The sequence below is a fragment of the Aquimarina besae genome (assembly GCF_042434905.1).
Taxonomy (GTDB): domain Bacteria; phylum Bacteroidota; class Bacteroidia; order Flavobacteriales; family Flavobacteriaceae; genus Aquimarina.
The window spans coordinates 4,093,427-4,180,000 of sequence record NZ_CP170199.1 but is presented as its reverse complement, the minus strand read 5'-3'; the positions used below and the strand labels follow the sequence as shown (position 1 = coordinate 4,180,000).

At 33.8% G+C, this 86,574-nt stretch carries 75 protein-coding genes and 1 other RNA gene (1 of these 76 running past the window's edge); 27 read left to right on the top strand and 49 right to left on the bottom strand.

From position 1 onward, the window contains the following. On the bottom strand, positions 1-320 hold the 5' end (the start) of the coding sequence (locus ACE94K_RS18580; protein ID WP_378175900.1) for an ATP-binding protein. 1,894 nt of this gene lie to the left of the window's left edge; only the first 320 of its 2,214 coding nucleotides appear in the window; its start codon is at positions 318-320; the stop codon falls past the left edge of the window. Between the two features lie 195 nt (positions 321-515). On the opposite strand from ACE94K_RS18580, the gene ACE94K_RS18575 reads away from it, so the two are divergent. Beyond that, positions 516-1,142, top strand: a complete 627-nt coding sequence (locus tag ACE94K_RS18575) for a hemolysin III family protein (protein ID WP_378175898.1) — start codon at positions 516-518, stop codon at positions 1,140-1,142. A 16-nt stretch (positions 1,143-1,158) separates the two neighbouring features. On the opposite strand, the gene ACE94K_RS18570 is transcribed toward ACE94K_RS18575, so the two are convergent. From ACE94K_RS18570 to ACE94K_RS18560, 3 genes are read right to left on the bottom strand one after another with little or no spacing between them, the layout of a single operon-like run. Further along, positions 1,159-1,587, bottom strand: a complete 429-nt coding sequence (locus ACE94K_RS18570) for a DUF4268 domain-containing protein (protein WP_378175895.1) — start codon at positions 1,585-1,587, stop codon at positions 1,159-1,161. 1 nt (position 1,588) lies between these two features. Next, complete coding sequence (locus tag ACE94K_RS18565) at positions 1,589-2,266, bottom strand: ZIP family metal transporter (protein WP_378175892.1); 678 nt, start codon at positions 2,264-2,266, stop codon at positions 1,589-1,591. Further along, on the bottom strand, positions 2,266-2,997 hold the full coding sequence (locus ACE94K_RS18560) for an SAM-dependent methyltransferase (RefSeq protein ID WP_378175889.1): 732 nt from the start codon (positions 2,995-2,997) through the stop codon (positions 2,266-2,268). Before ACE94K_RS18560 ends, ACE94K_RS18565 begins: the two co-directional genes overlap by 1 nt. A 71-nt stretch (positions 2,998-3,068) precedes the next feature. Between ACE94K_RS18560 and ACE94K_RS18555 the strand changes: the two genes are divergently transcribed. Next, positions 3,069-4,217 (top strand): class I SAM-dependent RNA methyltransferase, encoded by a 1,149-nt coding sequence (locus ACE94K_RS18555; RefSeq protein WP_378184324.1) that lies wholly within the window; start codon positions 3,069-3,071, stop codon positions 4,215-4,217. Between the two features lie 24 nt (positions 4,218-4,241). Here the strand turns inward: ACE94K_RS18555 and ACE94K_RS18550 are convergent, their stop codons facing one another. Genes ACE94K_RS18550 through rlmD form a run of 3 tightly spaced genes read right to left on the bottom strand, consistent with a single transcriptional unit; the run spans position 4,242 to position 6,927 of the window. Next, entirely contained in the window at positions 4,242-5,030 is a 789-nt protein-coding gene (locus ACE94K_RS18550) for a DUF6048 family protein (RefSeq protein ID WP_378175886.1), read from the bottom strand. Beyond that, on the bottom strand, positions 4,996-5,514 hold the full coding sequence (locus ACE94K_RS18545; protein ID WP_378175883.1) for a DUF6452 family protein: 519 nt from the start codon (positions 5,512-5,514) through the stop codon (positions 4,996-4,998). The genes ACE94K_RS18550 and ACE94K_RS18545 overlap by 35 nt, the downstream gene beginning before the upstream one ends. A 3-nt stretch (positions 5,515-5,517) precedes the next feature. Next, complete coding sequence (gene rlmD / locus ACE94K_RS18540; protein ID WP_378175880.1) at positions 5,518-6,927, bottom strand: 23S rRNA (uracil(1939)-C(5))-methyltransferase RlmD; 1,410 nt, start codon at positions 6,925-6,927, stop codon at positions 5,518-5,520. A gap of 115 nt (positions 6,928-7,042) precedes the next feature. Between rlmD and ACE94K_RS18535 the strand changes: the two genes are divergently transcribed. From ACE94K_RS18535 to rocD, 3 genes are all read left to right on the top strand, one after another. After that, positions 7,043-7,600 carry an RNA polymerase sigma factor gene (locus ACE94K_RS18535; RefSeq protein WP_378175877.1) on the top strand — a complete coding sequence of 186 codons (558 nt, stop codon included), beginning with the start codon at positions 7,043-7,045 and terminating at the stop codon, positions 7,598-7,600. Beyond that, positions 7,590-7,973, top strand: coding sequence for a DUF6768 family protein (locus tag ACE94K_RS18530; protein ID WP_378175874.1), 384 nt, complete (start codon positions 7,590-7,592; stop codon positions 7,971-7,973). Before ACE94K_RS18535 ends, ACE94K_RS18530 begins: the two co-directional genes overlap by 11 nt. A gap of 222 nt (positions 7,974-8,195) precedes the next feature. After that, entirely contained in the window at positions 8,196-9,476 is a 1,281-nt protein-coding gene (rocD, locus tag ACE94K_RS18525; protein WP_378175871.1) for an ornithine--oxo-acid transaminase, read from the top strand. Positions 9,477-9,480: 4 nt separating this feature from the next. Here the strand turns inward: rocD and ACE94K_RS18520 are convergent, their stop codons facing one another. Further along, the gene (locus tag ACE94K_RS18520) at positions 9,481-10,377 is read right to left on the bottom strand and encodes a Brp/Blh family beta-carotene 15,15'-dioxygenase (RefSeq protein ID WP_378175868.1); all 897 of its coding nucleotides are present in this window, start codon (positions 10,375-10,377) and stop codon (positions 9,481-9,483) included. Between the two features lie 84 nt (positions 10,378-10,461). Here ACE94K_RS18520 and ACE94K_RS18515 point away from each other — a divergent pair, with 84 nt between their 5' ends. Continuing rightward, the gene (locus tag ACE94K_RS18515; protein ID WP_378175865.1) at positions 10,462-11,202 is read left to right on the top strand and encodes a bacteriorhodopsin-like; all 741 of its coding nucleotides are present in this window, start codon (positions 10,462-10,464) and stop codon (positions 11,200-11,202) included. A 209-nt stretch (positions 11,203-11,411) separates the two neighbouring features. Here the strand turns inward: ACE94K_RS18515 and ACE94K_RS18510 are convergent, their stop codons facing one another. The 7 genes from ACE94K_RS18510 to ACE94K_RS18480 form a co-directional block, all read right to left on the bottom strand. Then, on the bottom strand, positions 11,412-13,601 hold the full coding sequence (locus tag ACE94K_RS18510; protein WP_378175862.1) for a T9SS type A sorting domain-containing protein: 2,190 nt from the start codon (positions 13,599-13,601) through the stop codon (positions 11,412-11,414). Between the two features lie 76 nt (positions 13,602-13,677). Then, entirely contained in the window at positions 13,678-14,298 is a 621-nt protein-coding gene (locus ACE94K_RS18505; RefSeq protein ID WP_378175859.1) for a response regulator, read from the bottom strand. Positions 14,299-14,339: 41 nt separating this feature from the next. Continuing rightward, positions 14,340-17,159 (bottom strand): two-component regulator propeller domain-containing protein, encoded by a 2,820-nt coding sequence (locus ACE94K_RS18500; protein WP_378175856.1) that lies wholly within the window; start codon positions 17,157-17,159, stop codon positions 14,340-14,342. 147 nt (positions 17,160-17,306) lie between these two features. Continuing rightward, complete coding sequence (locus tag ACE94K_RS18495; protein WP_378175853.1) at positions 17,307-17,615, bottom strand: CCC motif membrane protein; 309 nt, start codon at positions 17,613-17,615, stop codon at positions 17,307-17,309. 6 nt (positions 17,616-17,621) lie between these two features. Continuing rightward, entirely contained in the window at positions 17,622-17,909 is a 288-nt protein-coding gene (locus tag ACE94K_RS18490; RefSeq protein ID WP_378184322.1) for a DUF2752 domain-containing protein, read from the bottom strand. A gap of 83 nt (positions 17,910-17,992) precedes the next feature. Then, positions 17,993-18,310: a CCC motif membrane protein gene (locus ACE94K_RS18485; RefSeq protein WP_378175850.1), complete on the bottom strand. Its 318-nt coding sequence runs from the start codon at positions 18,308-18,310 to the stop codon at positions 17,993-17,995. Between the two features lie 11 nt (positions 18,311-18,321). Then, positions 18,322-18,594, bottom strand: coding sequence for a DUF2752 domain-containing protein (locus ACE94K_RS18480; protein ID WP_378184320.1), 273 nt, complete (start codon positions 18,592-18,594; stop codon positions 18,322-18,324). A gap of 107 nt (positions 18,595-18,701) precedes the next feature. On the opposite strand from ACE94K_RS18480, the gene ACE94K_RS18475 reads away from it, so the two are divergent. After that, positions 18,702-18,920: a hypothetical protein gene (locus tag ACE94K_RS18475; protein WP_378175847.1), complete on the top strand. Its 219-nt coding sequence runs from the start codon at positions 18,702-18,704 to the stop codon at positions 18,918-18,920. After that, a complete protein-coding gene (locus tag ACE94K_RS18470; RefSeq protein WP_378175844.1) occupies positions 18,921-19,475 on the top strand; it encodes a DNA mismatch repair protein MutS in 555 nt (184 codons plus the stop codon). A 3-nt stretch (positions 19,476-19,478) separates the two neighbouring features. Here ACE94K_RS18470 and ACE94K_RS18465 read toward each other — a convergent pair whose 3' ends face one another. Beyond that, positions 19,479-20,492, bottom strand: a complete 1,014-nt coding sequence (locus tag ACE94K_RS18465) for a hypothetical protein (protein ID WP_378175841.1) — start codon at positions 20,490-20,492, stop codon at positions 19,479-19,481. A 1-nt stretch (position 20,493) separates the two neighbouring features. Next, entirely contained in the window at positions 20,494-21,612 is a 1,119-nt protein-coding gene (locus ACE94K_RS18460; RefSeq protein WP_378175838.1) for a hypothetical protein, read from the bottom strand. A 257-nt stretch (positions 21,613-21,869) separates the two neighbouring features. On the opposite strand from ACE94K_RS18460, the gene ACE94K_RS18455 reads away from it, so the two are divergent. Beyond that, positions 21,870-23,018, top strand: coding sequence for a cysteine desulfurase family protein (locus tag ACE94K_RS18455; protein WP_378175835.1), 1,149 nt, complete (start codon positions 21,870-21,872; stop codon positions 23,016-23,018). On the opposite strand, the gene ACE94K_RS18450 is transcribed toward ACE94K_RS18455, so the two are convergent. After that, entirely contained in the window at positions 23,015-25,477 is a 2,463-nt protein-coding gene (locus tag ACE94K_RS18450) for a carboxypeptidase-like regulatory domain-containing protein (protein ID WP_378175832.1), read from the bottom strand. The genes ACE94K_RS18455 and ACE94K_RS18450 overlap by 4 nt on opposite strands. A gap of 13 nt (positions 25,478-25,490) precedes the next feature. Further along, positions 25,491-27,179, bottom strand: coding sequence for a M23 family metallopeptidase (locus ACE94K_RS18445; RefSeq protein ID WP_378175829.1), 1,689 nt, complete (start codon positions 27,177-27,179; stop codon positions 25,491-25,493). A gap of 179 nt (positions 27,180-27,358) precedes the next feature. Between ACE94K_RS18445 and ACE94K_RS18440 the strand changes: the two genes are divergently transcribed. The 4 genes from ACE94K_RS18440 to rny all read left to right on the top strand — a co-directional run bounded on the left by ACE94K_RS18440 (position 27,359) and on the right by rny (position 29,742). Beyond that, positions 27,359-27,649, top strand: a complete 291-nt coding sequence (locus tag ACE94K_RS18440) for a hypothetical protein (protein WP_378175827.1) — start codon at positions 27,359-27,361, stop codon at positions 27,647-27,649. A gap of 7 nt (positions 27,650-27,656) precedes the next feature. Then, a complete protein-coding gene (locus ACE94K_RS18435; protein ID WP_378175824.1) occupies positions 27,657-27,947 on the top strand; it encodes a cell division protein ZapA in 291 nt (96 codons plus the stop codon). 55 nt (positions 27,948-28,002) lie between these two features. Then, a non-coding RNA gene (gene ssrS, locus ACE94K_RS18430) (6S RNA) lies at positions 28,003-28,121 on the top strand. A gap of 55 nt (positions 28,122-28,176) precedes the next feature. After that, the gene (rny, locus tag ACE94K_RS18425; protein WP_378175821.1) at positions 28,177-29,742 is read left to right on the top strand and encodes a ribonuclease Y; all 1,566 of its coding nucleotides are present in this window, start codon (positions 28,177-28,179) and stop codon (positions 29,740-29,742) included. Between the two features lie 33 nt (positions 29,743-29,775). Here rny and ACE94K_RS18420 read toward each other — a convergent pair whose 3' ends face one another. From ACE94K_RS18420 to ACE94K_RS18400, 5 genes are all read right to left on the bottom strand, one after another. Continuing rightward, entirely contained in the window at positions 29,776-30,195 is a 420-nt protein-coding gene (locus tag ACE94K_RS18420; protein ID WP_378175818.1) for a hypothetical protein, read from the bottom strand. 83 nt (positions 30,196-30,278) lie between these two features. After that, positions 30,279-30,650: an STAS/SEC14 domain-containing protein gene (locus ACE94K_RS18415; RefSeq protein ID WP_378175815.1), complete on the bottom strand. Its 372-nt coding sequence runs from the start codon at positions 30,648-30,650 to the stop codon at positions 30,279-30,281. Between the two features lie 114 nt (positions 30,651-30,764). Next, positions 30,765-31,145 carry a hypothetical protein gene (locus ACE94K_RS18410; protein ID WP_378175812.1) on the bottom strand — a complete coding sequence of 127 codons (381 nt, stop codon included), beginning with the start codon at positions 31,143-31,145 and terminating at the stop codon, positions 30,765-30,767. Between the two features lie 137 nt (positions 31,146-31,282). Next, positions 31,283-31,657 carry a hypothetical protein gene (locus ACE94K_RS18405; protein ID WP_378175809.1) on the bottom strand — a complete coding sequence of 125 codons (375 nt, stop codon included), beginning with the start codon at positions 31,655-31,657 and terminating at the stop codon, positions 31,283-31,285. A gap of 211 nt (positions 31,658-31,868) precedes the next feature. Next, positions 31,869-34,424, bottom strand: coding sequence for an ATP-dependent Clp protease ATP-binding subunit (locus tag ACE94K_RS18400; protein ID WP_378175806.1), 2,556 nt, complete (start codon positions 34,422-34,424; stop codon positions 31,869-31,871). A 382-nt stretch (positions 34,425-34,806) separates the two neighbouring features. Between ACE94K_RS18400 and gyrA the strand changes: the two genes are divergently transcribed. Both gyrA and ACE94K_RS18390 read left to right on the top strand, forming a co-directional pair. After that, complete coding sequence (gyrA, locus tag ACE94K_RS18395) at positions 34,807-37,353, top strand: DNA gyrase subunit A (protein WP_378175803.1); 2,547 nt, start codon at positions 34,807-34,809, stop codon at positions 37,351-37,353. 26 nt (positions 37,354-37,379) lie between these two features. Beyond that, entirely contained in the window at positions 37,380-38,654 is a 1,275-nt protein-coding gene (locus ACE94K_RS18390) for a tetratricopeptide repeat protein (protein WP_378175801.1), read from the top strand. 79 nt (positions 38,655-38,733) lie between these two features. Here ACE94K_RS18390 and ACE94K_RS18385 read toward each other — a convergent pair whose 3' ends face one another. The 3 genes from ACE94K_RS18385 to ACE94K_RS18375 form a co-directional block, all read right to left on the bottom strand. Next, positions 38,734-39,144 (bottom strand): glyoxalase, encoded by a 411-nt coding sequence (locus tag ACE94K_RS18385; RefSeq protein WP_378175798.1) that lies wholly within the window; start codon positions 39,142-39,144, stop codon positions 38,734-38,736. A 171-nt stretch (positions 39,145-39,315) separates the two neighbouring features. After that, on the bottom strand, positions 39,316-42,381 hold the full coding sequence (locus ACE94K_RS18380) for a WD40/YVTN/BNR-like repeat-containing protein (protein WP_378175796.1): 3,066 nt from the start codon (positions 42,379-42,381) through the stop codon (positions 39,316-39,318). A gap of 77 nt (positions 42,382-42,458) precedes the next feature. Beyond that, entirely contained in the window at positions 42,459-43,196 is a 738-nt protein-coding gene (locus ACE94K_RS18375) for an outer membrane lipoprotein-sorting protein (protein ID WP_378175793.1), read from the bottom strand. A 94-nt stretch (positions 43,197-43,290) separates the two neighbouring features. Between ACE94K_RS18375 and ACE94K_RS18370 the strand changes: the two genes are divergently transcribed. The 6 genes from ACE94K_RS18370 (at position 43,291) to ACE94K_RS18345 (ending at position 50,656) form a co-directional block, all read left to right on the top strand. After that, entirely contained in the window at positions 43,291-44,184 is an 894-nt protein-coding gene (locus ACE94K_RS18370) for a DUF72 domain-containing protein (protein ID WP_378175790.1), read from the top strand. Positions 44,185-44,385: 201 nt separating this feature from the next. Next, the gene (locus tag ACE94K_RS18365) at positions 44,386-44,784 is read left to right on the top strand and encodes a hypothetical protein (protein ID WP_378175787.1); all 399 of its coding nucleotides are present in this window, start codon (positions 44,386-44,388) and stop codon (positions 44,782-44,784) included. 86 nt (positions 44,785-44,870) lie between these two features. Next, on the top strand, positions 44,871-45,980 hold the full coding sequence (locus tag ACE94K_RS18360; RefSeq protein WP_378175784.1) for a DEAD/DEAH box helicase: 1,110 nt from the start codon (positions 44,871-44,873) through the stop codon (positions 45,978-45,980). Between the two features lie 311 nt (positions 45,981-46,291). Beyond that, a complete protein-coding gene (locus ACE94K_RS18355) occupies positions 46,292-48,772 on the top strand; it encodes an ATP-dependent Clp protease ATP-binding subunit (RefSeq protein WP_378175781.1) in 2,481 nt (826 codons plus the stop codon). Positions 48,773-48,833: 61 nt separating this feature from the next. Beyond that, positions 48,834-49,283, top strand: coding sequence for a hypothetical protein (locus ACE94K_RS18350; protein WP_378175778.1), 450 nt, complete (start codon positions 48,834-48,836; stop codon positions 49,281-49,283). A gap of 20 nt (positions 49,284-49,303) precedes the next feature. Then, entirely contained in the window at positions 49,304-50,656 is a 1,353-nt protein-coding gene (locus ACE94K_RS18345) for a DUF5458 family protein (RefSeq protein ID WP_378175775.1), read from the top strand. Positions 50,657-50,714: 58 nt separating this feature from the next. Here ACE94K_RS18345 and ACE94K_RS18340 read toward each other — a convergent pair whose 3' ends face one another. From ACE94K_RS18340 to ACE94K_RS18300, 9 genes are all read right to left on the bottom strand, one after another. Continuing rightward, the gene (locus tag ACE94K_RS18340) at positions 50,715-51,089 is read right to left on the bottom strand and encodes a response regulator (RefSeq protein ID WP_378175773.1); all 375 of its coding nucleotides are present in this window, start codon (positions 51,087-51,089) and stop codon (positions 50,715-50,717) included. Beyond that, entirely contained in the window at positions 51,086-53,290 is a 2,205-nt protein-coding gene (locus ACE94K_RS18335) for a PAS domain-containing protein (RefSeq protein ID WP_378175770.1), read from the bottom strand. Before ACE94K_RS18335 ends, ACE94K_RS18340 begins: the two co-directional genes overlap by 4 nt. Positions 53,291-53,420: 130 nt before the next feature. Beyond that, positions 53,421-53,819, bottom strand: coding sequence for a hypothetical protein (locus tag ACE94K_RS18330; protein ID WP_378175768.1), 399 nt, complete (start codon positions 53,817-53,819; stop codon positions 53,421-53,423). Positions 53,820-53,878: 59 nt separating this feature from the next. Beyond that, the gene (locus tag ACE94K_RS18325; protein WP_378175765.1) at positions 53,879-54,556 is read right to left on the bottom strand and encodes a hypothetical protein; all 678 of its coding nucleotides are present in this window, start codon (positions 54,554-54,556) and stop codon (positions 53,879-53,881) included. Positions 54,557-54,650: 94 nt separating this feature from the next. Beyond that, entirely contained in the window at positions 54,651-55,394 is a 744-nt protein-coding gene (locus tag ACE94K_RS18320; protein ID WP_378175762.1) for a hypothetical protein, read from the bottom strand. A gap of 202 nt (positions 55,395-55,596) precedes the next feature. Next, positions 55,597-56,481, bottom strand: coding sequence for a hypothetical protein (locus ACE94K_RS18315; protein ID WP_378175759.1), 885 nt, complete (start codon positions 56,479-56,481; stop codon positions 55,597-55,599). A 4-nt stretch (positions 56,482-56,485) separates the two neighbouring features. Then, positions 56,486-60,574 carry a DUF6531 domain-containing protein gene (locus tag ACE94K_RS18310; RefSeq protein ID WP_378175757.1) on the bottom strand — a complete coding sequence of 1,363 codons (4,089 nt, stop codon included), beginning with the start codon at positions 60,572-60,574 and terminating at the stop codon, positions 56,486-56,488. 2 nt (positions 60,575-60,576) lie between these two features. After that, positions 60,577-61,938, bottom strand: a complete 1,362-nt coding sequence (locus ACE94K_RS18305) for a hypothetical protein (protein WP_378175755.1) — start codon at positions 61,936-61,938, stop codon at positions 60,577-60,579. 6 nt (positions 61,939-61,944) lie between these two features. Continuing rightward, positions 61,945-63,732 carry a type VI secretion system Vgr family protein gene (locus ACE94K_RS18300; protein ID WP_378175752.1) on the bottom strand — a complete coding sequence of 596 codons (1,788 nt, stop codon included), beginning with the start codon at positions 63,730-63,732 and terminating at the stop codon, positions 61,945-61,947. Between the two features lie 521 nt (positions 63,733-64,253). Here ACE94K_RS18300 and ACE94K_RS18295 point away from each other — a divergent pair. Next, on the top strand, positions 64,254-65,126 hold the full coding sequence (locus tag ACE94K_RS18295) for a hypothetical protein (protein WP_378175750.1): 873 nt from the start codon (positions 64,254-64,256) through the stop codon (positions 65,124-65,126). A 50-nt stretch (positions 65,127-65,176) separates the two neighbouring features. On the opposite strand, the gene ACE94K_RS18290 is transcribed toward ACE94K_RS18295, so the two are convergent. The 12 genes from ACE94K_RS18290 to ACE94K_RS18235 form a co-directional block, all read right to left on the bottom strand. Further along, positions 65,177-65,965, bottom strand: a complete 789-nt coding sequence (locus ACE94K_RS18290; RefSeq protein WP_378175748.1) for a hypothetical protein — start codon at positions 65,963-65,965, stop codon at positions 65,177-65,179. Then, positions 65,959-69,180 (bottom strand): toxin VasX, encoded by a 3,222-nt coding sequence (locus ACE94K_RS18285; RefSeq protein ID WP_378175746.1) that lies wholly within the window; start codon positions 69,178-69,180, stop codon positions 65,959-65,961. Before ACE94K_RS18285 ends, ACE94K_RS18290 begins: the two co-directional genes overlap by 7 nt. Before the next feature lie 12 nt (positions 69,181-69,192). Then, positions 69,193-69,870: a DUF4280 domain-containing protein gene (locus tag ACE94K_RS18280; RefSeq protein ID WP_378175744.1), complete on the bottom strand. Its 678-nt coding sequence runs from the start codon at positions 69,868-69,870 to the stop codon at positions 69,193-69,195. Continuing rightward, positions 69,863-70,750 carry a hypothetical protein gene (locus tag ACE94K_RS18275; protein ID WP_378175741.1) on the bottom strand — a complete coding sequence of 296 codons (888 nt, stop codon included), beginning with the start codon at positions 70,748-70,750 and terminating at the stop codon, positions 69,863-69,865. The genes ACE94K_RS18280 and ACE94K_RS18275 overlap by 8 nt, the downstream gene beginning before the upstream one ends. Before the next feature lie 27 nt (positions 70,751-70,777). Beyond that, positions 70,778-72,217 (bottom strand): T6SS phospholipase effector Tle1-like catalytic domain-containing protein, encoded by a 1,440-nt coding sequence (locus ACE94K_RS18270; RefSeq protein ID WP_378175739.1) that lies wholly within the window; start codon positions 72,215-72,217, stop codon positions 70,778-70,780. A gap of 8 nt (positions 72,218-72,225) precedes the next feature. Then, the gene (locus tag ACE94K_RS18265) at positions 72,226-73,302 is read right to left on the bottom strand and encodes a DUF2931 family protein (protein ID WP_378175736.1); all 1,077 of its coding nucleotides are present in this window, start codon (positions 73,300-73,302) and stop codon (positions 72,226-72,228) included. Further along, positions 73,292-75,076: a type VI secretion system Vgr family protein gene (locus ACE94K_RS18260; RefSeq protein ID WP_378175733.1), complete on the bottom strand. Its 1,785-nt coding sequence runs from the start codon at positions 75,074-75,076 to the stop codon at positions 73,292-73,294. Before ACE94K_RS18260 ends, ACE94K_RS18265 begins: the two co-directional genes overlap by 11 nt. A 431-nt stretch (positions 75,077-75,507) precedes the next feature. Then, the gene (tssD, locus tag ACE94K_RS18255) at positions 75,508-75,903 is read right to left on the bottom strand and encodes a type VI secretion system tube protein TssD (RefSeq protein WP_378175730.1); all 396 of its coding nucleotides are present in this window, start codon (positions 75,901-75,903) and stop codon (positions 75,508-75,510) included. 146 nt (positions 75,904-76,049) lie between these two features. Further along, on the bottom strand, positions 76,050-76,436 hold the full coding sequence (gene tssD, locus ACE94K_RS18250) for a type VI secretion system tube protein TssD (RefSeq protein WP_378175727.1): 387 nt from the start codon (positions 76,434-76,436) through the stop codon (positions 76,050-76,052). 256 nt (positions 76,437-76,692) lie between these two features. Beyond that, a complete protein-coding gene (locus ACE94K_RS18245; RefSeq protein ID WP_378175724.1) occupies positions 76,693-77,568 on the bottom strand; it encodes a TssN family type VI secretion system protein in 876 nt (291 codons plus the stop codon). Next, entirely contained in the window at positions 77,565-78,488 is a 924-nt protein-coding gene (locus ACE94K_RS18240; protein ID WP_378175722.1) for a hypothetical protein, read from the bottom strand. Before ACE94K_RS18240 ends, ACE94K_RS18245 begins: the two co-directional genes overlap by 4 nt. Positions 78,489-78,520: 32 nt before the next feature. Continuing rightward, positions 78,521-79,144 (bottom strand): C40 family peptidase, encoded by a 624-nt coding sequence (locus ACE94K_RS18235; protein WP_378175719.1) that lies wholly within the window; start codon positions 79,142-79,144, stop codon positions 78,521-78,523. A 202-nt stretch (positions 79,145-79,346) separates the two neighbouring features. Here ACE94K_RS18235 and ACE94K_RS18230 point away from each other — a divergent pair, with 202 nt between their 5' ends. Genes ACE94K_RS18230 through tssO form a run of 5 tightly spaced genes read left to right on the top strand, consistent with a single transcriptional unit; the run spans position 79,347 to position 84,370 of the window. Then, the gene (locus ACE94K_RS18230) at positions 79,347-79,778 is read left to right on the top strand and encodes a GPW/gp25 family protein (RefSeq protein ID WP_378175716.1); all 432 of its coding nucleotides are present in this window, start codon (positions 79,347-79,349) and stop codon (positions 79,776-79,778) included. Between the two features lie 7 nt (positions 79,779-79,785). After that, a complete protein-coding gene (locus ACE94K_RS18225; RefSeq protein ID WP_378175713.1) occupies positions 79,786-81,618 on the top strand; it encodes a type VI secretion system baseplate subunit TssF in 1,833 nt (610 codons plus the stop codon). Positions 81,619-81,639: 21 nt separating this feature from the next. Next, the gene (locus ACE94K_RS18220; RefSeq protein WP_378175711.1) at positions 81,640-82,629 is read left to right on the top strand and encodes a PKD domain-containing protein; all 990 of its coding nucleotides are present in this window, start codon (positions 81,640-81,642) and stop codon (positions 82,627-82,629) included. Between the two features lie 33 nt (positions 82,630-82,662). Next, positions 82,663-83,820 carry a hypothetical protein gene (locus ACE94K_RS18215; protein ID WP_378175708.1) on the top strand — a complete coding sequence of 386 codons (1,158 nt, stop codon included), beginning with the start codon at positions 82,663-82,665 and terminating at the stop codon, positions 83,818-83,820. Between the two features lie 31 nt (positions 83,821-83,851). Beyond that, complete coding sequence (tssO, locus tag ACE94K_RS18210) at positions 83,852-84,370, top strand: type VI secretion system TssO (RefSeq protein WP_378175705.1); 519 nt, start codon at positions 83,852-83,854, stop codon at positions 84,368-84,370. Positions 84,371-84,465: 95 nt separating this feature from the next. On the opposite strand, the gene ACE94K_RS18205 is transcribed toward tssO, so the two are convergent. Further along, a complete protein-coding gene (locus tag ACE94K_RS18205; RefSeq protein ID WP_378175702.1) occupies positions 84,466-86,280 on the bottom strand; it encodes a M61 family metallopeptidase in 1,815 nt (604 codons plus the stop codon). Positions 86,281-86,574 lie beyond the last annotated feature (294 nt).

Genomic DNA, 86,574 nt, shown 5'->3' with positions numbered 1-86,574 from the left:
AGCTCAGCAATTTTGTAATCTTTTAGGGCTTCTTTGTAGTCTTTATTTAAAAAGTGGATTTTACCGAGAAGATTGTAAGCATATCCTTTGAGATAATATTTTTGTTGAGAATTAAATTTTTCTGAAACATCAATTATAGTTTCTATGATCATCCCACTATTGGCTCCTCCGATTGAATTAAGACGATTTTCTGTGTTGATTAAAGTTGTCTCTAATTCAGAAAATGACATTTCTTCATATTGATTGGCTTGGCAAAGTGTAATGAATAAATTAAAACATAAAAAACAAAGGAAGTTCTTTGAAAGTCTATTGTTGTTCATTGATTAAAATAAATTTTGGGGCGGTTAAATATAGTTAAAAAAAATATAATTACGGGGATAAAGTACTTTTAATACGTATTAAAAGCTATTTATTTGAGTTGTTTACTTGTTTAAGTAAGTTTATTCTTACTTTTTAATTTATTTTATAAAAGTATTTCTGTTTTAGGATAAATGGCTTTATTATTTTTGTACCCTATGAAAATACAAACGTCAATAGAAGAAAGATGGAATTGGTTAACTCATGGATTTGGTTTTATACTCTCTTTAATCGGTTTGTTTTGGCTATTATTCCATAATAATTACAAAACTTCTTTCAGTACTTTTGCTATAGTTCTTTATGCTGTTTCTTTACTAATATTATATTTTGCCTCTTCAGCCTATCATTATACAAATGACATCTTACTTAAAAAAAGATTTAGGGTGATGGATCATATTAGCATTTATTTGTTAATAGCAGGAACATATACACCCGTAACTCTCATCGGATTAATCGATAGCAAAGGATGGCTGCTTTTTATATTGGTTTGGTCCCTGGGTGTTTTCGGATCAATTCTGAAGATTTTTTTTACAGGAAGATTTGAAATTATATCGGTGATCTTATATCTTATTATGGGTTGGTTAATTGTATTGGATATTTCTGCCTTAACAGATGTCGTTGGTGAAAACGGAATTATATATTTAATGTTAGGAGGATTAGCCTATACCTTAGGGATAATATTCTATGCTTTCAATAAATTAAACTTTAATCATGTAATATGGCACTTGTTTGTGTTAGCAGGCAGTGTATTTCATTATATCTTTATACTAAAGTATATTATATAATACAATCTGTGCGATATCAGCTTTCGATAAAGTCTTTATACTCTAAAAAGAAACTTTCAAGTCTAAGCATCTTATCGTGTAAGAATTTCATTGCATCGCTCCAGGTGCTCTTATTATGAATACTTACATTTTCCAGTTCTACATAGATACGTGAAATGATCTTGCCATTTTCTAGCTCATAAAATTCATTAAAAATAATATCATCCAGATACTCTGAAATAATAATACTTTTTAAACTTAAAAATTTGTCATAATAATAGGCTCTGATGACTTCATCAGAAGGTTCTACATCAATAGAAACCTGAGCTAATTTGGTAGTTAATGTAAATTTAAGCGTTACGTCTTTGATTTTAGTATTATATAAAAGCCATTTTCTGGGGTAGTTTGTTCCAAAAGCTGTCCAGAATTCTTGTCTTATTTTTTTCGACTCTTCTTTGCTAAACATATTATATAAAATAGGCAGTAGCTGTTGCTGCTAGAATTACCATCAATTTGGTGATGTTAAACTTATGTCCTTCATTACTTTCAAATAAAATTGTGGTAGAAACGTGAAGAAAAATTCCAATAACTAAAGCTGTAATTTCCTTGTAATATTCTTGAACAGACTCAAAATGTTCTGAAATAAATGTACCCAACGGTGTCATTAAAGCAAAAAGGATAAGGAATAATAGGATAATTGGTTTCTTTATTTCGGTACGGAACAAAAAGGTGGTTAATATCATAGCCACAGGAATTTTATGTACAATAATTCCGAGAAGGATGCCTTCTGTATGATGAATAGGAAATCCTTCCAAAATTGCGTGTATTCCTAAACTAATAAAAAGAAGTTTTGGAATCTCTGTAGTTTCTTTATCAATATGAATGTGTCCGTGTTCAGCTCCTTTTGAAAAATACTCCAATACTTTTTGAAGCAGTATTCCTATCATAATCCAAACACCAGTCTTTTTAGCGTGTTGATGTTCTTCAAATACTTCGGGTAGCAAATTAAATATGGTGATCGCTAATAAAAAAGCTCCACTAAAAGCTAATAATAGCTTTAGGTTTTTTTGATTATTAGGTTTAAAAATATATACGATCAAAGAACCTATAAAAACTGCAGATATGGATAATATATAATTATACACTATTTAAAAATCAAAATAAGTCGCGGAGAATTATTCTTATGGAATTTTTTCAGTTGGTAGTCGCCAAATACGTCAAGTAAATTTACATTGGCTTCTTCAAAATAATTCTGAAAATCATTCAGAGTTAAGGCTTTTACCCTTTCTGTAAAGAAATAGTTTTCATTATCATGATTAAATTTTATTTCCTTATAGATATAACCTGCCTCCACATATCGTTTTATATGAAAAGTTATTCCGGAAACTTCTTTTACCTCTGTAGGTACTAAGTTCTCAATTATATAATCTACATTCATAAAATCGATAACACCTAATCCTTTTTCATTTAAATCAGATTTTATAGCCTTAATGGTATTTAAATTACATTCCTCTTTTTCGAAATAACCAAAACTTGTAAAGAGGTTGAAAACAGCAGAAAACTTTTCTTCATAAGGTTTAGACATATCGTGTACTCTAAACTTTAACGTTTGATTTTCAAATTGCGAAGCATATTCTATACTATTTTTAGAGAGATCAACCCCTGTAACATCGAAGCCTAATTCATTTAGATAAACACTATGTCTGCCTTTTCCACAGGCAAGATCTAATATTTTTTCATTAGGTTCCAGATTGAGATAATCTGTAAGATTATCCATAAACTCTTTTGCTTCCTTATGATCTCTATCTTTATATAAAATATGATAGTACGGTGTATCAAACCAAGAAGCATACCACATTGTAGAATCTTTTAGCATAGGGCGCAAAATTAATGTATTTTTGCGGTTTAATAATAGCGAATACGAAGATAGTGAGTAATTCATTTAAAATGGTAGCCAAAACCTTTTTTGGTTTTGAAGAGATATTAGCAAAAGAACTACAAAACTTAGGCGCACAAAAAGTCGAGATTGGCAATCGCATGGTTAGTTTTTATGGCGATACAGGTTTTATGTATAAGGCAAACCTTTGTTTAAGGACTGCTCTAAAAATATTAAAACCTCTTGCCGCTAAAAAAATTCGTAACGAAAAGGATTTATATAATTTAGTACAATCCATTCGTTGGGAGGAGTATCTAGATACTAATGACTCATTTGCCATTTACGCCACTGTGAATTCTACCATATTTCGACATTCGCAATTCGTTTCTTTAAAGTCAAAAGATGCCATTGTTGATAAATTTAGAAAAGAAACGGGACAGCGACCAAGTGTAGATACCGATCATCCTGATTTGACTATTAATATTCATATTCAGCAAGATTTATGTACAGTTTCTTTAGATAGTTCTGGAGGGTCTTTGCATCACAGAGGGTATCGTACAGCGACCAATATAGCTCCTATAAACGAAGTGTTAGCTGCGGGTTTGTTACTCCTTTCGGGATGGGATGGACAATGTGATTTTTTAGATCCCATGTGTGGTAGTGGAACATTGGCTATAGAAGCAGCCATGATAGCTTGTAATATTCCGGCTAATCTCAACAGAAAAGAATTTGCTTTCGAGAAGTGGTTGGATTGGGATATGGATTTGTTTGAAAAAATAGAAGAAGCTTGCCTTAATAAAACAAGAGATTTTCATCATAGGATTATTGGATTTGATAAAGCTCCTTCCGCCGTAAGAAAGGCAAAAAAGAATGTTGAAAATGCAAATCTTACTGATTTTGTTACCATAAACGAGGATAACTTTTTTGAAAGCATAAAAGAAGGTGATCAAAAACTCCATATGGTTTTTAATCCTCCTTACGGAGAGCGTTTAGAGCTGGACGAAGAAAAGTTTTATGCACAAATTGGAGATACTCTTAAGAAAAGTTACCCTGATACAAATGCCTGGTTTATTACATCTAATATGGAAGCGCTTAAATTTGTGGGTCTACGACCTTCGAGAAAAATAAAAGTATTTAACGGTAAATTAGAATCTCGTTTGGTGAAATACGAAATGTATGCTGGTAGTAAAAAAGCAAAGTTTCAGAATAAATCTGAGTAGTTGTACCAATAAAGTAAATGAATGCTATCGTTTTTTCTTAGTAAACGGAATCAAATAGCTGATGGTGTAATTATAACCTACTCCAAATTGGCTAAAATCATTGGTCCTACCATATCCCGGTATAAATAAGTTTTCAAATTGTATGGATCTTTTGTCACCGTCTATAGTTACAACACCAACAGGATCTTTTTCACTAACCAAACCTCTGAGAGAGACACTGGCTCCCAGATAAAGGTTATTAAGCACTTCTACCTTCAATCCCAGCACTAATTCTACCCATCCGGCTGTTAAATCTTTAACTTCAACTGGATTGCTCCTTAAATTTGGATCCATGCTTAAATCAGGTTCTCCTGTTTCAGGATTGATTGGGATGTAATAATCGGTTCCTGTAAAAATACTATAACTATTAAGTGTTTGATTAAATGCAGAAAATCCGTATCGCAGTCCGGCATAAATATTATTTTGCATGCCATACCAATTTTTATAGGTATTGTAGTCCAAACCAAATCTGATGTAGCTACCGGATCCTTCTACATTGATATTAGCTTCGTTTCTTTCTAAAGATTCGTTTCCAATTTCTGCAGCTACATAATAATTTCGATATACCCTATAATCCGCATTAATTTCAAATCCTGAATAGTCATCATTAACTGCTGATCGTACGAATCTTGCAAGGTCAACACCTACTCTTAGTCCGTATTTTTCTGCAGGAGGTAAGGTATCTCTTGCAGAAATGTTGGTTTCTTCTTGGCTCAATATCGTTCCTGAAACGAGCAGGCTAATGAAAAATAAGTACGTGTGCAGCTGTTTCATCGGTTACGTTATCTTCTTCTATCCTTATTCTTTTAATCCAGTTTCCATTATTCTCTTCTTGGGTAAGAGTTTGTGTTAGTCCACTATAGGTAACTCTAAAGCCACAAGCACTACTTACATATTCTTCTACCGGAGTATATTGAAAACTCACAATATCGCTATTCACAAGTTCTGTATTTTGGCTAGAGGAATTAATGATAAATTCAAATTCTGTCAGTTGAGCACCTGTTCTTAAAGGAATCAGGATGGAATCTCTTGAAGAAACATCGGGGACTGATCTGGTAATTTCCGGATCTGTGGTTTTTACTTCAAGATCAACTGGCCGTTTGATATCAGAAACCGTTTCATCATCAATGAATTTTATAATCAAAAATGGCGTTGTGGGTGTGTCTTCTGCACAGAGATCATCTCGTTGGCAACTAGCGCAGAGATAAATCACAGTAAAACTACAGATAAGTATAGCTAATGTTTTGTATAATTTCATCAATTATCTTTTTTCTAATAAAACCACATTTTCTACGTGGTGTGTTTGCGGAAACATATCCACGGGTTGTACTTTGGTCACCTTATACATACTATCTAATAACGATAAATCTCTTGCTTGTGTTGCACTGTTACAACTTACGTATACAATCTTATTTGGTCCAATGTTCAATAATTGACCTACAACATCCTTATGCATTCCATCTCTTGGTGGGTCCGTAATGACTACTTCGGGTTGTCCGTGAGTTGCAATAAATTTAGAGGTAAATACTTTTTTCATGTCTCCAACATAAAATGCTACATTGTCTATATGATTTCGTTTAGCATTTTCTTTGGCGTCTTCTATAGCTTCAGGAACGGCTTCTACACCGATTACCTTTTTCGCTTTTTTTGCTACAAATTGAGCAATAGTTCCAGTACCGGTATACAAATCATATACTAACTCATTTCCGGTAAGACCTGCAAAATCTCTTGTTATCTTATAAAGTTCGTACGCTTGTTTTGAGTTGGTTTGGTAAAAGGATTTAGCATTGATTTTAAAGCGTAAGCCCTCCATTTCCTCTTCAATATAATCTTTTCCGTGATAACAGATTACTTCCTGATCATAGATGGTATCATTCCCTTTCGTATTTACCACATATTGTAAAGAGGTAATTTCAGGAAATTCAGAAACTATATAATCCAGTAGTAATTCTCTTTTCCCTTTATCTTCATAAAAAAACTGAATAAGCACCATTATCTCACCGGTAGATACGATTCTGATCATCATTGTGCGTAGAAAGCCACTTTGATTTCGTGCATTATAAAACGATAGATCATGTTTTGTAGCAAATTCTTTTACCTTATTCCTTATGGCATTACTAGGATCTTCTTGCAAATGACACTTATCAATGTCTAATATTTTGTCCCACATTCCTGGAATATGAAATCCTAAGGCATTACGATTTCCTATTTCGGCATTACTTTTTATCTCTTCTAAGGTCAGCCATCTGCTATCGCTGAAGGAAAACTCCATTTTATTTCTGTAAAAAAATTGATCTTCTGATCCAAGAATAGGAGAAACAGATGGTAATTCAATTTTACCCAAACGAGCTAAGTTATTCACTACCTCCTGTTCTTTATACGCCAGTTGATGTTCATACCCCATAAATTGCCATTTACATCCACCGCAGGTACCAAAATGTTTACAAGCAGGTGCTACCCGTTTATCAGACATCTTATGAAAAAAAGTGGCAGAGCCCTCATAATATGCTTTACGTTTTTTTGTGGTCTGTATATCAACAATATCACCAGGTAGTGCATTGTTAAGAAATATGATTTTTCCATCAGGAGCCTTGGCAATGCTTTTTCCTTTTGCACCAGCATCAATTACCTCAATATTTTCAAAAACCTGTTTTTTGTTTTTTCTCGCCATAGCGCAAAAATAAGAATAGAAACTATATACTTATGAAATAATCAATATATCTTATAAAAAGATACAGAAAAAATGAACCTAATTTGAATTTCTACGTCTATAGTATAAAGAGCAAATGATCAACACCAATAAAACCTTTGATTCTTTGTTGGTATTACAATACCAATCCGGAAACAAGAAAGCTGCAGCAATTCTTGTAAAACGATGGCATGCTAAATTATGCAAACACGCGTATTGGTACACTGCAGATGTAGAAATTTCTAAGGATATAGTGCAGGACAGCTGGAATACTATATTTAAAAAAATGGTAGATCTAAAAGACACCTATAGTTTTGGGAGTTGGGCATTAACCATTGTAACAAGAAATGCAATCAATTATTTAAGAAAAAAGAAAAAAGAACGGGAGCATTTATCAGATTATCTTTTAAACAATACAAATGTTGATGATGAAAATAATTATGAAAATCAAGATGCCATAGCATCTTTAAGAATAGCAATAAAAAAACTTCCGTACAATCACCAAGTAGTGCTCCATCTTTTTTATTTAGAAGAATATAACGTTAGAGAAATAGGTGAAATCTTGCAAGTTTCTGAGGGGACCGTTAAATCCAGAATGTTTAACGCACGAGAAAAATTGAAATTAATTTTTAAAAATAATAATCATGAAAAATAATATGAACGAAATCGATAAATTAATTAAAGAAACATTAACTAAGGAAGAAGCAAAGTTCTACGACGAATTGGATGAGCAAAGTGTTTTTGAAATGATAGGAGGACTATATCAAACAAAAAATAGATGGATCATCATTATTATGAATATTGTCAATGTGATAGCTTTGGTACTTTTGGTTTACTGTATAGTACAATTTCTAAATACTGATCACACCAATGAATTGATCAAATGGAGTGGTGGTGGTTTTATATGCATTATGATTACATCTATGCTCAAGGTCTACAGTTGGTTACAGATTGATAAAAATGCATTATTAAGAGAAATGAAAAGACTAGAACTTCAGATTTCTTCGTTAGCCGGAAAAAAAGGATAACTAAAAATGAATACCTACTAAATTTCTTAATACTTAGGTCTAATTATTTTGAATAATTCAAAATAGAATCTAATCTGTTAGCTAAAATTAGATAATCGATAAAGATTTAGTAATTTGCAACTCTCTTAGGGATGATTTCTCTCCCACGCTGAATTTTCGAGTCTTTTCGAAAGGATAAAGGTACAGAAGGAATGGTTATTTTATCAATTTAAATTATTAAAAATGGCTGTTTTAGAAAAATTAACTTCTCAACAAGCAATCGATTTAGAAAACAAGTATGGAGCTCATAACTATCACCCTTTGCCAGTAGTTTTAAGCAAAGGAGAAGGCGTATATGTATGGGATGTAGAAGGAAAAAAATACTATGATTTTTTGAGTGCATATTCTGCAGTCAATCAAGGACATTGTCATCCTAAAATTGTAGGTGCGATGATGGAACAAGCACAGACACTTACACTTACCTCACGTGCTTTTTATAATGATCAATTAGGAGTTTATGAAAAATTTGCATCAGAGTTTTTTGGTTTTGATAAGTTGTTACCAATGAACACAGGAGCCGAGGCTGTAGAAACAGCTTTAAAAATATGCAGAAAATGGGCGTATGAGAAGAAAGGTATTTCAGAAAATGAAGCGCAAATTATAGTTTGTGAAAATAATTTTCACGGAAGAACTACTACGATCATTTCTTTTTCTAATGATCCTGTAGCTCGTAAGAATTTTGGACCGTATACTGCGGGGTTTATTAAAATAGAGTATGATAATCTAAAAGCTCTGGAAGAAGCATTAGAAAATAACAAAGACGTTGCAGGATTTTTAGTAGAACCGATACAAGGAGAAGCAGGAGTGTATGTCCCATCTGAAGATTATTTATCTAAGGCAAAAGCATTATGCGAAAAGTATAACGTGTTATTTATTGCGGACGAAGTACAAACAGGAATTGCAAGAACAGGAAGATTATTAGCTACTTGTGGAAATTGCTCCTGTAGTGATAAGAATTGTTCTGGTACACCAGATGTAAAACCAGATGTATTAATTCTAGGTAAAGCCTTGAGTGGTGGAGCATATCCGGTTTCTGGAGTTTTGGCAGATGATCACATTATGGAAGTAATCAGACCAGGTAACCACGGTAGCACTTTTGGAGGGAATCCCGTCGCAGCGGCAGTTGCGGTTGCAGCATTAGAAGTTGTTAGAGATGAAAAATTAGCAGAAAATGCTTATAAGTTAGGAGAGTTATTCAGATCTGAATTGAATAAATACATCAAAACATCAAATATCGTAAGCCTTGTTCGTGGTAAAGGATTATTGAACGCAATTGTGATCAATGATGATGAAGAAAGTGATACCGCATGGAATATTTGTGTGGCGTTAAAAGAAAACGGATTATTAGCAAAACCTACTCATGGTAATATTATCCGTTTTGCACCACCATTGGTAATGACAAAAGAGCAGTTGTTAGCATGTGTTTCAATTATAACTAAAACGCTTCAAGAGTTTGAGCGATAGATTTTTATTTGTTTAGCTTGGCCATAATCCATACGTGGGGGAATGTTATAGCAGCAATTGAGGTGAAAAAAATCGATAGTAAAAGTCGATCTTGATTTCGAAATATAACAAAAAGTATTGCCAGGCCTACAATAGAGATAATCCAATAAAGAAAGGAGGATTTTAAGTACTTAATAAAATTCTCCTTTTTATAATTTCCGTATAAAAAATATACTTGATCGACCAATGAAGGTATACTATGCCAAAAAATAAAATAAATGGCAAATGCCCATAATAAGGATGCGGTATGAAAAATAGTATAAAACAATATGAGATAGAATAACTCTTCCCAAATGTTAGCTTGGAGTATGCTGTTGGTCATAAGTTTTATAGAGATTATCGTAAAGATTAATAGAGAAACTATAGTCGTATATAAATAAGCATCTCTAGAAAGATACACACCAGTAATATTTTCAATTACTTCAGATACTTCTAAATGATTATTTAGAAATAAAATACCTAGAATCGTCATTCCATAAGCAACATAAATTAACTTTATAGGAATAGATTTTTTGGTAAGTCTTGAAATCCAATGCTGTTCTCCGAAATGATAGGCGCTAAAAAGGATAAAAACTAGAAGAGCAACTGAAGGAATAAAATAGAAAAATAACACTCCAGTCAAGAGAAATAAAAGATACAGACATAATATTTTTATACTCTTGGACTTTTTTTTGTAGTTAGACCCTTTCTCAATTAATTTTATATCATTTGTTCCGTGTAAAATTCCTAAAGATAGTATTAAAATGAATGCTAAAAGATTTTCGGTTTCTTCTTGAAAGTATGTTGAAATCCAAAGAGAAAGAAAAGTGAATATTAACATGTAATTTCTGAGATCCTTAAAAAAATGACTTTTATTTTTCATTATGTTTAATAAAGTTATCATAAAGTTAAACATTTTTTGTTTAATCTTTTTTAAATTTACATAAACAAAATAAATATTAACGCTATGAAAAATTTTTTAACATTTTTTTTCCTGTCCCCAGAAATTGCAACCGATGATTATGTAGGTTTTACATTCTTCGTAGGGTGCATGGCTATGATGGCTGCTTCTGCATTTTTCTTCTTTTCTATGAATAGTTTTGATAAGAAGTGGAGAACATCCATTCTTGTTTCCGGACTCATTACCTTTATTGCAGCTGTACATTATTGGTATATGAGAGATTATTGGTACGGTTATGGAAATTCGCCAACATTTTTTCGTTATGTAGATTGGATTCTAACAGTTCCATTAATGTGTGTTGAGTTTTATTTGATCCTTAAGGTCGCCGGAGCCAAAAAATCTTTAATGTGGCGACTAATTTTATTATCTGTCATTATGTTGGTAACAGGTTATTTTGGAGAAGCGGTATATAGAGATCAGGCTTGGTTATGGGGGCTTATATCCGGTATTGCATATTTTGTAATTGTATATGATATCTGGTTAGGTAAAGCAAAAAAGCTTGCCCAGGAGGCTGGAGGAGCTGTATTAAGTGCACATAAAACGCTGTGTTGGTTTGTGCTAGTTGGATGGGCGATTTACCCAATAGGGTATATGGCCGGAACACCTGGTTGGTATGAAGGTGTTTTTGGAGGTCTAGCCATGGATGTAGTATATAATATAGGAGATGCTATAAATAAAATAGGGTTTGGATTAGTTGTATATAATCTTGCTGTGACTGCATCTTCTAAAGACAGTTCTATAGCGTAATTGGTTTCAGACGAAGAGATAATGAAGAATTGTATTTATTTCTAATGGTTACCAACATAGATATATAAATTTAAAAGCACCCAATAAAGGGTGCTTTTTTAGTTGCCTACCAACTTTAAAATAAATACCAGACAAAAACAAACAATGTAGTATATAAGATCAACAAAGTCGCAGTTAGTCGATATTTTTCCAGAATATTTTCCATAGCATTATAATTTTACAATTCTCTTAATAGAGGTCCTTTTCTCAGACACTATATGTGCGAAGTATATACCGGCGGTCAGATCTTCTATGTTATATGATGGGATTTGCTCAGTGAAAGATTTGACCATTTTTCCGTGTATATCATATAACTTGATGTTATCAGATTTTCCTGATGTTATGATAAATGACTCCTTGATCGGATTAGGAAATAGCACTATTTCATTGGATTCAAAAACTTCAACACTTAGGGTAGCACAGTTTTCAGAATAAACCGTTGATGCATCCTTTTGCCAAAAAAAGTAAGGAGGAGCCCCTGCATTAGCAGTATTGGCATCATCTACTTCTATACAGCTTAGAGAATTATTTCTTGCATCCATAGTCATTATATTCATATTATTTCCATTCTTAAGATTTAAGGTGGTTAGATTGTTATCATTGCATATAACACTACTCAAATTACCTTTAGAAGAAAGATCTAAATCTGTAACACTGTTTTGTGAAATGTTTAAAATGCGTACAGGATTCATAGATAAATCTAGCGTACTTAAGTTGTTGTTAGATAAATCAATTTCCTCAAGAATCATATTACTTGTTAGATCTATTGAACTTAGATTGTTATTATTTGCCAATAGTAATACAAGATTGGTTAATGTATTAAAGCTCTGAGAACTGATGTTACAATTATTTGCGCGTAAGAAAAATAAATTAGTATTATTTCCAAAAGTGAAACCGGTAAACGTGCTATTATTACTAACATCTATGTTTTGAATATTTAGATTAGCGGTAACATTCAAAGAAGACAATATGTTGTCTGACAACAATAGAGTTCTTAAAACTGGATTAGCAGCAACATCTATGGTTGAAAGGCTGTTGTTACTCATATTAAGTGTTTGCAAAGATGGGCAACCACTAACATTGATGGAGCTAATATCATTAAAGTTTGCGTCAAAAATAGTTAGATCATTATGGGTACCTAAAGTAACTCCGGGACCACTCAACAAATTATTAAAGAAATAAAGTTCGGTAGCCGCAGTAAGAGCAGTGAGATTGACGGTGGAAAGCTGATTATCATTCGCCCTCACCGTTAGTAAATTAGGCAATGAAGTTCCAAAATTTATAGAACCGATTCTATTATTCGTACACTCTACACTCCTAAGAGCAGTATTCGTAGAAAGGTCTAAGCTCGTCAAATCAGAATCATTAGCTAACAAAGATCGTAGCGCAGTGCAATTGGTTACATTGACACTAGAAAGATTCGCCAGATTGCTAACATCCAATGATGTCAGAGAAGTGCAATTAGAAACGTTGACGGTCCCCAGTGAGGTAAGTCCTGATGCATTAAGAGATGGTAAAGAAGTACAATTAGATAGATTTATGGTGGCCAGAGAATTACATCCGGATATATTAAGCGACGTTAGCAGAGGACTATTAGAAAGGTCTAATCCGGTTAACGAAGAGTTAGAAACATCAACAAGATTTAGATTGCTATTTGAAGGAAAATTAATACTGGTCAAACTGCTAGGGTCTCTGGAAAATACTCTTTCTAAGCTCGGATAAGCAGACAAGTCAATAGAAGAAATATTACTAAAACCACCCATGATAATTGTAGTCAGATTGTTGGCAGAAGAGGGTAGGGTAATAGAGTTCAAACCTGAGCTTCCAAATGATAAAGATTCTAACTGTGTGTTACCGGATAAATCGATAGATGTAAGTCCGGGAGAAGCACCAATGTTAAGTAGTTTTAGATTATTATTATAAACCAATGATGTAAACTGAGAACCGTTTTGTTCTACGGCCAAGCTGTCTAGACTTGTGTTAGCGTTCACATTTATTCCTGTGATGGCATTATTTCTGCGATATTGTAAATATCTTAACTTAAGATTTTGGCTTACGTCTATAGACGTTGCTGTAGCTTGGTTTGCCGATGGTGGGGCGAACAGGGATGTGACTAATAGCCTTTCGAGATCTACAAAGGCTTCAATTCCTGCCCAATTAGAAACCGGAATATCTAATAAAATTAATTCCTTAACTCCGGCGGCATCGCTATTAAGGATATTTCCATTTGCTCCATTGGTGTCAATTCCTTCTGATATCAACCAGTTTTCGAAAGTTGCATCAGGAATTGGGGTTGTTTGACTGATTGCGGATCCAATAGCCACAAAAAATATGGCAAAGTAGAAGTAGATTTTTCTCATAACTATAATAATTTGTTTATGAATCAAAACTACTTCACTAATGTAGTAAGTTGGACTACATAAAGTATGTAGATTTTTATATCAAGCGGTCTTTATTTGCTTTTTGAATAGCTTCTTCTTTGGTGCAAACCTGTAGTTTTTCATAAATATTCTTTACGTGAAACCTAATGGTATTTACACTTATAAATAGTGCTTTGGCCACACTATTATAACTTTTACCTGAAGCAAGTAAAGTAAGTACTTCGGTTTCGCGTTCTGAAAGAATAGTGTTGGGCGACTTCCTAAAGGACTGTACAACCATTTTTGCAATATGAATGCTCATAGGCGCACCTCCTTTTAATACTTCATCAAGAGCAGAAACCAGCTGAAGTTTTGAAGCGTTTTTAGTTAGATACCCAGAAGCTCCAGCACATAAAGCATCAAAAACAGTTTCTGAATTTTCATATACTGTCACTATTAAAATATCGATTTCGGGATTTAAGGATTTTATTTTTTTGGTGCCCAGAACTCCATTCATCTTTGGTAGTTCAATGTCCATTAGGATAATTCGTGGTTTATCAATTTTCAGATTGTCTATTGCTTCTTCACAGGTATCGTATATGGCCACAACTTTGTAAGAAGATGTTTTATCTATTAAGGTTTTAAATCCCTTACTCAAAGGAACATTATCTTCAATAATAACAATATTATGACTCATAGTTTTATAAACAAAAATAACACAGATTTTATTGAAATACACTACACGTTTTGTGTGGTTTTTCCTGAAAAATAAACTTCTGTGCCTTTGGAGATTTCTGAATTTATAAAGAGCTTTCCATTTATTTTAGCCGCTCTTCTTTTTATATTTTCCAGACCATTAACCCTTTTTTGCCCTTCTGTTTCAAAACCTATTCCGTCATCTCTACAAATAATAGTCAAGATATCCTCTTCATAATTAAAATGAAGGCATATTTTTCTACACCTAGAGTGCTTTACGGCATTAGTGATAGCTTCTTTAAAAATAAAAATGAGTTGTTTACTCCAATAATAAGGTAGTTTTACATTATGTGAGATTGATTTTTCAACTTCAAAAATGATATCAAACTGATGTAAATACTCTTCTCCAAAATCGGATAAGTAAGTAACCACTTCTTCCAGATAATCACTCTGAGATTGGAGTGAGAAAATAAAATCTTTTGTGCCTTTAAATAGATAATTAGAATCAGAAATTATTTGCTGTAATAGTTCTTTGTCCTCTTTTTTAATTGAAGTTTTATCTTCATTTAGAAGATTCGAAAAGATGGATATTCTTGCTAATTTATTACCCAGATCATCGTGAAAATCTTGCGCAATATTATTTCTTACAGAAACAAGCTCGTTTTCTAATTGATTCCTTCTTTCGATAACCCGTTGAAGCATTATGTTTTTTTGCCTGGTTTTTTTTAATCTGTATAAAATAAATATTATTATGATCAAACAAGATAAAAGACTTATCAGCGAAATAATCCACCAGGTCTTGTACCAAGGCAATTTAATTTCAAAATTATAAACGTTAGTTTCCTTCCAGATACTGTCGAGGTTTTTTGATCTAATTTTTAGTGAATAAACTCCTGACTTATAATCATCAAAGTTTAATACGCCTTCACTTTTATCGAGTTGTATCCAATCTGAGTTGTTTATTTGATATTGAACCAAAGGAGCATTTGTATTAAAAGTGATAGCATTATAGTAGAATGATAATCCCGATCTGAAAACCTCTATTTCGGGTGGTTTCGATTTTACTAAACTCTTTTTGTTATCAAGGATTGAAACGCCTTTATTACCTGTTGCCCAAATATAATAGTTATCGTCTTCGACGACTTTTCTGATATAAGTAGAACCGAGACCATTTTTTTGATTGAAATTAATGAAGTTTCCTTTTTCAAGTACAGAAAGTCCTTTTTGAGTTCCGATCCAAATCTTTCCTTTATGATCCGCGGTTATGCAATTTATTCTGTTGTTTAATAAACCGTTTTTCTCAGTTAATTGAATAACATGATCATTGTACACTTTTATTAATCCTTCATTAGTACCCAAAAATAATGTATCCGAGATAACGATTCCGCTGTTAATAACCTGTTTGCCAACTATAGAGTTTATTAGAGAATCTTCTTCAACTATATTGCCAATTGGGTTATACCAGTACATCCCTTTATTAGTCCCAAAAAGTAAACGCTTTTTGTACTCAAAAGCGTCAAAAATATTGTAATCTAACCGTGGATAATAATAAGACTTCTGTTTATCTAGTAGTCTTATGCTATCATTTAGTAGGATCATACCAAAAGTTGGTGTTTTATAAAAGCCACGAGCATAGGTTTCTTTCACTTTATCCGTGTCAATACTATTTTTAAACTCTAGCGAACCTACAAGAATGGTATCATTTGAGACAAAAAGGTCTTTTACAAAACCATTTAATTTAATTTCTTTTTCAAGTTGTTTTAAAGAATCAAGAATTAGTAATTTATAATTGGAGGTTAAATATGTCTTATTTTTCAAAAAAGCAATATCAATAATATTAGTATCAGTTTGAAAAACGTTAAATTGATTTTTATTAGAAGAGATATAGTAGATACCTTCACCATAAGTAGACATCCATAAATTATTTTCTCTATCTATAAGAATGTCTGAAATCGTAGATTTAATGTTATATAAGTCGCGTAAATCCGTTGTAATTTTATTTTCTAAATTATAATAAAACGGATATTTAAAACCGTTATGGTCTACTGCCAAAACAATTAATTCGGTTTTACTTCTTTGAAGAATTTTGATAATAGACAAGCCATCAACTTTGATGTTATGCTGTTGTAAAATTTCATTATTATTAAAAAAAAGTAGATTTTCGTTGTTTGCAGCTATGTATATAGAATCAGTTTTTGTGAAAGCTGTTATTACTTTGGTATTTAAAAAACTAAACTTGTTATGAAACTTGTTTTTTGTTCTCGTAAAGATCCCCTTGACCGGAAAGGTTAAATTACACGCTGAAAAAGCATACAATGTATCGTCAACAACATTGTATTGTACGGCGGTAGATCTTTTATCAATTCTAGTGGTGATATTTAATTCTGTGGATTTTTCCTTTTGTTTTACAGCTTCAGTTTTAAACTTAATTTCTTTATCGAATAGCCAATAGATATTATTGTGTTTATTATGAATATTATATATCGTATCATTTAATATCCGAAGATTTCCTATTTTATGAGGGCTATTAGAATTGCTAAGAACTTTTCCTGTTTTTGGATTTAGGATATTAATACCGCCTCTCCAGGTTGCTAATACAAGCTTGGAATCTGATAGTTCATTAATATCGATGATGTAATTTGATGTTAAACCGTCATTGGTAGTATAGTTTTTAAACTCTTTCCCATCAAATTTTGATAGACCATCATCCGTACCTATCCAAACATATCCTTTAGTATCCTGAAAGATTCCATAGGTGACATCGTGTGGTAATCCATCTGCAGTAGAATAATGAATAACATTTTGCTGTGATAACGCAAAAAAGTGGGCGAAAATCAGTAATGGTAAGACGTTTTTTTCCACAGGACTACCAAAATACAAAAAGAAGCCGAGTTTTACACCTACACAATATATGTAGTATTATAATGCACTTTTGTTTAAACAGTTAAATACCATTCTTCAACAAGATGATTTCAACAATCGAATACAAAAACGGAGCTTAAACGTGAATTATTGATTCAAAATCTCAGTCCATGGAATCATAGCTCCAACAAAAACAAGATATGCTACAATAAATAATACGTATAAAGCACTAAGCGATATACCTACAATTGCACAGATACGTCCTGCTTTGAGATTTTCGTATCCATAATATAGCTCAGGATTCTCATTATAAAGCTTCATTGATTGTTTAGAAATTACTAAGGCAACTATACCAAATATTAATCCCAGGATTCCGTAACAAAAGCAGGTTACTATCGAAATGATACCAAAAACCAAAACAAGTGTGGCATTAGGTAGTTGTTGTTTGTTTTCCATAAAATTTTATAAAAATTGTTTGATAATATAGTTGGCAACAATAAGAATTATATTTAAGAAATAAAAGTATTTGAGGATAGTCGCACCATTTTTAAATTTAAAAAAGATATGACTGATCAAATATCCGAACATGACAAGCATTGGAATCAGAGCGGGATACATTTTAATAGCATCAATAACATTTCCTTTCATTAAAAGAATAAAACTTCGCTGAAGCCCGCAACCTAGACAATCGATTCCTATTAAGTTTTTGGTAGGGCAAAATAGAAGGTTATTTTCTAAGAAGGTGACCATTTTATTCATAGACCTTATTGCTTGAAAATAAAAACTGCCCGATTTATATCAGGCAGCGTTATAATGAATTTGGAAACTGAACGTTATTGGTATTGCTCCATTATTCCTTGTAATTCTTGTGGGTCTAAAGTACCAAAAACAATAAAAGATATTATCGTACTGATTATAGAAATTCCACTTAGAATTAATCCGATTATAGCTAAGATTTTACCAGTTTTTACGTTGTTGTATCCTTCATAGAGTTCCGGATTTTCTGTATATAATTCAGTAGCTTTTTTTGCAAGTACAAGGGCTACAATTCCGAAAACAATTCCGAAAATTCCATAACAACAACACCCTAAAATTGAAAGAATACCGAAAACTAATATTAGAGTTGAGTTGGGTAACGTTTGTTTTTCCATAAAATAGTTGATTAGTTAAAAATGAATTTCATTTTGATTAGATAGCTTACAACCATTGTAAGCACTGTTATGATGATTAAGCTCACTTTAATTAGTGAATCATATTTAAATTTAATAAAAAAATTAAAGCCCAAGAAAAAAAGAAGCGTTAGTAAGGGATAAATTGCCGGATACATTTGAAAAGCAGCAACAAAATCTCCTTTTAACAAAAGGACTAACGATCGTTGTAATCCACATCCTAAACAATCAACACCAAAAAGCTTTTTGTTTAAGCAAGGAAACATATACTTTTCTAAAGACATTTTTCTGAATTAGGAAACCAATATACATAATTTGAAGTTTCCACGAATAAACGCATGTAAAAAAATCTAATAATTGATATTTTTGCATTATGAATAAAGAAAAAGTCAAAAGGATAATTAGTTTTCTGTTAATTTTGATAGGGGCTATTCTTCTCATTATCGAGATCGCGTCTTCTCATAAGAACTATTATATGCAGAGTGTTGGTATTATTAGTTTAATGACAGGAGTGTTTTTAGTTAATACAAGTGTAACGTCCAAGTCACAAGAGAATGATGTAGAACATCCTCATACCAAAGAAGAAGAATAGATGAATTCAATTAAGAAAGATGATATAGTATCTGTTTTAGATGAACCAATTACTGGAAGGGTGATTTCTGTTGAAGGAAATGAAGTTACTATTAGATCTAACGACGGGTTTGATATGACCTTCTTTAGCTACGAATTGGTTAAAGAAGCATCTGATAGTTTTATTGTTCCTTCTTATGAAGAGGTACAGAAGAATCTCCAAGAAAAAGAAATTTTTAAAAAGAAACCTAAAAGACCTGTATCAAAACCAAAAGAAAGAAATGTACCACCAATGGAGGTGGATTTACATATTCATAAACTGGTAAAGTCTGCAAAAGGAATGACAAACCACGATATGGTGACTTTACAATTAGATACCGCCAAAAGACAACTGGATTTTGCAATTAGTAAACGTATTCCCAGAATTGTTTTCATACACGGTGTTGGACAGGGTGTGCTTAAAGAAGAACTAAAGTATTTGTTTGGCCGATATGATAATGTAAGTATTTCAGACGCTGATTACAAAAAATATGGGCTTGGCGCTATGGAAATATACATCTTACAAAACCCGAAGTAACGTTTAATTTACAACGACTTCATCGGATCCAATTATGAAACTGTCTATTTGAATAGGATTGCCATTAGCCGCTTCAAAAACGTTGTCTTTTAGGGTCAGGGTGCGTGTAAACTTTCTTGGATTTTCTACAGGATCCGATTCATCATAACTTACTTCTACAGTACCGCTCGAACTTATAAGTTCTTTAGTAATACTTACACCTACTGGCTCAATATCATTACAGAAATACTCAACAGCGTTCAGATCGGTTATTGCAGTATCAAATTCTCTGAAAATTACTTGATTATTGGTCGTGTCTAAATTTATAATCGTTGGTGTATCTACAGAGATATCATCAATCTCTGGAGTAATATCAAAGGCTGCATCAACAAAATTAAAGGATAGGGATGTATCAGAATCTTCATTAAGTTTATAGAATACAAAAGAAGTACCGTTAGTGTCAGAACAATTCTCTAATTCTCCGTCAAAATCGATTGAAATATCTATGTCAACAATCTCGTTTCCTAATTCGAGTAATTCTTTTCGTATCGCCTTACCATTTCCTTCTAACGTTACATCCCTAAGCGTTAAGATCCTAGTGAAACTTTCTTGCGTATCCGAGGTTGATAATGCTTCGTATTTAATTTCTAATTTTCCATTAGAACTTATTAGTTCTTCGGTAACTCCTACATTGGCCGGGGGCACACTACTGCAAAAATAATCTTCTCCCGAGATTGTAGATCCATATTCTCTATATATGAGCTGATTTGTACTTGCGTTTAATGTAATTTCTGTGGTCTCTGTAAACGATATATCTGCTATTTCCGGTGTGATATCAAAAGTAGTGCTAGTAAAATTAACAGATAACGACCGATTCATTTGATTATCAATTTTATAGAAAACAAAAGTATTTTCATTCTCATTTGCGCAACTCTCAACCACTTCTTCAAAGTTTACAGAAAGTTCCAACAGGTCTCCTTCGCTACAGCTTATAAAGAACAAGGTGCAAATTAAAACGCTTAGTCTATATATCTTCATGTTAATTTTCATCTTTTTTAGTTGTCTTCGGGATAGTCACGTCTCTGAAACCAAAAGAAAATCTATTTTCCGTAAACTGCTCGTTATTCTGGTCGAGTACAAGATTTTCAATACTGAGTGTGGTCCTGAAAATTGTTATTACTGTATTGTCCAATATAGAAGGATTATCCATATTTACATTCGTTTCATCATTATCAGGATTATTAGCGTCCAGATAGTTAGGTATTCCATCTCCATCGTCATCGTCATCCATTGGGTTATTGTTGCCATTGGTGTCTTCATCTATAGTTAGAGTTTCATCATCATCATCATCATCATCCAAAAAATTAGGGGTACCATCACCGTCAGTGTCGTCATCTCTTGGATTACCGTTACCATTGATATCTTCATTTCTAGTTGGAATTCCGTCACCGTCATCATCAGTATCTAGATAATCTGGAATGTCATCTCCATCGGTATCTAAGAAAGAATTATCGTTAGGGTCGATATTACGAAACTCTACACTGGTTAATACGTTGTCATTATCGTCATCCTGATCTTTAAAATCAGCTATTTGATCGTTATCCTGATCATATCCGTCTTCTATCAGTCCGTCTTCATTTCCAATAGCTGCATCAGCCATTGCATCATCCAAATAATTAGGTACGCCGTCTCCATCGGGATCAGCTTCAGGGTCGATACCATTTGGAGATTCTAAATCAGATGCTACCCCATCATTATCGTCTTCACTAACAATTTCATTGGTTATTCGTGCCTCTCCGCCAGTACCTAGAAGTTCTTCGGTAACGATAATATTACTATCAGGAATATTACTACAATAATAATCCGCGGTTATACTGGTATTAAACTTTCTGTAGACTAATTTGTTATCCTGATTAGCCAAATCGATAATAATTTCTTCTTCTGTTGGGATAGTATCAGAATATCTAGTGTCGACAAAGTCGTATGAAATAGCTTCATTAATTGATGTGTTTATTTTAAAAAAAACAAATTCATTAGCACCAGCTCCCTGACATAATTGAAGATCTACATCTTCAAATTCAAAACTGGTAACAATGATATCTCCATCATCACAAGAAAGAATAAATAAAAAAACAAGAGTATATAAAAGCTTTTTCACGCGTAGTATTTTCAAATTGATAACCTATTTAAATTAGTTTTCACCTAGTAAAGACGATTAAAATTTCAACATGTTTACTTTTAAGTGTTTTTTATGTCAAGCAAAAATAAAGGAATTGAAAGATTATAACGTGTGGTGAGGAAAATAATTTTATTTGAATTAGATTTGCGATTACAAATAAGAATATGATAAAATGTATCTTTTATCTCTGCACGAATCGTATTTTTTAGTTGTAAACGACAAATTTTTTAGATTAAATGCAAAAAGTGTATTTTGATAGTGCGGCAACGACACAATTGCGCCCGGAGGTTATTGAAAAGATGATTTCAGTATTAAAAGAGGATTACGGTAATCCTTCTTCTACTCATGGATTTGGTAGATCTGCAAAGAATCATATTGAGCAAGCTCGGAAGAATATTGCAAAATATCTTGGTGTAAAGGCCTCAGAAATCATTTTTACATCTGGAGGAACCGAAGCAGATAATCTGGCATTGAATAGTGCTGTTAGAGATTTGGGAGTAAAGCATATTATTACTTCTAAAATAGAGCATCATGCGGTGTTACACACCGTACAAGAAATACAATCCCATACGAATATATTAGTCAATTATGTACATGTAAATAAAGATGGCTCTATCGATTATAACCATCTGGAAGAACTTCTACACCAATCTTCTGAAAAAACATTGGTGAGTCTTATGCACGTAAATAATGAGGTAGGTACCATTTTAGACATTAATAGGGCGGGTGAACTTTGTAAAAAATACGGGGCTCTATTTCATAGCGATATGGTGCAATCTATTGGTCACCTTGATGTAAGCCTTGGTGAATTGCAAGTTGATTTTACAGCAGTAAGCGCCCATAAATTTCATGGTCCAAAAGGAGTCGGTTTCGCTTATATCAGAAAAAACTCTGGCTTAAAACCTTTAATTTATGGAGGCGAGCAGGAGCGAGGTTATCGTGGTGGTACAGAAGGAGTGCATAACATTGCAGGAATGGATGAAGCGCTACGTTTAGCATATGAACATATGGATGAAGAAAAATCTTATATTTCAAGCCTAAAACAATATTTTGTAGATCAACTAAGACAAGAAATTAAAGGTGTTAAATTTAATGCCAGTTGTTGCGATTTAGCGCACAGTACGTATACTTTGATCAATGTTTGTTTGCCAATATCTCGGGAGAAAGCAGGTATTTTATTATTTCAATTGGATATAAAAGGAATTGCCTGCTCTAAAGGAAGCGCTTGCCAAAGTGGAAGCAGTAAAGGTTCTCACGTGCTCACAGAGATACTTTCAGAAGAAGATATGCAAAAACCTTCTGTTCGATTTTCTTTTTCTAAGTATAATACAAAAGAAGAAGTGGATTATGTGATTGGTGTTTTGAAGGAGTTTATAGAATCTTAAAACTTCATCCCCAATCGGACATTAAAAACTCGTTGAGTTAAGAAATTTGGAATCGAAAATTGCTGCTGAGAAGCTGCATCTCTTACAAAGGTATTGGTGATAGAATTCAGGTTGTCAAAAAGGTTGAAAATTTCGAATCCTATATTTAATTCTTTAAACTTATTAAAGAAACTGCCTTCTTTGCGTCTTATTTTTTGATCTACTACGATATAGGATATTCCTAAATCCGCTCTTCGGTAATCACGTAACCTGGTTTGAAACGCATAAGGATCTGCATTACTGGGTGAACCTCCAGGAACACCAGTTTGATATACAAGGTTTAGGTACATTTTTAGATTTGGAATAGTAGGTACATAGTCTTGAAATAATGCTCCTACTTTTATTCTTTGGTCCGTAGGTCTCGCAATATAACCTCTATTATCAAGATTTTCTTCGGTTTTAAGAATTCCGAGACTTACCCAACTTTCGGTTCCGGGAACAAATTCTCCATTTAATCGTAGATCAAACCCTGCAGCATATGCCTCTGCATTATTGTTGGCACGGTACCGAATCCTTACATTTTCTATGGTATACGAATTGACATCTGTGAGCTTTTTATAATATAATTCTGTGGTAAGATTAAAAGGTCTGTTCCACATTGTGAAACTATAATCATTACCTGCTACAAGATGGATTGATTGCTGTGCTTTTACATCAGACTGAACGGCACCCTGAAGATCTCTTAATTCTCTATAAAAAGGAGGTTGATGATACCATCCTCCAGAGAGCCTAAAGATCATATCAGCTTTCCAGTCAGGTTTGATCGCAACCTGAGCTCTCGGGCTAAACACCGTTTGAGAGGTCTTGCTAATTCCATCACCAGAAACACTCCAATTATGTGCACGTATTCCTGCGTTGGCCCAAATTTCGTGATCATTAATTGTGGATCGATAACTGTATTGTGCATAACCCGAAAATCGATCTATTGTAACCATATTGGTCGCTCTTACGCTCGAAAACGGAACGATCGGGCTTGCATTTGGATTGTATGGCTGATCATTAATAAACGTACCGGGAGGACGGATAGAAAACCCTGCAGAATCGATAACTTCATATTCCTGTATTCTATCTCTAATATCTTCAGAGGTATATTTTATCCCCCAATCTATTTGATGTTCATCAGCAATGTATGTTCCTTTATGTTCCAGATTAAATATAAGTGCATCCAGATCGTTTCTAGCGTGTGTTAGTTGAGACCCTATACCTTCACTAAATTCAACTGTACCCAAATCTTCACTACCGATATCTGTATTTACTGCTCCTAGAAAATAAGCAGCAAAAATGTCAAAATACTCTTGCTCTTGCGTATGGTAGGCAGAACCGATAAACTTCAAAGTTAAATTTTCATTTGCTTGGTACGTTCCTTTCAAAGCGCCAAAATAGGTTTCATATTGGTCCTTTTCCTGGCCTTCATAAAAAACAGTGAGGGCAATGGGTTCTGTTATTGTGCCAAAATTAGTTTGGCGTGTTAAGGGTTCATAATCATATTTATTAATAGCAATGTTCCCTAGAAAACCTAGTTCAAATTTATCAGAAAAGTTATAAGAAAGGTAGGTTTGTACGTCAGCGAATCTAGGTCTGAAATTAGTTTCCGTTTGACGGGCATCTACCAATAAACTATTGTCTCGATAGCGAACACCTGCCACTGCAGCAAATTTTTTATCTTTTGTAATTCCTCCTGCAGATACACTTCCGCCTAACAAACTAAGATCTGCTGTTAGGTCAAATCGGGTGGGCCTACGATACGTAATGTCTAGAACAGATGAAAGTTTATCTCCGTATTTTGCTTGAAATCCTCCGGCAGAAAAATCTACATTTCTTACCAAATCTGTATTCACAAAACTGAGTCCTTCTTGCTGACCGGAGCGAATAAGAAATGGTCGATACACTTCAATTTCATTTACATATACTAGATTTTCATCAAAATTCCCTCCTCTTACAGAATATTGAGTGCTAAGCTCGTTGTTAGAACTTACGCCTGGTAATGTTTTTAATAAGCCTTCTACACCGGCATTGGCAGATGGGGTTAGGCGAATGGTTTCAGGATCTAGCGTAATAATACCTTCTACCACTTTTCGTTCTCTACCGGTTATCACTACTTCACTAATTTGTTCTATATCCGTCTTTAAAACCGGATTTAGCTCATACTCCTGGTTTTCCTTTAAATTAATAGTAAAAACAATATCCTTTAAGCCTACGTGGCTAATTTTTATTCTTACAGGTTCGTTAGCAGGAATACTCAATACATAAACTCCGTTTTCATCAGTTAGCGTTCCTTCATTTTCATAGGATACATTAGCACCGGCAATAGGAGATTTAGACTCATCTAATACTACACCTTTTACAACTGCATTTTGAGCGATTATGTGATGATTTAAAGAAACTAGAAAAAAAACAAAAAGGAAGAGAAGATTTTTCAAAGAGTATGTCTATTTACGGTTTTCTAAAGAATGTTGTTTCAAATGTAGCATTATTTCCTACTTTATCTAACACAATAAGTTTAAATTTATTTTCTGTCTCCTTAATTATTTCATCATTAAAATCATATACGAGCATTCCGGTTTTATAATCATATTCCATTAAAATAAACTTTCCGTTTATGGTAGCGCGGTAACTTTCTATACCAGAATCGGCATCATCAATTTTTATTTTTAAGAAATCTGCTTTAGACATCCATTTTTTATCAGCGACATTAATGGGTACGATTGTAGGTTTGTTAGCATCAGTAAATAGAGAATAACTTCCTAAGGTTCTTGTTCTTGTCGAAAAGCGATTGTTTTTCTTATAGGTTTTTACCGGATAATGCTGGTCATTGTATCCCAATCTTCCTATATATAACTTTTTCTTATCTGCTTCGGAGTAATTGGAAACGTCAAATACAATAGTCATATTTTTGTGTAGGGGAATCTCATCTTTATGAATTTGAATAGTATCTCCATTAGCATGAATATCCAAATATGCATTTTCGTAAACACTACCTTTGGGTATGTATAAATCGAAGATTCCGGAATTAAAAGTGAAGTTTTCTGTCGGCTGCACCAGGTAAGGAGTTTTGATGACTTCTTTTTTTGAAATCTCTTTGATATTCGTTCCTTGTATAGGTATGTTAATAATTGTTGTATTGTCTTTAAAATCTTTAACATAAACCTTTGCGGTATAGGACAAACTATCTTCTACATTAATAATACCCTTATCAACAATATTTTTGTAAATACTAAGCGGGTTGTTTTTTTCTATAAAAAGTTTAGTAATTCTACTTCGATTTGTTTTGTAGTATTCATAATCGATTAACCGATTGATGTATCGGGTTTCTGAAAATGAAAATCGATTCATTGCTAATTCAAAGTTCTTTTGTCCATTGACCTCTGTTGATATTTTGTAAACACCATTTTTGTTCGCTGCTAAATTTTGTTGGTCAATGGTAGATACACCGATTCCTACTTTTCCAATTGCCTGAACACTTGCCGCTTTAAAGTTTCCATCGTCTTGCGGTATCAATCTTAACTTTACAGGCTTTTGATCACCATCAATATGCGATGTGTTGTCTAAGCTATATAACCAAACACTATTAATCGTTGGTTTTTTGGTATCCCTAATATCAATACCAAAACTCATCGGATTCATAGGTCTGGCTTTAGCATCCCTTATTTCAAAGTGTAGGTGTGGGCCACCGCTACCTCCGGTATTTCCGCTATAAGCTATTGTGTCTCCTTTATTTACAGATAGCGTACCGGATTTTGGAAAAAGTTCTATTTCATAAGATTCCTTAGCATATTGTCTTTTCTTAACATAAGCTTCTATCTGTGGTGAAAACTTTTGAAGATGTGCATATACGGTGGTATAACCATTAGGGTGTGATATATACATTGCTTTGCCATAACCAAAATGCGAAATTTTGATCCTACTTACAGTTCCAGTTGCCGATGCATATACAGGTAAACCTTCTTGTCCTTCGGTTTTGAGGTCTAAACCAGAGTGAAAATGATTAGATCTAAGTTCTCCATATGTTCCGGATACGGCAAGAGGAATATCTAATGGATTTGAGAAATAGTCTGTCGGAATGTCATTTTGTCCATATCCTATTGTAAAATTCAGGATAAAAAAGATTGTAATTACTCGCATAGCAGGTAAAAGTAAATATTTACGGATTAAAATTAAAGAGATGTCAATTAAAAACTAAATAGCTATAAATTAAACACTTGATTGATGAGATGTTGAGGGAATAAAATTAGTTTAAAAACTATTGGGTTTTTTCAATTGGTATGTTAACTTTGTGTAACGAAGTATTGCGTGAAATTATAATGAGTGATTTAATTGAAATTGTTGATTCTCTTGAGAATAAAATAAGTAAGTTGCTTCATAAGTATGATTTACTAAAACAACAAAACACCAACCTTAAGGAGAAAATAAAGGATCTGGAGATGAATTCAGAACTTCAGGTTGATCAATTAAAACAATGGGAAGAAAAATTCAGTGCACTCAAGAATGCAAACGCAATGCTGGGCAGTGACGAATATAAAAGGGAAACCAAGCTCAAAATAAATGCCTTAATAAGAGAGATTGATGTGTGCATAGCACAGCTATCTGAATAGTTAAAATATGGCAGATAAATTAAAAATCAAACTATCAGTTGCGGATCGTGTGTATCCTTTGACTATTAATCCTGATCAGGAAGAAGGGTTAAGAAAAGCAGCTAAAAAGATTGAGGATATGATTAAACAATTTGAGCAAAGTTATGCGGTGAGAGATAAGCAAGATGTATTGGCGATGTGTGCTTTACAATTTGCTGCACAAGTAGAACAAAAGGTTATAGATAAAGATAGTGATGAGATGGAAGTGACAGGGAGATTAAATGCCCTGAATACTTTGCTGCAAGATCATCTATCTTAAACGTTCATTAAAATAAATAAGGTTACTGCCTGCATTAGTTGTTATTTTTTGATAAACTCAACAAGAATTATTTCAAAAGGGTGAGTTTAAGTTGTAAAAGCACGCCGTGCTGATTTATCAGTTTCACGGATCCTTGACCAGCTTGTTAGCCCTAAACCTGTTTTTACAGAGTTTATACAAAACCCAAGCTAATGCAGGCTTTTTTTATATATAAACACTAACTAGGATTATGGATAACATTATATTTTTGATTATTGCGGCAGTGGCGGGTTTAGTGATAGGTTTTATTATCGCTAAAGTATTAGAGCGTAGTAAGGCCTCAGAAATTATCAAAAACGCTAAAAAAACTTCACAAAGTATTATTAGAGAAGCCAAAAGTGAAGGAGAAACTATTAAAAAAGACAAGATACTACAGGCTAAAGAAAAGTTTATTGAGTTAAAGTCAGAACACGAAAAAGTAATTTTATCTCGAGATAAAAAGATGGCTGAAGCCGAGAAAAGAACCAGAGATAAAGAGTCTCAGGTTTCTAACGAACTTTCTAAAGGAAAGAAGCTGAATGCTGATCTGGAACAGAAGATTAAAGACTATAATCATCGCAATGAGTATCTAGAGAAAAAGCAAAGTGAACTCAAAAAACTTCATAAAAGCCAAGTGCAACAGTTGGAGGTGATATCTGGTATGTCTGCTGAAGAAGCTAAAGAGCAATTGGTAGAATCTTTAAAAGAGCAGGCAAAGACAGATTCTATGGCTTTAATTCAGGAGACTATTGAAGAGGCAAAGTTAACTGCCCAACAAGAAGCTAAGAAAGTTATCATTAATACAATCCAAAGAATCGGTACTGAAGAGGCTGTTGAGAATTGTGTTTCTGTATTTAACATAGAAAGTGACGACGTAAAAGGGCGTATTATAGGGCGCGAAGGTAGAAATATCAGAGCTATAGAAGCGGCGACTGGTGTAGAGATTATCGTAGACGATACTCCAGAGGCTATTATCTTGTCTTGTTTTGATTCTGTAAGAAGAGAAGTGGCTCGTCTGTCATTACATAAATTGGTAACCGACGGTAGGATACACCCGGCGCGTATCGAAGAAATAGTTAAAAAAACCAGAAAGCAAATTGATGAAGAAATTATAGAGGTAGGTAAAAGAACTGTTATCGATCTTGGTATACACGGTTTGCATCCGGAGTTAATCAAAACGGTAGGTAGAATGAAATATCGTTCTTCTTATGGACAAAATTTGCTACAACACTCCAGAGAAGTAGCAAAACTTTGTGGTGTTATGGCTTCTGAGCTAGGACTAAACCCTAAGCTTGCAAAAAGAGCTGGGCTATTGCACGATATTGGTAAAGTTCCGGATACAGAAACTGAAGTTCCTCATGCAATTCTTGGGATGCAGTGGGCAGAAAAATATGGCGAAAAACCTGATGTGTGCAACGCAATAGGAGCTCACCACGATGAGATAGAAATGACATCTTTAATATCTCCTATAGTTCAGGTATGCGATGCGATTAGTGGAGCAAGACCTGGGGCTCGTAGACAGGTGCTAGATTCTTATATACAAAGACTGAAGGATTTAGAAGATATTGCTTTTGGATTTAGCGGTGTTAAAAAGGCATATGCTATTCAGGCAGGTAGAGAATTACGTGTGATTGTTGAAAGTGAAAAAGTAAATGATGAAAGAGCAGCTAGCTTATCATTTGAAATTTCTCAAAAAATACAAACCGATATGACATATCCTGGTCAGGTTAAAATAACGGTAATCCGCGAAACAAGAGCGGTAAATATTGCAAAATAAGGACTTACACATTAAGTTTATAGAAAAAGGGAATCATTCTTTGATTCCCTTTTTGTCTTTATCAGAGAAGGACTTTGATTGTTGGTATTTTGATATTAGTTCTTCTTTCCAGCTTAAGGCCGACTCTATATCATCAAACCTCCGAAATTCTTTTTTGAAAAACGATTTTTCATATGTGGTTTGTTCTTTTTGCCTAGGGTCTTTAGATACTACGGCAAATCCAATAAGATTTGAAACTTCAGCAGTTTTAATATACACAATTGGATCCACTGCATAAGAGTGAATTCGATGAGTGATGTATACGAAAGGAGCTTTTTTAAAATGTTTTTCAGCAATTTTTATTAAAATAGAATTGTTAGTAGCTGAAACAACAATACCTTCTTTCATAACAGCAATCATGTAGTTATGATGTATTTCCAGACTACAAAAGTCAAGGTTGTATAATCGTATCATTGGGGTTAGGTAGTAGGTTGAAAAAATATGTTAGTAAGATAAGTTTAAGATTATAAAAATAAAAAAGGTCCGATGTTAAAATTCTACATTTTTTCTATTAATCCATTTTTCCAATTTAGTGCGTCATCAATATTGTTGAAATATTTTAGCTTCTTTTCGAAAAACTTACTTTCTAATTCTGTAAGTTTTTGCTGTCTGTGATCCTTAGAAACAACTGCAATACCTAGTAGGTTTTCAATCTTTTCAGTTTCATGATATACAGTAGGGTCAACAGAATATGAATTAACTCTATTAGAAATATATACAAAAGGCTTGTTGTCAAAGTATTTACGAACAAATTCTAACAATAATTTGTTATGCTCTGGAGTTACTAAAAAGCCTTCAGCTATAGTATTTATTAATAGATTTTCTTGGATTTCAACTTTAGCGAAACCTAAATCATAGAATTTGTTCATCAATAATTACAAAACTATTATTTAAGTATGGTTAATTGTCAATTAATTTACGATAAAACTATTAATTATAAAAATTAACTAAGTGAGTATTTTGAAAAGGAGATAGCTAATTTCTTATTTTATAAATGTTTGTTCTAGGATTTCATCTTTCCATTTTAATGCTGATTCTAAGTTGTCGAATTGTCTAAACTCTTTGTTGAAAAAGGTTTTTTCGAGCTTAGTCAGTATTTTTTGTATGGGATCATTTGATACTACGGCAAATCCGGCAAGATTCTTAATTTTTGCCGTTTCCAGATAAATAGTTGGATTTACAGAATAAGAATGAACCCGATGTGTTATGTATACGAAGTTTCTGTTACTGTAATGTTTTCTTACCATTTCAAGTAAAACATCATTGTGTTCCGGAGAAACAATAATACCTTCATTCATAGTTACTTTTATGTGATCGTTGTAGATTTCTACAAGACCGAAATCGAATTGGTATGATGTAATCATTTGGGGTTCTGGTTTAAGAGCGGCAAATATATGATAATTGACATTTAATTAAGAAATTTAAAATCTTATTTTGGGGTTTTTCCCTTGATTTTGTTTTCTTAAAGATTAATGAATAGTATTTCTAATAATTAGAAGTTTTAATCTTGTTCGTTAAGTATTTCATCTTTCCAGGTTAGAGCAGCTTCCATATTGGTAAAATGTTTAAATTTTTTATTGAAGAAAGTCTTTTCTATCTGAGTTTGATTTTTTTGAATAGGATTGTCGGATACCACAGCAAGTCCGACTAGAGTCTTAATCTTTGCAGTTTCTAAATACACAGTTGGATCTATGGAGTATGAATAGATTCTATGTGTTATGTATACAAAAGCTTTATTTTTAAAATGATTTTCTACCATTTCCAACAATATATTGTTGTCGTCAGGCGATACAGTGATTCCTTCATTAATAATTACTTTTATATAATCATCGTATATCTCGGCGAGCCCAAAATCTGTTTTATAAGAAGTGATCATTAGATTTTGTTTATGAAGTAAATATATACTTTTAATGGATTAAAAGATAAGCTTTTTCCGATTACGTAAAGATGAAATGAAAATTTTAAGAAGTGTTTTATCCGTTAAAAAGAGGTTTTTTTGAGTAAGTTTGATTTTGGTTTTAAGGGAAATAAAAAAACTTCCTTCTGTAGAGAAGGAAGTTTCTAATAGTTCATTTTAATCTAGTACTTTAAGATTCTGTAGACTCTTCAGCCTTTTTTATATTTATAATTAATTCGTTTGAATTGTCATCCAGATCCATAAAAATACTATCGCCTTCTCGTAGTTGGGCATTAATGATTTCTTCTGCTAAAACGTCTTCAATATATTTTTGAATTGCTCTTTTTAGAGGTCTGGCTCCATATTGCTTATCAAATCCCTTTTCGGTTATATAATCCTTGGCTTTGTCACTTAATGATAATTGATATCCAAGGCCCTTAATCCTTCCATAAAGTTTTGCCAATTCGATATCGATAATCTTATGGATATCCTCACGTTCTAATGCATTAAATACAATCACATCATCAACCCGGTTTAAGAATTCAGGTGCGAAAGCTTTTTTCAATGCACTTTCGATAACACCTTTGGCATAATTGTCTGATTGTGTCTTTTTTGCAGTGGTACCAAAACCAACACCTTGTCCAAAGTCTTTTAATTTACGAGCTCCTATATTGGATGTCATTATAATAATTGCATTTCTGAAATCAATCTTACGTCCAAGACTGTCTGTAAGATATCCGTCATCTAATACCTGTAGCATCATATTAAATACATCTGGATGAGCTTTTTCAATTTCATCTAGTAGGATAACAGCATAAGGTTTTCTTCTCACTTTCTCAGTAAGTTGTCCACCTTCTTCATATCCAACATACCCTGGAGGAGCTCCGATAAGTCTTGACACTGCAAACTTTTCCATGTACTCACTCATGTCGATACGTATGAGTGCATCTTCACTGTCAAAAAGTTCTCTTGCTAATACTTTGGCAAGTTGGGTTTTACCCACACCTGTTTGTCCGAGAAATATAAAAGAACCAATTGGTTTGTTTGGATCTTTAAGACCAGCTCTATTACGCTGTATAGCTTTTACAACTTTTGATACAGCTTCGTCCTGACCAATTACCTTACCTTTGATTAGGTTTGGTAATTCTGCAAGCTTATTACTCTCTGTTTGGGCGATTCTGTTTACAGGGATTCCGGTCATCATCGATACCACATCTGCTACATTTTCTTCGTTGACGGTTTCCTTATGAAGCTTAGAATCTTTTTCCCACTGTTCTTGTGCCTGACTTAATTCTTTTTCAAGATTTTTTTCGTCATCACGAAGCTTAGCAGCTTCTTCATACTTCTGCTTTTTTACTACACTATTTTTGAGTTCTCGAACTTCTTCAAGTTTTTTCTCTAAGTCAAGAATTTTTTTAGGTACATCTATATTCGTGATATGCACTCTAGATCCTGCTTCATCCAGAGCATCTATAGCCTTGTCCGGCAAAAAACGATCAGTCATATATCTGTTGGTAAGCTTTACACAAGCTTGAATAGCTTCGTCTGTATAACTCACATTATGGTGTTCTTCGTATTTTTCCTTAATGTTATTAAGGATCTCTATCGTTTCTTCTATATTGGTAGGCTCTACTATTACTTTTTGAAAACGTCTTTCTAGAGCGCCATCTTTTTCTATGTACTGTCGATACTCATCTAGTGTAGTCGCACCAATACATTGAATTTCTCCTCTTGCAAGAGCGGGCTTAAACATGTTGGACGCATCTAAGCTTCCTGTTGCGCCACCAGCACCAACAATAGTATGAATCTCATCAATAAAAAGAATAATATCATCATTCTTCTCCAATTCATTCATTACAGCCTTCATTCGTTCTTCAAATTGGCCACGGTATTTTGTGCCTGCTACCAAACTGGCTAAATCAAGTGTTACAACACGTTTGTCGAATAAGATTCTGGATACTTTTCTTTTTACAATTCGAAGTGCTAATCCTTCTGCTATTGCAGACTTACCAACACCAGGTTCACCAATAAGAAGCGGGTTGTTTTTCTTTCTTCTACTTAAGATTTGAGAAACCCGTTCTATTTCCTTAGCTCTACCAACTACTGGATCTAGTTTTCCTTCTTCTGCCATTGCAGTTAAATCTCTTCCAAAATTATCTAAAACCGGAGTTTTAGATTTTTTATTTGCTTTGGCACCACCGGTTGGCGAATTGAAAGGATTTTCTTTTGCCGCATCCCCTGTCATATCATCATCGTCAGAAAATGATTCTGCCTTAGGGTTTTCTATGTACTCTTCTTCGTTAGCAATCATAAATTTAAATTGATCTTTAACATTATCATAATCTACTTTTAGCTTATTTAACAGCTTTGTAGTTGGATCGTTTTCGTTTCTTAATATACACAATAATAAGTGTGCTGTATTTATAGAAGAACTTTGAAATAACTTTGCTTCTAAAAACGTTGTTTTCAATGCTCTTTCTGCCTGTCTCGTTAAGTGCAAATTCTTTTTTTCATTTGTTGCTACTGCCACATTGGGGTTTGCAGGACTAAGTATTTCAACTTTTCTTCTCAGATTTGTTAAATCTATGTCTAACGCATCAAGAATACTAATTGCCTTTCCGCTTCCATCACGTAGTAGTCCTAGCATAAGATGTTCTGTTCCAATAAAATCGTGCCCTAATCGTAAAGCTTCTTCCTTACTGTATGCAATAACATCCTTGACTCTTGGTGAAAAATTATCATCCATATAATTAGTTTCTTTCTTTTTCTTGTTTCTTTATTACTAAATATAGTAATTTTTAAAATTACATTGGCAAAAACTATTCCTTTTAACCATCATTAACAGATAAGCTGACAAAAATGCTTTTTGTGTCATAGTTTTCGTAAAAATAAGCCAATCTAATTAAGGATTATACAAAAACCAAATTTTGTAATTACCGGTTCTCTGAGTAAATAGACAAAAAAAGCATTAATAATCAAAATCTATATTACTAGACTTATTAACCATCTAGGTCGTTTTGGTTGTTAATAAATTACGTATATTAGAAAGGTAATAGCGTGTTAAAACCGTCTTAATTTACTTAAATTAGCGCGTTTAATAAAATCAATTTTAGAATAAAATAATTTTTATGGCAGAAGGAGAAAAGCTAATACCTATCAATATAGAGGATGAGATGAAGTCTGCATACATCGATTATTCGATGTCCGTGATTGTATCACGAGCACTTCCAGATGTAAGAGACGGTCTTAAACCCGTGCATAGAAGAGTCTTATATGGTATGTATGAGTTAGGTGTTAAAGCCAATAGTGCTCATAAGAAATCAGCAAGGATAGTAGGAGAGGTTCTTGGTAAATACCATCCACACGGGGATACTTCAGTTTATGACACTATGGTTCGTATGGCTCAGGAATGGAGTTTGCGATATATGTTGGTAGATGGTCAAGGTAACTTTGGTTCTGTAGATGGTGATAGTCCTGCAGCAATGCGTTATACAGAAGCAAGAATGCGTAAGATATCAGAAGACATGCTTGCTGATATTGAAAAAGATACTGTTGATCACACATTTAATTTTGATGATACGTTACAGGAGCCAACGGTGCTACCAAGTAGGGTGCCCGGTCTTCTAATTAATGGAGCATCGGGTATTGCGGTTGGAATGGCGACAAATATGCCTCCACACAATCTTAGTGAAGTAGTTGATGGTACGATTGCTTATATTGAGAATAATGACATAGAGATCGATGAGCTTATCCAGCATATAAAAGCACCCGATTTTCCAACTGGAGGTACCATTTATGGTTACGACGGAGTAAGAGAAGCTTTTAAAACGGGTCGTGGTCGTATCGTAATCCGGGCCAAAGCAAGTTTTGAAGAAGTAAATGGAAGAGAATGTATCATTGTATCTGAAATCCCTTATCAAGTAAATAAGGCAGATATGATCAAGAAAACTGCCGATCTTGTTAACGATAAAAAGATTGATGGTATATCTTCGATCCGAGATGAATCAGACAGAAAGGGAATGCGTATTGTATATATCTTGAAAAGGGATGCAATACCTAATATTGTACTTAATCTTTTATATAAATATACCGCATTACAATCTTCTTTTAGTGTTAATAATATAGCGCTTGTAAAAGGGAGACCTCAGTTATTGAATGTAAAGGAGATGATTCATTATTTTGTAGAGCACAGACACGAAGTTGTTGTGCGTAGAACAAAATATGAACTAAGAAAAGCAGAGGAAAGAGCACACATACTGGAAGGATTAATTATCGCTTCAGATAACATTGATGAGGTCATCAAATTAATCAGAGCTTCTTCTAATGCAGACGAAGCCAGACAAAAACTTATTGATCGATTTAAGCTTACAGAAATTCAGGCAAAAGCAATTGTAGAGATGCGTCTAAGACAATTAACCGGTCTGGAGCAAGATAAGTTGCGTGCTGAGTATGAGGAATTAATGAAAACTATTGAAGATCTTAAAGATATTCTCGACAAAAAAGAACGTCGAATGAATATCATCAAAGAAGAACTTCTTGAGGTTAAAGAAAAATATGGAGATGCTCGTCGTTCTCAAATAGAGTATGCAGGAGGAGATTTAAGCATCGAAGATATGATACCTAATGAGAAGGTAGTAATTACTATTTCTCATGCTGGGTATATAAAAAGAACATCACTTACAGAGTATAAGAAACAAAATAGAGGAGGGGTTGGTCAAAAAGGTAGTACTACTCGTAACGAGGACTTCCTGGAGCATTTATTTGTTGGTACCAATCACCAATATATGTTGTTTTTTACCCAAAAAGGAAAATGTTTCTGGATGCGGGTTTATGAAATTCCTGAAGGAAGTAAAACCTCTAAAGGAAGAGCTATTCAAAATCTTATCAATATAGAAAGCGATGACAAAGTAAAAGCATTTATCTGTACGCAGGACTTAAAAGATGAAGAATATATCAATTCTCATTATGTCATAATGGCGACTAAAAAAGGTCAGGTAAAAAAGACGTCTTTAGAACAATACTCTAGACCACGTACAAATGGTATTAATGCAATTACTATTAAAGAAGATGATGAATTGTTAGAAGCTAAACTCACTGATGGTAAGAGTCAAGTGATGCTAGCGGTTAAATCCGGTAAAGCAATTCGATTCGAAGAAGAAAAAACCAGACCAATGGGACGAGGAGCATCTGGTGTGAGAGGGATCCGTCTTGCCGATGATAACGACGAAGTAATCGGAATGGTAGCTGTTAATGATATGGAAAGTAATATTTTGGTAGTTTCTGAAAATGGATATGGTAAGCGTTCGAAGTTAGAGGACTACAGAGTTACAAATAGAGGCGGGAAAGGCGTAAAAACAATATCTGTTACAGATAAGACAGGAAAATTAGTGGCGATTAAGAACGTTACAGATTCAGATGATCTTATGATAATCAACAAATCTGGTATCGCTATTAGACTATCAGTAGAAGATTTAAGAGTGATGGGGCGTGCTACTCAGGGAGTTCGTTTAATTAATCTTAAAGGTAAGGATTCCATCGCTGCGGTAGCCAAAGTAATGCACGATGAAGATGATGTTGAAGATATTGATGGTGATATTGAAGAAATTGACATATCTTTGCAAAATGAAGAAGATACATCGGATGGCACGACTATTGATGAATCAACAAATGAATAAAAAGAATCCCTAAAAAGAAAAGAGGAATGAGAACTAAGTTTATTGTAGCATTTTTTTTAACCATTGGTGCTATAGGTTTTTCACAAAAGAAAGCAATCAGCGCTGCCAAAAAGGCATTGAAATCTGGTAACCTAGAAGTTGCTAATGAAGCCTTAACATCTGCAGAAGGTCAACTGGAAGCCGCAGATGACAAGATGAAAGCACAATTCTATTTGATTAAAGGTCAAGTTGCTGCTGCGTCAAAAGAAAAATCATTAGCAAATACTGAAAAGGCTGCAATGGCCTATGCAAAAGTATTAGAGATCGAAAAGGCTTCAGGTAGTAACAAATATTCTGGAGAAGCAGATAAAGGAATACAGGAAATACGTCAAGCTTTAGTGAACGAGGCGGTGGCTGATCAAAAGGCAGGAAACAATACAGCGGCTGCCGAAAAACTTTATTTAGGTTACAGAACTAAAAAAAGTGACACTTCGTTTCTTTATTTTGCTGCTTCCAATGCTGTAAATGGTAAAGACTATGATACAGCGTTAAAGTACTATAACGAGTTAATTGATCTTGGTTATAAAGGAATTGAAAATAAATATACAGCTACTAACAAAGAAACTGGAGAAGTAGATCCTTTTGATTCTAAAGAATTGAGAGATTTTTCTGTTAAAGCAGGTACTCATATCAAGCCAGAAGTTACCCAAACTAAATCTAGACAAGCAGAAATCACAAAAAACATAGCACTTATTTATATTACCCAAGGTAAGGATGAAGAAGCTATAAAGGCGATGGAAGCTGCAAAAAAACAAAATCCAAATGATCCTGCACTGATGCAAGAAGAGGCTAATATGTTTTATAAGTTAGGTAACCTTACTAAGTATCAAGAGCTGATGCAACAAATTGTTGCTAATGATCCTGAAAACCCTAATTTATTATATAACTTAGGTGTAAGTGCTTCGAAATTAGGTGATAATGATAAAGCAATAGAATATTATAAAAAAGCTTTAGAGATAAAACCTGATTATGCATCTGCTCAAATTAATATCTCATCTATAATAATTAACAAAGCTAATTCATTAAATGATGAAATGAACAGTCTTGGTGGATCTTCTGCTGATTATAAAAGATTTGATGAACTAAAAAAACAGAAACAGGATCTTTATAAAGAAGCTGTTCCTTATTTAGAAGGTGCTTTAGAATCTAAACCAGATAATGTTGAAGCAGTACGTACGCTGATGCAGATTTTTTATCAGTTAGATGATCCTAAAGCTGAGGATATGAAAAATAAATTGAAAGCTTTAGAAGGAGGTAACTAATTTAATTTATAAAGTTTTTAAATAATAAAAAGTGCGTATCATTATTGATACGCACTTTTTATTTTATTTCAATTTGTTCTTAATAGTTTACCAAAGGACGTTCCAGCAGCTGAATGTTACTATGCAGGCGCTCACGTACAATATTCATCATTCTTTTATTTAATGAAGAGGAATTTTGAATATATGTTGTGTATTCATCTACAGTAAACTGACCGATAATCATCCCTTTTAAACTATTTCTGAATTTCATATCCTTCTGTATTGCGTTATCAATAAAGACTAAACGTTTTTCTAAGCTTAATTCATAAAAAGTATTTTTTCTCTTTTTAATATAATTTATAAAAACTGCAACCAGTAATTCTCCCTGAAGTTTAATTATAGGTCTGATTGTTTGGTTCTGAAACTGTTCATCCTTAGACATGTTTTCAGATACTCTTGCATTTAAAATTTGTGGCCTCATTGCCAATAAATTTGATTCCCTGTTTTCCATAATAAAGAGTGTTTACTAAAATTAATTAAATGTTTTATCCGAAATCAGTTGTCCTTTGTTTAGTTGTAAACGACTTATGAACAGTGTATATTTTCAATAAGTAAGTTTTATTAAAAAAAGAAGTCCCAAAAAAGGGACTTCTTTTTCTACTTTAATTTAATTAAGAGTTTCTTATTTAAGAAACTCTTCTTTAGTTTGAATCTCTATTGATCCTGCATTAGTTTTCTCTAAGTATTTCTTTAATTTATTGATATGCTTGGCTTCAATTTTTTGGTAAGACGTCTGGGCTTCCAGTAATCTTGTTTCCAATACTTCCTTATTTTCGAGTTGTGCGTAAGAAGGCTTTTCAAAATTATTAGCAACATCGCTATATAAATTTGAAAGTTTTTCACGTAATTGAGGTTCTGCTTCTGCTACATAACTGTCACCAGTGGTTACTACTAATGTTTCTTTTAGTGAGTTTAATTCACTGATCACCGCAGATGTCGTTTTTTTAGCTTTTGGATCTTTGTCCGCTACTTCTTCAGCTTTCTTTAAAGTCTCATCAATTCTATACACTAGATATGCAAGATCTTCCATATCATCAAATAACTCTTTCGTAATTTTAGACTGTAAGTCTCTTTCTGCTGAAGTAATAATAGAATTAGGATCATTCTTAATGGTAATCTGGGTTTCATAGGTGTTTTTTCCTTTTGTTAGAACCACTTTATAAGTACCAGCATTAACTCTAGGAGCCGTAAACCCCCCAAATGTAAATGTTTTACCGGCAGCCACTTTAGGTGCTTTTTTCCTGAAATCCCAATTTACAATATTTATTCCTTTGGACTTGCTAGGAACTAAAGAGACCACTTCATTTCCATTTTGATCCTGAATAGCCAATGTCATTTTACCAAAAGTATGTCTCTTCTTCAGATAATAAATGATCTGTGCAGAACTTCTAGGATTCTCTCCAACAAATTGTAACTCTGTGCTACCGCCACCAAATCCACCTTCTTCTTTCATTGCAAAAGGCTTCGTGTTAAAAAAGTGTACATCTTTTTTTAATACATCTTGATTAATTTGACGGAGAGGAGAGATATCGTCAATAATTATGACCCCTCTACCGTGTGTTCCTAACACAAGGTCGTTAGTTTTTTTCTGTAAATCGATAAAATGTACAGCAGTTGCAGGCATATTGTTAGTAAATCTAGACCAATTCTTTCCGCCATCTATGGTTATAAATAGTCCAAATTCTGTTCCTAAATAAAGTAAATCTTTATTCTCGTAATCTTCCTGAATGTTTCTGGCAAAGCCTACAATATCATCAGTGACTAAAGATGTCCAGGAGTTACCAAAATCTGTAGTCTTGTAGACATATGGTTTCATATCATTTTGAGCATGTCCGTCAAATACGGCATAAGCCGTACCTTTATCGTGGCTACTTGCCTCTATATGGTAGACCCAGGTGTTTTTTGGTAACCCTTGAATATTAGCTACTGTATTTGTCCAGGTGGTTCCTCCATTTTGAGTCACTTGAACGTTTCCGTCATCTGTTCCAACCCAGATTACTTTTTCGTCTAAAGGTGATTCTGCAATAGTAAAAATGGTAGTATGTGTTTCTGCACCTGATTTATCGGCAGAAATTCCTCCTGATTCTTTATCTTGTTTTGCAGGATCGTTTGTAGTTAAATCCGGAGAAATGATTTTCCAATTATCACCCATGTCTTCACTTATATGCAGAAACTGACTTCCCATATAGAATCTATCGGGCTTGTGAGTGCTTATTGCCATCGGAGCATTCCAGTTAAATCTTAGGTCTGCTTTTCCTTTTACATTAAGAGGTTTTACATCTTTGGTGCTATTTTTTTCAATATCATATCTCCAAACACTTTGTGCACCTTGCATTTCGGAATAAATGATCTTTTTTGTTGGATGCCTTAATACTCTAAATCCATCTCCAACACCAACTCGATTCCAATCCCTAGCCTCAATACCTCCCGGAGAAGATGATGGTCCATACCAAGATCCGTTATCTTGTAATCCACCATATACATTATATGGTTCTTCGTTATCTACACTGATATGATAGAATTGAGAAAGAGGTAAGTTATCTACAATATCTAGGGTAGCGCCTCCATCCCAACTCCTGTAAACACCGCCATCGGTTCCCACATACATTCTGTCAGAATTATTGATGTCAAAAGTTATATCGTGAATATCCGAATGCATGTTACCCAAATTTTTAAAGGTTTTTCCGCCGTCTCTAGAAATGGAACCAGAGAGACCTCCTTTAACAACAATATCCGGATTTTTGGGATCTACAACAATTCTGGAGAAATAAAAGGGTCTTACAACTAATCCAAAATCTCCATTAAGTAGTTTCCAATTGGCTCCTGCATCTTCAGATTTATAAAGTCCTTTATCCTCTTTACTTTCTACAACTGCATATACAATTTTGGAGTTCGAAGGAGCAATAGCTAGGGCAAATCGTCCTAGGTCTCCTTTTGGAAATCCATTATGTATCTTATTCCAGGTTTTTCCGGCATCTGTTGATTTATATAAGGCACTATTAGGTCCCCCAGAATTAAAATCCCAAGCTGTTCTTCTAAATTCCCACATTGCTGCATAGAGGGTATTCGGATCATTTGGATCCATGAGCAATTCACTGGCACCAGTTTTTTGATCTACATAAAGGATCTTTTCCCAAGTTTCTCCACCGTCTGTAGTTTTATATACACCTCGTTCTTCACTATCTCCCCATAGTGCCCCCAAGACACCTACGTATACTTCCTTCGAATTATTAGGATTAATTTCTATACTACTTATTCTCTCCGAATTTTCAAATCCAACTTTTTTCCAGTTGGCACCACCATCTGTAGACTTGTATAATCCATCTCCGACAGAAACACTATTTCTGGTCCATATTTCCCCAGTTCCAACCCATATAGTATTGTCAGGATCGCTGGGATCAACCGCTACAACTCCTATAGATTGTGCGTAATCATCAAATATGGGGGCAAAACTTGCACCTCCGTTAGATGATTTCCAGACTCCACCACCTGCAGTTCCAGCATAAATTATTCGATCATTGGTTGGATGATTTTCTAGGTCAATGATCCTACCACTCATCAGAGCAGGCCCTATATGCCTTGCTTCTAATTTCCCAAAAAGTTCTTTGCCTTTAAGGACAATATCTTGAGCTTGTATTCCTAATGAACATATAACGCTAAGCCCGGCGATTATAATTTTTTTCTTCATAATTATTTTTGATTGATTTGTAATTTATATGAAAAAAAATCCCCATTTCATTGGGGATTTAAAATATATATGATCGTTTATTTTTTCTCAGGGAAGGCAAATTTTGCGCTGTCAACCTCTGGATTAAGTTTAATTTCCTTGAAACTCATAGTTTGAAAATCACTACCAATAGTAAAAGGAAAATAAACACCATTCACTTCTTGGTAGTCACTTAATGATGTTTTGATTGTCTGACCTTTTGCAGGACCTTGGTTTAGTTGTGTCTCCATTATAATTGGAACAAAATTTTCAGTATCAAAATAATAGTGCGCGATGTTTGGTAACGATTGACCGTCTACAATAATTGGATCTTTGGTAATTTTAATTTTAAATGTCTCAGTACCATCTACCGTTTCTTTTCCAACTAATTCTACTTCATATCCTTTCTCTTTGTAATTTAGAAAAGGATCAGGGAAATCTTTGGTTTGCTTCTTCATGTTTTCAGTCGTTTCATTATCACTTTTTTCAGCTTCCATCGTCATCTGATTTCTCTGCCAAGAAGTATTACCATCAAAAGCAGACCAGATCATCTTATTTCCTTGTAATTCAATAGTGATTAATTGCTTACCATCTTTGGTAGATACTTGCTCAAAAGGAATTTCCATTCCTTGCATTTTCATCACCCCAACCATTTCTACTCCTTCTAGTTTTTCCCAGTTTTCTTTTCCACCGGTATTTTCTAGGTAATTCGCAATAATTTCATCAGCAGTTTGAGCATTTGCAGGAGCAATAATTGCTATAATCAATGCTACAATAAACGATTTTAAAGTATTCATTTTGTGTTTTTTAATGTTGTTACTGTAAAGTTAGTCATTCGAATCCTATTTTTGTTACACTATTTATTTCAATATTTTTTAAATTTTTTTCATAATGCAATTCGGAAAAGTAGAACACCCTGAAGATATAGATTTTACATTACCTGAAGATCATAAGGATACTTCAAAAGTCTTAAAAAAAGCAAGTCATAAGCAGTTATCTGTATATGTTGGTTGTGCTAAATGGAATAAACAAGATTTGAAGGGATTCTATCCAAGAGGTACAAAAGATGAATTACATTACTATTCAAGACAATTTAATTCCATAGAATTAAATGCTACGTTTTATAGAATTTTTCCTGAGGATCAATTTAAAAAATGGTATGATAAGACTCCAGATGGATTTAAATTTTTTCCTAAACTAGTTCAGAATATTTCTCATCTCAAACGACTCAATGAGGATGTACAGCCATATGTAGATCAATATTTGGCGAGCGCTATTCATTTAAAAGAAAAGTTAGGAACTATTTTTTTACAAATGCACAGTAATTTTTCTCCTAAATACTTTGATAGAGTAATTAATTTTGTAGATAGATGGCCAAAAGAGTTGCGATTGGCCATAGAATTTAGGCATACAGATTGGTTTAATGATTATACTGTTGCCAGCGAACTTTATGATTTACTGGAGAATAATAATATTGCAAATATTATCACGGATTCCGCAGGAAGAAGGGATTTGCTTCATATGAGACTTACCAATAAAGAAGCATTTATTCGATATGTAGGGGCAAATCACGAAACAGATTATACCAGGTTGGTAGACTGGGTTAGTAGATTAAAATCTTGGAAAAATCAAGGAATAGAAGATATTCACTTTTTTGTTCATCAAAATATCGAGAAAGAATCCCCTCTCTTATCCAAATATTTCATTGAATTACTCAATAAGAATGTAGGAACTGACCTCAGTCTACCGAACCATTCATCTGACGGAGCTACGTTATTTGGGTGATAATTCACCAAAAAATGAACTATAACACGTAGTTGTAGGTCAAATCGGATTATAAAATGTTAAAATTTAAAAATTAATTGCACTTAATCTGATTTATATGTATTTTGCCGATGTTTTAAAAACTTGTTACTCGAATTTGTAAAGATCTTTTTAAAAACGCCCTTAATTTGAATTTGTTCTAACAAACCAAAATAGATACATATGACTAAACGACTACACTCCATTTTATTATTCTTTTCTATATTGTTTGTTTCTTCATTACAGGCACAAAGTATTGTGTTTCCCGATAACTCAGACGCTTTTATTTATGATGAGACTCAAATTAGTCAACTAGGGTTATTCGAACATAAAGAGATACTTAAAAAGAAAGTTTTTTCTTACGTGTCAAATGGAAGTCACGATGAACATGAGCACGATCTTCACATACAACCTTTGAATTTAGATAGTAGTCATATATCTCTAATCGATATCATTTCATCAGATGAAGGAGCTGATTTTAATTGTTCTGGAGGATTTTGTATGGATAAATCTCACTTCCATAAAAGAGGATTGACCTTGAAAAAACAGTTATTTGGTTATTTCATGAAAATTTCGTGCTAGTTCTTTAGTTTTATAACATTTTCAAATTCCTTTTTTATTGGGTAGTAGATATATTCGTTTACTTTTGTACCTAAAATAAGATAAGGATGACATTTTTAGAATTAGGAGTTCCTAAAGACTTAAATAAAGGTCTTAAAGAAATGGGGATTACCGTTCCGACTAAAATTCAAGAGCAAGCTCTTCCCATTTTACTAAATACCCAAGTAGATTTTATTGGTAAAGCCCAAACAGGGACAGGGAAAACTGCAGCTTTTGGGATTCCTCTATTGGCAAATATCGATGCTCAAAAGAAAGAGGTACAAGCATTGATACTATCACCTACTAGAGAACTTGGGCAACAGATAGCAAAACAACTTTTTAAGTTTACTAAATATACAGATAAAATTTTCACAGAATCGGTTTATGGTGGTGAAAAAATAGAAATTCAGCTCTCTAGATTAAAACGTCCTACTCATATCATCGTTGCGACTCCAGGAAGATTGATAGATCTTATTGAGAGAAAAGCAGTAGATATTTCCAAAATCAAAACCATCGTAATGGATGAAGCCGATGAGATGTTAAGTATGGGGTTTAAAAAAGACCTTACAACAATCCTTAGTAAAACCAAGGGTCACAGAAACATATGGCTTTTTTCTGCAACGATTCCATCAGCACTCCATGATATCATCAATTCTTATGTGGATAAAAATGCTGTTCGGGTTTCAGTAGATAAAAAAGATACCGTGAACAAAGGCATTGAGCATCATTTTGTAATTGGTGAGGAAGCGAACAAATTAGATACTCTTACATATTTTCTTAAGTCTCAAAAAAATCAACGAGGCATCATTTTTACCAAAACCAAAGCGGCTGCCCGAAAATTATCCAAACAACTGATAGCAAAAAACTATGAAGTTGGATTACTAGAAGGTGATATGACTCAAAAGGACAGAGATAAGGTAATGAGAGCCTTTAAAAAAGGTGCTCTCGAATTGTTAGTTTCTACAGATGTTGCTGCCAGAGGTATCGATGTGGCTAATTTAGCGTTTGTAGTCCATTATCAACTACCAGATCAGATAGAATATTATACACACCGAAGTGGTAGGACTGCAAGAGCCGGAAAAACAGGGCTTTCACTTGCATTAATAGTAAAACAGGAACTAAAGGTCATAAGAGATTTAGAAAAGCAGTTAGGCATAAGGTTTTCGCAGATTCGATAAAACCTTTATATTCTTTTTATTTTAAAAAAAAAAGAGGACTTAGATGTAAATCATTTAAAGTTCCCGTAATTGTAAACTGAAAAAGAAACAAAACATTAGAATACCCTGAAAACAGGGTGCTAGTTTTACCAAAAAACTAGGTAAGAAGGCTTTTCAAAATAGTGTACTTTTGATTGGTGAAAGTCTAGAATATTATCGTTGTTATCAAAAAAAGACTTCAATATCTAAGAATATTAAAATTTGTGTTGGGGTGTTTAATAATTTTTTGCTAATTACTGTGTTATTTATTTACTTTACGAAAAACCAACTTCATGCAAATACTAGATTATACATTATCTCCAAAAATAACTAATGCTATTCATATAGCACAATCTATTGCCAAAGAGTATCATAATGATCAGTATAATGCTGCTCATTTACTAAAAGCTCTTTTGCATAAGGACGTTGGACTCAAAGATTTTTTCAATCAAATTGATGGGGATATTTATTACTATGAGGAATGGTCTGAGGTGAGAATAGAAGCACTACCTAGAGTTGTGAATATACCTGATACCGTAAGCGGTGATAAATCAATTGAAGCTGTATTTAATGAAGCTGATACTATTAAATTGAAACTGGGAGAAGATGAAATCACTCCAAAGGCGGTTTTAATAGCATTGTGTACACCAGGTGTTGGGTTTTCTTATGAACAACTAAAAACGTTACCCTTAAAAGCTGATGAAGTTTTAATTGCCGCTACACAAGGGAAAGGAGCAACAATAAAAGGAGGTAAAGCTAAAAGCACAGCTTTGGGTACAGCATCATCCAAAGGTGATTCTGGTATCCTTGATGAATATTGTTTTGATAAAACTTTTGCAGCAAAGAATAAGCAATTAGATGATGTTTTTGGTCGGGATGCAGAGGTGAAAATGATTACAGAAATATTAGGAAGACATTCTAAACCTAATGTATTGATAACTGGAGAGCCAGGTGTTGGAAAAACGGTGCTTTTGGATGGTTTTTCAGAGGCAGTTGTTAACGGTAATGTTCCCGAAGGATTAAAAGACGCTCAGATTTATGAACTGGATTTTATTAATCTGGTATCAGGAGCTAGTTACAAAAGCGAGGTCGAAGATCGCTTTAAGAAAATCATTGTCGCATTAAAGGAATTTGACAAACCTGTGTTGTTAATTGATGAGATTAATAATCTAACCGATAAAAATAGTGGGAACCAAGGACTGGTTAATATCCTAAAATCAGAGTTAGCCAAAGGTGAAGTGACCTTCATAGCTACAGCTACTAATGACGCTTTTAGAAAGCATATAGAGATCGATGAGGGATTAGCCAGAAGATTTGAAATAGTATCGCTAGATGAACCCTCAGAAGAAGACGCGCTTACCATGATTTCCAATACCATCGATAAATATAAAAAGCATCATAACCTCGATATTATTGATGAGACGATTGCAGAAGCCATACGACTTTCTAAAAGATTTAATAAAGACAGGAGTCTTCCGGATGCTGCTATTGACCTTATAGATAGAACAATGTCAGCCTCTAGATATATGATTGAAACTACTGCCAATAATGTAGAGGCACTATTAAAGGAAGTAAAAGAAATCGGAGAGAAAGAATTAGAAGAATCCGAAAAAATATCATCTGTAAGTTGGATATACAATAATCTGAAAAGTAAATTTAGTTATCTCTTATTTACAGAATTGGGCGAGGATGAAATGGTTTTAGGCGAAGAGACTTTTGATAATTATAAAAGTAAGATCGTTTCTATTCTTGATCAATTTTTTAAGAAAGCTTCTGAAGAAAAAACATTGGTTGATAAAAACGATGTCTCTGCAACTATAGCTAATAAAACAGGTATTCCTGTGGGTAAGCTACAAGCGGATGAAAAGGAAAGATTGTTGAATATGGAAGATCATCTTAAAAAGAGAGTGATAGGACAGGATCATGCAATTAAAACGATTTCTGAAGCAGTGTTGGAATCAAGATCGGGCTTAAGTAAACCGGGATTACCCACAGGTTCTTTCTTTTTTACGGGACCAACGGGAACTGGTAAAACTGAGTTGGCAAAGTCATTAGCAGAGTTCTTGTTTCAGACAGAAGATGCTATTATCAGATTTGATATGTCTGAGTTTAAAGAAGAGCACTCTGCCGCGCTTTTATATGGGGCACCTCCGGGATATGTAGGTTATGAAGAAGGAGGTCTGTTAGTAAATAAAATAAGACAAAAACCGTATTCAATTGTGCTATTTGATGAGATCGAAAAAGCTCATCCTTCGGTGTTTGACATTTTTCTTCAAATATTGGATGAAGGAAAATTAAATGATAGACTAGGTAAAACAGGTGATTTCTCTAATGCTGTTATTCTGTTTACGTCAAATATAGGGAGCGAACATGTGGTTAAGTCATTTACCGATGGAGAAATACCTAAATCATCTGATCTTTTGGAGCTTATGTCCAGACATTTCAGACCAGAATTTTTAGGAAGACTAACAGAAATAGTACCTTTTGCTCCGATTACAAAAGAAAATGTAGTGAAGATTTTTAATATCCAATTAAAGGATTTACATAAAGCATTAAATAAACAAGAAGTAACATTAGAGTTAACCGAAGCGGCACAGGAATTTCTGGCATATAAGGGATTTACCCCCAAATATGGCGCGAGACCTTTACGAGGAGTTATCAGAACTGATCTCAGAGGTCCTTTGTCCAAAATGCTGATTACTGGTAAGATAGGCAAAGGGAGTAATGTAAAACTTGATGTTAAAGATGAAAAAATGGAGTGGTCATACGAATAAAGACGGTATGCTGCAATAAAATTAGTATATTTATAATTCACAATTTTTATTTAGAGAAAATATGGGCAATAACACATATGGATTAGGAGGGACAGAGGTAAAAACCGATGCCAGTGAAGCGATATTGGAAATCGGACAAAATAAAACACTTCTTGTTCAAAAATTAACACAGGATCAACCAATTAAACCACAAATAGTGAGTGGGTTGACATCGATCGATCATGTATTTGAAAACTACAAACCAGAAGTAGAAGTAGAATTTGAAGATGCTGATGGAGTAGAAAGTAAAGAAATGCTGAAATTTAACCATTTAGGAGATTTTGGTAAAAAAGGAATTATAAACCAGAGTAAGTTTTTAAACGATTTGGATACTGAAAAAGATCAGTATCTTAAAGTTGTAAAACAGCTTAAATCCAATAAGATCTTAAAAACTGCCTTAGCAGATCCTGATGCAAAACAAGCATTAATAAGATCCATAGAATCATTATTAGCAGAATTACAACAAGGTTAAAAAGATAAAGCACAGAATACATGGCAGCAGGAAAACAAGCTCAAGAGAGCGTTAAAATAGAAAATCCGGCAAAGGAACTAAAGATAAATGAAGAAAAATTAGCCAGATATGGTGGATTTGATCTTTTAGAAGCGTGCATAGATGACGTTCAGAATATGAATCCGGATCGTAAAGCGCGTAAGAAGATTTTTCTAACAGAATCCACAAAGAAATTAGAAAGGGCTAAACTTCAAAAAACGTTAGAGATTTGGAGAGATATTTTATCATCTTCTGATGATATATCAGAAATGGTAGAGGAATCGGAAAAACGTTCTGCAATTGCGGGTAAATCTTTAGAGAAAAATTTAGGTGCGGCTCTAGAGCAAACCAGAGAATTAGAGCAGTCTTATAGGTCTGTAGCCCTATTTTTTAAGAATACAGAATCTCAAAAGGTTAAGAATATTAACATCATGAATGCAGAGCTTGAGCAGCTTAAGGATTTGGATAATACCAGATTTATAGATGCAATTGAAGAGGAATTAGTGCAGGGGTATGATCGTCTTGATTTGAGAGATAATTATGGTTTATTGGTGATTCCGGGATATCTTGGTTCTAATAAGGTAGTAGAAAAATGGGCAAAAATTGCTCACGAAAATAAAGTAATGATGATTACTGATTTTGAGCACCTAGATGAACCAGATGATGTTATGGAGATGTTTGAAGCTGCCAATCTAACTGGTGGGGACAAATATAGATCCAACGTCATGATGGCTTGTAACTGGTTGGTAGGACGAGGTAAACACGATGAGGTTGGAGAGGAAGATGATCTTTTCGTTCCACCTTCTAGTGCTTTGGCTGGTCAAGTATACAGAACTTTGATGTCACAGGTTGCCGCAGGTAAGAAACACGGAGGAATTAATGAAGTTGATGGCGTTCGATTCGATTTGAAGAAAAGTGAAATCGCTCAACTAGAAAAACTAGGATTAGTACCTATGGTTAATGAATATGGAAAAGTAATGGCTTTTTCTGCTAAAACCTTATTTAATGGAGACAATCTTGGTTTACAAACGTATTCTGTGGTAAGGGTTTTCGATTATGTGACAAAGGTATTAATGGATTTCTTGAACAGAAGAGCATTCGAAAACTTTAACGCCAGAACCCGAAAAGAATTGATGGGTCAAATAGTAAAATTCCTTGATGGAATAACCGGTCCCGATCAATTAATAGAGGACTTTTCAATTAAGCGCTTCGAGCAAGATCCTAATCAAAAGGATAGAGTCTATTTAGATATTCATATGAAACCTTATTTCCCGGCAAAGAACTTTATGATCAAAATGGATGGTCAAAAAGGAGATGATGGGACAGATTGGGATTCTGATTATGAGCAACAATAAGAACAATGAAAATTAATTTCTAAATATAGGCGAGCGTTACTTTGTAGCGCTCGTTTTTTTATGTTATCCTGGACTTTACCCCTGAAATAGCAGACAGTAGTTTTTCAAAATTGACAGGTTTCGAAAAATATTTATCAAAACCGATCTTCAGAAATTTTTGGGCATCGCCTGGCATGGCATAGGCCGTTACCGCATATATAGGAATATCTTTTAAGGCATCCAGTTTCTTAAAACGCCCTAGTAATTCGCAACCATCCATTTGATTTAGGCCTAGGTTAATATCTACCAGTATTAAATCAAGAGGTGTTTGCTTCACAATTTTTAAAGCTGATGAACCGTTTTCTGCAATCATTACATTCGATCCGTTTTTGGATAGCATTTTATTCATCACCATTGCATTGATTTTATTATCTTCTACGTAAAGTATATTCATATATTTCTTGGGATTGTAATGATAAACTCTGTTCCACGATCTAATTTACTAATAACTTTAATTTTTCCACTAAGGATTTCGATATATCTTTTGGATAAGCTTAAACCAATACCGGTGCCTTCATACTTACGACTTAATCCTATGCTTTCTTGAATAAAAGGATCGAAAATTTTTCTTAAATTTCCTTTCCCGATCCCAATTCCCGTATCTTTTATTACGATCTTAATACTCTTTTTCTTTGCTTTTATTTTTACAATTACTTTCCCTTTACTAGTATACTTAATCGCATTATGAATGATATTATTTATAGCGGTATGAAAAATATCCTTGTCAATGATAGCAGATGGACAGCTCTCATCTAATTCCAAAATATATTTTAGATTTTTAGAATTTGCAAAATGGCGGTATTCACGGTATGAGGTTTCTACCGTATAGTTTACATCAACTTCAACTAGTTTAAGATTTTTTTGAATAGTTTCTATCTCACTAAAGTGAGACAAGTTGTTTATGGTAGTAAGCAAACGCTCTTTACTTTCGTCTAAATAAGTGGCTAATTTCTTACGTTCCTTAGGATTTTCTTCACCAAGAAGAAGTAGATTGCTAATGGTCATAATGCCATTAAGCGGAGTTCTGATTTCGTGGCTAAAATTTGATAAGATATTTGATTTTAAGCTACTTAATTCCTGCTCTTTTATGTGTGCTTCTTTTATAGCGTGTTCTGCTAATTTTTGTTCAGTAATATCGTGAAAACTTACAAGTACACTATTAATGTTGTTTTCTTGATCTTTAATCGGAGTGTATTTTGATTCTAGCCATTGAATAGAACCTTTGTGCATGATTCTTTCGATTTCTTTTTTAACAGTATGCCCTTTTAAAGCTTCATTAAATTCGTGTGCAAACGTATTTTTGAAATTAAGAGGCATTACGTCGATAAAACGACAAGGGGTTACTCTTGGATCTATTCCAAAATCTCTTTTAATGATCTTTATCGAATTTTCATCTGCCATTAAAATTTTTCCGGCTGTGTCCAGTAAAATAGTATAAGCAAATCCATTATTAATCATAGCTAATAATCGACTTTGGTTTTCTGCAATCGTACGTTCGTTTATTTTTTTCTGTTCTACATCTATTAGGTTACCGACCATACGAATGGTATCTCCTTTTTCATTTTTTTTTCTATATCCGTATATTTCATAGTGACGATATCCTCCATCCAGATGTTTAAGTCGGTAGTAGTTAAAATAGTGATTTCCGGGTTTTTTAAGATTTTCCAGATGTCTTTCTACTGCTTGATCAACATCGTCGGGATGGATCATTTTTCTGAAGGTTTCTTCAGGTACAAAATCCTTTCTGATCGGTAATCCTAACATTTTTCTAAAATCTAAGCTATAAAAGACCATATTTGTTTCTATCAAATGATCAAATAAACCTGACCTTATACCTTTCAGCGCTAGTTTTTTGGTTTCTTCATTATGTTTTAATTGCTCTATATACTTGTGTTGTTCTGTTACATCAGAAAAGCTTCCGTTTATAAAAATAACCTTGCCATTGTGAAGCACGGGTTCTGCAATAACTCGTATCCATTTTTCTTTTCCTTTTTTAGTTATTAGTCTGTCTACATAATCGTAAGGAGTCCCTGAATTTATTAGAGTATCCCAATAATTTTTGATCTTTTCCCTGGATTCTTTGGGATAAAATAAGAGAGCTTCCGGCATCGTTATAGGAGTTCCCTGTTTTAAATCATGAAGCCGATAGCACTCCTTAGAAAAGTATAGTTTATCATTAATAGGGTCAAAATTCCAAGCGCCGGTTTTGGTTAATCTGGATAGCGATTTTAAAAAATTATGTTCCTCATTTTCCTCTGTCACATCTATTCCAGTCGCATAAATTTTGTTTTTATGATAAACAAGGTCAAATTTTAGGTATAAGATAGCATCAGAAACTAAGGTTGCGAATCCAAATGTTTTATTGAGGTTTGATTTACTATTATAGAGTTCAGAAATCGTTTCTTTGAATTCTGATTCATCTTCATCCAGTAAATATTTGTAGATAGATTGTCCAATAATTTTATCTATTGGTAATAAAAATACGACTTCACAACGTTTATTAACTTTAAGAATATTTCCTTGATCATCTAAAATAATGAGAAATAATAAAGTTTTTTCTGTTAGAAATTCAAATTCGTCCGCTGTAAATGCCATATGTCTAGTAGGTAATTCTATTCTTAAAGTTACAAAAATGATTTATATAAAGAAATACGGTTTTTTGACTTAAAAAATTGTAGTTACTACTAAAGTCTTGGCAAAATGATTTTATAAAAAAAGAAGATATTTAACTTTTTGATTTTCTTATGTATCTATATCCTAGAATGAATACACCAAACCCAATAAGGATATACAATCCATAGGTTTGTAAGAAAGAAGTACCTTTTGTAGATAACAGTAACGGTGTTTCTTTGTTGTATAAAATAGTTATCCTATCACCTTCTTCATCCAAGGGCCCAATAAAAGGAATATGTAATAATTTAACTGTGCTAGTAAGACTATCGCCTTCTAATGTTTGATATGCTACAGTTGCAGTAGCCGAGGAACGACGACTTTTAATTTTAAAATTTATTTCTTTTATTACAGCTTCGGTCTCAATATAGGCTGAATTACTTTCCTGGGTAATTCCTAAAAAAGGTATATAAAGCAAAAAAACAGCTATGTAATAGGATTTTAGATTTTTCATTGATGGTTATTAGAACTCTAATATACTACATAGGATATAGATTTGGAAATCATATTTCATCAATCAAAATAAGCTCGCATACTTCCTCCATATTTTTTATCCAGATTTTCTTTACTATCAAAATGCACCGGAAAATCATTGAAAGATATGTAATTAAACAAATCATGTTTTTTAATTAGGTCATATAAGGATTTCTTGATTCTATTTGTTGTTCCGTTGTTAGCCGCATCTTTTAAATCATTTTCTGTTTCTAAGAATATAATCAAACAATAGTGATACGTTATAAATGAAAGTAAATTGAGCTCAGGAAATTTATTTCTTATAATTTTTTCTCCCTTTTCTTTATAAATTATTTTTTGCAAACAAATACTTTTAAAGGAATCTGAAAAATTATCATAAACTATAAATAGAGATTGTGTATCATATTTATTTTGAAGATTAAGTTCATTCACTAGTGAAATGAACTTTTTTAATATGGATAGTTTTTTGATTTGATTTTCTGTGAAACCGTTTTTGTTTAGCAAAACATTTTGATCTTCGGGATGCTCAAAGATTATGGTTAGTCTTGGTGCATTTCCTCTGTATTCAATAGGAGTTTCATATACTGCAGTAAGCGGGGCTATTTGATAGGTAGAGGTTATCCATTGTATCAGTTTCTGCATTATGAATAATGGAATACTTTTACCTTGTTTTGTGTTGTATGCTTGGAGATAGGTTTTGCTATTAGGGGAAAGCATTGTTATTTAATTTAACTCTAAAATAACATTTTTATACCTCATTTCTACAATCAGTGAATTTACGTTTTGCGGCTTCTAGGAGTTCATTCATAGCTTACTTCCAGAATTTTTGAAGTTGAGGATATTCTCCAAACCAGAATTTTAAAGCCTCTTTATTGATTCCATCTTTACCTAACCAAAAATCAACCGGATAATTCCAATCTGAGCTGTGTGTTTTAGAAGGGGCTGTTGCCAAATTGATATATTGATTTAATAACCCTTTATGTTCATCGGTTTCCAGAATGCTGTAATATCCTAAAGTTTCGAGCAAAGCCTGTCTTTGTTCAGTATTGGACTTGAAGCCTTTTATTTTAGATATTTGTTTTTGAACTGTCTTCTTAACGGTTTCTTCACTATCTGCATTTATCAATATTTCTAAAATCTCCGAAAATATTCTGTAATCTTCTTTAGTTGGGGTCGCAGTTTCCAATCCATTTGTTTTATTCAAATAGAAAGAATAATCTAATAACTGAAAACCGGTTAAACCACCAACATCTTCAAATGATTCTTCAATCAATTCAATGTCTGATTCTATTTGTTGATAATTGGAACATATTTTACACGGTGATATTCTAGAAGATTTCTGGCCCTCTCTAAGCTCGAATTTATGTTTAGGAAAGCTTTGAAGAATAGCTAAAACAGATAAACCACTACGATATTCAGTTTTGTTAGAATGTAAACTAGATAAAAATAGGGCAACATATTTTTCTTTATTAGCATTTTTGAATTCAACAAAAATGCTTTCTATTAATTCATCATGATTGATGAACTCGTTTTCCAGTAATTTATTTATGTTCATAATTATTTACATCCTAAATCTTTAAATTCTAATTCATCTAATGAAGGTAATTGACTAGGTTCTCTCCTTGGCTATTGCTCCTGCCAAAAAAAGCAGACGCAAATCTATATCTATTTATTTAGAACTGTGTCAAGATGCACCGAAGATTATAGTCAGCACTATAGAATGAAAGTCGTCTAAACAGATTTCAAAATATGTGTTATTATTTATTCCTTCCTCTTTGAGCACCGGTAATCTCAATAACCTCTTCAATGGTGTGAGTATAATGTTTTTTATTGGGATGAAAATTAATTTGCTTCAGTGTTTTTGATGCTATGAGAGGTTCCATATTTCCATCTTCACAGTGAAAGAAATTTATTTTATAAAGACTGTTCATATCTCTGATAAAAGACAGCGAAGCAATGTTGTCGATAAAAATTTCTTCTATTATGCTATTTTCGGATAAGCAAGAAAAATCAGAAAGTTGGTTGCATTTTTCTATATGCAAAATTTTAAGATCAGTTTCTTTCGTTGCTTCAATTTTATTTAATTTATTATTATAAGCTAGCTTTATTTTTTTTAAATTCTTTAGATAATTTAATCCTTTTAAATTTTCAAGTTTTGAAGATTTGTAAATATGAAGTTCTTCAAGAGAATTTAATTCTTGAAAAAATGCGAGATCTATTTTAGAATAACCTCCAGAGATGACCAATTTTTTCAATTCTGAAAGCTTTTCTAAACCTGTTATTTTTGTTGAAAATAGAACGCCAAGTTCCGTTAATTTTGGAAATTTGGAAACATCAAGTTTGAAATTAATTTTATCATTTATAAAAAGCTTTTGAAGGTTTACGAGGTTATATATTGAATCTAAATTTTCTATTATTTCTAGTTTGCCATTCAAACCACTAAATGATAAAATTTTTAATTGATGAGCTATTCTATCAAAAGCATTAAAATCTATGGTTTGTTTTTCTTGACCGTAGGCTCCTCTTAACTGAATTTGAAATAGATTACTTTGTTTGGTGAAAAAATTAATTCCTGCTTCGAAATCATTTGCATCAATACTTATATATCGACCGTTATTATTTTCTCTAATTGTGAAATCCATAAATTTATTTACACTTTACACCTTTTACTTTTTTATACTCTGCCTCAAAATCATCTGCATTCTGAATAACTTTTTTATACAATGCGGGATCATTTGCTTTGGCATCAGCTAATTTTTTCTTTCCAGGTGAATTAATTGCATTATCAAAATCAGTATCAGAAACTGCATTATGTCTATCCATCAATTCGGCCTCAACCATTAAACCCATATCATTACTACCATAATCCACATGTAAACCTTTCGTAGCATTAGCCTCACCACCAATGCGTTGTTTCATTGAAGTTTTCATTCTATTCTCTGGTCCTTTACCTACATAAGAAGTAGTTCCATCAGTAAAGAAATAAGTTCCAGTAAGTCCAAATTCATCAACCCAACTATTGGAATCATTAACATATAAGTAAAAATTAATCTCTCTAGATCTTAATCTTATCGGATCCTGACTAATATAAACACCTTCATTAGGCGAATAATACCTAAATCTATTATAGTATAATCCTGTCTCTACATCTTCATACTGACCGGGGTACCTAAAAGGACAATCATCCAAAGAACCTTTTACAAGTTTACGTACTTTTCCATAAATATCATACTCTACCTGCCAGGTTTTTTCTCCCTGACTGTTGTACATTTCTACAGGTGTGCCGAGATAGTCGGTAATGATAGAGTAGGAGTCATTCTCTGTAATCTTGGCTGCAGGTTTAAAGGTGCCTTCGTCAAATACCCAGGTAATCAGATTTTCTATAGGTTCCGGCTTACTTTCTTTAAGCATACCGTATTCGTCTACGACCAGTTCGGGTCTGTCTTTCAGCGCGTAGTTCCATTCGTGTATGGGTACGTTGCCGTCCCATACGAATCTTGTTATTTGTTTATTGGCCTTCGACAGGCTCAGGCTGACATCCGTAATTTTAGCAGTGCGGCGGCCAAGTGCGTCGTATTCAAATTCGGTTGTTTTGTTATCTGGCGAGGTTACTGACCTTAGCATTCCGTTGCCATACCATTCGTAATCCCAGTTTCCTTTGGTAGTAATTTTGGTAATTAGATTCCCTTCGGCATCGTATTTAAATTTCTTTCCGTCTGCTTCTAATAATTGTCCACCGGTTCCATATTTTCGGTCTCCTTTTCCTTTGGTTCTGTATAAATTACCTACTTCATCCGGTAATTTATAATCAAATTGTTTGTTTTCGTATCGGGCACTAGCCAGGTTATTAAACTCGTCATAGCTATAGGCTACGGTTCCGCGTGTTAATTCATCGACCATTTTGGTAAGTCGATCGTTTACATTCCAGGTATAGGTGCGATGACGCATTTCTCTGTTTCCTGCCGTTACTTTATGTTGGATAGGTCTGCCTGCGTGATCATATTCGATATGATTGATAATTCCTCCGGGAAGTATTCTCTCTACTTCCATACCGAGACTGTTGTGGGAGAATTGGGCGTTCCAAACCCTATTTGCCCCTTTGGCATCTTCCTCTTGAGAAGGGGAAGAACTATTAGCATTTATCTCTTCGATGAGTCCAAGTTTGTTTCTGGTCAGGGCGATGTTGGCTCCCAGGCTACTGGTGATGTTGGTTCTGTTGCTTAACTTATCATATTCGCTTTCTACCAAATGACCATCCTGATTTTCTGCAATGATGCGTCCGGCAGTATCTCTAATGAGTTGTACCCGACTGTTTTCGTTAACAGCTTCGATTAAGTTTCCCTTCAGGTCATAGCTATAGGTTTCCCAGGTACCATCACTATGTTCTGCTCGGGTTATTCTTCCATTCAGGTCATATTCGTACTCTGTGTATTTATCGTCTGGTCTGTTTACTTTGATCACTTTTCCTGCGCGATCCCTGTCATATTTTCTGGTAAGCCCATCAAAACCAATCTCTCTAATGATTTCACCTTTTTCATTTCTGGAAAATCGATAAAACTCATTGTGTTCATTGGTAATAGTATTCAGTTGTTCTTCGGTATCGTATTTAAAATACACTTTGGCACTATTTTCTTCACGCATCTTTAGACTTCCTAAAGGAGTGTACTCAAAGTTGATTTCACGATTCTTTTGATCAATTGTTTTGATTACCTCATCATAGGCGTTGTACTGAAGCTTAACAATATTAGTATCCGCCTGACGTATTTGATAAATACGATCTAATTCATCATAAAAGAATTGTTGTTGGTGATCTTCTGAGTTTCTGGTATGCAAACATCTTCCCCAGGCATCATACTCCCAGTGGGATTCGGCTCCGTTGGGTAATGTAAGTTTATGCAAATTATGATCTTCGTCATAGTCCAGATAGGTTCGGTTTCCTGCATTGTCCCTTACTTCGTGAATTAATCCCTGCTCATTATATTCAAAAGATGTTACTCCGCCATCCAATCCAATGACTGCGTGTAAACGATCATTTTCAAAAGTTCTTACTACAGAACCTCCGGCGGGATCTTTGGTAAGTACCAATCGATCTTTTTCGTCATAAACAAAACCAATCACAGAACCATCCGGTTGATGTAAACCTGTTAAATTTCCACGCTCGTCATAGCTATATCCGGTGATGTTTCCTTCTTCGTCGATATCTCTGTAGGGTTCCATAAATGGAGTATATTCGTGAAATATATGATCACCCATAGGATCTGTAACCTGAGTACAAAGATTGAGGTTGTTGAAGTAATAGATGCTTTCCTGACCTAGTGAATTGGTCACGATATTATATCCTTCATTGTAATCGATTGTACCGGATAATATTCCACCGTCTCCCCAGGTTTCTATACATTTAGCACCCGTTGTTTTTCCGTCATATTTCCAATAAAATGCTTGGCCATTACGATCGGTTTTCTTGATCATTAAATGGTTTTCATATTCCATTTCCGTGGCTTGATCTAATGCATCGATGATGCTAATTAAATCTCCATCCTGATTATATGCATACTGCACCAATGTTCTGGTTTCTCCTTGATGCGTAGCAGTGATTTTGGTAACTCTGTTTGCTGAATCCAGTTCCAAATCAATTCTTCTGCCGGCAGTATCAATAATTTGCTCTAATTGATATACTGCGTTATACACGAATTGAATTTCAAAACCTTCTGGGTTTCTTAAACTTGTTGGCTTATATAAAGTGTCTGTATATTTTGTAAAGGTATTGGTTTGCTGTGATTGGTGATCTGTTACTTCGTAAGTTTTTCCATCTACAAAAGTCAGCGTTAGTTTTTCGGTTCTGTTGTAGGAAGATTCATTTTCGGTAACCAATAATGGAAAAGAAGTAATTCGTCCGTCCGGTAGGCGCATTACTACAGCATCTTCATCATAATCAATATGCAAAGCCAAGTCATAGTTGCAATGCATTCCGTGGCCCATGATTCCCTCATATTCAGAATCAGAATACCAGTTACGTTCCCAGCGAATAGGTATTTGCCCGGCGATGCTAAAATCTTCTCCTTCATACACCATACGACCGGTCACCAAGTCTACCGGTTCGAATCCCATTTTACACATCTTTTTACTAAGACCTTGTGTTGCAGGAAATTTTTTTAATACTTTATGATTTAGTTTTGTCAATCCTTTTCCGGCACCTTTCATCAATGCTCCAAAACCATAGGACATTACCAAAGCCATTAGCATTCCCATCAAATCCGGAGCATACGGTCCACCAACGTTTACTGGTTTACCCATCGGTAGAGGAATACTCATAGATGATGGTAAGTATAAACTTGGTATTGGCTTCATTTTCTTACCTGGTGTTAATGATAAGGGCATTCCGATATCATTACACGTCATTGTCATATATCCGGCAGGAGTGAAGTAAGCGTCTTCGGCACTAACCTTGGTACTTCCGAAAAAGTTCATGGAGTCGTGACCGATCATTGGCGCCATAGCAAACGGGCCGCCCATAGGTATATGAACTACCGTACCGATCATTCCTGCGGTACCACTATTTCCTTTTGGAACACAATTTACATTCACCGTTGAGCCAATAATAGGAACATAGTCCATAGGATCTACTACCATACCGATATAAGGATGCGGAATAGGCACAGGTACTCCTGGCGGAATAATAACAATGTGGATGTCAATTCCGATAACCGGGGTAAAATGTTTACTTGCTAATAACATAACTAGAACCAGTTTAATATTGAAAGACTCTTTTTCTCCATTTCTTTTCGATGTTCTTCTACCTTTTCTCTCCAGCCTTCCCCTTCAATCTCATTCATAAAAGCAAGTATAGAATTACATTCATCTTTATCTCCGTTTTTTTCATTGATATTGTAATAGTCAGCGGCTATATATGCCATACAGGTAGACTTAATCATTTCTGGAGCAATCGTCGTTCCGAAATGATATGCGTTAGTGATGATATCAATATATCTTTGTTTATCTTTCTTTTTTATTACATTATATCCCAACCACCAAGCAGTTAGTGCTTGAGGCCCAAATCCGAATTCGATTGAAGTATCTGCTTGTTTGCAAAACAAATCTGCAGCCTGAGTTTTATCTTTTTGTAATTGCTTACAGCTGGCCTGATATCCATAACTCTGAATAATGATGGGTTTACACGTTTCTTCTCCGGCTACTAATCCTTGTTTAGCAATTGATAACCCCTTTTGTAGCAGCTCTTCTATAGCCTTATATTCCTTAAAGCTAAAGAGCATACCTGCATATATAACGTGTGCTGTAGCAAAAGCCGATTTATTACCGGATTTTTGTGTGATCATTAATCCTTTTTTACCCCAACTATGCAGCCTGGAAAGTTTTTTTTGTGTTACACTTTTAGACATTTCGATCATACATTGTCTAAACTGAACTTCGGGATCATTTGGATCCCCCGCAGATGCAATTTTATTGATGGCTCCTTGTAAATCTAAAGGAACAGCCAGCGATGTAGCTATGTCACGGTGGTTTTTGATGATCTGATCAAAATATCGTTCTTCGACATAATCAAAAAACATAAGTCTTACTTTATCAGGAAGTCCAAGTTCTACAATAACATTAATCCATTTACCATATTCTTTGGTGTCTGATACAGAATAGGGGTATAGTGAAAGGACAAGCGGTACTTGTGGATTTGGCATTGCCTTCTGAAATGTATTTAACATTTCTAGAAGTAATACGTTGTAATCTGAATTTTCGTTTTCAAGTTTCTTTTCAAAATCAGCAACGTTCCAGTCAAACGTGAGGTTTCTTGATTCGAGATCCTTTTGTAGGTTTTCATCTTTTTTAAAAGTCTCGATCCAGTCTTTCACTAAATTTTTACTATGTATTTCTTTATTTTCAAAAGCTGTTAATAAAACAATAGGAACATCAGGTAAACCTCCATTTGGTGTAGACTCTAGCCGCAAAAAACCTTCGTACAATCTAGCTTGATCAGGTTTGATGAGCCATCTGACCAACTGGATATGATTGTTAGGTGATACCTCATCAATCCATTTTTGTTGAATTGTGGTTACTAATTGTGCTATGGGATTATGTTCGTTGTTCATAATGTATTAACCGCAATTGAGATTTAGTAATCCTCCCTTCACGTTGGTCATAGTGGTACCATCTATATCAGTCATTCCTTTACTTGTTAGTTTTAGTTCAGCTTTTCCTTCAACCAGGGTACTTGGGGCACCGATTTCAACTTTAGCACTACTATTTATAGTCACTTTAGATTTTCCGTCGTTTAGAATTTCTTTTGATTTAACATTAACGTTGTTTTTACCTTCTATATTTACAGCCTCTTCTGCGTTGATATTGATTTCTTTAGAAGAGAAATTAATTTTTTCAGGCGCGCTAATATTTATTTCTTTTTTGGATGTGTCCAAAATAATTGAATTACCATTTTTATCAGTAATCGTAATAGTTTCTTTACCATCTTCATCAGAGAACGAAAGCGTATGGCCGCCTCGGGTTTTGATCGCTTTTATATCATTCTTTTCGGTTTTCCAATCTCCAGCGTTGCTATTTCCGGTAAAAAGCGCTCCCATTACATAGGGTCTTTCTGCATTACCACCTTCAAAACCTACAATGACTTCTTCACCTTTTTCCGGAGTAAACTGAAAACCTTTTCCTCCACCTGCATGTGGCGTCAAAACACGTAACCAAGGAGACATTTCTCCACTAGCCTTTTGCCACGGGAACTGCACTTTTATTCTACTCATTCCATCAGGGTCCGCATTATCCGTTACAGTGGCTACTTGGGATTCACTTTTTGGGAAAGCCATCATATTCGTATTAGGGTACACATCCAGATCTGCGGTAACAGCTACAAAACGATTTTGGTATTTTCCGTTTTCTGTAGATGAATGCGAAACACTAATGACCCTAAAACTTCCATATTCTGTTTTATCTCCCTTAATTTTTATGACTTGGCCGAGATTAACACCAGGATTATCACTAACACCCTGAATCTGAACCTGTCTTATTTCTGTAGCTTTTTTTTGCTGTTCGACATGCTTGTCTAATCGCTTTTTTAATTGAGGATCATAATAAGAGTTTACATAAACACTCGTTTCTTTAGCAAAGATTGATTCACTTTTTTCACTAGTAAACCCATTAAATCCATTAACACCAGAATTTACCTGAGTTGTAGCCATTTCGTGTTGCTCGTCTGTAAGATAATCATTGGTGAAATATTTAAAATTGTTAGGTGTGGGTTGAAGGTTCAAAGAAAACTCTTGCAAATCGTGACCATAGTTCAGTTCTACAGCTTCATTATCCTCAGGTTTTCCAAACACCAGCTTACTCCCGTCATAAAAGAACCATTCGCTGTATTGAGCTGCTAATCTGCTGGCATATTGAAAAGCACTTTCGTTATGTTGTACACTATAATGAAGGCTCTCAGAGTTTTGAGGATTGAAAACGGTTTCTAATTTTGACTTATCATATCCCTGAAATGTTTTATCAAGTATTTCAGTAAGTCCTACATCACTATGCGAATCATAGTGCGGACCATCATCAGTGATAATACTGCAACTATGAGCTTTTATAGAGACCATATCTCCATTTTGCTGATGAAATCCTTTTGTATTACTTACGGAAGTTACGATACCTTTAAATTCTAGTTCTTTATATCCATTTACAATATCTAGAGAAGAAACTTTCACTGTAAGAATTTCGCCAAGGAAGTTTTTACTTTCTGAAGCAATTTCTCCTGCGATATTTTCTAATACATCCATACGACATAAAAGCTCTAATATATGATGGGTATCAATCTCCTGATGAAGCGTTAATCTTTTAAAAGCTTCGATAGGAGCTCCTCCGATAAAAATTTGTGTGTTTGATTGCAGCGCCATGATTTGTTTATTTTCAATTTTATAGAATGATCTAATTCTATATTATAATTATATGTTAGTGTGTTATTAAAGTGTTTGGTTAACACTTTAATTACCAGAACGATTTGGGGGAGAGTTCTGAAGTTTATGCGTTGGTATAATCTTCAAAAATAGTACCGACTTGATCAGTATTATAAAAATACTTAATTTTTTAAAAGAGTAATGACCAGCAATGTTATTTTTATGTTTTCTTACGTAAAAATGGGTGTTTTCCCCCTCATATTTGTTGTATTCAACCTTATATACATAAACGGATATAATTGTTACCTAAATATCATGAAAACTTTTCTTTATGAAGGGTGTGGATTTGTAATAGGTATAATGTCTTTTATAATCAGAAAGGGATACTTCAATTTAGAATCTGTTGATTACTTATCATATGATCTTATGTTTTATGAAGAATATCTACCCAAATTACATTGATTCACACTAGGAAATCTTATCTTTCCATATTAAAATACTTGGTTTATAAATTTTATGGTATGGTAAAGAATTTCTGCAAGCTGCCGATGGTAAGCTTTTTCCTTTTTATGGTTAATGTGTTTATAATTAGCGGACAAGAGGTAAATGATCTTTTTGTAGCGGGTAAGTGGAAAATTGAAGAGGTCGTTATTCCGGATAATAAATTCAATGACAAAAGAGAAAAAAAGTTATTTAGTGAATTGGCTAAAACTGTTTTACATTTTAAAGGGGATGGGCATTTTTCTTTTATTTATGGAGGGGAGGAGCAAGAAGTAATAAGGAATATTAAACAGCTAGAAAATTCTAGATGGAGTACTATTGAAGGGGAAAATGCTATTTTGTTAGAGAAAGAAGCTCCTTTGGTAATAATGCCGGTTGAAATTGGTGAAAAAATTATTATTAACTTTTTTAAACCTATAAGGTTTCAAGTATCTAAGATTGAAGATGAACAAGTTAATTTTCTGCCCAAACCAATAATGGCTCAAGAAAATCCTGAAATCGAGAAAAAGATAGATTCTGTATTTAAGTTCGTTGAGGTTGACAAAAAAAGTTTGAAAGACTCTGTGATTTCTGAATATCCAATTCTGGAAGGTTGCGAAGAAAAAGAGGGAAGTAGTTGCTTTAACAAAACCATCCGCAATAGGATCATAGATGCTCTGGATTTGAAAAAGTATAATGCCCTAGCTGACCTACAGCGGGTTAAGTTATTTGTTTCTTTTGCTATTGATACGGATGGATTGGTTAAAAATATTGAAGCCAACTCGCCAGATGAAACTTTAAGTTATGATCTGAAGTTGATTATCAATAATTTGGATATCATAACGCCTGCCAAAGACGAAAACGGTCAACCAATGTTAAGTAGTTACACAATACCGTTGACATTGATGATGTAATCTTATAAAACATAATTTCTCATTATAACTTACTAAGGATTTAATAATTCTTACCAACCTCCAATGCGATTGCGCTCAGCCTGTTGCTCTGGTGTGGCCTCTAGCGTTTCGAAAGAAGCTGGAAACATCGGTTTTGGAAATCCGGCTGCTTTGCGTCGTTCATAGTCTGCATTACGATACGGATCAAAGGCAGTACCGGGCGGTAATGGCCGATTTTTATCCATATACCATAAAAAGAAAGATAAATCCTGATAACAAGTATTTCCCATAGAAAATAAATAAAGAGAATATGACTTATCCGGTCTAATAATTTCTAATTGATGAGAGCCAACTCCCTGAGCACTGGGAACAGAACGAGAAAATAACACTTTTTCAATCGGCATTGTAATATTAGCACGCCACATAAAACCTGGAAAAGTAATCAAGCCGTCTGTTCTATTTAGAATACACTCTTTTTGAGGCATTGTGAAGTAATAAATGGCAAAAAAAATAAAGCCTAATAAAAAAAATATTCCTAAAATTAATTCAAAACTGGAAATTGGTTCGGATTCTACAAAAGAATCAAAGTAAATAAATAAATAAAAGCATAGGAGTATTAAAAAAAAACCACCTACCATAATTGGCAAGGTTTTAGGATCTAATTTTCTTATTCCATAAAGATCATTTAATTCAGTAAAAATACCTTTTTTATATACCCATTCTTCTTTCATAGAAAGATGGTTTTCTGTAATATGATTTTGTATAATTCTACTCCAACCCCCTTTTTTTACCTTTTTATCTTCATGCTTATATTCAGTATGGGTAACTTCCCTTTTAAAGGGATGTTTATTTGCTACCATGTATCATGATTTTTTAAGTAATGTAAAGATCCAAATTTTAATTCTTTTTCACCAGAACCCCTTCCGTGCATTCCTCTTTTTAGCGAAAGCCTAGCTCCCATATAACGTTCTCCCTGATGTTGTAAAGGGTAGGGGAAATGACGATTGATAGAATCGTCTATGTTTAATCGCACCGCAATCACTACTTTATACCAATAACTTCGTGTCTTGGTCAAGGTCTCCGGTATTTGGACAGAACTTATCAATTGATGTTGACCTGTAGCAAGCTTTTCTATCTTATTGGTAGTTTTAGGATAAAATACAGAAGGATCACCCGATTCTAAAACAGTGTCATCTAATAGTAAAAGCACAACTTCCGCCTGATTTTTGTCTTGTAAAAACTGATTGAAATTGATTCTGATCTCATACGTGTTAATTAATCGATAAGCAGCATGTCCATTACCAACTCTAGGCGAAAGATCAGTTGGTTTGTATGCAATATTATTACAAACGGTAAGGTCAAACAGACTTGCCATCGCATCCGTAGGATTCATAAGCTTTTCTCTAATGTCTTTATCATCATAGTCCACCAGTGTTTGTTTTGATGCAAATAACCTACGATTGTATTGCATAGGGGTCTCTCCGTTTCTTAAATCAAAGGCCTCTCGATCAGATAGTAAGAAATTTTTAAAGTAATATTCCAATTCGCTATCCGTAAATATATTGGCCAATGCAACAAGTCCAAAACCGACTGCCAATGCAATCCAGCCAACTGGCCCAGCCAGTATGGCAACACTAGTACCCCAAACTGCTGCTGCAGTGCTTACTCCAAAAGCTAATCCGGCACCTATCCAGGCAACTCCTGCATCTACATCTCGTTTATGTAGAGCTAAAACGCCATCCCATATACACATGCCAGAGGTTACTGCACCTCCAATTGCTCCTGCAATTCGTATCTTCGATACTAATCGGTTTGCATTTAAAGTGTTTCCTATAGCATTATAATGATTTTGCGTAAGTTTAAGTGATACATCTGTTAATTCAGCGGCAATACCAGTAGCATTGATTGCACTTTTGATTTTTAAAAAATTGGAAGCTTCATTATCTGAAAGTGTATTATGCAAACCTAATACCGCATTAGAAAAATTAAGGACTTGTAATCCGGTAAGTATACCTGCAAAGCCACGTGAGTTTAAAAATTGTGCAGCTCTTTGGTTAAATCGTTTGGCATTACCTTGATTTATTTTAAATTTGTCTTTCGAGATGTCTTCTACCTGATCACCTATTTCTAACACATGATTTCCTCCAGCAGCCATCGATTTTTGCCCATAGATACGCTGATGCCTAAATTTATCCGCTACTATTTTTTCTACCTGTTTGTTAGTGTCCGTAACCACGATTTCAAGATTAGGATCGAAAGTAGCCCCGAGCAAACTAGCATCCATTTCTATCATATTGGTATTACCATACTTAAATACTTTTTCTACCACTCCAGATTTAGAGTTGGAGATCTGAATTTTATTCAAGCTTTTTACGATTCTTTCATGCTTTTCTTTAAGTATTTTTTGATATGTTTCGGTTTGCGTAGTACCAGCAGATATAGCTTTAGCCTTAAACGCAATATGTGTATGAATTTCTATTCGGGCATAGGTAGCTGCTGCAAATTTATTGGATAGATCAATAGCAATATCTGATTGAAACAAGGTGTCCTCTAAGGTTACTTCTTGCTTCAACAGTATATCAAGACTATCACTGGTATCAACTACATCATTTTCTATTTTTTTGATCAGCCAATTGGTCCAATCATCTTCTTCCTTATAATCATCTTGTAATAAGAGATGTCTATCAATATTATAAGGATTATTGAAAAACGGTAGAATTTGAATATGTAATCTTGCAACGCCGGCAAGAACACGTTGCGGAATATTTTCGGTATAGTTTTCTAAACCTTTTTTGAAATAATTAGATTTTATGAAATTTCCGTAGTCTTTTCTAAAACTGTTTACCAGCTCTCTTTTTTCCTTTCTGGCTGCTACACCAAGAATGTTTTCGACCTTTTTTCGATGCAATCCGTATCCAATAAACTCATTGGGCACATAACCGCTAGGATATCGATATCTTGTTCCCCTGGAGGTTTTATATGCAGTAGGTTGATCCTGATGAGGGAAGTTAGTGTCATTAAAATTCCAACCTGCTTTTCCTCCGTCGTATTTTTGGGTATTTTCTTTAGAACTATATACCATTTTATAGCATGCCAATGCTAAAGAAAAAAGATTTTGGTAGTTTTTATCAACGCTTGAAGCAGGTGTACAATTATTCTTCAGTCTTTCCAGAGCAGCTTGTTGTGTTTCGCCAGTCTGAATAGCTTCAACCAGTGCTTTGAAATCTAATATCTTTTCACCTAAAGCACTAGCTAGTACTTCAGCACTTCCAACCGGATCATCCAGCGTAACAAACATATCGGTCATTATCTCAGGTTCCTGATGATCAGGATTTTCATCTCGATTTTTTTGTCGCTTTTCTTCCTGTCGCTGTACAGTGTCTATCTTTTGCTGGACACTTCTACATAAACTTCTTTTATCTGAAGAAAAGTAGGTAGTGATGCCGGTATAAGGAGCGTGATCTGTGGAGCTCTGCATAGTTTCAAGTGGGAAACCACTGGCCTGTATTTGCGTCATTCTTTCTTGACGCTTACCAGAATCACTTACCAGGGAGTCATAATATGCTTTTGTCCATTGAATAGGAGAGTAGGCTGCCCAAACTACAGACTCATGTTCAGCTTCATAGAATCCGCTGGTGTTATTTTTACCGTCGGTTACCCGAATATCAGGAAACCCTTCTCCACCTTTTTCCCAGGAAATGGATTTAAAATTACCGTATTCATCTACCTCAAATTCTATAGGTTCATTGGGTTTGTTTTCATCAATGATATAAATGTATCCAGGATTTAGTCCTGTACGGACAGTACTGAAGTTTTCTAACTTTGTACTGGTTACGATCACTTCGTCTAGGGCAATATTACCGTCTTTATTCTTCTGAGGCTTGTCTCCTTCAATTTTTACCTTAGCTCTTAAATGACTTTCTTCGGGGTCATTTAGTAATACACCAAACCGTAGAAAATATAATTTTATAGTAGGTTCGGCTTTACATTCCAGCACCAGGGTTTGATTACCAAAGTCAAAAGTTCTTCCTTCAGCCTCTACTTGTAATGATAATTGTCTTTTTCTGCCACCCATAATGATCACAATTTAATTTTCTTCGTTCCAGTTTTCTTCTGTTTCCAATAATTTCAGTTCTGCAGTACCATCGGCTTTTACAGTTCCTGTATATGTAAGTTGACTTTGGTTTCCATCTATTTGTTTTCCTTCCTTTTCGGCAACATTTACCTTTAAGCTCTTACCTGGATCCATATTTTCTGTCATCACGAAGATCGATGCTTTCTCTCCATAACTGATTTTATCAATTTTTTCTTTTCCAGCTTCATCCATCCAATAGCTTTCTACAACTTTGGGGGCTTTATCATTACCCATCATTGCACCGGGGATGGTCATGGCAATCTCTTTAAATTTCTCTGTAGCGCTTCCGGCAGTATTGATTTGCATAGGTTGCATAATAGTTACTTTGCCGCCTGTAGCGCACATACACTCAGAGTCTTCGTATAGAAATTTTTTACTACCTCCTAAAGTGGCAGTCTTTGTTGTTTTTGTCCACTTTTGTAATGCCGGAATACAAGGTAAGTATCCACCGCTGGTTGGTTTTAATTTACATTGCCCGAAAGTAGCAGGGACCTGATTATCCATATCAGTTGCCTTGAACTTTCCCTGTATTTTTACTTTTTGGTTTTGCGTTACCATCAATTTTGCAGGAACAAAACCCTGGTTGCATTGTAATAATGCTCCATCTAGCACATATATTTTACTACTCATCTTTTTCTAAATTAAAGGTTATGGTAGTTGCTTTTTTATATAAATCTTTTACTTCAAAAGAGTAATTTAATTTTCCTTTTGTAACTAAACCATATTGAGGTTTTGCTTTATAACTTCCTTTATATTCAAAATCTAAGGTGTGTTTGTCTCCGGGATTCGTTGGTAATTTTCCGAGGAAGCCGTTTAGTTTTGCTAAAGGAAAAAGTTGATGGTCAATATCCATTTCTGCATCGGATGTAATGACTACTTTAGTAAATCCTATATCTTGTTTTGTTATTTTTTTTTTCTCAATAATTGGTATATTAATAGTGCCTAAAGCATTAGAAACCACTTTGGATTGTTGGATTGGTTTTTTGTTTTCAAATTCCTGATAAAAAATATTTGAAAAGAAAAACTGATAAAAATTATCTTGTAAGAATACTTGTTGGATATTATCATCTTGAAGCTGCCAGTCGAAATCGCTTGCCATTTTTAGCAAATCCGGATATTCTTCTAACAAATCAATCTTAACATCTCTCCATTTTTGGCGAATTTCTTTTGTGTTCAGCACTTTGTTTAGCTTAAAGCTTTTATCTGCTTTAAATTCTAGGATATCATTAATGCTAGCGACTTTTAGTGCGATGTTTTGAGCTTTGTCTGCTTTTCGGATGATGGTCAATTTTTCATTCAGTAAGAATCGTTTCTGAACTTCCATTCTAAAATTTAAAAAACCATCCTGATCCAATCCATAAAAGGTAAGGTCAAATTCTATAGCTACTCCGGAGTGTGATTTGTTTTTGCCTTGTTCGATTTTATTGATCACCTCTGCCGTATAGGTGCGCGTGATTCGCTCTCCATTGAGTTTAATAATTTGGGTGGTATTTGGTAGGATTCGTGGCACTTATCTACTTAATTTTTGTCTCTTTTTCTATCCGGCTTGTGTTACACGTTGCCTGTTTCCATTGACCCTATTTGGTCCCATTCCGATACTATTATAGTGGGCGGAAAAATGGAAATAACGGTTTCTTAGCGTTTCCAGTAACATTCTATGTTCGGGATTGTTATATGACATTTCAACTCCATCATTGAAAACATAATTGTCCAAAATAGTTTTAGCAGAAGTTAGTTCGGGTATAATCGCATATGACCTGGTAATTTTACTCATTGTAAAATTCACTCCTTTGTCTTTAGAATATTTTGCCATAATCTGCAACGGAATATAACTGTACTTATTACTAAGACCTTTTCTATCTCCGGTGAGGGTTCCCCAAAAATCACTTACAGTAATTTCGTTTGGTTTGAACCATCCTTGATCAATAAGAAATTGTCTTTCTCTTTCTAAGTCATTAAGATTAGTGACTGTATAATCAAGACGAACCTCTTCATCAGCGTTGTCGACATAACCGCCACCGATATCAGAATGTACTCCCGGAAAATATTTTTCAACACCTCTGTTACCAGTACTTCTTATGTCAGTAAGTCTAAAATTACTTCTATGTTCATCTGCTGCCGCAAGCTGTAGCGTATTTAAAGATTTTTTAACCGCATTTAATTTGAGTTGAGCGGTATTATTGTCGTGTGATAACCCTAATGATGCTACTGTGTCAAATAATCCGGCAAAATGGATTACAATCATTTTTACTTTTATACCCTTTTCTTCTAAGAACTCGCCTAAAGCTCCATAATCTACTTGCCAGTAAACTTTTCCTCCACGTCCCACTCGTTTCTTGAATTGTCCTTTTCTTTGGGTTATTTCGTGGATAAAATTTCTGGCCGCTGCAGCACCACGACTAAATCCGTAGGTTTCTATGGTAAGAACGTTAATTTCTTTTTCACCGGTTCTTTCAATCTTAGCAGCTACTTGCTCACATGCTTTTTTTACTTTTGCCCTGACTCCGGTTGATCCTGTACCCAGCCCCATTCCAGTTTTAGAATCGTAACCTTCGTTTTCTGTACCAATACCTTCTATGTAAATCGAAAACTTTTTAATTCTTTCTTCTTCAACCGGTTCATAAGCCGGTTCTATACGCGAAATATTTGAATGATCATTATCATAACTACCGGTTTTGTTTGGACTCCAAGGAGTTCCCCACCAGATATCACGGTATTTTCTTACCAATTCTTCATCGTGTGGTTCTCCACGTTTCATTTTTTCATATTCCAGCCGGATATTTGTGTTTTCTCTATTATTGGCAGTTCCATCAAAAAATACGGCTGCAGTAATATTCACACTCTCTTCTGGAGTCAATTCTTCATATTCAGCATTACCAACATGTACGGGAGCAGTTTGTACGTTTACACCACTAAGTACATTTTTACTGGTCTCTTGTGCCCCTGACGATGTTGCTGTTAGTCCAATACTTCCCATAAATTTTATTAATTAGAAGTTTCATATATCTTTATTCTGGCTCCTTTGATGTCTATCTTTTCGGATTCATTTTGTAGAAATAGCTTTAATTCACTGTTGTATTGATCAATTTTCAAAACTAGTTCGGCAGGTTTCTGATTTGGAGTTTCGTAAAATTTGTGAAATACAGAATGTATTTCATTTTCATCAAAATAAATTCTAGTTCCAAATTCATTATTATTTTGATCAACCCATTCCATTCTAATATGATCAGGAATAGCATATTCCTGAAATCTATCTAACACTTTATTTGTTCCTATAGTATAGATACTTTCACCATTATAAAAAGTGATACGTATTTCTTGTAATTTTCCTTCTTTTTGAAATTGCACTGATGGTTTCCAGAAAAACTTTTGTCGATAGGCATCCCATTTTCCAAATGAAATGCTATCCGGGTTCATTTTAGCCTTTACCTCTTCGCTAAAATCCTCCTCTAATACAGAATTCATAAATTCTTCCATAGTTATGATGGCGCCAGGAGCAAACTCTTTGATACTTACTTCGGTTTCAGAAGCTTGAAATCTACCTATGTCAACAGTCCGGCCTCCTCCCAAAAGCCAAACAACTATAACTCCACCGGGAGCCAGACCAATATTAATATCATCATAGGTGTCTTTTTTACCCAATCGATTGATATAACCCTCTTCAAAAAGACTCTGTATTTTTTCTGCAGGAAGATCAAAAGAGCCTTTGTAGAATTTCTTTTCCAGATAGGACACCCAGGTTATTTCTAATTTTACCGGCACGGGTTTTTGATCGTCTCCAACTATATGAGTAGGACCGATTTTTCCCCATCCTTGATGCAAGGTATGTCCAGAAGGAATATAAATACTTTCTCCATTTGCATAAATCAAACGACCTTTATGAATCTGCATTGGATTATATTTAGGTGCCGATGCTGTTGGTCTCCATTCGTATTTTTCCATTTCTTTTAATGTGTTAGATGTAACTTTATTAGAACTGTTTTTTTGACAAGAAACAATTCCGATAGATATCATAAAAATTACCATTAAAATAGTAGTATTTAATCTACTATTACTCTCCATACTCCACAGTTTCTCCACTGGCAATTGTGATTTTTCCACCGGCGTTTGTCTTGATTTCTCCACTTGCGTCCGTGGTAATTTCTTGAGCTTCTTGTTTATATTCACTACTTATCACTTTGATCGTTTCGCCAATCTGTCGATCTTCATTGGTTGCACTGATAAAGTAATCCTCAGTTATGGTTTCATTTTTATTTTTACCTACAGAAATGTCTAAGTTTTCGTCAACATTAATTTGCATGTTTTTTGCATTTAATGTCATATTTTCTCCTGCAGAAATGGTGATGTCATTATTGGCAGTATCTATTTGAATGATGTTTTTATTCTTATCTGTAATCATAATAAACTCTGCACCATCAGTGTCATTTAGTTCAACCGTATGACCGCTGCGCGTTCTAATAGCTTTGATATCATTGTTCTGAGTATTCCAACTTGATGGGTTTGCTCTACCAGTGTATAGCGTTCCTAATACATAAGGTCTTTCTGCATTTCCTCCTTCAAAACCAATTAATACTTCTTCATCAATCTCCGGTATAAAATGAAATCCTTTTTCTCCTCCAGCGTGTGGTGTCACAATTCGTAACCAAGGTGTTAATTCACCATTTTCTTTTTGCCAAGGAAATTGTACACGAATTCTTCCTAGTCCGTCCGGATCACTGTTTTCTTTCACAATTCCTACTTGGGTTTCGCTTTTTGGAAACGCCATTAAATTGGTGTTAGGATATACATCTAGGTCTGCCGTTACCGCTTCAAATCTATTTTGATATCGCCCGTTCTCAGTATTCGTATGGGTAACACTAGTTACTCTAAAGTTTCCATAACTAGCACTTTCTCCTTGGATAGAAATTACTTGACCAATTTTTACGCCGGGATTGTCACTTGACCCTCTAAATATTACTTGTCTGATTTCTTCAGCCTTTTTTTGCTGTTCTACGTGAGTATCCAATCTTTGTTTTAAAGATGGATCGTTGTATGAATTTAAATATACCTTGGTTTCATTAGGAAAAAGCTCATCACTTTTATTACTTGTAAAACCATTGTATCCGTTTACTCCAGAACTTACCTGATTCGTGGATGTTTCGTGTTGTCCATCGGTCAAATAATCATTTGTAAAGTATTTATAACTATTAGAAGAAGGCTTTAAATCTAAAGAAAACTCCTGCAAATCGTGACCATAGGTAAGTGTTACTTCTTCCTGATCCTCGGGTTTACCGAATACCAGAGCACTGCCATCGTAATAAAACCATTCACTATATTGCGCAGCTAGTCTGCTGGCGTACTCAAATGCACTTTCTTTATTTTGTACGCTATAATGAATATTATCAGAACCAGTAGGGCTGAAGATAGTTTCTAGTTTAGATTGGTCATATTTTTTGAACGTTTCATCTAAAATAGTTGCTAAATCAACATCATTAAAAGAATTATAATGCGGTCCATCGTCAGCAATGATGCTGCAGCTATGAGCTTTTATAGTGACTAGATCACCATTTTGCTGGTGAAATCCCATTGTACTATTTACCGCAGTAACGACACCTTTGAACTCAAATTCTTTGTAACCGGAAAAAGCCCCTAGTGAGGATATCTGAACGGTAATAATTTGTCCAAGATAATTTTTTGTTTGTGATGCAATGTCTCCGGTTAAATTCTCGAGTACATCCATTCTACAAACTAGTTCCAGTACATGGTGCGCATCAATTTCTTGATGTAGCATTAATCGTTTGTAAGCATTTATGGGTGTTCCACCAATAAATATTTGTGTTTTAGATTGTAATGCCATAGGTTTTACTTTTTAGTGACGTATCGGCTCGATGTAAGCTGATACTGTATTGCACTTCTTTTTATAAAGTTACCATTTTAACTTGGCAACTGATAACACCTGCTGTAAAATAGTTGGCAGGCTTGGTTTTGTTTGTAAAGAGATAACGTAAAAAATATAAGTGTAGTTTGATAAAAGAGAAAAATGCTTACGTGTCAAAGGTATTTGTTTTTTATGATGACAATATTCGAGTCATAAAAAGACAACTATAATTCGCTTGAAAACTTAAAAAAATCTCAGGACTGACTTTAATATGTTTTACGAATTATCCCTTAATCTTAACGAAATAACTTACTTTTTTAACCACTTGCTAAATTAATAACGTTAACTATAAGAAGAAATTTTGATTCTCCTTTTAGCCTATAATCTTCTAAAAGAACTTACTTCCAATTTTAAGTTTTAGAGGGCCAATTATTAGTAAATGTGGTTCCTTTGATTGAAATTTCTTTTGCTGATAATACCAGGTGTATTTGCAAAGGTTTTGAATCTTCTGCATTAAAATGCTCTGTGTATTCAATACAATAAGCATCTTTAACCTCCACATTTTTAAGACTAGACATGTTGTCTCTTCTAAAAAAAGTAATTTTACAGTTTTTGGTAATAGAAGGAGAGATACACCAATCTAAAAAATCAGTAGCAGCTGTAGACTCTATAAGTAAACTTACTTGTCCGCCTTGAGGTTTTGCACACGGTCTCCCTGTATAATCGGTATCTTGTCTGAAGGTAAAAGAGCAATCTAAAATATTTATCTCTTCTCCATCAAGATCTAGTTTTGCTAAAAATGACATAAGTAATAATTTTAATGTGAATAACTACTTTATCAGTTCCATTATTGTTTACAAGAAAATGTAAATAAAAGGAAATGATGACGTAAGATAAGAAAGGGAGTGAAAAAACCACTCCCTTTTAAAGATCTTATATAAATAGGTATGTATTAAACCCACTCGTTTGTATGCTCACCATTTCCGATTGAAATTTCTCTAGCAGAAATAGTCAATCTTTCAGTCATAGGATTTTTTCCAGTTGCATCAAAATTTTCAACATATTTTACTGCGTAAGCATCAACGAAATTAAGTTCTTTTGAAGTCGCTTCAGTATCTCTCTTTAAAAATACTATAGAACCGCTTCTCATTTCAAAATTATTGAACATCCAATCAGACAGGCTAGTGTCAGAAGTAGATTCTACTTCGATAGTAATCATACCTCCTCTGGTTACAGAAGAAGGACGTCCTGTTGCATCAGTTTCTTGCGATAATCCGTAATTAGTACTTAAAACGTTGTACTCTTTTCCTCCTACTTTTAATTTAGCTTTAAAAGACATAATAAATAAATTTTAATTAATAATAATAATAATAAAGATTATAATAAATGTAACTTGTACACGGTAAAGATAAAAAAATAATAGAAAGTGTTACCCTTGTACTTTGAGCAAGGTGTGTAAAATCAGTAAATTAGGAAAGAAAAGGACTACACGGTTTTCAGGGAATTTACACTTTATCACGAAGTTTATCTGCAAAAAAAAAGATCTTAACGAGAAATTTTGGATCTTTTTTTAACAAAAATTTAACATCTGTTTTTTAGGCTCTTTTACAGATGATTATGTCATTTTCCTTGATGTTGTTCCCTTCTATAGTTCTGGTAAAGTCAACATGACTCTGTACACCCATCCAGTTGGGTTTGGTGTAGAAAATCCATCCATAAGGGTTGTTTTTATCATCGAGGAACTCGATTTCTCCCTCAGGGTGTCTATCGTTATAATCATTAATAAAGAAATAGAAAAGCTTGCCGAATTCCATCTTTTCCGGTGCTTTTAATCTAAAGTTACTAAGTTCTTCTATATTTTCTCCTTTATTAAATTCAAAAGAAATAACTAGCGGATTGGCTAATTCTTCATCTTTTGGGTCTTTCATCTTTTTATCAATAGGGTAGAACCATTTTTTGTATATAGGAACCGGTATGGAAACGGCAAACTCATATAGTTTTACCACCATAATCGGAATTAGAAAACAAATAGCAGATGCGGCAAATATATACTTGTATTCTGGCTTATAGATGCCAACTACAAAAAGAAATGTAATGAGACCAATAAAAATCGTCACTATTGTATATAAAAATTCCGGCCAGAAACGAGTAGGATTATTATCTAGTAGGTTAGGAAAAAACTTTCGCATCGTATATACGTGCAGAGTTCCTAAAAGAACAAAGATGATCTGAAATCCTATAAAGTTATTCAGAGGTATATCGTTCAGTACTTTTTCATTACTTAATAAAGCTGTTCCGGCAAATAACAATAGCACCACCAACATATAAAGTAAAAACTTCTTCTTGTTTTTAACAAAGAGTTTTTTTAGCCCGGCAACAACTCCCATTAGTATTGCGCTAACGGCTAATAGTAAAATTCCCACCTTAAAAAAATCAGCATTGAGCGCTGCAGATTGTAATATCAAATTCATATCAAAGTTGTTAGACCCATTCTGGGACTGTTAGTCTCGTGTAATACAAATGTTTCTTCTTTAGTTTCGTATGTTACATTTATTTTTGTGTCTATTTCCATAGGGATAAAATAGTCACAAAAGATAGTAATAAATTTTTTAGTAGCGCCGCTTACTATATACTTATCAATATTTTTTTCGGTTACGGGACCGATGGTGATTTCCCAACAAGGATAGGATATAACGGTCTCCTTCAATTCTAAAACTAGATCAACTCCTAGTTGTTGTTGGTTAGATCTGTTGTTGATATTTTCGTTTATAGTATGGTACTTTTTGTTAATCGTAACTTTCTCATTTATAATTTTTTCCAGGCTTAAAGCAGTCAATTCAATTTCTCCTGATATTTTGTGCACATAAGGTAAAAGTTGTAACAATTTAATACTGTATTCGGATGGAATTTCGGGATCGAGATTCCAGAATTTTAAAAGAAAATCCGTTTTTAAGTTGGTAAACTCGTTGATTAATTTTCTTTCGTTTTTTTCTATGTTTACCTTTTGAGCGAAAAATTCGTTCTCTAGAGGAGCAAAAAAGGTACGAGCCTCCTTTTCTTGTTTTTTCTGTTTTTGGTGCAGTTCTGTGAAAGATATGCTGCTTTTTGCTTTTACCGGCTCGTGAAAAAGACCTTCGGGCAAGGTGTCATAAAGACCGTTTCTTGCTAGATTAAACTGTAACTTATCTGTATTTCTTGAATAAGAATCAACCTTAAAATCAATTACATCTCTCCTGTAAGATCTGGAAAATGTACTCTGATTGAAAATATCTATATCAGTTAAATCTAAATCAGAATTTTCTAAAATCTCTGTTACAAAAATTTCAGCTTTAAGATTTTGATAAGTACTGATTAGTTCTTGATAAACTTCTTGTACTTGGTTGTTGCTCATTCGTTTAGTTGGTGTAAAGAATGTTGTTAGGTTTAATTCTCAGTAGTGTTATTGCTAAATTTAGGTTTTTTTCCTCCGGCTACAAACATTCTTTTCCAAGGTTGTTTCTGTAGATTACTTATTTGTACTCCGTTCCCTCCTGAATTTCCTTTTCTGGAAGTAGAATGCACAAATCTATCATTACCAAGATAGAATCCTACATGGGTTATTTCTCTGAACTCAGATCCTCTATTGTTAAAAAAGATCAGATCTCCCTGTTTTAGATTGTGTAGTCCTTTAAATTTATTAGTGTCAGGTGCATCGAATTGTTTTTGAGCCGTACGCTCTATTAAATTACCATATACATCGTGAAATATATACTGCGTAAAATATGAACAATCGATTCCGTCTTTAGTATTTCCTCCAAGTTTATAAGGAGCATTCATCCATTCGTCTATAAACTCAAATAATGCAATATTATCAATTTCTTTAGGTGGAACTCCAAGAATGGCTCCATATTTTTTCTGAATTGGTAATATAGCATTTTGTTTTGCCATTGCGATAGAATCTCTTCTTGCCTGCGCTAATGCCTCTTCTTCTGCTTTTTTGGCACCTCCACAACTCATCGCCCCAACAATAATAACTAATAAAATTATTGCTCTATAAATTGTACTCATGTTTGTAATAAAATTTACACAAATATAAAAAACTTATGGTTATTTACTACTCTTCATGTGTTGATAACATTAAAATAAAATGAGAAAATAAGAGATTATCATTTTTTTAGTTACTTTATTGAATTAAGGAGTGCTGATAAATAAAATCTTTATTAAATTGCATTTACTAAATAAGGTTAAATAAGGCGCACAAATTATTTATATGATTACTTCCTATTATAAATTACCGTTGGATACTTTTAGGATTGTTAAAAATAAAGAAATTGAGGGATGTGATCTCACACAATCCATAGTCGGGTATATCCATCTGATTACTACTTCGTATTTTGGAGAATGTACTTTTGATCAATCCTTTGGTTGTTCTATTTGGAATGTCGATTTTGATAATCTTACTAGTACTAATAAGTTAAGAAATACAATCTCTGAATCTCTTGTAGAGAGTATCGTTTCTCAGGAAAAAAGACTTAAAAGAGTTACAGTAGAAGTAGCTATACAACAAGAAGAGTTTAAAAACAGAGGAAATTTAAACAGAATTAAGAAACGTGTTGACATAAAAGTGAATGGTGTTGTTAGCAGGACTAATGAGCAATTCTCTTGCCTAGAAAGGTTTTATATAGCTCCGCTTTCATTTTAAATGGTTTATGAGTGTAGAAAATAAGGTTCAGATTAAGAACAGAATGATTAAAAAGGCAGCTTCGCTTTGGGGAGTGTCGCCTAATGAAATAGAAAGCTCTTTTGATCCGGTAGTATCGCTACTGATAGCAGCATGTGCTTCAGAAATAGAAAAAATCTCTAGTGAGATTGATAATTCCCAAACGCGAATAACGGAGCGTTTGATTCAATTAATGACTCCCGAAACTTTATATGGGTCTCGTCCTGCACACGGAATTATTTATGCTGAGCCCATTGAGAAAAAAACGACCATAACACCTGAGCATTTACTGTATTACAAGAAAAGGGTAAAGACGAAAAATGCAAGCAACGAATTAAAAAACATATATTTTTCACCAATTCAACAAGGACAGCTGATTGATGCTTCTATTGAAAGGATGATATGTGGAAATAAAATGTATGAACTAGAAGGTAAAAGAAAAAATATCGGTTCGTTACCGATGAATCGAGGTGGGTTGCCACCGTCTACATTGTATCTTGGGATAAAATCAGATCACGACAAAATTTCTCTTAAAGATGTGTCTTTTTACTTCGAATTGTTAGACGTTCAGGAAAATGAACTCTTTTATCACCATCTAAAAAATGCCGTTTTCAGTTTTGAGGGAAAATCAATTGATGTTTCGTCAGGATATTTTAATAGTGATATATCCAACCGTATAAATCTGGAATCTATATTTAATTATAAGCCAAACAAAACTAGAAATATTGAGGAACAGATAAAGAAACTTTACAAAAAGCACTTTATTTCTATCAAATCAAATATTTTACTTAGCTCAAAATCTAAAGTGCCAGAAGAATTTTCTAACTTTATAGATGAAAAAGCTCTCGAAGAATTAGCAGACTTTAATTGGATAAAAATTGAATTTCCAAGAATAATAGATGATACTATTTTGGAAAGTGTTTTCTGTACCTTTAATGCTTTTCCGGCTTTAAACAGAAAATGGGAAAGCATATCGTACCAGCTGAAAGATTATATTGATATTGTACCAATTAGTACTCAGGATTTATTTCTTGATATAAAATCAATTTCAAATACTTCGGGTAAAGAATATAGGTTAAGAGAAAATGACTCTTCGATGGATGATAAAGGTACCTATGTCATTCGAAGAGATAATGTCAGTAAATTAGATTATAGAAAGGCTAGAGAATATTTACTACATTTAATAGAATTACTAAAAGATGAAAGCGCTTCGTTTTCTTTTTTTGGAAATGATTTTTTACAGTCTAATATCAATGAGCTCAACCAAAACATATCGCTTTTAGAGAAGAAAGTATCCGATATGAAAAAGACTTCAGAGGAGACTAATTACATTTCGGTAAAACCTTACAAGAAAAAAGATACGTTGTTGGTTGATTATTGGGTGACAAATGGTGAAGATGCCAATCAGATCAAATCCGGTAATTCATTGAGTATTTATCAAGGAAGCGATCTTAAGCAAAAGGGAAGCTTGTTTTTGACCTCCACCTTTCAAGGAAAGAATAACCTTGGGATGGAAGAAAGGCTAAACGCCTATCGCAGAGCATTATTATCCAGAAACAGGATAGTGACTAGAGAAGATGTAAAAGCACTTTGTTATGAGTTATGCAGTAATAAGGTAAAAGAAGTCAAGGTGTCTAAAGGATTCAAAACAGATATCCATATTTCTAAAGGCCTTATACCTTGTATAGAGGTGGTGTTATTTGCAAATGATAAGGTAACTACATCTTCTGATGAATGGAACTCTTTAAAGAGTAATATTATGTCTATTTTGGAACAACAATCGTTAAATGTTTTTCCATATAAGATTACAGTAATCGAATAAATTTTTTGAAAACAAATAGTAATGAGCACATCAAGTAACAAAACAAATTATCATTTAGATAAAAGTGTCATATTGTTTTTTATCATAACAATATTAGTGACGGCAACAGTTTTTGCCTTCAAGTATGTTAATTATACTCCTTGTATGATAGTGGATTTTTCATTTGAGGATAAAGAAGTAAGAGTCGATGAATCCATCGCATTTGAAGACAAAACGGTAGGAGCAACAGAATGGAAATGGGATTTTGGTGACAGTACTGTAACCGATACCAGAAGAAATCCATATCATACATACAAAAGACCGGGAGATTATAACATCTCCTTGATTGTAAATGGTAAATGTCCCAAAATCCAAAAAATTACTGTTTTAGAGAAGAAAGAAGTTCTGGATCCTCTAAAGAAAGCTAAGTTTAAAATTCTTACTCCAAAAATCAGAGTTGGTGAAAAACTAAAAGTAGAAGATAATACACTTAACGCAAGAACCTGGGAATGGAATTTTGAAGATGCTTTGGGTGGTACCTCCAAAGAAAAAAATCCAGAGTACGTGTATAATACAGAAGGTAAGAAGACGATTACTCTTATTGTAAACGGAGAACTAAAGTATGCCACTACACAAACCATAGAGGTTTTACCTAAAAAAGAAGAAAGAATTATCAGGGATGAGACAGTAGTAAGAGATGTTTCTACAATTCCAATTGATCCAATTGGAGAAGACCCAATCGACGAGGATCCAAAAGACGAGTTTAAGGCTCCTTTTATCAACAAAGATTCTTTTAAGGCAAAATTAATTTTGGTGTCGACCAAAAAAGCGAGTGCTAAAGATTTTAGGGAATATCTTTGTGGTAATCTTGATTTACCGATAATTGTAAATAGAAAACGTACTACTTTTATTGAATTTTGCGAAAAAATTAAAGGAAGAGGTATCAAGATCAAAGAATTAGAATTAACTCACGAAAAAAACAACTGTATAAAGAACATTGTAGTAGATTATAAGAAGACGAGTCTCTTTTAGTTAAATGTTCAGTAAAAAGTATATTTTAAAAAGATGGAATCAATAAACAAAAATCATCATCGTGTCAACTGGATTGACGGTATGAAGATCAATAAGAATCATTTTATTGAAGCAGATAATGCATTTACCAATTTTTCGCAATTAATAGGTTCTAAAGATATTAATGGAATCAATTATGGTTTGTTGCCAGATTTAGCAGGAGATGATGCTGTTGATATGATTTTTTCTATGGATGGTCAGGATACTATAAAGATTCAGCTTAATAGATGCAGGGCGGTAACAAAAGGAGGGTATATTATCAATATAACTCCGGAAATATCTTCTTCTTTAGAACAAAAAGGAAGTATTATAAGTACAGAATATACGATCAACCGTTCTGAGGAAGAATGTTATATTGTTCTTAGTGTAGATCCTTATGGAAGAATTCCTGTTGGTGATGCAGACCCTGAAGAAGAACCTCCAAGACATCCTTTTGTTTTACCGGAGTATGGTCTTAGCGTGATCAATATGGCCGAAGCCAATGAAGAAGAATTTGGTAAACATCATATCACTATTGGTAAAATTGAATTTACCGATGGAGTAGCTGCATTAGCAGAAGATTTTATTCCACCCTGTGTTTCTATTCAGAGCCATCAGGATCTACGATATATTTATACAGAAATTCATACGTTTTTCAATGCTATTGAAAAATATTCTATGAATATCATCCAAAAGATACATCAAAAAAAACAATCTAATGAATTGGCAACTATGGTGTTGACTTTAACTCAACATAGCTTGCAATATTTGGGAGGTATGTTACCTGAATTCAGATTGTATGATAGACATCTTCCTCCGGTTACTATGATTACAAAACTTATGGCACTTGCCAGAGTGATAAAAAATAGTATGGATGTGTATGTCGGAACGGGAAAAGAAGAGTTGTTAAATTATTTATCTGATTGGTGTGATTTAAATCAGGGTGCATTCGAGAACGTACTGATAGAAATGATGGACTTAGAATATCAACATACAGATATTAATAAGGCTTTACATAACGTTTCGAGCTTTACTAAATTAATGCTTTCTTTATTTAAAAAATTAAATGAGCTTGATTATATTGGTAAAAAATCAGATTCTAATATCTTTGTTAAAGAAGAGGTTATTGCTAAACCAGACGTTAAAAACAGACGTAGTTTCTTATTAGATTAATGTGAGATAAATAATAATATAATTTTTAAAAATGAAACCAAAGAACAGTAAAGAAAGAAGAAATAGTATTTTAAAATTTGCCTTATTATTTTTATTTACGGTAGCATTAATTGTAACTGCATTCTTTTTTGATTTTGACAGAGTTCCGTTATGGGATAATAAAGTGTTGAGAGAAAGTTTAACTGCGATCGAGGATGATGTCAGATTTCAAAAAGATTTTTCTAAAGGGATGTTTAAAGTAGAAAAATTGATTGACTCTTTGAACAGACCCGGTAAAGAAGAAGATTTGTATTATATCAACAGATCCTTAGAGTCTGAAATAGGAGATCTAAGTGAAACTATTGATCCTAATGATACGACCTATAGGTATAAAATGTATGTCAACATCGTAAGTTCTTACAGGCAAATTAAAGAAATGAAAGCGTTATTAGCTAAGCAAAAGAAAGAGTTCGAAAAACTTGAAGAATATAAAACAGCATTACGTGAGACCCAGGATAGACTGGAACGAGCGCAAAGTGATTTAGATTTGTGTAGAGCTAGATCAAGATAAAGTAAGAATAACAGATAGCTTAAACACAAAAGGTGTGTGATCTAGATCACACACCTTTTGTGTTTAAATATTATATCAATAAAAGATATAGAATACTAAGGCTCTCTTGCTTTTAGCCAGTTTTCTCGTTTCAACAAAGCTTTTTTGCCCGGTTTAGAGAACTGGGTAATTTCTACCTCAGGACTCACATCCAATTTGACCAATACCTTTTTTTCTTCTCCTAATCTTCTGTAAACAATCGTAGCTTTTTTGCCTGGTTTGTATTTATTCAATACTTCGTTAAACTGATCTATGTCAGAGAAAGATTGGTTATCTATAGCGATGATAATATCGTCTTTCTCAAGACCGGCTATGTATGCTGGAGTTCCTTTTCTTACATATTCTGAGATAACTGCATTGTCGTCCTCGTTGAATTTAATTTCACAACCTAGATATGCTTTTTTGCTATCTGTCTTTGGGTAAATAGCTACAGATCCTAACAGTTTTTTAAAATCAGGAGTTTGGCTGTCAAATATATATTGTTCAAAGAAATCATCGGCAAAAGACTCTCCTGCGTATTCTCTAAGAGTGAAAAACAAATTCTCAATGGTGTAGGGAATCTCTGTTTTTCCGTATTTTGTCCATACTAGTTTTAGATAATCATCTAGGTTCAAATCATCTTCATCTCTTAAAGCAAGATCAAGTGCAAGTCCCAGCATGCTTCCATATGAATAATAAGATACAAAAGTGTTTTCTCTGTTTGTAGGGTCAACAGAGGTAGCTGCATCTACAAATGGAGCCTGATAACTCATTTCTATAGGATTATAATATTGTAAAGCGGGCGAGTTCCAAACGTAGTTATACGTTTTACTCAATCCTTCTATATATTCATCTTGAGTAATAATACCGGCTCTACACAGAATAAGATTAGTGTAGTAGCTGGTAAAACCCTCGGCAAACCATAACTCACCAGACATATTTGTCTTTTCAAAGTCAAAAGGCTCTAATGAAATAGGACGAATACGTTCTACATTCCAAGCATGAAAAAATTCGTGGGCTACTGTACCAATGTTTTTCTTCATTCCTCCATCTGCTAAACTTCTAGTACTTGTTAATACCGTCGAGTTGCGGTGTTCCATTCCATCTCCTGATACATTTGGCATATAACAGGCTAAGAAGGTATATTCACCATAATCAAAGTTTGGAAAATCTCCGAAAACAGCCTTCTCCTGATCAACAATCAATTTAATCTGTTCAAAATATTGATCGGCTTCCTCTTCAGTTCCCTGATGATGTAAAGCTAGTCGAATGATGTATTCAGTACCACGAGACTCTAACGTATATTCCTTGATTGTGTGATTACTTATCTCTGCAGGACTGTCCATAAAATACTGAAGATTAGGAGCCAAAAATTTATTTCCTCCCAGCGGTATCAATTGGGTAGCTACTTTCCAGTTAAGATCTTCTCTTACTAAATAGGTAACCTGTACTGGGCGATCCTTTAAAGTAGGGATGTACATAAAAGTTGCAGGAATGTTTAAATGCGCATGAGTTTCATCTATTTGCGAATAAGTTCCATCTGCTCTGTCGGCAAATAATGTGTAACTAACATTTAATGTTCCGTCGTGCCCTGAGACATCCCATTGATAAGGATTAGGTCTTGTTACGGTCACGTCTTTGCCTCTGCTGTCCGTAATTTTCACATCATAAACATTTTTAGCAAATTCATGCAAAGCATATCTACCGGGAGAGGTTCTGCTCATTCTAAGCGAAATAGTACCACTTTCTAAATTAGAAAATATCGCCTTAACATTAGCCTCGTGATGCACAGCATTTTCAAAAGAAATTTGATATTCGTTTCTTACCTGAGTATATCCAGATTGAATCGTTATGAGAGATAAGAATAAAAGAAAAAATCGAAAGGATTTCATTAAAACGGTTTTTGGTTAAAAGATACGTGCTACTATTATTGGTAAAAATAATCATATTTATTTACCGAAAAGCAATTGAGGAAGTTCAAAATATTATTATGGGGCTTTCTAATGGTTCGAAACGAAATTCCAAATCATTATGAAGCTCAAAAATACAACAAAGTCTTAATTGCACAAATAATCAGAATGGAAATCGATCATAGCTCCAAAAGACTCGATGAATTCAAGATTTTACTAAATCAAAGTTAGTCATATGTTAATTTTTGTTTAACTTATAGTGTAAATAGTTAAACA

What these genes read in the sequence shown, in the direction of transcription:
- ACE94K_RS18350 (WP_378175778.1), top strand. Translation starts at nt 48,834, where the DNA reads ATGGGCAATAACACATATGGATTAGGAGGGACAGAGGTAAAAACCGAT.
- ACE94K_RS18435 (WP_378175824.1), top strand. Translation starts at nt 27,657, where the DNA reads ATGGCAGATAAATTAAAAATCAAACTATCAGTTGCGGATCGTGTGTAT.
- ACE94K_RS18410 (WP_378175812.1), bottom strand. Translation starts at nt 31,145, where the DNA reads ATGATTACATCATACCAATTCGATTTCGGTCTTGTAGAAATCTACAAC.
- ACE94K_RS18470 (WP_378175844.1), top strand. Translation starts at nt 18,921, where the DNA reads ATGAATTCAATTAAGAAAGATGATATAGTATCTGTTTTAGATGAACCA.
- ACE94K_RS18305 (WP_378175755.1), bottom strand. Translation starts at nt 61,938, where the DNA reads ATGAACAACGAACATAATCCCATAGCACAATTAGTAACCACAATTCAA.
- ACE94K_RS18320 (WP_378175762.1), bottom strand. Translation starts at nt 55,394, where the DNA reads ATGAACATAAATAAATTACTGGAAAACGAGTTCATCAATCATGATGAA.
- ACE94K_RS18555 (WP_378184324.1), top strand. Translation starts at nt 3,069, where the DNA reads ATGGTAGCCAAAACCTTTTTTGGTTTTGAAGAGATATTAGCAAAAGAA.
- ACE94K_RS18535 (WP_378175877.1), top strand. Translation starts at nt 7,043, where the DNA reads ATGATCAACACCAATAAAACCTTTGATTCTTTGTTGGTATTACAATAC.
- ACE94K_RS18205 (WP_378175702.1), bottom strand. Translation starts at nt 86,280, where the DNA reads ATGAAATCCTTTCGATTTTTTCTTTTATTCTTATCTCTCATAACGATT.
- ACE94K_RS18365 (WP_378175787.1), top strand. Translation starts at nt 44,386, where the DNA reads ATGACTAAACGACTACACTCCATTTTATTATTCTTTTCTATATTGTTT.
- ACE94K_RS18340 (WP_378175773.1), bottom strand. Translation starts at nt 51,089, where the DNA reads ATGAATATACTTTACGTAGAAGATAATAAAATCAATGCAATGGTGATG.
- ACE94K_RS18285 (WP_378175746.1), bottom strand. Translation starts at nt 69,180, where the DNA reads ATGGGTGGCAGAAAAAGACAATTATCATTACAAGTAGAGGCTGAAGGA.
- tssD (WP_378175727.1), bottom strand. Translation starts at nt 76,436, where the DNA reads ATGTCTTTTAAAGCTAAATTAAAAGTAGGAGGAAAAGAGTACAACGTT.
- rny (WP_378175821.1), top strand. Translation starts at nt 28,177, where the DNA reads ATGGATAACATTATATTTTTGATTATTGCGGCAGTGGCGGGTTTAGTG.
- ACE94K_RS18520 (WP_378175868.1), bottom strand. Translation starts at nt 10,377, where the DNA reads ATGAAAAATAAAAGTCATTTTTTTAAGGATCTCAGAAATTACATGTTA.
- ACE94K_RS18515 (WP_378175865.1), top strand. Translation starts at nt 10,462, where the DNA reads ATGAAAAATTTTTTAACATTTTTTTTCCTGTCCCCAGAAATTGCAACC.
- ACE94K_RS18560 (WP_378175889.1), bottom strand. Translation starts at nt 2,997, where the DNA reads ATGCTAAAAGATTCTACAATGTGGTATGCTTCTTGGTTTGATACACCG.
- ACE94K_RS18545 (WP_378175883.1), bottom strand. Translation starts at nt 5,514, where the DNA reads ATGAAATTATACAAAACATTAGCTATACTTATCTGTAGTTTTACTGTG.
- ACE94K_RS18235 (WP_378175719.1), bottom strand. Translation starts at nt 79,144, where the DNA reads ATGAGTACAATTTATAGAGCAATAATTTTATTAGTTATTATTGTTGGG.
- ACE94K_RS18550 (WP_378175886.1), bottom strand. Translation starts at nt 5,030, where the DNA reads ATGAAACAGCTGCACACGTACTTATTTTTCATTAGCCTGCTCGTTTCA.
- ACE94K_RS18510 (WP_378175862.1), bottom strand. Translation starts at nt 13,601, where the DNA reads ATGAGAAAAATCTACTTCTACTTTGCCATATTTTTTGTGGCTATTGGA.
- ACE94K_RS18290 (WP_378175748.1), bottom strand. Translation starts at nt 65,965, where the DNA reads ATGGTAGCAAATAAACATCCCTTTAAAAGGGAAGTTACCCATACTGAA.
- ACE94K_RS18240 (WP_378175722.1), bottom strand. Translation starts at nt 78,488, where the DNA reads ATGAGCAACAACCAAGTACAAGAAGTTTATCAAGAACTAATCAGTACT.
- ACE94K_RS18225 (WP_378175713.1), top strand. Translation starts at nt 79,786, where the DNA reads ATGAGTGTAGAAAATAAGGTTCAGATTAAGAACAGAATGATTAAAAAG.
- ACE94K_RS18280 (WP_378175744.1), bottom strand. Translation starts at nt 69,870, where the DNA reads ATGAGTAGTAAAATATATGTGCTAGATGGAGCATTATTACAATGCAAC.
- ACE94K_RS18400 (WP_378175806.1), bottom strand. Translation starts at nt 34,424, where the DNA reads ATGGATGATAATTTTTCACCAAGAGTCAAGGATGTTATTGCATACAGT.
- ACE94K_RS18230 (WP_378175716.1), top strand. Translation starts at nt 79,347, where the DNA reads ATGATTACTTCCTATTATAAATTACCGTTGGATACTTTTAGGATTGTT.
- ACE94K_RS18485 (WP_378175850.1), bottom strand. Translation starts at nt 18,310, where the DNA reads ATGGAAAAACAAACGTTACCCAACTCAACTCTAATATTAGTTTTCGGT.
- ACE94K_RS18455 (WP_378175835.1), top strand. Translation starts at nt 21,870, where the DNA reads ATGCAAAAAGTGTATTTTGATAGTGCGGCAACGACACAATTGCGCCCG.
- ACE94K_RS18215 (WP_378175708.1), top strand. Translation starts at nt 82,663, where the DNA reads ATGGAATCAATAAACAAAAATCATCATCGTGTCAACTGGATTGACGGT.
- ACE94K_RS18465 (WP_378175841.1), bottom strand. Translation starts at nt 20,492, where the DNA reads ATGAAGATATATAGACTAAGCGTTTTAATTTGCACCTTGTTCTTTATA.
- ACE94K_RS18480 (WP_378184320.1), bottom strand. Translation starts at nt 18,594, where the DNA reads ATGTTTCCTTGCTTAAACAAAAAGCTTTTTGGTGTTGATTGTTTAGGA.
- ACE94K_RS18375 (WP_378175793.1), bottom strand. Translation starts at nt 43,196, where the DNA reads ATGAATACTTTAAAATCGTTTATTGTAGCATTGATTATAGCAATTATT.
- ACE94K_RS18220 (WP_378175711.1), top strand. Translation starts at nt 81,640, where the DNA reads ATGAGCACATCAAGTAACAAAACAAATTATCATTTAGATAAAAGTGTC.
- ACE94K_RS18300 (WP_378175752.1), bottom strand. Translation starts at nt 63,732, where the DNA reads ATGGCGCTGCAATCAAACACACAAATTTTTATCGGAGGAGCTCCTATC.
- gyrA (WP_378175803.1), top strand. Translation starts at nt 34,807, where the DNA reads ATGGCAGAAGGAGAAAAGCTAATACCTATCAATATAGAGGATGAGATG.
- ACE94K_RS18445 (WP_378175829.1), bottom strand. Translation starts at nt 27,179, where the DNA reads ATGCGAGTAATTACAATCTTTTTTATCCTGAATTTTACAATAGGATAT.
- ACE94K_RS18575 (WP_378175898.1), top strand. Translation starts at nt 516, where the DNA reads ATGAAAATACAAACGTCAATAGAAGAAAGATGGAATTGGTTAACTCAT.
- ACE94K_RS18570 (WP_378175895.1), bottom strand. Translation starts at nt 1,587, where the DNA reads ATGTTTAGCAAAGAAGAGTCGAAAAAAATAAGACAAGAATTCTGGACA.
- ACE94K_RS18380 (WP_378175796.1), bottom strand. Translation starts at nt 42,381, where the DNA reads ATGAAGAAAAAAATTATAATCGCCGGGCTTAGCGTTATATGTTCATTA.
- ACE94K_RS18385 (WP_378175798.1), bottom strand. Translation starts at nt 39,144, where the DNA reads ATGGAAAACAGGGAATCAAATTTATTGGCAATGAGGCCACAAATTTTA.
- ACE94K_RS18415 (WP_378175815.1), bottom strand. Translation starts at nt 30,650, where the DNA reads ATGAACAAATTCTATGATTTAGGTTTCGCTAAAGTTGAAATCCAAGAA.
- ACE94K_RS18330 (WP_378175768.1), bottom strand. Translation starts at nt 53,819, where the DNA reads ATGAAAAATCTAAAATCCTATTACATAGCTGTTTTTTTGCTTTATATA.
- ACE94K_RS18490 (WP_378184322.1), bottom strand. Translation starts at nt 17,909, where the DNA reads ATGGTCACCTTCTTAGAAAATAACCTTCTATTTTGCCCTACCAAAAAC.
- ACE94K_RS18360 (WP_378175784.1), top strand. Translation starts at nt 44,871, where the DNA reads ATGACATTTTTAGAATTAGGAGTTCCTAAAGACTTAAATAAAGGTCTT.
- ACE94K_RS18265 (WP_378175736.1), bottom strand. Translation starts at nt 73,302, where the DNA reads ATGGAGAGTAATAGTAGATTAAATACTACTATTTTAATGGTAATTTTT.
- tssO (WP_378175705.1), top strand. Translation starts at nt 83,852, where the DNA reads ATGAAACCAAAGAACAGTAAAGAAAGAAGAAATAGTATTTTAAAATTT.
- ACE94K_RS18355 (WP_378175781.1), top strand. Translation starts at nt 46,292, where the DNA reads ATGCAAATACTAGATTATACATTATCTCCAAAAATAACTAATGCTATT.
- ACE94K_RS18405 (WP_378175809.1), bottom strand. Translation starts at nt 31,657, where the DNA reads ATGATCACTTCTTATAAAACAGATTTTGGGCTCGCCGAGATATACGAT.
- ACE94K_RS18245 (WP_378175724.1), bottom strand. Translation starts at nt 77,568, where the DNA reads ATGAATTTGATATTACAATCTGCAGCGCTCAATGCTGATTTTTTTAAG.
- ACE94K_RS18530 (WP_378175874.1), top strand. Translation starts at nt 7,590, where the DNA reads ATGAAAAATAATATGAACGAAATCGATAAATTAATTAAAGAAACATTA.
- rocD (WP_378175871.1), top strand. Translation starts at nt 8,196, where the DNA reads ATGGCTGTTTTAGAAAAATTAACTTCTCAACAAGCAATCGATTTAGAA.
- ACE94K_RS18335 (WP_378175770.1), bottom strand. Translation starts at nt 53,290, where the DNA reads ATGGCATTTACAGCGGACGAATTTGAATTTCTAACAGAAAAAACTTTA.
- ACE94K_RS18495 (WP_378175853.1), bottom strand. Translation starts at nt 17,615, where the DNA reads ATGGAAAACAAACAACAACTACCTAATGCCACACTTGTTTTGGTTTTT.
- ACE94K_RS18370 (WP_378175790.1), top strand. Translation starts at nt 43,291, where the DNA reads ATGCAATTCGGAAAAGTAGAACACCCTGAAGATATAGATTTTACATTA.
- ACE94K_RS18390 (WP_378175801.1), top strand. Translation starts at nt 37,380, where the DNA reads ATGAGAACTAAGTTTATTGTAGCATTTTTTTTAACCATTGGTGCTATA.
- ACE94K_RS18345 (WP_378175775.1), top strand. Translation starts at nt 49,304, where the DNA reads ATGGCAGCAGGAAAACAAGCTCAAGAGAGCGTTAAAATAGAAAATCCG.
- ACE94K_RS18260 (WP_378175733.1), bottom strand. Translation starts at nt 75,076, where the DNA reads ATGGCATTACAATCTAAAACACAAATATTTATTGGTGGAACACCCATA.
- ACE94K_RS18325 (WP_378175765.1), bottom strand. Translation starts at nt 54,556, where the DNA reads ATGCTTTCCCCTAATAGCAAAACCTATCTCCAAGCATACAACACAAAA.
- ACE94K_RS18440 (WP_378175827.1), top strand. Translation starts at nt 27,359, where the DNA reads ATGAGTGATTTAATTGAAATTGTTGATTCTCTTGAGAATAAAATAAGT.
- ACE94K_RS18475 (WP_378175847.1), top strand. Translation starts at nt 18,702, where the DNA reads ATGAATAAAGAAAAAGTCAAAAGGATAATTAGTTTTCTGTTAATTTTG.
- tssD (WP_378175730.1), bottom strand. Translation starts at nt 75,903, where the DNA reads ATGTCATTTTTAGCAAAACTAGATCTTGATGGAGAAGAGATAAATATT.
- ACE94K_RS18315 (WP_378175759.1), bottom strand. Translation starts at nt 56,481, where the DNA reads ATGGATTTCACAATTAGAGAAAATAATAACGGTCGATATATAAGTATT.
- ACE94K_RS18270 (WP_378175739.1), bottom strand. Translation starts at nt 72,217, where the DNA reads ATGGGAAGTATTGGACTAACAGCAACATCGTCAGGGGCACAAGAGACC.
- ACE94K_RS18310 (WP_378175757.1), bottom strand. Translation starts at nt 60,574, where the DNA reads ATGTTATTAGCAAGTAAACATTTTACCCCGGTTATCGGAATTGACATC.
- ACE94K_RS18505 (WP_378175859.1), bottom strand. Translation starts at nt 14,298, where the DNA reads ATGAGTCATAATATTGTTATTATTGAAGATAATGTTCCTTTGAGTAAG.
- ACE94K_RS18295 (WP_378175750.1), top strand. Translation starts at nt 64,254, where the DNA reads ATGGTAAAGAATTTCTGCAAGCTGCCGATGGTAAGCTTTTTCCTTTTT.
- rlmD (WP_378175880.1), bottom strand. Translation starts at nt 6,927, where the DNA reads ATGGCGAGAAAAAACAAAAAACAGGTTTTTGAAAATATTGAGGTAATT.
- ACE94K_RS18420 (WP_378175818.1), bottom strand. Translation starts at nt 30,195, where the DNA reads ATGATACGATTATACAACCTTGACTTTTGTAGTCTGGAAATACATCAT.